The sequence below is a fragment of the Dyadobacter frigoris genome, assembly GCF_005280585.1.
GTDB classification, from domain to species: domain Bacteria; phylum Bacteroidota; class Bacteroidia; order Cytophagales; family Spirosomataceae; genus Dyadobacter; species Dyadobacter frigoris.
This window is the reverse complement of sequence record NZ_SZVO01000007.1, coordinates 1-115,343: the sequence shown is the minus strand read 5'-3', so window position 1 is coordinate 115,343 and position 115,343 is coordinate 1. Positions and strand designations below refer to the sequence as shown.

The following is a 115,343-nucleotide window of genomic DNA, read 5'->3' as shown; positions in this document are numbered from 1 at the left end:
TACTCCATTTAATTATTTGGGCGTTGTTGAGGAGACGAAGTAATTTGTTTTAGAGATCATTCTTGGTAAGAATTTAAGAAGTCAAGTTTTCGAAACTTGACTTCTTTGTATATTGGGAAAGTTTTATGCATTAATTAGTTGACTTATGGACTCATTTATCAATCATATAGAAATCAAGAATTTCAAATCAATCCGTCATCTTGAAATAGATGGGTTTAAAAGAATTAATCTTTTTATTGGCAAGCCAAATGTTGGTAAATCAAATATTTTGGAGGCGCTTTCGATATTTACAATTCCATATTTGAAAAATAATCTTTCGAAGAAGTTAACTGACTTAATAAGGTTGGAGGAATCCACGCAAATATTTTACGAGGGAAATTTTAATAAGGAAACATTTGTTGAACTAAATTTTTCAAGCGACAAGAAATTTAGATCAACTCTTACTTTTAATAAGGAAGCGGACCAGTTACTGTTTTCATTTAGAGAGTTAACTTTTAATGGAAACCCTCCTGAAATGTCTGATTTCTTTTTCAGTAATTTGAATCTAAAGTCAAGTGGTAAAAATAATTCTAATTCTGGCAAGGTAAAAAGATACGCATTTAATATTGATTCCAAACTAGGCAAGAAAACGCGATTGTCATTTTTAAATCCTCCGTATGGAAATAATCTGATGTACGTACTAGAATTGCTGCCAGAATTAAGAGAGGTATTTACTCATTGGTTTAAGCAATATGGATTAAGGTTAGTTTTAGATAAAGCAACTAATTCACTTAAAATAATGAAGGATAATGGATTGGATGTCTTCATCATTCCATATTCACTAATAGCAGATACTTTACAAAGAATTATTTTTTTTAAAACAGCCGTAGCATCAAATACTGACTCAATTTTGGTTTTTGAGGAACCCGAAGCTCATTCCTTTCCTCCGTATATAGCTGAATTTACACAGGAAGTAATTCACTCAGACACCAATCAATTCTTTATTGCAACTCACAGCCCAATTATTGTTGATGATTTTTTAGAAAATGCAATAGACGACTTAGCAATTTTTATGATAGACTTTAAGGAGGGGCAGACCGTGTCTAGATCTCTAAGTGAAACGGAAATTCAGGAGGTTTTTAAATATGGGATAGATTTATTTTTTAACAACGAATCATACTCCCACTCTTAAGTATGGACGAACATATCATTCCAGAGTGCTTTATTGATACTAAATTGATTAAAGGCTTAAATCCTCCCAAAACCAGGTATAATCACACAAAGGGTTGTTCGTCTGTCACAAAGAAGATGCGGGAAAAATTTGCTGATACTTTTGCTCTTGGAATTGTTGACAGGGATAAAAGAAAACTTGAATATGTAGATGAATTTAATTTAGTAATTGAATTGCCCAATAATTTACAACTGTTCAAACATCAACGTAAAAATCACTATCTAATATTTATTTGCCCAGCGATGGAAAAATGGATTATATCCTGTGCAGACGAAAATAACATTTCGTTGACTAATTATAATCTTCCACACGATTTTAAAAAATTATCCAAAATTACTAAAACATCAAAAAGTGAAGATGAAGATTTACATTCCGTTGATTTTCAAAAACTTTTCAAAGAGTTTAAAAAGTTAAATTCCCCAACCATTGCGGTGCTAACTTTTTGGATAGATTATTTAAAGCAACATCCATTTGATGCAGAGATTGAGTTTATAAAATCGAAAACAAAAGGATATAATTAATAATAACAAAAGAAGCCAACCTTTAAAAGATTGACTTCTCGGATTTACAGCGTACTATAATTTATTTAAAGATCAACCACACTTCGAAGAACCGCAATCCTTGCAAGTCAGACAGCCTTCCTGATAAAGTAAATTCGTAGAATTACAATTCTGGCATTTTTGCTTTTTAACTTCTGTTCCATCCGGAACATAACGTTTCAGCGCACGGGCCACACCATTTTTCCAGGTATTGATCGATTCATCCAATTGCAAGCTGCTGATCAGATCAACCACTTTTTCAATCGGCATTCCGTGGCGCAAAGTGCTGGAAAGCAATTTCGCGTAGTTCCAGTATTCCGGGTTGAATTTATGCGATAATCCTTCAATCGTCGTTTTGTAGCCACGTGTGTTTTTATACTGGAAATCGTAACGTGAACTTCCGTCTGCTTCGCGGTTTTTAATGATCAAACCTTCATTTACCCATCTTGGGATCAGAATTCCATCTTCATCATCCGCGAAACCAGTGAAAATTTCATAAGGTCTGTCATCAATCAAACCGATAAAAGCGATCCATTTATCTTTTTTGTTTTGGAAACGAACAATTTCAGCTTCCAGAGTCTGAGGTCTGATTGTCGGGAACGGTGTGTTGCTTATTTTGTCTTCCTCTTTTTTCTCTTCGTTTGAGATCAAAACACCCGAACGTGAGCCGTCGCGGTACACCGTAACACCTTTACATCCCGCCTTCCAGGCTTCCAGGTAACATTCTCCAACCAATTCTTCCGTCACATCATTCGGCATATTGATAGTAACACTGATCGAATGATCCACCCATTTCTGGATTGCGCCCTGCATTTTTACCTTTTTCAGGTAATCTACATCGTTGGAAGTCGCTTTGTAATAAGGCGACTGTTTTACCAGATCGTCCAATTCTTTCTGACCATAATTTTTTGTCAGATCATGACCATTCACTTCCATCCATTGTTTGAAACGATGGTGGAAAACAACATATTCTTCCCACGAATCACCCACTTCATCCACAAAATCAACCCGCGCATCCTGATCGTTCGGATTCACTTTTCTTCTTCTTTTGTAAACCGGCATAAATACCGGCTCGATACCAGAACTTGTTTGAGACATCAAACTGGTTGTACCCGTTGGAGCGATCGTCAGAAGTGCAATGTTTCTACGACCGTGTTCCAGCATTTCGTAGTAGAGCTGTCCATCCGCTTCTTTCAAACGCTGCATGAACGGATTGTTTTTTTCTCTGTCAGCGTCGAAAATGCTGAATGCACCGCGTTCTTTCGCCGTATTCACCGATGCGCGGTAAGCTTCCAGCGCAATCGTTTTATGGATTTCAACAGAAAATTCAGAACCTTCATCGCTTCCGTAACGCAGACCAAGCGCAGCCAGCATATCACCTTCGGCTGTTATACCAATGCCGGTTCTTCTGCCTTCTCTTGCTTTGGTCTGGATATTGAGCCAAAGATTTTTTTCCGTACGTTTGATTTCTTCGTCTTCCGGATCTTCGTTTATTTTTTCAAGAATCGCATCAATTTTTTCCAGTTCCAGATCGATGATATCATCCATCATACGCTGCGCTACGTTGATGTGTTTTTTGAAAAGCTCCCAGTTGAAAGCTGCCTTTTTGGTGAAAGGATTTTCAACGTAAGAAAATAAATTGATCGCCAGCAAACGGCAGGAATCATACGGACATAATGGAATTTCGCCGCATGGATTTGTCGAAACCGTTTTGTATCCCAAATCAGCGTAACAATCCGGCAAAGATTCCCTGATAATGGTATCCCAGAACAAAATCCCCGGCTCAGCCGATTGCCACGCGTTATGAACGATCTTTTTCCAAAGTGCAGTTGGATCGATTTCTTTGGTATAAACCGGAGTTTTGCTATCGATCGGATATTGTTGTGTATAAGGCTGCTGCGCTTCAACGGCGCGCATGAAAGCATCATCAATACGAACAGAAACATTGGCTCCGGTCACTTTGCCTTGTTCCAGTTTAGCATTTATAAAATCGCCGGAATCAGGATGTTTTATAGCAACCGAAAGCATCAAAGCGCCTCTTCTTCCATCCTGAGCCACTTCACGTGTAGAATTTGAAAAACGCTCCATAAACGGAACGATACCGGTTGAGGTCAAAGCCGAATTTTTAACCGGCGAACCTTTTGGACGGATATGTGACAAATCATGGCCAACTCCCCCACGTCTTTTCATCAACTGAACTTGTTCCTGGTCAATTTTCATGATTCCGCCGTAAGAATCTGAATCGCCATTATTTCCAATTACAAAACAATTGGAAAGCGAAGCAATCTGATAGGGATTTCCAATTCCCGTCATCGGACTTCCCTGTGGAATGATGTATTTGAAATCTTTGATCAGGTCAAAAACTTCATCTTCCGTCATTGGATTTGGATAGCGAACTTCAATACGAGCAATTTCGCTGGCGATACGGCGGTGCATATCGTTTGGTGTCGCCTCGAAAATCGCTCCGTAAGAATCCTTTAATGCATATTTATTAACCCAGACACGGGCTGCAAGATCATCGCCTTTGAAATATTCCAGCGATTGTTGATAAGCTTCATCTGAGGTGTAGGTAGTTTTGTTTTCAGATGGTTTTGTGATTTCCATTTTTTATATTTTTCGTCTTTTGATGAATAGTCTATTTATCAAAGTTAATTATTTGTTAAGTTTTCTAAACATTAAAATTTAAAAAGTTTTCAAAAAATAATTATAATTAACTAAATATCAGTTTAATACGTTTTTTATATCGTTTAAAAGTTTACAAATAATTATTAAGCGTAATTATTTCAGTAAAAATTTTGTTAACGAATTCTTTTTCAGTGGTATCTGTCTAACACAGCTCAGTTTAGGGATTTAAAAGTTGGAAATTCGACTTGATTCTCACAGGCAATAAAAAATCCCACACCTGTGGGTATGGGACTATATTCTATTTGATGAATGAAATTAGCTTTTTGATTTATTCAGGTTTTATCCTGACAATTTTATTGTCGCGCAGTATAACGAGTTCACTATTTTTCATTTTTTTAAATTCAATTAATTTCTCGTAGACTTTTTCAAGTCCTTTTAAAATTTTATTCTTTTCCTCGATTTGTATTTCTCTTGGCGTCATAATAATTTTTTAAGAGGTTGAATTTTTCCTGATTTATAATATTCATCGGACCATCTGTTTGCTTATCCGCTAATAGTTCGTGTTTTCCTTCGGAATTATCAAATATTAAAGCTCCTTCTACAATAGGCAAATAGAGGTCAAATAAGTTTTTAATTCCTTTAATATATCTTCTTTCGATAACGTCGGGTTCAATATGGTGTCCGCCTTCCGAAACCCTTATTTTTACTCGTTCTTTGGCTAAGTCTACGTTTTGAAGCCAAAAGAATAATAAAGTTACTCGATATCCCTTTGCCTTCGCGTCGATAATTTTATTTTTATAACTTCTTGTAGATAAAGTTGTTTCAAATGCAAAATTTTCTTCTGCGGAAAGCAATTCATTAATTCTGTTCAACATTATTCGGCCAGCTTCAAACGAAACTTTTTCAGGTTGAAAAGGCGATAAGCCTTTTGCGATTTCGTCTGCGTTGACAAACTCTTTACAATCCAGAATTTCAGGTAGAATAGTAAACGACGCTGTGGTTTTTCCAGCTCCGTTACAACCTGCAATTATGTAAAGTCTTTTGTCATTCATATCAAATTTACAGATTAATTTTGTTTTTTAATTCATTGATTTAGGATTTTGAAGATCTCGTTCATGCTGCCAAAATTCCATCAAATATCATCTTCTTTTCGGTAGCCTTCGTAATAGTAGGATTGTTCTATGCCTTTAAAAATAATTTCCCGGTTATTAATTCCGTCAGTCAAATTAGCGAAAAGCAAAGTTCTTAATTCCAGATCGTTAATTGGACTGCGTTCCATGGTTTGCAGGTAAAGTGTTTTATCCACAAACTGCCAGTTAACTACTTTTTTTAAATTGTTTTTTAGTATCAAATCCAGCCAAATACGCATAGTCCTTCCGTTCCCTTCCATAAATGGATGAGCGATATTCATTTCCACATATTTAGCAATAATTTCTTCGAATGTGTTTTCAGTCATTGCTTCAATTTTGACCAAAATTTCATTCAAATACAAAGCTGACACAAATCTGAATCCACCTTTTGAAATATTTTGGGTGCGTATTTTTTCGGCAAAGTCATAAAGTCTCTCGAACAGATATTGGTTTATCTGCTGTAAGCCTTTCGTTGTTCCGGTTTTTATTTTATCGATATTACCGGATTGAAATAAGCGGAAGGCATTATCTAAACTTTTTTTATCTATATTTTTCATGTTTAGTGATACTGTAGAAGCGCATTAGCTTAGGTTAATGCATGACGTATTGGGATTCGCATCCCCTATAAAGCTAAACTCCGTTTTGAGCTGGTATTTCTACACACTTTCTTGTAGTAAGAGTTCAGGCATTTCGTCATATGTTTTTCCATTTAAAAGTCTTCCGCTCACTTTTTTGTTTTTTCCACCCCATTGTTTAAAGAAAAATGCAACATCATTCTTTTCACATTGCTTTTGTATGTCTAAAACCCATTCCGTGTCCATAGGACGTGGCGTATGACCACTTTCTCCCCCCACAATTACCCAATCTATTTTTTTTAGGTTCATTTTTGTTAACGGACCAATAAGCGGTTCACAAGACAAAAACTTTACTTTTGCGTTTGTTTTTCTCAGAAAGTCAATTCTATATTTTACCTTATCATTTTCAATAGAAACACCCATCCAAATATTATGCGTCCACTTTAACTCGTTATGTACTTCAAACAATCTTTCTGCTCTTTTAGTCAAGACCTGAAAAACATGCTGTGGATTATCATTCATTACTTCGAAAACACGTTTTATAAAATCTAATGAAATGTCCTTATGAAATAAGTCGCTCATAGAGTTTACAAATACAACTTTGGAATGTTTCCATGTATATGGAATACGCAAGGATGCTTCGTGTGCCCTTACCTCAAAATTATCTTTGTATTTTTCAATTCCCATTGCTTGAAGTCGTTTGGACATAATTTCAGCGTAACAGAATTTACAGCCCGCAGATATTTTTGTACAACCCGTAGTGGGGTTCCACGTCATTTCTGTCCATTCGATACTTGATTGTGCCATTTTATAAGGGTTTCACTTGTGTTACTAATGCGCCTGATTTACAAACCTTGGTTGAAAGATTAAAGCTACTCTTTTGAATTTTATTTTCTTTTATCAATTGTGCTATGATTTTTCTTGCATGTGATGGTAAAAAACCATTCGTTATCGTAAAGAGATAAATGGCTTTGTCTGATGGTAACGATTTATTTAAAATTCCTTCTTTTAATTCTTTTTCAAATAAATCAACTTTTTTCGGTTTGGGGACTTCATTGGTAAACAGATCAAATTGACCTTTTTGTATTTTATCCTCATCAATATCAAAATTCGCTTCGCCTCTTTCTTTATCAATGCCCCAGCAAGTTGTTAGAAACTTTTCTATACCCAAAACATGTCCACTGCCAAAAATGAGCCCGTATAGTCCTGCATTTTTTTTTAATGAGAATGATGCGAGATAATATTCTTTGTTTTGAGGGATGAGGCTTTTATAATATTCTAATACTAACCGATGTATTTTATGATAGGGTGTTTTCTCAATGTCTTCGCTATTTAGTTTTATATATCGTGAAATTGAAGGGTGTTCTGCAAATCTTTTGATTGTTGAAGATGAAATAAAAAATAAAAAATCAGTCTGTTTTAAGTTTATAATTTTAGAAAAAATCTCTTCATTAATATGTTTGACACCTGTTTGGTCCAAAAACAACAAGTTTGCATTTCCTTTATTTCCCATTTCTGGGAATTTGCTTTTAAAAGAGATTTTAAAATCTAAATTTTCAATCTGAATAGAGTAGGGCCGTACATCCCCCTTTTCTGGGGATACATTTTTTTTTAAAGCTTCGTATTTTGATTGGTCATATTCATTTAAATAAAGGTTAACATTTAGTTTCTTTGAAATTATGTTGTCAAAATGTGGATTTAATTCTTCAAGGATTATCAACGGTGTTCCTTTATTACCGAATCCGTCAGAACCTGGGCCTGAGAAAAAATCGTAAATATTTATTGTGTTCCAATAAATTTCTCTTTTGGCAATAAAAACGGGTAACCATTCCCTTAAATAATCTCTAAAAATTGCAAGTTTAGCTTTTGTCCCTTCGTCAAATGGTTTTTTATGTATATCTCTTGACATTATATTATTTGAGGTTTTGATTTACGAAGGGTGTCTGCTAAACTTACGCAACTCTTCAATGTGCGAAGTTTGCGTAGTACTTTTAATATTTATCTGAACAGGCAAGAGTATTTGCAACTCTGGCGTTATGCCTGAAACCTCCCCCTCACCCCTTCGACAACTCCTTCGACCTCATCTGCGCAGCCAAAATCCCCCCAATCAAAGTCTCATCCAAATTCCCAGCCTCAAATTGTTTCAAAGCAGCTTCCGTCGTTCCGCCTTTTGACGCAACTGCTTTAATCAGTTCGTCCAGCGATTTGTCGGCTGTGTTAATTAAATGGAAAGAACCCAGCATTGTTTGTTTTACCAAAAGTGCGGCTACGGATTCTTCGAAGCCCATTTTCTTTCCTGCTTCGATCATTGCTTTTACTACGTAGAAAAAGTAGGCCGGTCCACTGCCGCTTAATGCGGTTACGGCGTTTAATTGTTCTTCTTCTTCCAAAAACACAGAACGGCCCGTCGCATTGATCAGGTTTTCGACTTTGCGAAGCTGGGTCATATCAACTTCCGGTGAAGCGGTATACGCCGTGATACCCATGCCGAGCATGGCTGGCGTATTTGGCATCGCACGGATCACAGCTTTATGATCCAGTACCGTTTGAATATTGGCGATCGTTACACCGGCCATGATGGAAAGTACAACCTGATTTGGTGTAATTACGGCGCGTAACGCTTCCTGAACCGACGGGAAATCCTGTGGTTTTACGGATAAAATGATCAGATCGTATGTCCCGATCTGCGGTCCGATTACTCCGGTGATAACGCCGGGTTGGAAGCTGCTAAGCTTTTCCATACGATCTTCACCTTTTTCAACCAGTAAAAAATCTTCTTTTTTAACCAGATCAAATTTCAGGAATGCGCGGGCAAAGGCAAGTCCCATGTTTCCGCAGCCAATGATTGCAATTTTCATTTTAAATAAATGTATTTGATATTAAATTCAGGGTAAAAGGGAATTTGGAAAATGCACGCCGAAAATTTATTTTCGGATTGAACATTAGCCATGGCGAATTACGCAACTTTTAGTTGAAAATCAGATCATATCCAGATTTCTTTTGCGAGGCTGTCGGCAGTCGGCTTTTGGCTATCAAGCATAGAAAAAGCGACTTTTTGGCCGACAGCCGATTGCCGACAGCCAATTTCGTAGTTTATCTTCTTACCTTCGGGTTCGGTTTGAGAAAATGAATACTTTTGAAAATGTATTCGCAGGATATTTTGTTAAAGTAAATTCTTGTAGAAATATATTTTGAAAAATACGTATTATACATTTTTTTAGAGCGAGGAAGATTCGTTGCCGCCAAATTATCATAGTTTATTGTAATTCTCCAATTATGGCTATAAAAGTTGCTATTTCACATAAGACCAAGTACAAGTTTGATAGGAGTGTTGCATTGTCACCGCATATTTTCAGATTACGTCCTGCGCCGCATTCCCGTACGGCCATTGAAGGATATTCATTTAAAATTACGCCCGAAAATCATTTTATAAACTGGCAGCAGGATCCTTTTGGTAATTACCAGGCAAGGGTTGTGTTCCAGGAAAAAACGACAGAATTAAGTGTTGAAGTGGAGGTTATCGCCAAATTGCAGGTAATCAATCCGTTCGACTTTTTTGTTGAAGAATATGCTGATATGTTTCCTTTCCAATACGATCAGTCTTTGAAAAAAGAACTTGGGCCGTATCTGGAACCGAGAGAATCCGGTCCGTTGCTGATGGAATGGATTGAGCAGAATAAGGTAAATTATGATATCAAAACGACCGATTTTCTTGTTTACCTTAACCAACGGGTTTTCAATTCGATCGGTTATAATATTCGCATGGAAGCTGGTGTGCAGCAATGCGAGGATACTTTGACGATAAAAAGTGGCTCTTGCCGTGATTCTGCCTGGCTTTTGGTTCAGGTTTTGCGTCATTTAGGAATTGCGGCACGTTTTGTTTCAGGATATCTGGTTCAGCTGACTTCGGATATAAAATCGCTGGATGGACCTTCTGGACCGGAAAAAGATTTTACAGATTTGCACGCCTGGACGGAAGCCTATATTCCTGGTGCAGGCTGGATTGGCCTCGATCCAACTTCCGGACTTTTCGCCAGCGAAGGGCATATTCCACTTTGCTGTACGCCTGATTACGCCAGCGCCGCGCCGGTTTCCGGAGCAACGGATGTTTGCGAAGTAAGTTTTGAATTCGATAACAGCGTTTTTCGTATCCACGAAGATCCAAGGGTAACCAAACCTTATACTGAGGAGCAATGGAATAAGATCATGCAGGTCGGCCACGATGTGGAAAAAGATTTGCAGGATGGCGATGTGCGGATGACAATGGGTGGTGAACCTACTTTTATTTCCATCGATGACTTTGAAGGTGCTGAATGGAATACCGCTGCCGACGGTCCTTTGAAAAGACAACTGGCGTATGATCTTGCATTACGATTGAAAAACCGGTTTGCACATGGTGGCCTGCTTCATTTCGGACAAGGGAAATGGTATCCGGGCGAATTATTTCCTCGCTGGCAATATGCGCTTTATTGGAGAAATGACGGTTTGCCGATGTGGAAAAATGATGCATTGGTCGCGAAAGAAGGTGAGACAAAATACACTTTTCGTGATGCAGAAATTTTCACAACCGAGCTGACAAAATATTTAGGAATCGACACCAATAATATTACACCAGCTTATGAAGATCCGGTTTATTGGGCGATGGAAGAAGGAAAATTGCCTGTCAATATTGATCCGTTGCAGGTTAATCTTAAAGATTCAATTGAAAGAAGAACACTAGCCCAATTACTGCAAAAAGGTCTGAACAATCCGACTGGATATGTTTTGCCTTTGAAATATAATGTAAAAGACGAAAACTGGGTGAGTTGTGCCTGGGAGTTCCGTCGTAAAAACTGTTTCCTGATTCCCGGAAATTCAGCGATCGGTTTCAGACTTCCGCTTGATTCCTTGCCGGAAGTTGCAAAAGACAAAAGAGAGCAGCCAATTGAACGTAGTCCGTTTGAGGATTTGCCGCCATTAGGCGAATATAAATCGGTTGTGGAGGCAAGATATGGAACGGTTTCGCCGGCTTATGTTGCACCCGATAATAAGGTAATTGAAGATGAGGACGAGGAAAAAGATAAAAAGGTAAAGAAAGAAAAAGCGGCAGAACAAGCTTTGCTTTTTGAAGTGCCGATGATCAAAACGGCACTTTGCGTAGAGGAACGTGACGGGATAATTTACGTTTATCTTCCGCCAACGGATTATCTGGAACATTATCTGGATCTGATGGCGTCCATCGAGGCGACTGCCGAGAAATTGCAGATGCCTATCCGGATCGAAGGATATCCTTCGCCTTCGGATCACCGTGTTCAAAAACTTATCGTTACACCGGATCCGGGTGTAATTGAAGTAAATATTCACCCGGCTAAAAACTGGACGGAACTGGTTGATAACATCAGTGCTTTGTACGAGGAGGCATTTTTCTCACGATTGGGTACGGACAAATTCATGGTTGACGGCCGTCATACCGGAACGGGAGGAGGAAATCACGTAACGATTGGAGGTGCAAAACCTGCTGATAGTCCGATTCTCCGTCGTCCTGATTTGTTAAGAAGTTTGATCACTTATTGGCAGCATCATCCGGCGCTTAGTTATTTGTTTGCCGGTCCGTTTATCGGCCCGACAAGTCAGGCACCGCGTATTGATGAAGGTCGGGATGAAAAATTATATGAGGTAGAAATTGCGTTTGAACAAATTCCGGATGGTGAAGAAATTCCTTTCTGGATGGTTGACCGTATTTTCAGGAATTTGCTGGTAGACATTACCGGTAATACCCACCGCTCGGAATTTTGCATGGATAAATTGTATTCACCGGATTCTTCGACGGGTCGATTGGGAATTTTAGAATTCCGTGCCTTTGATATGCCGCCGCACAAACACATGAATTTGGTTCAAACATTGCTTGTGCGCGCATTGATTGCCAAATTCTGGAAAGAACCTTATAAACATAAATTAATCCGTTGGGGTACCGAATTACACGACCGTTTCCTGCTGCCTCATTTCGCTTATATGGATATGGTTGATGTCGTGAACGACCTGAAAGATTCCGGTTATCATTTTGACATTTCCTGGTTCGACCCGTTCTTTGAATTCCGCTTTCCTTTTTATGGAGGCATTACGGTTGATAACATTCAACTTGAAATCCGTCTTGGTATCGAGCCTTGGCATGTTCTGGGAGAAGAATTAACTAACTCCGGTACTTCCCGTTTCGTAGATTCTTCCCTTGAAAGAATTCAGGTAAAAGTGAGCGGATTTATAGAAGGTCGCCATATTCTGGTTTGTAACAGTTGCCGTGTTCCATTGAGAAGTTCGGGGATTAAAGGAGAATTTGTAGCCGGAATTCGTTACAAAGCATGGAATCCGCCGTCTGCATTACATCCAACGATCGGAGCAGATGCGCCGCTTGTTTTTGATATAGTGGATACCTGGAACAACCGTATTTTGGGCGGCTGTACGTATTTTGTTTCGCACCCGGGTGGTCGTAGTTTTGATACACATCCTGTAAACAGTTTTGAAGCGGAATCAAGAAAGATCAGCTTATTCCAGGGTTTTGGACATACGCCTTCTTTTGGCCAGGAAGTTCCGATCCTGGACAGATCAACTCCAGCCGTTTCCCGTTTTGTTGCGGAAACGAAGAAGGATTTGAGAAGTGATACGCCGGTTGAATTAATTGATCCGGAGTATCCAAATACACTGGATTTAAGAAAATACTGGAAAGCGAAATAAATCGCACCCTCTTATAAATTATTTAGTTGAATTATTATGCTTACTGAAGCTTCCGTGAATCTTTTACAATCATATCGCAGCGGGTTGAACTCGTACGATGAAATTCTGGATGTAAGAGGTCGTGTGAAACCACATTGGCAGGCTTTGTTTGCTACGCTTGAAAAACTTGGTATTGACGAATTAAAAAACAGGAATCAGGAAATTATTGACAAACTGCGTGAAAACGGGGTTACTTATAATGTCTATGAAGGTGTTGATGGATTGAATCGTCCGTGGCAGCTTGATCCGATTCCTTTTTTAATCGAACAAAAAGAATGGAACACGATAGCAAAAGGATTGCAGCAGCGAGCCTTATTGCTTGATTTGATACTTCGTGATATTTATGGTCCGAGAAATCTGGTCAGGGACGCGATCATTCCGGCGGAACTTGTTTTCGACAATGTAGGATTTTCTCGTCCCTGTGCAGATCTAATACTTCCGGCTCCGAATCAACTGGTGCTGTACGCAGCCGATATGGCGCGCGGCCCGGACGGACAGATGTGGATCGTGGATAACCGCACCCAGGCTCCTTCCGGATCTGGTTATACTTTGGAAAATCGTGTGGTGATGAGCAAGCTGCTTCCGGAGCTTGCCGATGGCATGTATGTGAGCAAATTATCGCCGTTTTTTAACAGCATCCAAAGTACAGTTTCCAGGTTATCAGGCAAAACAAAAGAAGCACCCAACATCGTTTATCTAACGCCCGGACCAAATAATGAATCCTATTTTGAGCACGCTTATCTGGCGTCTTATTTAGGATATACTTTGGCCCAAGGTGATGATTTATTAGTTCGTGACGGGTATGTCTGGCTGAAATCGATTGAAGGTTTACAGCGTGTGGATGTCATTATTCGCCGTATTGATGACGACTGGTGTGATCCTTTGGAACTTCGTGAAGATTCGCGTCTCGGTGTTCCGGGTTTGCTTCATGCCATTCGTAAAGGAAATGTGAAAGTGCTGAATCCGCCTGGTACCAGCGTTTTGGAAAACCATGCATTTCTGGCTTTCATGCATAATATTTGCCGATACTTTTTGGGTGAAGATTTAATTATGCCGTCAGTCGCTACGTGGTGGTGCGGACAGCCAAGAGAGCTTAGTTTTGTTTTAAATAATATTGACAAACTAATCATTAAAAAAGCAAACCGGAAATCTAAATTCCGCTCTGTATATGGTCGTTTGCTTACCCCAAAAGATAAAGAAGATCTAAAAAAGGCACTGATCCAGCGGCCTCATGAATATATTGCGCAGGAAGAAGTAAGTCTTTCAACGACGCCTTCGCTGGTAGATGGTCTGATCGAACCGCGTTACGCTGCCATCCGTGCGTTTCTGGTTTCTGATGAAAAAGGATACCATGTGATGCAGGGCGGACTGACGCGAAGTTCTCCGGTAAAAGATCGTTTTGTTATTTCCAACCAATATGGCGGTCTTTCAAAAGATACCTGGGTGGTTTCGGATAAAACAGATCAGGTGCAGGAAAAAATAACGCTGCCTGCTACGGCTGCCTTCAACAAACAGGTTTCGCTGCCAAGCCGCAGTGCAGAAAATCTTTTTTGGGTTGGACGCTATTGTGAGCGTACGATGTCGGTGATCAAGTTTATGAACATTGTGATCAACGTGCTCAATCTGGACAGAAATTTTGGTGGCTCTTCCAAACAGGAACACATCAAAATATTACTTCAATCGCTGACACATCTTTCTTCCACTTATCCGGGTTTTCTTGGTGAGGATAGTCAGGATTTGTTAAATAAACCTTATACCGAAATTATAAATCTGGCTTCGGATGTAAACCGGCCGGGTTCCATAGCGTCCAATATCGGATCATTTTTACATGCCATCGGAGCGGTTAGAAATCAATGGAATATTGAGATCTGGCGTACTGTTGACCTGATTGAGAATAGTTTCCTAGAGCTAAAAAATGCTCCGGTAATGAATAGCAGCAATATTCAGAAAACGCTGGATAAGTTGTACAACAGTATGCTGACATTTTTAGGGGTAATCTCCGAAACGATGCCACGTGACAACAGTTTTTTACTACTGGATACGGGAAAAATCATTGAGCGGATACTTTCCCGACTTAGTATTATCCAATCCAATTTTGGCGTTAAAAATGAAGAAAATGTAGAAAATGAATTGATTGAGGCGACTTTGCTCAATCATCATTTGCTTGTGAATTACCGTCAGGTTTATAAATCACAGTTAAGTGTTGAGGCGATGCTGGATATGGTTTTGCTTGAAAAAACATTGCCGTATTCAATTGTTTATTTGCTGGATTCATTAAAAGTAAATCTGGACTGTTTGCCAAGTACAGTTGGCGAACGGCTTAATGAAGCACAAAAATCTGTTCTGAAAGCGTCCACATTGATAAAATTGGCCAGCATTCCTTCATTAAGCCAATACGATCCGGTTACCCTGGAAAGAGAAGAATTATTTAATCTGATGTCAGAGGTTTCAGGATTAATTTCGTCTGTATCCCTGACGCTGACGAATATGTATTTCAGCCATACGATTATGCAACATTCGTTTTTTAAACCGATAGAGAACGATGAAATATAAGCTGACCCATTTAACGGAATATCGCTACGTTGAGCCTGTAAGCACATATCATAGTCTGGTATGTCTTACGCCAAGGACTTTACCAAAACAGCTATGTCAGGATTTTACAATGGAAGTAACGCCTACACCCGCTGAAATTGTGGAGCGCGTAGATTACTTTGGCAATACAACGCACTACTTTTCGCTTCATTCACCGCATAAAAAATTAACGGTAAAAACGACCAGTATTGTAGAATGTTTGACGGAAACAACCGGCGCGCCAATCCGTTCTGACGTTACCTGTGCTGAGGCGAGAGCACGTTTTATGCATGATCGTTCGCTGAAAGTTTCATTGCTGGAATATCTGTTGCCAAGTCCGCTTATCAAATGGGATCCGGCCATTATTCATTTTGCAGAAGACTGTTTTCAGGATGACCGGCCACTTTATGAATGTGTCCATGCGCTGAGCCGGAAAATATTCACAGAATTTGATTTCGTCCCTGATTTCACAACCATTCATACGCCGATCAGAGAAGTGCTGGCGGCGAAAAAAGGAGTTTGTCAGGATTTTTCGCATCTGGCGATTGCCTGTATCCGCAGCTTTGGTTTTGCTGCGCGGTATGTGAGCGGATATCTGGAAACGCTTCCGCCTCCGGGCAAGCAAAAGTTGCAGGGATCGGATGCTTCACACGCCTGGATATCGGTTTTTATTCCTGACTATGGCTGGTGCGATTTCGATCCGACGAACAATGTTGTTCCCGGTGAGCGTCATATTATTACAGCCTGGGGAAGAGATTACAGTGACGTGCCGCCGTTGAAAGGAATTATTTTCAGTTCGGGCAAACATACATTATCCGTTGAGGTGGATGTAATTCCAATGGATTGAGACTTAAAATTGTAATATATCTTTACTTTTCTGATAATGGTTGTTTAAACAATTTGAGAATTGGCCTTGTTTCTCTAATTTTACCACATCATTTTCGAAACCAGTATTGATAACCTTATTTTGATGAAACCAAGCGTTACAGAATTTAACCCTCTTTGGACAAATTTGCCTGGTAACATCCCAGTGGGGAACCACGGAACATTAAATAATCATAAAATTACGGATGAAAGAAATAGCATTTAGAGATGCCATTCGCGACGCCATGTCGGAAGAGATGCGCCGGGATCAAAGTGTATTCCTGATGGGCGAGGAAGTTGCAGAATATAATGGCGCCTATAAAGCCAGTCAGGGAATGCTTGATGAATTTGGACCGGAACGTGTGATTGATACACCGATCGCCGAATTGGGTTTTGCAGGAATTGGGGTTGGAGCAGCCGGAAACGGTCTTCGTCCTATCATTGAATTTATGACATTCAACTTTTCGTTGGTTGCGATCGATCAGATCATCAATAGCGCTGCGAAAATTCTTTCTATGTCTGCCGGACAGTACGGTGCTCCTATCGTATTCCGCGGACCAACTGGAAATGCAGGTCAGCTGGGTGCTCAGCACTCACAAAACTTTGAAAACTGGTTCGCTAACACGCCCGGTTTGAAAGTAGTGATTCCTTCAAATCCGTATGATGCAAAAGGACTTTTGAAATCAGCCATTCGTGACAACAACCCGGTTATCTTCATGGAATCGGAAGTGATGTATGGCGATAAAATGATGGTTCCTGAGGAGGAATATCTTATTCCATTAGGAAAAGCTGATGTAAAACGTCAGGGAAAAGATGTTACCATTGTTTCTTTTGGTAAAATGATCTCGCGCGTAGTTATGCCGGCTATTATCCAACTTGAAAAAGAAGGAATTGACGTAGAATTAATCGATTTAAGATGTGTTAAACCTATCGATTATGCGACCGTTGTTGAATCTGTAAAGAAAACAAACCGTTGTGTTGTTGTTGAAGAAGCTTGGCCGCTGGCATCTATTTCGACTGAAATTGCTTACCATATCCAGCGTAATGCATTTGATTATATGGATGCACCGGTAATCCGCGTTACAAACCGCGATGTTCCGCTTCCATATGCACCAACACTTATTGAGGAGATTTTACCAAATGTAAAACGTGTTGTTGAAGCAGTAAAAACTGTTTTATACAAATAAAAAAGCAAGAAAATAACAAAGCCATTTCCCGCCGCAGGTTGTGGCTTTGTTATTATTTCCCAGTACTTTGTCCTGCCGGTTGAGTAGGCTTTTTTGAGTGATTTCAATAGCTGCGGGAGCTTTTCCCGGAATTTATTGTTAAAAAAGAAATTGATTACTATTATTTTTGTTTTTAAAAGACCTTAATACGGATTCAAATCAATTAAGATTATGCAAGAAGAAAGGACGAGATATTCTGAGGAGGAATTAAAGGAATTTGAGTTACTCATTCGCGGCAAACTCGAAGGTACGCTTAATGAACTTAACTATATTAAGGGAGGTCTGAGTAAAAAAAACGATAGCGGTACAGATAACACTGCCAGTACAGCCAAGTCGATAGAAGATGGTGCAGATGCAAGCGAACGTGAAAATTTAACGCAGCTGGCAGCCAGATTGCAGAAATATTCAATCCAGTTGGAAAATGCACTTGTTCGTATCAAAAATGGCACTTACGGCATCTGTATCGATTCAGGCAAACTGATCCCAAAAGAAAGGTTACGCATCGTACCTCACACACAGCAAACAATTGAAGCAAAATTGAAACGGGTAAACTAATTTCATCTGAAAACACTTTACTCTGTTACTATAAAAAAATTAAAGGCAAGCTTACTTTTCGGTAGGCTTGCCTTTTTGTCATTATAGATTTTAGGATTATTCTTCCGACCCCAAAACTTCCCTAAAAACATTAAGCAACCCTTCCGATGGTTCTTGTCCTTTATTTTTACTTTTGAAATATTCCTGAAAAAGACTTTCCATACTCAAAGTCAGGTCGATTGTTGAAGCACTTCCTTCTTCTTCAATTTTTTTGATCTGGGGAATGATCTGTACCAAACCGGAATGCGCCTCTGTAAGTCGTCTTTTATCGGCCGCTTCCAGATAATTATCCGAAACGATCGTTAGTTCAATTAAATCTTCGGAATGCTCCTGAAGCCAGATTATCGCTTCATTAATAGAATCAAACTTTCCGCGACGGAGTTTTTTTCCTTTCGTCAATTCGATAGCGCGATAATTATTCAATTTCCCCGCTTCTGCGTCAAGGAGAATGACATACTTTGTCTGATTAGCTTCTGAGAAACTATACGCCAGCGGACTGCTTGAATAAACCGATGGAGCCGGAATTTTGTCAACCCGGTGATATCGGTGCAAATGACCAAGCGCGATATAATGAATTTGCTCAGGGAAATTTTCGGTATAAATCGCCTGCGCACCGCCGATATGTAAAATCGGTCGCTCCTCATCCGGTTCTTCTTCAGGTGCCGGATCACCTTTTTTCATCACATATAAATGCGTAACCAGCAGATTGAAGCCATCATCATCCAGATATTTTTCGGCCAATTTCTGCCAGTGTTTTTGCAAATGCGTCCGCAGGTTTTCTTCGGAATCTTCCAGTCCTAAAAACGTTTTCAGACGCTGTTCATTTGCATAAGGCGTGTGTAAAACGCGGAGAGGCACGTCTGAATTTGGAAGTTTAATTTCGATGAATCCTTTGTCTGATTTAGTAACTTCAAGTCCGGCTTGGGTGCGAAACGGTTTTATTTCTGCATTGGGAAAACCGACAAAAATAATCCCGCAAACTTTCGCCAAAGCATCCGGCACTTCGATCCGTTCAGGCGAATCATGATTTCCGGCAATGGCTATAACGGCACGGCTTCCATGTGCTGATAATCGGTATAAAGTGCTGTATAATAATTCAGTAGATTCTGACGACGGATTGAAATTATCAAACAGGTCACCGGCTACAACGACGGCATCAGCCGCTTCACGATCCGCTATTTCACAGATTTCATCTAAAACCAGCCTTTGCTCTTCCAATCTGGAAAAGTTGTCAAGCTTTTTTCCAATATGCCAGTCTGCGGTGTGGAGAATTTTCATTTTGGGTAATTATTTTAGCGAAATTAATACTTCGTTTGGGATTATGGTCACATTTCAACGTGTAAGCATTTCTTACAAGTTGGAATCTGTTTTATTACATTGGTAATTTGAAATCCATAATAGCAGTATCGCAACTGTTCGGAATTTCCGGACAGTTCAGTTAGTGAGATTACAAAGTGTAAGTCAAAAAGATGGAATGTTATAACTTTGACCTTATTTGTAATTTTCTATAATAATTGTTGCAGAAACGAAGGGTACCTTAAAATTAACACACAAAAAATAATATCTATTTTGACAAAGAAATTAATAAGTTGGAAAAGTAAGGATCTAAATTTGATCAGTCAAATCTGGTCTTTTTCAGGTCTTTTTCTTATCATTTTATCTTTGTCATCCTGCCACGAAAAACCAACCAACGCAGAAAAAGCCGGCATCGCTATTTCTTTCGACGATCATTTTATCGATGATTGGTATGCATTAAGACCACTATTTCAAAAATATAACGCCAGAGTTACTTTTTTTCTAACGTGCCCGGATTCACTGACTAGCGATGAAATTGTCAAAATAAAACAGCTCCAAAAAGACGGACATGAAATCGGTTTTCATGGAACGGTACATGGAAATGCAACTGCCATGATCGAATCCGGCGGCCCGGAAAAATATATTGAAACTGAACTCAAACCAGGCTTAAAACATCTGGCGAAAATCGGTATAAAACCCACTTCCTATGCGCATCCAGGTGGAAACCATACTGATCGGGCAGATTCTGTTTTGTTGGCAAACGGATTCAAAATTTTGCGAGATGTAGCTCAGGCAGAACGAAAATTATTCGGAATACCTGTTTATCATTTCGAACCAAGAGTCATGAACTGGATTTATTATCCCTTCAACAAAGAGCAAATTGTGGATGCCTTGATGATCGATGCAGGAACAAATGTTAGTGAAAAGGAAATAAAAGAAGCACTAAAAAAAGCAAAAAAAACAAATACTGCCCTCATGCTTTTCGGTCATCAACCATTATATGAAAAACCGAAAAACGGCCAATACGGATTCAGTATAACATTTTTAGAAACAATCCTAAAAGAAGCAAAAGCCCAAAACCTGAAATTCTACACCATGTCCGAACTCCCAACCTCAAAATAAACCTTTCAAAACTCTGCGCAAAACCTCTCAATAACTCTGCGTTTAAAAAGAACTAACGCCCGAAATGCCGATCCTTGAACGCCAATAAAGGTTTTTCGAAGTAATTATAAGAAAGTGCGGTTACTGCTACGGATAATGCAAAGCTTAAAATATAGACCACGATGTGATAGGTGGTTCCTGTTATTTGAGGAGCAAATGTTCTTAATGCATTGATGATAAAAACAATAACGAAAACGTGGTAAATATAAAGTCCATAGGAAATCTTACCCAGATAGCTCATTACCTTATTTTCCAGACTGATAATTGTGTTTTTGTTACAGGAAACATTCAGCACAAAAAAGCTGAAAAAGAGCGCATATAATTCAAGAAATCCTGTGAAGTGAACACCTGAGAAAAACAGAACGGCTAACAATGTGTAGACCACGATCTGCACATCTTTTCTAAAAACGAAATCCAGAATTTTTGTTTTTTGTGAATAAACCAGATAAGCGCAAAGACCTCCGAGCGCCATCGTTTGAATCCGGAACTGACCGAAGAATGTAGTGATGGCGGATATTTTTTCCTCGTCCGTTTTATCTAAAAGGTAAGCTCCGCCGAATAATAGTATAGCTGTCACGAATAGGAAGAGGAAAAGAATTCTTCCACTCCTTTTGGGATATTTGATAATCCACGGCCATAAATAGTAAAATTGCTCTTCCACACCAATGGACCAGGTTTGCGCACACCAATAAGGAAGATCGTACAATACAAAGGCATAATTCGGTAGAACCAAAAGCAGCAATGCTAAACGAGGTGCAACATCATGCGCTAACTTTTCATTGGCCCCAGGAAAATAAAGCAGATCAATATGCGGGAAAACAAAAAAGGATAATCCTATAATCAGAAAATAGATAGGCCAGATCCTGAAAACGCGGCGCAGATAAAATTTCTTAGCGTCAACATCACCAAACCGACCTTTTTCTTCCAGCAGTAAATAAGTAATTAAGAATCCACTCAGCACGAAAAACAAACCCACGCCTAATCGTCCGGCATGTTTGATGATCGTTACATCATATAAATTATCAATACCAAAAGCATGTTTGGCTTGCTCCAGATGATGAAAAACCACTAAAAGTGCTGCGATGCAGCGGATACCATTTAAATTGGGAAAGTAACGTTTGTTTTCCGAGTGTGCCACGTATTTATATTCTTACTTCGATTCAAACCACGACATCCATTTTCCCTGCGCACGCATCACCTGCTCGATCACGTCACGAACTGCTCCGTAACCGCCTTTTGCAGGAGATACATAATCTGCAATCGCAAGAATTTCCTGATCTGAATCGGCAGGACATGCACCTAAAACGGCCGTTTTCATGACTTCGTAATCAGGGAGGTCATCACCCATGAATATGATTTCATTTTCAGTAAGGCCGCGTTCCTGAAGATATTTTTTAAAGATTGGTAATTTTCCGTCGGGTGTTGTACCAATGAAAATGTCTTTAACACCTAAATATTCCAGCCTTTTACGAACGCCAACCTGATTTTGTGCGGAAAGAATAGCGACGTTATATCCCAGCCTAACGGCACGGTTAATACCATATCCGTCACGAACGTTGAAAATCCGGGGTTGCTCTCCGCTTTCAAGTGCGATCACACTGCCGTCGGTCATAACACCGTCCACATCAAAAATAAAGGTTGTAATCTGTTTGAAACGCTCTTCTAAGGCTGAACTCATAAAATTTCAAGATTGGAATTGTGTGCAAAGATAGTCTAACTTTTTTCCCGGCGAAGTACCGGTTATTCATTTCCCATATGACGGGTTCTTATTCTTTCGGTCATTAAACGATAAATATCGGTCCAGTCGGGATTTATTTCCTGTAAATATTCAAGATGCCGCCCGGTTGTTGCCCAGTCGCCCCGCTTTGCCGGACCGGTTTGTCCTAATGCGGGATTATCCGATTGTAAAGCTTTTTCAACCGTTGTTCTGATTAATGGCACCAGCAGACCAAAATCTAACTGCTCCCGTGCAAGCAGATCATGAGAAATGCTTAATAAATGATTGGTAAAATTACTGGCGAAAACTGCCGCTACATGTAAAATAAACCGCTCATCAGAATCAACGTGGCGCACATAATTACTCACGCTGTCAGCTAAATTTGTAAGCCTGGCCTCAACGATATCGCTGGTCCCTTCCACGCAAATGGGTAACGTTTTATAATCCATCGGAACCTCTTTGGTGAAAGTTTGTAATGGATAAAAAACACCAGTTTGTACAGGCACATCACTGTAAATTTCCAGCAGATTTTGAAGTTCCGCCAAAGATCTTGTGCCCGAAGTATGAACTACAATGACGCCTTCGGGCAAAACGATTCGCTCAATAACCGATTTTAAAGCATCATCCGAAACCGTAATAAAAATAATCTGTGTATCACTTTCTGAAAAATTCAGATCCGGCTGAATTTCTGAATCATAAAGCAATGATACCAGCTGGCGGGCCTTTTGCGTATCGCGACTATAAACTTCACAAATAAGATGACCGGCATCTTCAAAAGCCTGAGACAGATGCCATGCGACATTTCCGGCACCGATAAAGGAGATTTTCATTGGTATTGAATATTGTGATAACCTGCGTAAGTTATTAAGGCATAGTCAACTTCACAAATCAGTTTACGATCGGTGCGGTTTGTTCTGCCGATGTTATGCCGGAAGGCAGTTCCATAATGCGCATATTACGAAAGTGAATTTCAGCACCTTCTGCTTCCAGGCAGATATAACCTTTCTTCCGTTCTGATGCGCGTAACCCATTCACAAATTTTCCGTTGACAGATAATTTTACGGTTCCGTCTACACAAACGACCACATATTTATTCCACTCTCCTTTTCCTTTGCAGCGTTTTTCAATGGATTTGCTTCGTATGCCACGCGGATTATCCGGAATTGCCGTCATGCCCATCGTTGGAAATAATTCGCCATGAACGTAATCGTCAGTAGCATTATGTTGCCTGGCGTAATCCAGTTCTAGCATTTGCACTTCGATAGCTTTTGTTAGCGGATCATCTTTAAACTGTGTTCCTTCACTCCAAACAAAAATCCCGGAATTCCCGCCAGCCGTCATATGTTTCCATTCGACTTCCAAAATAAAATTTTCATATTGTTTGTCGGAACGCATCACGCCAATCGGTAAGCCCGAGCAAATCAAAGTTCCGTTTTTCACTTTCCAGGTTTCTTTGGAAGTATTGACATCGATCCATCCGTTTAGGTTTTTCCCATTGAAAAGTGGCCGAAAAGCTAATGCATCAGAATCCTGAGCATAACCTGAATTGATAAAAAATAGAACGAAAAATATAATCCGGGCAATCCGACAGTTTAAAAAGGCGTCTTTTAGAGCTCTATTTTTAATATACATAAGGGAAATGTTTAGGATTTGTTGAGATCAGAATTGATCTGGAAAATTATTTAATCAAAGTATTTCAAGTTTGCGTATTACTTGCTTAGTGGCTGACTGTCACCTAAAAACTTCGTAAATCGTTGTTAAAATGCGATTTTTCAGATTAATCACCCATATCATAAGTATTACAAAAAATGCGTCTTCCGGGAAAAATTACAAACATACTTGTAATTCAATTTGTTAAACTCTATATTTGCACTCCCATTTTGCGATGGGACTGTTCTATAACAGTGTAATTTATTGAAAATCAATTAAAATTTTTGTTAATCGTGGATACGTTAAGCTACAAAACCATCTCGGCGAACAAAAACACAGTGAACAAGGAGTGGGTTGTTGTGGATGCCAAAGGTGCAGTTCTTGGTCGTTTGGCCAGTGAAGTTGCTAAAATTATCAGAGGCAAGCACAAAGCAAGTTACACCCCTCATGTAGACTGTGGTGATAATGTTATCATTATCAACGCCGATAAAGTAAAGTTGACAGGTAAGAAGTTGACAGACAAAATTTATGTTCGTCACACGGGTTACCCGGGAGGTCAACGTTTTCAAACTCCTCGCGAATTGCTTGAAAAACACCCGGAACGTGTTATTGAGAAAGCCGTGAGAGGTATGCTTCCAAAAAGTCGTTTGGGACGTCGTTTGTTTACTAATTTGTTCGTTTATGCCGCTGCGGAACATCCGCACAGTGCTCAACAACCTAAAGAAATACAGTTTTAAGCCTTTTAGGTTTATAACTGATAACGCAAAAGCAATTCATGGAAGTTATCAACACAATTGGTAGAAGAAAAACAGCTGTGGCGCGCATCTACCTAACGCCAGGTAAAGGAGAAATCAAAGTAAACGGCCGCGATTTTAAGGAGTACTTTCCTTTTGAAGTACATCAGATCGTTTTGCAAATGCCTTTCGCTACGATTAGCGGTAACAATGGTTACGACGTTAAAGTAAACGTAAGAGGTGGTGGAATATCAGGACAAGCTGAGGCTGTTCGTATGGCTATTTCACGTGCATTGGTTGAATATAACGGAGATTTCCGTCCAGCGTTGAAGAAAGAAGGATTCCTTACTCGTGACCCTCGTATGGTTGAACGTAAGAAATACGGTCGCGCTAAGGCTCGTAAGAGATTCCAGTTCTCGAAACGTTAATATTATTTCATTGTCAGGAATAGTCAAGTATGGTCAGGAAATAGTCAGGTATCGTTTCGGCTGAGAAGCACAACAATAAATGACAACCCCTGACAACAAATGACAAAACTTGACATTTGAAAGAAGTCCAGACAGTTACTTATCGTGCCCGATGTACTGTGCTGCGTATGTAATATCTTTTTCAAAATATTAAATTCAAATTTGGCAATGGCACAAATAGAATATAAAGACCTATTGGATGCAGGTGTGCATTTTGGTCACCTTACCCGCAAGTGGGATCCCCGTATGGCTCCATATATCTTTATGGAAAAAAACGGTATTCACATCATTGACCTGAACAAAACACTTAGCTGCGTAGAATCAGCTGAAGCTGCTTTGAAACAGATCGTTCGTTCAGGACGTAAGATCATGTTTGTGGCTACTAAAAAACAAGCGCAGGAAATCGTAACGGAAGAGGCGAAACGCCTTAAAATGCCTTACGTAACTGATCGTTGGTTAGGTGGTATGCTTACAAACTTTGGCACAATTCGCAAGTCTTTGAAAAAAATGCAGACTCTTGAGAAGATGCTTAAAGACGAAACCACGGTTAGCAATATCGCGAAAAGAGAACGCCTGATGCTTACACGTGAAAAGGACAAATTGGAAAGAGTGTTAGGTGGTGTAGCTGACTTAACGCGCCTTCCTGCTGCACTTTTCATCGTTGATGTGAAACGTGAACACATTGCAGTTTCAGAAGCAAAAAGATTGAACATCCCTATTTTTGCTATCTGTGATACAAACTCAAACCCAGAATTGGTTGATTTCCCAATTCCAAGTAATGATGATGCTTACAAAGCGATCTCATTGATTACTTTGGCTATCGGTAAGGCAATCGAAGAAGGTCTGATGGAACGCAAGCAGGATAAAGACGATCAGCGTCTTGTTGAGGAAGAAGAAGCCAAACGTCAGGTTGACAAAGGCAATGAGGATGCAGCTGCTGCAGCACCACGTGCTGAGGTTCCGGCAATTGAAAGTGACGAAGAATAGTCAGGGCGATATGAATCAGGTTAGTCAATAACCTTTTTCTTTCTGATAGATAAAGTAGCCCATAGCCATTTGCTATGGGCTATAGTTTTTTAAAATTCAAATTGAAAAATAGTTTATAACCGATTCGTTAACATTTGCTTAATCTGTTAATCCCGGGAATTGAACTGTTTTGTAAAAAGTTTTTAACCATTTAGAAATAAGTCATGGCAATTACCGCTCAAGATGTAAATAAACTACGCCAGATGACTGGCGCAGGAATGATGGATTGTAAAAAAGCACTTCAGGAAGCTGATGGTGATTTTGACAATGCCGTTGATATTCTTCGTAAACAAGGACAAAAAGTAGCAGCAAAACGTGCTGATAACGAAGTATCAGAAGGAACTGTATTGGTAGCGATCAGTGCCGACGGAACGAATGGTAAACTTGTTGCTTTCGCTTGCGAAACGGAACCAGTTTCAAATGTTGAAGATTTCAAAACACTTGCTCAAAGCATTTTGGACAAAGCTGTTGCTGATAATATCCAGGATAAAGAAGCTTTACTTGCTGCGACTTTGGCTGATGGCCGTCCGGTAAGTGAAAACATCATCGACCTTGTTGGTAAATTGGGAGAGAAATTGGTTATCGCTGCTTACGAAAACGTAACTGCGGATCAGGTTGTTTCTTATATTCACTCAAACGGAAAACTTGGTGTTTTGGTAGCGTTCGAAGGTGTTAACGGAACTGACGTCAGCGAACTTGGAAAAGACGTTGCTATGCAGATTGCTGCAATGAAGCCTGTTGCTCTTGACAAAGACGGTGTTGATTCAGCAACAGTTGAACGCGAAATCGAAGTGGGTAAAGAACAAGCTCGTGCAGAAGGCAAGCCAGAAGCTATGCTTGAAAAAATCGCACAAGGTAAATTACAGAAATTCTACAAAGACAATACTTTGTTGAATCAGGAATTTGTTAAAGATTCTTCATTAACTATCCGCCAATTGGTTGAGAAAACTGCTAAGGGTTTGACTGTAAAGTCATTCAAAAGAGTAGCAATTGGAGCATAATTAAAAAAAATAGTAAAAAAATAAAAACAACGCCTGACGTATACTTGTATACCAGGCGTTGTTTTTGTTATTTGCCGTAACAAAAATATTTTTTACACACTAATTAGGCCTTGCTCTGTTACTTTTTGCATGTATGGCGGTCAAAACGTTTAAAGAAGAACTGAAAGAAAATAATTACACCGACGAAGAGTTGGTGAAATTATTCGTGGATACGCAGCGTAACCACTATTTCGAAAAACTGTACTCACGATATGCCGATAAGGTTTATCATAAGTGCCTGTCTTTTGTTAAGGATTCGGCAAAAGCTGAAGATCTCACACACGATATCTTTCTGAAACTGATATTCAAGTTGGGAACCTTTAAAGAAGATGCCAAATTCTCGACATGGCTGTATTCTATTACGTACAATCACTGTATGGATCAGCTCCGTTCCAACAAGAAAAGAGGCGAAGTATATCAGGATGAGCCTATGGAAGTCTCTGACGATATTGACCTTAATAATCTTTTCGACGGAGACGATATTGAAGCCAGGAATCTGAAAACTGCGCTGGATCATCTCACGGTAGATGAAAAGGGTATTTTATTTATGAAATATACCGATGATCTTAGTATCAGGGATATTGCAGATATATTTAAGATAACAGAGAGTGCCGTAAAAATGCGCCTTCTCAGATCACGGGAAAAACTCCGCAAGAAATATTTGGAAACAATTATTTTCCTGGGTATATTCTTCGTCAAAGTGATAGAACTAATCAGGTATTTTATAAACAGCTGAAAATATGTCCTCAGGAAATACAGTTTTTAAAGATTTAGAGTCTACTGAGGAAGTACCAGCCTACCTTAAAAGAGCTTTGGTGTCAGAAGTAAATACGATCAGGGATACAATGCATGTAGTAGAACATTTTACAGAGCATTTTATAAACACGCTGATCGTTAGTCTTTCCATTGAGGATACAGATTTATAAAACACAGGAACACCACGATTGCAAGACAAAAACACACATTTTACTCTCTCCATATGAACAACCTTCCCAACATTTCAGAAATTTTAATTAACACTTTTAACACACTAATAAACCAGTTTGTAATTTTTGTTCCACGGGTTATTGGTTGCTTTATCATCATTGCAATCGGTTATCTGGTAGCAAAAGGTGTTACTATCGTCATCAGAAAAGTACTTAGCTCCATCGGATTTGATCGTATTGGTGATAAATTGAATGAAATTGGTCTCATCAAACAGCTTAAAACAGAAATCAAGCTAAGTGATATTGTGGCAAAAGTTGTTTATTATTTCATCCTGTTAATTTTTCTTACCGCTGCGACCGAAACCTTAGGTGTTGATGCAATCACAAGCATGGTACTGTCGTTAGTTAATTTTATTCCAAAACTTATTGCCGCGGCTGTCATGCTGCAAATTGGAATTATGATTTCTGATGCAATAAAGGGTGCTGTGGTTGCTACCTGTAAATCGTTTAATATTCCTTCCTCCAAACTCATAGGAAATATTGCCTTCGTTTTCTTTTTGATTATTACATTTATCAGCGCATTGGGGCAAATCGGAATTGAAACCACATTGCTCGAATCCAGTTTTATTTTGGTAATAGGCGGAGTAATTCTTTCCTTTTCACTTGGTTATGGTATCGCGTCAAAAGATGTTTTATCCAATATAATTTCTTCTTTTTATAGCCGTAAAAATTACAGAGAAGGCCAGATTATCAAGATTGATGATGTTAAAGGGGTGATTACAAAAATCGACAATACGACAGTAACCATCGTTAACGATACCACCACTACAATACTGCCATTACAGTTTTTTCAGACCCGGCAGGTTGAAATCTTTAATTAATACATTAAAATTTGAATAAACATGAACTTCAAAACTACATTCCGCACACTTATTGTTTGTTTATTATTTATTGCATCCAGAAGCGCTTTTGCACAGGATGATATTACTAAAAAGGTTGATCTCACGAATTCTTTAAGTGGTGCAAGACTTAAAGTTAAGGGTGATACAACCTGGAAAAAGGTAGAATTTGGAGTCAATCTTACACAAGGCTCTTTTAGTTCCAACTGGACTGGCGGGGGAGTAAGTTCCATCGCACTTGGTGCATTATTCAACGCACTTAGTGAAAAAAAAACCGGGAAACATTCATGGAGAAATGACTTTCAATCACAATATGGTATTGTAAAAAACAAATCTCAGGGAAGCCGGAAAAATCTGGACCGTATCTTTTTTGATACTAAATATAATTACGAACTGACGAAAGAATGGAGTTTATTCGCAAATTTTAACTTACTCTCGCAATTTGCAAACGGTTATACATACTCCTCTTCGACACATCCGGATTCTATCAATTTTCCAACCAAAGTTTCAGGACTTTTTGCGCCGGCTTATTTAACAGAAGCAATTGGTATTGAATATCGTCCGGCTCCATATTTCTTTATTGATCTTGCTCCCGGAGCAGTTCGTCAAACAATTGTTTCAGACAAAAATTTATATCTAAATATTCCTGGAAATTATGGTGTTAAAATTGGAAAGCGTTTCCATAATGAGGTTGGTATTGTACAATTGGTAGCCAATTTTGATAAGGAGGTAGTCAAAGACATTAATCTGAAATTCAGATACCAGTTATTTACAGCCTACAATAAAAACCAAGTCACAGACAAAAGAGAATTTAAAAACGATCATAGGCTGGACGCCATGGTGACGGCTAAAATCGCTAAATATTTTAATGTGAATTTAGGTGCAATAGTAATATACAATAAATCGCAAGTTGATGACATTCAATTTGCACAAGGTTTAAGTATTGGGTTTTTATATACTTTTTAATTAGATTTAACCCACATACATTTAACCTTAAACTATATGCTACAAGAATTTAAAACGTTTATCGCTCAGGGCAATGTGCTTGATCTGGCTGTCGGTGTGGTTATCGGTGCAGCGTTTGGAAAAATCACAACTTCATTAGTTGAGGACATCATCAATCCCATACTGGGTCTAATAATTGGCGGGGTTGATTTCACTCAGTTAAAATTCGTATTGAAAGAAGCAGTTGACAAAACACCGGAGGTTGCCATTAAGTATGGTAATTTTATTCAGACACTTATTCAGTTCCTGATTATTGCATGGGTGATTTTCATGATTGTAAAAGCGGCAAATCGTTTAAGACTTACAGAAAAGAAATAAGCTTAGAATTTTATATAAATTATATGATCAAAGGGGCATGATTTCATGCCTCTTTTTTTTACACAGGATATTTTAAAAGAAAGCGTAAAAAATTCTTCCATGAAAGAGATTAATCCGCGTACTTTACTTCTTAGTTAAAATTCGAAAATATGTTGCAGAAAAAACTCGTCGTTTTAGGTGGAGGAGAAAGCGGAATAGGAGCGGCAATACTCGGTAAATTAAAAGGATTCGATGTTTTTTTGTCGGATCGGAGTCCAATCAGTGATAAATACCGTGAAGTGTTACTTCGCGAAAATATAAATTTTGAAGAAGGTTTTCATACAGAATCGTTGATTCTTGATGCTGATGAAGTTGTAAAAAGTCCGGGAATTCCCGATAAAGCGCCGATCATTAAGGCATTGGCAGCTAAAGGAATTTCTATTATTTCTGAGATTGAATTTGCATCCCGATATACCAAAGCAAAACTGATTGCAATTACCGGAAGCAATGGAAAAACGACAACTTCTTTACTGACTTATCACCTGTTACGTGAAGCAAATTTAAACGTCGGCCTTGCAGGAAATATCGGTGAAAGTTTTGCCTGGCAGATAGCAGAAAAGAATTTCGATTATTATGTATTGGAAATCAGTAGTTTTCAGCTTGATAATATAGTGAATTTTCATCCCAATATTTCGGTAATATTAAATATTACACCGGATCATCTGGATCGTTACAACTACGATTTTCAAAATTACGTTGATTCGAAATTTAATATTATCCGGAATCAGACAGAAAATGACGATTTTATTTATTTCTCAGATAGCGAAGTTATCATTTCTGAACTTTTGAAAAGAACGGTTCTTCCCAAAAAGTGGGCTATTTCTTTAAAAGATACTATCACAGAAGGAGGATATCTGGATAACCAGAAACTAGTTTCCCAAAGAGAAGGAGAACATTATGAACAGGATTTTTCGGAACTTCCTATAAAAGGACCTCATAATGCGGTTAATGCGTTGGCTTCAATTCTGGTGGCGCAGTCGGTTGGATTAAGTCATGAAGTAATAAAAAGCGGTTTGCTGACATTTATTAACGCTCCTCATCGTTTGGAACAGGTAGCGGTAGTCGACGGTGTTACCTTTGTGAATGATTCCAAAGCTACCAATGTGGATTCTGTTTTTTATGCTTTGGGAAGTTTTGAACAACCGATCGTGCTTATTGCCGGTGGGGTAGATAAAGGAAACGATTACAGCCAGATAGAAGAATTGGTAAAGAAAAAAGTAAAAGCACTGATTATTTTAACGCCTGATTTTAAGAAATTAAAGGAGTATTTTGGCGAAATTGTACCTCAAATTTACGTAACAGAAGATGTGCAGGATGCTGTAAATCAGGCTCAGAGATGGAGTGTTGCGGGAGATATCGTATTACTTTCTCCTGCATGTGCAAGCTTTGATCTATTTAAAAATTATGAAGACCGTGGCGAGAAATTCAAACAAGCCGTTAAGAACTTAATAAGCTAGCTTCAGTATCATGGATGGTTTTCAAAAAGTAAGGGAAGAAACTCAGGCATGGTTTTCCAGAAATCTCAAAGGAGATCCCTGGATCTGGGGCATTTGTATCGGGATGTTACTTTCGAGTATCGTTGTGGTGTATAGTGCGAGTGTTAAAGATGCATATAGCGTAAAACAAGGCAATACGGAATATTATCTTTTCAAACATTCCCTGCTCTGCTTTCTTTCGCTGCTGATCATGTTTTTCGTACATCGTATCCCCTACATCAAATTTGTGTATGTGACCCGTATGGCGGTTTGGAGTTCTATTCTGCTGCTTATTTTTGCTATGTTTTTTGGCCGATCTGTTAATGAAGCTTCCCGTTGGATCGAAATACCAATTATCGGACAACGTTTCCAGCCATCAGAATGGGCGAAAGTTGCGCTGATAGCGCACTTATCGCTAATTCTTGCGAGACATATCAAGGGAGGATGGAATACAAGAGAATTATTTATGGAACCACTGGCATTGGTCGGTGCTGTGTGCGGATTAATTTTTACCAGTAATGTTTCGACAGCCTTTATGCTTGCGGGGATATGTTTTTTACTGATGTTTGTCGGAAAGGTACCTATTCATTATTTGCTTTTCACGGCCATGGGACTGGTGTTTTTTGCTGGTGTCGCTATTTTATTGAACTCGACACAGAGGTCAAATACAGCACAAAACAGGATTACATCCTTTTTGGATAAAGATGTTGTAGTTTATCAGTCGCAGCAATCTTACATGGCTATGGCCCGTGGCGGACTTTATGGCGAAGGCGTTGCCAAAAGTCGTCAGCGAAGATTTCTTCCGGAACCTCAAAAGGATTTTATTTTTGCCGTAGTCGTTGAAGAATACGGAACACTGGGGGGAACAGCCCTGATGGTACTATATCTCATTTTATTATTTCGGGGCTTAAAAGCAATTGAGGCAACAAAAAGACCTTTTGGCGGATTATTATCAGCCGGATTAACCTTTGTAGTCGTGAGTCAGGCTTTTTCTGCCATGGCAGTGACGGTTGGATTGGTGCCTGTAACCGGTCAGACACTCCCTTTTTTTAGTCAGGGCGGGACTTCTTTGCTTTTTACAGGAGTTGCTATGGGGATGATCCTCAGCGTCAGTCGCGGAGAAAAAATGGATGAGCAAAAGATTTAACAATACTTATGTCAAAAAGAGTAATTATTAGTGGCGGCGGTACAGGCGGGCATATTTATCCTGCCATCGCGATAGCCAACGCATTGAAAGAAATTGAACCGGGTATTGAAATTCTTTTTGTTGGAGCACTTGGCAAAATGGAAATGGAGAAGGTGCCTCGTGCCGGATATAATATTATAGGGTTGCCGATTGTAGGAATTAAAAGAGAAATCTCATTGGATAATCTGGCTTTTCCGGTTAAGCTGACACGCAGTTTATGGAAGGCCCGGTCTGTTATAAAAGATTTTAAACCAGATGTTGCCGTAGGCGTAGGTGGCTTTGCAAGCGGCCCTTTGCTTATGATTGCCTCTTTGCTTGGAATACCGACATTAATACAGGAGCAAAATTCCTATGCAGGAATAACGAATAAACTTTTAGCAAAAAGAGCGAGCAAGATCTGTGTGGCTTATCCCGGCATGGAAGCATTTTTTCCAAAAGAAAAGATCAGGGTTTTCGGAAATCCTGTCAGGAGTGATATTGTTGACGTTACATCGAAAAGAAAAGAAGCACTAGCCTATTTCGGTTTTCAGGAAGAGTGCAAAACGCTCTTTGTGATGGGCGGAAGTCTAGGAGCGAAATCGATTAATGAAAGTTTGAATGCTGGTATTGGCGATCTGGTTAAAGCGGGCTATCAGGTTTTGTGGCAAACTGGAAAGGGATTTATCAGTACTGCACAGGCAACTGTTTCAGGTTTAAAATCTGATGCAGCGAAGGCTTTTGAATTTATTTATGAAATGGATCTGGCTTATGCTGTTGCAGATGTTGTGGTTTCCCGGGCAGGAGCTTTATCAGTTTCAGAATTATGTCTGGCGGTAAAACCAACAATACTGATACCGTTTCCATTTGCGTCGGAAGATCATCAGACCAAAAATGCGATGAATCTGGTGGAACAGGACGCAGCGATTTTTATCAAAGATTCCAGCGCCGCAGAGGAATTAATTCCGGGTGCAATGACTTTGTTGGGGGACGTAAAAAGACAGGATGAACTGAAAAAAAATATTAAAAAATTGGCTAAACCAACAGCTGCTTATGATATCGCGGCCGAAGTGCTGAAATTGATTAAGTAGTCTTTAAAATTATTAATACAAAACATTACTAAGGCTTTTATGAACGACTGGAAATACATCTATTTTGTAGGAATTGGCGGGATTGGTATGAGTGCTTTGGCCAGATGGTTCAAGGCTAATTCGTTTCAGGTGGCAGGTTATGACAAAACTTTGACACCGCTTGTACAAACGCTGATTTCAGAAGGTATTCCTGTTAATCTGGAAGATGAAATTGAAAATATACCGGCGGAATTTATTGCAGATCCTTCACAAACGCTGATTGTTTATACGCCTGCCGTTCCGGTTCAGCATAAGCAGATGAATTATTTCAGGCAGGAAAATTTTATGATCCTGAAAAGATCTCAGGTATTAGGTTTGCTTACAAAAAATTTAAAAACAGTGGGAGTGGCCGGGACGCACGGGAAGACAACAACTTCTTCCATTGTTGCCCATATTTTACGTTATGCCGATGTAAATACTACCGCGTTTCTTGGTGGGATTACCCAGAATTATGGTACCAATTTGTTGCTTAATGCCCCGACAGAAAATCTTAGTGAGGTAGTTTGTGTTGTGGAAGCCGATGAATTTGACCGTTCATTTTTGACTCTTTTTCCTGAAATTTCTATTGTAACTTCTACGGATGCCGACCATCTTGATATCTACGGAAAACATGAAAATGTTCTGGAATCTTTCAGGGAGTTTGTCGGGCAGATTGATGAAGACGGAGCTTTGTTTATGAAAAAAGGACTTGATCTGGCTTCAAGTACGAAAGCAAAAGTTTTCACTTATTCGTTGACAGAAGGCGATTATCATGCGGATAATGTTCGTATTGAAAATGCCCGGTTTGTTTTTGATATTGTTCATCCGGAAGGTGTGATCGAAAACGTGGCAATGAAAATCCCGGGTTATCATAATATTGAAAATTCGCTTGCTGCAAGTGCAGTAGCTTTATATTTAGGCGTTTCTTCTGAAAATATAAAAGGAGCTCTGGAAAGTTATAAAGGAGTTAAACGACGTTTTGAATATCAGGTTGAACTGCCTTCCAAAGTTTACATTGATGATTATGCCCATCATCCGGCAGAAATTGAAGCATTTTTGTCATCTGTAAAAGCGCTTTATCCGGGAAGGCATGTGACAGGAATTTTCCAGCCGCATTTATTTTCAAGAACCAGGGATTTTGCTGATGGCTTTGCGGAAAGTCTTTCTATGGTTGACAGATTATTACTTTTGGAAATTTATCCGGCCAGAGAATTACCTATTGAAGGTGTAAATTCTGATATGTTATTGGACAAAGTAACGATCGCTGATAAAAATTTGGTAACCAAAAAAGATGTTTTAGACCTTTTACCGAAATTAAATACTGATATTGTAGTAACAATTGGTGCTGGTGATATTGACACCCTTGTGGAGCCAATTAAAATCCTTCTGCAAAACCCTTTTAGTAATAATTAGTCACCGCTTTTTTAAAATTACTAAGATGTTACGTAAATTTGACTATTCTTGGCATTTGCTTAAACGTAGCTTGTGGCTTATTTTGCCTATTGCCGGAATTGGCATGGCAGAAAGTCGCCTTGGTAATCAGCGTTGTAACAATATTATCATCACAATTGATGGTGATTCAGGAATGCATTTTCTGGATAAAACGGATATTCAAATGCTGCTGACCGAGAATGGAGGAGACCCGTTATTGGGAAGCAGATTGAGAGATGTTCATCTTTCGGACCTTGAAAACAGGGTGCGAAAGAATAAACTTGTAAAAAAATGTCAGGTTTTTCGTGACTTAAAGGGTAATGTTGTCGTAGAAGTTGAGCAGGAAAAACCACTTGCTAGATGGATCAATACTTCGAAAAGCGGAGAGTGGCGAAATACCTCGGGATACTATATTAATGATGAAGGCGTTTTTTTTCCTTTGTCTGAAAGTTTTTCGGCGAGAACGCTATTAGTTTCAGGCCCTTTTTTTACAAGTTCGAAAGAGATGAAGTCGAAGAAAGGAGTCATGGTAATGGATTTGATTCGTTTTTTGAATACCAATGAATTTTGGAAAGCGCAGGTAGCTGAAATGTATGTGGATAAAGACGGAGAAGTCCTGTTAACCACAGTTTTAGGTGATCAGCGCGTGGAGTTAGGGATGGCAGAAGATTTTGAATCGAAATTCAGTAAACTTCGTATTTTTTATGATAATGTACTTAGTAAAGACTGGAGTAGATTTTCAAAAATTAGTGTTAAGTTTCAAAATCAAATAGTTTGTGAATAATAATTCACCATCAGCATGGCACAGGATAATATTGTAGTAGGAGTAGATATTGGAAGCACGAAAATTACCGTAGTAGCGGCACAAGGCACATCCACGGGATCTCGTTTTGACAATATCGAGATTTTGGGATTTAGTGAGGTTCTTGTGCCTGAAGGAGCCGTAATTAATGGTTCAGTTGAAAATATAATGCAGGTTGGAGACGCAATTCGTGAAGCATTAGGCGAAGCGGCTTCCCGATCTGATTTAGATATAGGAGTTGTTAATGTCAGTTTCAGCGGATCACATGTTCGGGTTTCTCCACAGAGCGATGGCGTGATTCGTCCTACTTCGTCTACCGGTGATGAAGTTACCCAGAAAGATGTAGACCAGTTGGTTGATGATATGTACAGGGCAAAAACAGAAGCAAATTATGACGTGCTTCATGTTTTACCTATGGAATTTGTAGTGGATAGTTCGATGGGTGTTCGTCAGCCTGTGGGAAGAACCGGAATCAAACTGGGCGGACATTTTCTTATTGTTTCAGCAAATAATCAATCTATTCAAAGAACAAAAAAGAGTCTTCTCGAAGCAGATTCTCATTTGAAATTTGATAAAATGATCTATGCACCGCTTGCAACCAGCCTTGCTGTGTTGGATGAAGGTGAAATGAAAGCTGGTATCGCAATGGTTGATATCGGTGATCACACAACGGATCTTGTTATTTATTATGATGGAATTATTCGCCATATCGCGTCTTTCCCGATTGCCGGAAGGCATATCACAGCTGATTTGCGTACTGGTTGCGGAATTCAGCTTGGCAATGCTGAAAAATTGAAAAAGGAACATGGCGTAGCGATTTCTGCTGATGTACCTTTAAATATTGAAATCCTGGTTAATTTCCTGGCAGGTCGCGCACCTAAACAGGTTTTGAAGAAAAACGTTGCTTTAATTATTGAAGAAAGACTTAAGGAAATTGCAGCGATGGTTTATGCTGAAATCCTTAAATCCGGATATGAAGAAAACCTTATTGGTGGAATCGTTCTGACTGGTGGAACGGCCAATATTCCTGAAATTGAAATTTTATTTGAAAAAGTTACCAATATGCCTGTTCGGGTTGGATTGCCTGAACGTCTGGCACATACTGCCAAAGCCGATGCTGTAAGCAATACTTCGTATTCCACTGCGATAGGATTAGCCTGGGCTGGTATTAAGTCAATTGATCCGCGTATAAAATCAATATGTAAACCTCCTGTACATCTAAGTGCCCCGTTAAGAGAAGCCACAACACAAACTAAACCAAAAGAATTGAAAAAAGTACCAAAAGATGATGGTTCGTTTTGGGACCGCATCATTGGCCGCAAAGATGACAGTATTGGAGACTATTGAAAGTAAAGGAAGAAATTGCACTTATATCAACAACCCCGGACTATGAATAAAAATTTGTTGCACTCTTTAGACCAGGACTACATTGTGAACGAAATCGTTAAGGAAACCAACGGAGTCATGTCCGAACCTGCTATCATCAAGGTGATAGGCGTTGGAGGCGGAGGAAGTAATGCCGTCAACTACATGTTTGAGAAAAAGATCAAAGATGTAGAATTTGCCGTTTGTAATACCGACAGGCAGGCATTGGCTAATAGCCCGGTACCAGTAAAGATACAACTTGGTGCAACCTTAACCCAGGGATTGGGAGCAGGAACTGATGCAACAAAGGGAAAGGAAGCGGCACTGGAAACGATCGAAGAAATAAAAGCTTTGCTTGGAGGTTCTACGCAGATGGTCTTTATTACGGCTGGTATGGGTGGTGGAACCGGTACGGGAGCGGCGCCTGTCATTGCGCAGCTTGCCAAGGAAATGGGGAAACTGACGGTGGCGGTTGTCACAGCACCTTATACCTGGGAAGGACTTGACAAAAAAGAGCAGGCGCTTGAAGGTATTGAGCAGCTGAAAGAATTTAGTGATACTGTCCTGGTTGTATTGAATGATAAGCTGGAAGAGCTTTACGAAGACATGACATTAACCCAGGCTTTTGCCGAGGCGGATGGAATTCTTCTTAATGCTGTAAAAAGTATTTCCGAGATCATTACAACCAATGGAAATATAAATACGGATTTTAAGGACGTTGAAAAAGTTCTTAAAAACGCCGGACAATCTGTAATGGGTACTGCTGAGGCAAGTGGTGTTGACCGTGCTCAGATGGCTATTAAGGAAGCATTGGATTCGCCGCTTTTGAATGACCGTGATATACGCGGTGCAAAACGTATCCTTGTGACGCTTGCTACCAGCAAGAAGCGCGAAGCTACAATGAAAGAGCAGCGTGAGATCTGGCGATATGTACTTTCTCAGGTTGGTGGTGAAGCAAGAATGTTTAAATTGGGTACAATTACGGATGATTCTCTTGGAGATAAATTACGCGTTACCATTGTGGCGGCAGGTTTTGACAGTATTGAATCTCCGATTCCTGGTATTGAACTAAAAAACGGGTTTACAGGTAAAACACAACCTCAGGAAGTGATTGCTGAAATTCCTTTTGTAGAGGAAACTGCTCAGGAAATGATTCTTACCCAGGAACTGGAAGAAAACACGGCCACGAGTTCGATTGATTTTATGGTAGATCCTGAAATCATTGCGATGGACAACAGAGCATACACGCATGTTTCTTATGTAGATCTGGAAGAAAGCAACGAATGGTCAAACGAAGAAACTGCAAAATTGCAGGCGATGATCAAATCCTTTCAGGGAGGTTTGGTAAAATGGGGAGATCTTGAAGGACCGGCTTATCGTCGCAGCCACATTGAATTGTGGAAAAGACCTTCGATTCCTTCAAATGAAATGGAACAACATTGGTTAAAATAAAAAAAGAGAGGAGCCATTAGGCTCCTTTTCTTTTTAAAATCTGATTATTTGTTCTGCCTGGATTTCAAGCAATTCTTTATATAGCGGATTGGTAATTTCATTATCAACAAAATGGGATTGTATCTGAGCCAGTTTTACTCTCAGCGCCAAAGTATTCATTCCAAGATAACTGAAAATGTCATTTAAATGACTTAAAGCAGTGATTGCTCCCTGCATATTGGACGACAAGCCAACAAGAGCCGCCTTTTTATTAGTAAAACTGTTTGGATAAGGAAGGCCGTCAATAAAAGCTTTTAAAACACCCGGATAAGAGCCATTATATTCAGGTGTGATGAAAATGAATTTTTCAGCTCCGTCAATATGGCTTTTTAAGGTATTGAAAGCATCATTTTTTCCACTATTTCCGTAAAGTGCAGTGAAGGTAAAGTCATGAGGTAAATCAACCAGATCAAGTATTGTACTTGAAGTGTTGGACTGAGCGAGAAGTTTTTGATAATATTCTGCAACACGCCGTGACATAGAGTTTGGCCGGTTGGTACCAACAATGATCACAATGGGGGAAATGGCTGACATACTTTAAAATATACGAATTGGAATCGTTTGGTTAATTCGTTGCGAGTGTTGATAAATTGAATTAGGGAACAAGTTAAAACTATTTTTTGTTCGTACCGAATTATCAATAATCGGATCTGAGATTAAGTAAGGAAACTCAATACCCAATCACCGCTTGACGATACCAAACATTTATTAGTATATTTGACCCCTGATTTCATCATGAATGTTAGATAAAAGGTTTGTTTACAAGCTATAATCAAAGATATTAACCCACTAAAAAATATGTCCTGGTTTATTCGGAAAGAAAAAGGCATCAATACACCCACGGAAATGAAGCGCGAAGCTCCGGACGGGTTGTGGTATCAATGTCCAAATTGTAAGAAAATTACTGCTACAAGAGAGCATAAATTGAACGCTTACACTTGTCCGCATTGTAACTACCACGAAAAGGTGGGCTCTGATGTATACTTCGAGTTATTGTTCGACGAAAATAAATATACTGAACTGGATGCAGATCTTACTTCTGGTGATCCTTTGCATTTTGTAGATACCAAAGCATACCCGGATCGTATCAAGGCAACCCAGCTTAAAACAGGTTTGAAAGATGCGGTACGTACCGGCCACGGAAAAATGAACGATGTAAAAGTCGTGATTGCCTGTATGGATTTTAATTTCATTGGCGGATCTATGGGTTCTGTTGTTGGAGAAAAAATCGCTCGTGCTATCAATTATTCCATCAAACACAAACAGCCGTTTTTGATGATTTCCAAATCAGGCGGAGCGCGGATGATGGAAGCTGGATTTTCTTTAATGCAAATGGCGAAGACTTCCGCAAGGCTTGCTTTATTATCCGAAGCAAAAATTCCATACATATCGTTATTGACAGATCCTACAACGGGCGGCGTTACTGCTTCTTATGCAATGTTGGGTGATTTCAATATTTCTGAGCCCGAAGCTTTGATCGGTTTTGCTGGCCCACGTGTTATCCGTGAAACAATTGGTAAGGATCTTCCAAAAGGTTTCCAAAGTGCTGAATTTGTTTTGGAACATGGTTTCCTTGATTTCATCGTGGATCGTAAAGATTTAAAAGACAAACTAAGCAGCCTGCTTACGATGCTTAAATAACCGGAGCATTTTTCTTCTTACTGAATATTAGAAAACCACTGCGCAGCGTACAGGTGTTACGCTTCGGAGTGGTTTTGTTGTTTACCCAAAAAATATTTTAAAAATGGATTGGCTGGATCGTTAGGGAACATTCGAAGTTTCAGGTATATTTATTTGAAACTGAATTATAGACAATCCATTTTTCTTCTGGTATCCGTAATCGTATTTATTTTCCAGCCGTTTTTTGTTTTGATCATTGTGAAAACATTTACGCCACAATGAGAAAATGTTTCGCCACGATAAAACTTATACGGAGCCCATACAATGGCCATTGGTCCGTCCACTGAAATTTTTACATCATAAATTCTTTCATCCCATTTTTCAGTATGCGGTTTTCCTACGGCAGCTACAAAGTCATCTGTTTTACTAAGATGCGTCATGACGGAATCTTTTGCATTGGTTGAAACAGAGGTTAAAGTTGATTGAGGAATAAAAACACTTCTAACTACTGATGAATCTCCGGATCTCATTCCGTCAAACAATTTATCGACAGAGGCTCGTATTGCTGCCTCCTGCGATTGTGCGGCTACGATTTGTAAAGAAGAAATAAAAAAAAATACAAAAATGAAGAAATTTAATCGATGCTTTTGGCTCGTTATTTTCATTAGTTGGTATAGTTTTAGCAAAAGCCTAATTTTACAGACCTTTTTGTGTTAGGAATATAATATGTCAGAAAAATTAGTAAAAAAAGTTGATATCCGAAACAGACGTGCGTCGTTCGAATATTTTTTTCTTGAAGAGTTTACAGCAGGTTTGTCATTGACAGGAACTGAAATAAAATCAATACGCCAGGGTAAGGTAAACCTGACCGATGCATACTGTCTCTTTATGGACGGAGAATTGTTTATTCGTAATATGCATATTTCCGTTTACACTGAGGGAACACATTGGAATCATGATCCATTACGTGATCGCAAGCTTTTGCTTACAAAACGTGAAATGAGAAAATTAAGTGAAAACTTAAAAGATCAGGGCCTGACAATAGTTCCGGTCAAACTTTTCACAACCGATCGTGGTTTTGCCAAATTACATATTGCTTTGGCAAAAGGTAAAAAGCTTTACGATAAAAGGGACAGTATTAAAGAAAAAGATCTGAAACGCGAAAGTGACCGCTCAGACTATTAATCGCTCCTCGCTGAGAGTTAGCTGTTTAATCACTTGGCCGGAAATTTTCTGTATAATTAAATCTCAGGCGGTGAAGAGAAGTCTTTTTTAACAATAATTGAATTTTACGAAACGTTTTTTTAGGTAAATTTCCTATATTGTGGGAATTAATTGCCGTAAAGACTCATGGGTAAAGTTCTGGTTCTTAATCAAGATTACAGCGCACTTAGTGTTTGTACAGTGCCAAAGGCATTTCTCTTAGTTTATTTAAACAAAGCTGAATTGCTGGCGGAATCCCCGACTCATTTTCTCAGGACTGTAAGGGATCACTATCCGATGCCCATCGTGATCCGCCTGAATAGCTACATTCATCTTCCTTACCGTGGTGTGGTTATGACGCGTCATAATATTTTCAAAAGAGATGGAAACCGATGTCAGTACTGCGGAACGCATGATCATCTTACGCTGGATCATGTAATGCCAAAATCGAGGGGAGGGAAAACAACCTGGGATAATTTGGCAACGGCCTGCAAACGATGCAATTCTAAAAAAGGGGATTATACGCCCGAGGAAGCAGGAATGCATTTACGACAACGTCCGTTCCGACCGTCATTTCTCATGTTTATCCGTGATTTCTCAGGATTTACCGATGCAGAATGGCTTCCTTATCTCGGCTCAAAGGAAAGAGCAGTTAACTGATTGAAACTCCCCTACTTCGCCTGTTTTGGCATCTTATAATTTTTTTCTAAATCAAATCCTAGAGAACTGGATTTTTATTTAGAAAATTCCTACCTTTGCGTCCTGTTTTTTAAAATAACTAGTTAAACTAATTTTCAACTGCGTGGCTCGCCAGCTGATGTAATTCAGAGCTTTAATTCCTATTTATGTCTAAGGAAAAACAAACACAAGTATTACCTGATTTCGATTGGGACAAAGCAGAAGACAAAGGATTCGGTACAGGCTATTCTGCCGCTGACCGTACTCGTTTTGAAGAAATGTATGAAACAACAATTTCTCCGGTTCAGGAAAAAGAAGTTGTTAAAGGTGTGGTTGTAGGTATTACAGACCGCGAGGTGATTCTTAACATCGGTTTCAAATCTGATGGTATCGTTTCATCAAATGAATTCCGTGACTTGCCAGCTTTGAAAATTGGTGACGAAGTGGAAGTTTATGTAGAAAACCAGGAAGACGCACAAGGTCAACTTGTTCTTTCACGTAAAAAAGCAAAAGTAATTACTGCATGGGATAACATCCAGAAATCGTTTGACGAGGATGTGGTTATCGATGCTAACGTGAAGAGAAGAACCAAAGGTGGTCTTATTGTAGATATATTTGGTATCGAAGCTTTCTTGCCAGGTTCACAAATCGACGTGAAACCAATTCGTGATTTCGACATTTTTGTTGGAAAACGTATGGAAGTGAAAGTTGTTAAGATTAACTACGCAAATGATAACGTTGTAGTTTCTCATAAAATCCTGATCGAAAAAGATCTTGAAGCACAACGTCAGCAAATTCTTAACAACCTTGAAAAAGGACAAGTTCTTGAAGGTGTTATTAAGAACATGACTAACTTCGGTGTGTTCATCGATCTTGGTGGTGTAGACGGTTTGTTGCACATTACAGATATTTCTTGGGGTCGTATCAACCACCCGTCAGATCTTTTGGCACTTGACCAGAAGCTTAACGTTGTGGTTCTTGACTTTGACGAAGAGAAAAAACGTATCTCTCTTGGCTTGAAACAACTTCAGTCTCACCCATGGGATTCGTTGTCAGAAGATATCCAGGTTGGATCTAAAGTAACAGGACGTATCGTTAACGTTGCTGATTACGGCGCTTTCCTTGAAATCAAACCAGGTGTTGAAGGTTTGATCCACGTATCTGAAATGTCATGGTCTCAGCACCTGCGCAATCCTCAGGAGTTTATGAACGTAAACGACGAGATCAACGCAGTTGTATTGACACTTGACCGTCAGGAACGCAAAATGTCTCTTGGTATCAAACAACTTACCGAAGATCCTTGGACTCAAGGTTCATTGAAAGATAAGTATGCCATTGGTACTCGTCATAAAGGTGTAGTACGTAACCTTACTAACTTCGGTTTGTTTATCGAACTTGAAGAAGGTATCGACGGACTGGTTCACGTTTCTGACTTATCATGGACTAAGAAAATCAAACATCCTTCGGACTTCGTTAAGGTTAATGACGAACTTGAAGTTGTTGTTCTTGAACTTGACGCGGACAACCGTCGTTTGGCACTAGGTCACAAACAACTTGAAGAAAATCCATGGGATACTTTTGAAACAATCTTCGCTGTTGGATCTGTTCACCGTTCTACAATCGTAGCAAAAGGAGACAAATTCGCAACTTTGGAGTTGCCATACGGTATCGAAGGAATCGCAGCTGTGAAAAACCTTACGAAAGAAGATGGTACTGTTGCTGAAGTTGGAGAAAGCTTAGACTTTACTGTTTTGGAATTCTTGAAAGACGAAAAGAAAATCGTTCTTACTCACTCCAAAGTGAAACCTTCTGCTGCTCCTGCTGCTGAAGAGAAAAAAGAAGAAAAAGCTGCTAAGCCTGCAAATACAAGCCCAGCTAAAAATACATCTAACAACACAGAAAGTTCTGCCAAAGAAGGAGAGAAATCTACCTTTGGTGACCTAAGTGTACTTTCAGCTTTGAAGGAGCAATTCGAAGAAACTGAAAGAAAAGGAAAAAAAGTAGCGAAAAAAGACGACGAAACTGAGGAGTAGTCAATTTTTTTAATACTTTTGCACCCGGGTTAGCAGTAAGCGGGTAATCACTTCTGCTAACCCGATCTGGTTCCGTGGCCGAGCGGCTAGGCAGAGGTCTGCAAAACCTCGTACAGCGGTTCGAATCCGCTCGGAACCTCGTCATAAATATCTTGAGAAAATACCATTTGAATAAGCTGCTTTTTGGCTTTCATTCAAATGGTATTTTTTTGTTAAAACATTGAAAGTCAATGTCTACCAGTGACTTGCGTTATTTGGACACGAATAATCAAATTAGAAGAATTATAAATAAGTGAGTACTTTAAAATATCCCTCAAATACTTTTGTGGATAAAAAATCGTACACTAGATTTGTCTGTTGAAGTATTATGAATAGTTGATTATGAATATACCATTCCGAGAAGACTCTAAGTTTTGTTCCTTCTTTCCCAGCTCAAAATCGTTTCTGGCTATTATTGTAGCTATTCTCTTAAGTACCTGTAGCTTATCATGGGCACAGGACAGTACGGCTGCTGCCGGTGCTGCCCCTGCGGGAGCTGCTGGTGGTGGAGATGCCGCTAAGGGAGAAACATTATTTAAAAACAATTGTGCTCAATGCCACGCACCTACTGACGAAAGAATTGTAGGTCCTGGTTTGAAAGGTGCAACTACTCGTAACAACATACAGTGGATTACGAAGTGGGTACACAACTCACAAGCGGTTATCGCATCAGGTGATCCTTACGCAGTAAAAATTTACAACGAATACAGCAAAGCTCAGATGACAAGCTTCCCGAACTTATCGGAAGATGATATCAAAGGGATTTTTGCTTATGTCGATAAAGCGGGTGCCGCTCCGGCTCCTGCCGCCGCTGGTGCTGGTGGAGCGGCTCCTGCTGCGGGTGCTTCGCAATCAAGCGGGCCTTCTGATCTTTTCATGATCGTGCTTGTTGCGTTGGTCGTTGTAATGCTCTTAGTATTAGGCGTTTTACTTGTCATTGTAACGATTCTTTCGAAAGCCGTTAGTGGCGGAGATACAGAAACAGCTGCAAAAGGGGACTTTATGTCACGCTTAGGCAATTCTCTTAAAGGAATTGCAGGCGATCCGGCGATACGTTCTGCAACGATCTGGATTTTCATTCTTTTGGTTATGAAAGTAACAATTGATGGAGCGTATAGTGTTGGTGTTCAGCAGGGATATGCTCCTAAGCAGCCAATTTCTTTCTCGCACAAACTTCATGCAGGAGAATATAAAATCGATTGTAATTATTGCCATACCGGTGTTAACAGAGGTAAATCTGCACATATTCCTTCTGCGAATATTTGTATGAACTGTCACGGTGTGATCAAAAAGGAATCACCTGAAATTCAGAAAATATACACTTCAATAGAAAACAATACTCCTATTGAATGGGTACGTGTACATAACCTTCCTGATCTTGCTTATTTCAATCACTCTCAACACGTTAATGTTGCCGGATTGGAATGTGAAAATTGCCATGGAGATATCGCTAAAATGGAAGTTATCCAGCAGCGTTCTTCATTAACAATGGGTTGGTGTATCGATTGTCATCGTAAGACTGACGTAAATACTAAGGATAACAAGTATTACGACAAGCTGGTACAATTACACGCATCAGATAGTAAAGAAGCTTTAAAAGTAGCTGATATCGGTGGTCTTGAATGTTCTAAGTGCCATTACTAATCACTGCAAATAGATACTAGAATACAACTCATTGTATTAACAGTTTTATGGAAAATACTAATAAAAGATATTGGAGAGGGCTTGAAGAGCTGCGTAATGACGAAAAATTCATTAAAGACGCAGGTTCAGAGTTCGCTGATGCACCAACAGAAAATCAATATGAAAGTCTGGTTGACGGAGCAGGTACACACCGTCGCGATTTCTTAAAAGTTTTGGGATTTGGTATGGCTGCTGTTTCTCTTGCAGCTTGCGAAACTCCTGTTAAAAAAGCAATTCCTTACGTTAACAAGCCTGAGGGTGAATTCCCAACGATTGCAAACTGGTACGCTTCTACATATGCTGAAGGTGGAGACTACGCAAGTATTCTTGTAAAAACACGTGAAGGCCGACCAATTAAAATTGAGCCGAATGTACTTTCAGGTATTACAAAAGGTGTTAGTTCAAGAGCACATGCTTCTTTACTGGGACTTTATGACAATGAAAAATTAAGAGGTCCTAAAAAAGGTGAAGATTTAAAAGTAACCTGGGATGCTGTTGATAAAGATATAACGAGCCAGCTTTCTTCGATCGCTGCAAAAGGAGGAGCAATTCGCATTGTTTCTTCGACGCTGTTAAGTCCTTCTACAAAATCAGTTATCGCTGATTTTACGACAAAATACCCAACAACGCGTCACATTGTTTATGACGCAAACAGTTCTTCTGCAATCGTAAAAGGAAATGAGCTTTCTTTCGGAAAAGCTGTTCTTCCTTCTTATGCTTTCAACAAAGCGAAAGTAATCGTTGCTATTGATGCTGACTTTTTAGGCGCATGGATTTCGCCGGATGATTTCTCTCGTCAATACGCTGAAACACGTCGTGTTAGCAGTGCGAAAGATGGCAAGAAAGATATGTCCCGTCATTATCAGTTTGAATCAGTTCTTTCAATGACGGGTTCAAACGCAGATTATCGTTCAGCGGTAAAACCATCTCAGCTTGGTTTAGTTGTTACTTCGCTCTACAATAAAGTTGCTGCAAAACTTGGAGGGAAAGCAATCTCTGCTCCTTCTTTAGATGTAACAAACCTTGATAAAGCTGCTGCGGATCTTGTGGCTGCAAAAGGAAGTGCTTTGGTAGTTTCTGGTATCAATGATCCTTCTGTTCAGGTTGTAGTTAATGCTTTAAATAGCTTACTTGGAAGCTACGGCTCAACAATTGATCTGGATACGCCTGTTAATTTCCGTCAGGGAAATGACATTGCGATGAATGAATTCGTTGATGAAGTTAAAGGCGGAAAAGTTGAAGCAGTAATTTTCTACGCTGCTAATCCGGTTTATGATCACCCACGTGGTGCTGAATTGGCTACGTCTCTTCCAAAAGTGGCATTGAGTATATCATTTAATGACCGTGCAGATGAAACTGCATCATTAGTGAAATTCATTACACCTGCACCTCATTACCTTGAATCATGGAATGATGCAGAGCCTATGGCAGGTTTTTACAGCTTAACTCAGCCTACAATCAGTTTGATTTTCAGTACACGTCAGGCTCAGGCCAGTTTATTGAAATGGTCAGGTCAGCCATCAGACTATCATGAATACGTAAAAGCTTACTGGAGAAAAAATATTTATACACAGGGCGGTACAGACAGTTTTGAGAAATTCTGGGTACAGTCGCTGCATGATGGTTTCTTCAAAACAAACCGTTCAGCTTCTGCTGTGGGTGCAACTTTCGCAGGAAATGTTGACGAAGCAGCATCTGCAATCGGGAAAAAATATAAAGCATCTTCGACAGGAATTGAGCTGGCGTTGTATGAAAACGTTGGCGTAGGTAATGGATCTGCTGCTAACAACCCATGGTTACAAGAATTACCTGATCCGGTTACAAAAGCTACATGGGATAACCATGCAAGTTTATCACAAAAGACTGCCAAAGAACTTGGTTTTGCTCAGGGTGATGTTGTAAAAGTGGATTTGAAAGGAAAATCGGTTGAAGTTCCTGTTATTATTCAGCCAGGTCAGGCTAATGGCACGCTTGCAATAACAATCGGTTACGGTCGTGAGAAGGCAGGGAAATCGGCAAACGGTGTTGGTAAAAATGTTTATCCGCTAGCTTCCTTCTCAGCAGGATATTTATCTTTCGCACCAGGAGAAGTTACTGTTACAAAAACAGGAGCAACCCGCGAAATCGCTCAAACACAAACACACAATACTGTAATGGGCCGTAAGTCGGTCCTTCAGGAAACTGTGTTGGCTCATTTCCAGAAAGATCCTTTGGCAGGACGTTTCATCCCAAAAATTGAAACATCCGAAGGATCAGTAGATGCTACTGACCTTTCTCTTTGGAACGGACATAAGTATCCAAATCACTCATGGGGTTTGGTTATTGACCTTAACACATGTTTTGGTTGCGGATCCTGTGTAATTAGCTGTCAGTCTGAAAATAATATTCCGGTTGTAGGACGTCAGGAAGTTATTAACAGTCGCGAAATGCACTGGTTGCGTATTGACCGTTATTATAGCAGTGATGCAGAAGTAGGTGATTACACAGCAATGGAAGTTGCGTCGGAAAATCCGGAAGTTACATTTCAGCCTATGTTATGTCAGCATTGTAACAATGCCCCTTGCGAAACGGTTTGTCCGGTATTGGCAACAACCCACAGTTCTGAGGGTTTAAATCAAATGACTTATAACCGTTGTGTAGGTACTCGTTATTGTGCAAATAACTGCCCGTATAAAGTACGTCGTTTCAACTGGTTCAAATATTTTGACAACGATAACTTTGATTACCACTTCAATAATGATCTTGGTAAAATGGTTATCAATCCTGAGGTTACAGTACGTTCACGTGGTGTAATTGAAAAATGTTCAATGTGTGTTCATAAAATTCAGGAAGGTAAATTAACTGCCAAGAAAGAAAGAAGACGCGTAGTTGACGGAGAAATTAACGTTGCCTGTGCTTCATCTTGTCCAACAGATGCTATAACTTTCGGTGATATGAATGATCCTGAAAGCAGAATTTCTAAAATTCTTGAAGTAGAAAGAGAAGGTCGTGCTTTCCATATGCTGGAAGAAATTAACGTACGTCCACAGATTTCATATCTTACCAAGATCAGAAATAAGGATGTAGCAGCTACGGCAGAAACTAAAAAAGAACACGCCTAAGTCTGGTTGAAAGTTTTGTATTTGTTTGAAGATTAAATCATTATAAATTACAGTAGTATGCATGTTACTTCACCCGTAAGAGAGCCCCTTATTCAAGGCGGGAAAACGTATGCAGACGTAACGGAAGATATTTGCCGACATGTCGAAGGAAAGCCTACGAAGGAATGGAAAATTGCTTTCGGGATTTCACTAGTCGTTTTGGCATATGGATCTTGTTGTCTTGCATGGACCTGGTGGGAAGGTCTGGGTGTGTGGGGATTAAATAAAACCGTAGGTTGGGCATGGGATATCACGAACTTCGTTTGGTGGGTTGGTATCGGTCACGCGGGTACATTGATCTCTGCGATTCTTTTACTCTTCCGTCAGAAATGGAGAACATCCATTAACCGTGCGGCAGAAGCGATGACAATTTTCGCTGTACTTTGTGCCGCATCTTTTATCTTAATGCACATGGGGCGTCCATGGATGGCATATTGGGCTTTACCATTACCTAACGCATTCGGTTCTCTTTGGGTAAACTTCAACTCTCCTCTGGTTTGGGACGTTTTCGCGATCAGTACTTATTTCTCTGTATCTCTTGTTTTCTGGTACATTGGTCTTATTCCTGATTTAGCCACAATCCGTGACCGTGCAACGAGCAAAGTTTCCCGCTTCATGTATGGAACCTTCGCAATGGGATGGGACGGATCAGCAAAAACCTGGTCTCGTTATGAATATATCAGCTTAATTCTTGCCGGATTATCTACTCCACTTGTACTTTCTGTACACACGATTGTAAGTATGGACTTTGCTACCTCGGTAATTCCGGGATGGCACACAACAATTTTCCCTCCTTACTTCGTAGCAGGTGCGATTTTCTCAGGATTTGCAATGGTACAAAACCTGATGTTGATCACACGCGTGGTTTATAAATTAGAAGACTATATTACGCTGGAACACATCGAAACGATGAATAAGGTAATTACCTTAACTGGTTCGGTTGTAGGGGTTGCTTATATTACTGAGTTCTTTATTGCATGGTATTCGGGAGTGGAATATGAAAGTTACGCATTTATTAACCGTGCTACCGGACCTTACTGGTGGGCATATTGGGCGATGATGACTTGTAACGTAATCTCTCCACAGTTGTTCTGGTCAAGAAAACTTCGCCGCAGCATTACATTTACATTCTTTATATCTGTTATTGTAAACATTGGTATGTGGTTCGAACGTTTTGTAATTATTGTTACATCACTTCACCGTGACTACCTTCCTTCAAGCTGGGCTATGTTCTCCCCTACCCGTTTTGATATTGGGGATTATATTTTCTCTTTCGGATTGTTCTTTACGTTATTCCTGCTTTTCTCTAAATACTTGCCTGTTATAAATATGGCGGAGGTAAAAGCGGTAATCAGATCAACTTCTGCCCAATTGCCTAAGAAAATTGCCGGGGTTGCGAAAGTAAGACAACGCGAAGCTGCCGCTCCGTTATTTAACAAGGATATAGAATAAGTAAATCGCTGAAAGCGAAAGAATAATATTTAACATTAGTATAAATATGGCAGAATTATCTGGTAAATATTTAGTTGGAGTCTACGACGATGACGATACTGTATTACATGCAGTACCAAGACTCAGAAAGGCGGGAGTGAAGATACAGGAAGTATATTCTCCTTTTCCAATTCACGGAATGGATGACGCCCTTGGTCATCCACGCACAAGAATCGGGATTGCTGCATTTATGTTTGGTGTAACCGGATGTTGCGTTGCATTAACCCTTATGATTTGGACCATGGGAATTGACTGGCCAATGATTGTAGGTGGTAAGGATTCAATTTCTTTGCCTAACTATATACCTATTACATTTGAGTTAACTGTACTTTTCACTGCGTTTGGTATGGTTACTACATTTTTCATTTCAAACGGATTAAGCCCTGCGGCTCATAACCATGAAAGATTTGATGTTCGTGCTACGGACAATAAGTTTATTATGGCAATTAACGTAGGTAGAAATTCAATGAGTGAAGATGAGATATCCCGTGCACTAAGAGATAGCGGTGCAGAAGAGGTTAACATCAAACAATTTTAATGTGCTTGGATCGATGAAATTGAAAAGTTTATATAGATATTCCCTGGCCCTGGCTGTTATCCTGATCGCTGCATTCAGTTGTACGCGTGATCCTAACAACCCTGGTAAGCAATATGCACCAAATATGTACTTGCCTGTTGGATATGAACCATACAGACAAGAAAAGGCGAATCCAATTAACCCAATGGGTTTAACAATGCGTTTGCCGGTTGAAGGAACAGTGGCCCGCCGTAATTATAATACATCTTTCGGTAGCGGAGATTCAGCAAAAGTGGATCTTATGGTTTACAATATTCCGGCGGATAGTATTTCTATTTCTGAAAGAGTATTGAAAAATCCGGTACCTCTTAATGAAAAAAGCCTTGCGGAGGGTAAAGTTTTATTTGAGAGATATTGCCAGCATTGCCACGGAGCAACCGGAGCAGGTGACGGAAAGGTGGGAGCTGTTTACAAAGGGGTTCCAAATTACGCAAGTGACGCTTACAAGAACCTTAATGAAGGACATATTTTCCATGTCATTACTTATGGTAAAGCACGGATGTGGCCTCACGGTTCACAAATTAATCCTGAGGAGCGCTGGAAAATTGTACACTACGTACAAAAGCTGCAAAAAGGAGCATAATTTATTTTTGATAACTGAGAAATAATATTTGAATAATGGCATCAGCACATTCGATTCCTTCTATTGAAGAACGGTTTGAATTCACTTCGGGGGCTAAAAGAAATCTTATAATCGGAGGCGCTATTGGAGCTGCTTTGGTTGTAGTAGGGATTTATCTTGCAGCACAACCGGGAGGACATCATGAAGCAGAAGCGGCACATGGCGCTGTAAATGCTATAACCGGACATGCTGCGGCAGCTAGTCATGAAGCGGCAGGTCACGCTGTTGAAGAACATCATGTTAGTTGGCTTACACGTATTTGGGCTAATATTTGGGTAAATGCAGTATACTTTACGGGTATATCTGTAGTAGGTATGTTTTTTATCTCTTACAACTATCTTGCTCAGGCGGGATGGTCAGCGGTTTTTAAAAGAGTACCCGAAGCAATGCCGGCATTTTTGCCAATAACGGGTGTTATCATGCTATTGGTATTTATTTTTGGAGGCCATGATTTGTTTCACTGGACACATAGCGAAGTGTATGAAGTTGGTGGACCTGAGTATGATGAAATTTTGGCTGGAAAACATGGCTATCTCAATACTCCTTTCTTTGTAGGAAGATTGATATTTTATTTTGTGGCATGGTACTTCATGTGGAGAAAGATACGTCAGTTTTCTTTGGAGGAAGATCAAATTGGAGGAACAGAATTATATGATAAATCAATACGTTTAGGAACAGCTTTTCTTGTAATATTTGGAGTAACATCTTCTACATCTGCTTGGGATTTTGTTATGTCAATAGACCCACACTGGTTTAGTACTATGTTTGGATGGTATACACTTGCAAGCTGGCACGTGGCTGGACTAGCAGTTATTACTTTGACAGTTGTAATGCTAAGAGAAAGAGGATATCTGAAAGCGGTAAATTCAAGTCACCTTCGTGATTTAGGTAAGTTTGTTTTTGCATTCAGTATTTTCTGGACCTATGTATGGTTTGCTCAGTTCCTTTTGATCTATTATGCTAATCAGCCGGAAGAGATTATTTATTTCATCGAGAGATTCAGAGGACACGGAAGTATTTTCAAAGCTCCTTTCTTTATAACTTTGTTCCTTAACTTCTTCTTGCCATTCCTGGTTTTGATGACAAGAGATTCTAAGTTTACACATTCGATTCTTAAAGTGGCTTGCTGGAGTGTAATCATCGGTCATTATATGGATTTTTACACGAACATTATGCCTGGTAGCGCTGGGGATACGGCGGGATTTGGACCGTTGGAATGGGGATTTTTCATTGTCTTCATTTGTGGATTTGTTTGGTCAATGGCGACTCAATTGGAAAAGGCAAATTTGATTCCAAAGCACCATCCAATGTTGGAAGAATCATTGCATCACGATATCGCCTAATTTGCTTAACCTGTTATTATCATGTATTTTATAATTGCAATAGTTGCCTTAGTTTTTGTGGTTCTCACCGGTGTTGTGATTTCCAGGCTGCAAGGTGTTCTCTCAAGTGTTAAGAAGCCAGAATCAGCTGATGCTGTACCGGAAGGAAATGGCTGGAATGGAGCGATGTTTATTGTCATTCTTGTAGCTGCGGTGGTTGGTATTACCTGGTCTTATCTGCACGCCCGTGAACACTTTTTACCGATTGCTTCATCTGTACACGGAAGAAGAACGGATGATTTGTTTTGGTTCTCCATGGGGATTCTTACAATTCCGTTTGCCTTTGTTAACTTTTTGATTTTCTTCTTTGCCTGGAAATACCAGTATAAAAAAGGTAATAAGGCTTCTTTCTATCCAGATAACCATAAGTTGGAGTTAATCTGGACGATCATTCCTGCCATCGTAATGGCCATGTTGGTTTTTACAGGTTGGAAAGCATGGTCTGATATTACATCGGAAGCGCCAGCTGATGCAGAAGTTATTGAAATTACCGGAAAACAGTTCAACTGGATTGTTCGTTATGGTGGTGTAAATGACAATAAGCTTGGTAATTACAATTACAAATTAATTGATGCTCAGAATGAGGTAGGTATTGATTTGTCAGATGAAAATTCATTTGATGATTTTATGAATCCTACCGAAATGCATATTCCGGTTAACAGACCAGTTTTGCTAAAAATCCGTGCGCGTGATGTTTTGCACAGTGTATTTATTCCTCACATGCGTGTGAAAATGGATGCAGTTCCTGGTATGCCAACTAAATTCTGGTTTGTGCCGGACAAAACAACAGCACAAATGCGTGCTGATTTGAACGATCCGAATTTCAAATATGAGATAGCTTGTACAGAAGTTTGCGGACAAGGCCACTTTTCAATGAAATTGAATCTTGTGGTTGAAGACGAAGCTTCTTATAAAAAATGGTGTGCTGAGCAAACGACGTTTCTTCAGACTTACCCGGAATATCTTGCGAAAGTACCTGATAACTTGAAAGCCAAGGCAATGAAAGGTTTGCCGGCTGAAACGACAACACCAGCTGATAGTGCAAAAACAGCTTCGGCAGGTGGTGGAATCGGAACAAGTGCAGCACTTCGCTAATTTTATTAATTTAAATACAAAACAGGCATATGTCAGCTATTGAAGGAATGGAAGCCGCTGTACACCACGAGGAACATGCGCACCATCACGAGGCACAAAGCTTTTGGCAGAAATACGTATTTTCTGAGGATCACAAAGTTATAGCAAAGCAATACCTTATTACAGGGATTCTTTGGGCGGTAATAGGTATTTCTATGTCCGTAGTCTTCCGTATCCAGCTTGGGATGCCGGATTCTAATCTGTCTTGGCTTAGACCATTATTTGGTAACTGGATTAGCGAAACCGGCAAACTGGATCCTAATTTCTACCTTGCCTTGGTTACAATGCATGGTACCATCATGGTATTCTTTGTACTTACAGCGGGATTGAGTGGTACTTTCAGTAACTTTTTGATTCCTCTGCAAATTGGTGCAAGAGATATGGCATCGGGATTTATGAACATGTTATCATACTGGTTCTTCTTCCTTGCCAGTGTTATTATGTTCGCTTCTTTGTTCTTGCAAACTGGTCCTGCTGCTGGTGGATGGGTAATTTATCCTCCTTTAAGTGCATTACCACAAGCTCATCAGGGCTCAGGAATGGGTATGACGCTTTGGTTGGTAAGTATGGCATTCTTTATCGTGTCACAATTACTTGGAGGTATCAATTATATCACGACTGTAATTAACTTACGTACACGTGGGATGTCATTTGATCGCCTTCCTTTAACAATCTGGTCTTTCCTTATTACGGCAATTTTGGGTCTTATATCTTTCCCGGTATTGTTCTCATCAGTATTGTTGTTGATTTTTGACCGTCATTTTGGGACGAGTTTTTATCTTTCTGAAATCTATATTAATGGTGAAGCACTTCCGAATGTTGGTGGTAGCCCAATCCTTTTCCAGCATTTATTCTGGTTCCTTGGACATCCGGAAGTTTACATTGTACTTCTTCCCGGACTTGGTATTACATCCGAGGTTATCGCTACAAATGCACGTAAACCAATTTTCGGTTACCGTGCGATGATTGCCTCAATGCTTGGTATTGCATTCCTTGCCTTTATTGTTTGGGCTCACCATATGTTTGTAACAGGTATGAATCCATTCCTTGGATCTGTATTTATGTTCCTTACTTTGATTATCGCAGTTCCTTCGGCAGTAAAAGGATTTAACTACATTACTACTTTATGGAAAGGTAATATTGTGTTTACTCCCGGTATGTTGTTTGCAATTGGTATGGTTTCCTTGTTTGTATCTGGTGGTTTGACAGGTATCATACTTGGAAACAGTGCTCTTGATATTCAGCTTCATGATACTTATTTCGTAGTAGCTCACTTTCACCTTGTAATGGGTGCAGCCTCTGCTTTCGGTTTATTTGCCGGGGTTTATCACTGGTTCCCTAAGATGTTTGGTAAAATGATGAACAGAACGCTGGGTCAGATTCACTTCTGGTTTACGTTCATAGGAATTTACCTGATCTTTATCCCTATGCATTATGTAGGTATTGCAGGTTTCCCACGTCGTTACTACCAATTCACAAGTTACGATTTCACCCACAAGTTTATGGACATGAACATGTTCATCACAGTGGCGGCGATCTTGTCATTCCTTGCACAGTTTATATTCCTTTACAATTTCTTCAGCAGCATTTTTAGAGGCAAAACTGCTCCTCAGAATCCATGGAGATCTAATACGTTGGAATGGACTACCCCAATTGTACCAGGTCATGGTAACTGGGAAGGGGAAATACCAGCAGTATACCGTTGGTCATATGATTATAGCAAACCAGGTGCAGCGGAGGATTTTATACCTCAGAATATTCCATATTCTCAAACATTGGAATCAAATTTCCCGCATGAGAATGAATTAATTGCAACCGAGGAAGAGATAGCGGCTCAGAATTTTAATGACCAGTTTAACCAAGCTCATTGATTCGCGTGTTAACCGTCGTTTTCGGCGGTTAACACTGAATACTGTTATTACCCTTTACTTCCTGATTATGGTTGGTGGAGTGGTGAGAAGTACCGGAGCTGGTATGGGATGCCCTGATTGGCCTAAATGCTTTGGTAGCTGGATTCCTCCAACGGAGGCCTCACAGCTACCATTAAATTATAAGGAGATCTATGGAGCTAAACTTAAAGGCGAAGTAATTTTTAATCCGGTAAAGACCTGGATAGAATATGTAAATCGTCTTTTTGGAGCATTTACAGGTATTATGATTTTCATAACACTACTTGCTTCAACTCCTTATTTGAAATCGAACAGAAAAAGCTTTTTTGGATATAGTCTGTTAGCTTTTATTCTGGTTGGTTTGCAGGGATGGCTGGGAGCAAAAGTGGTTTCCTCTGAACTGCATCCGGTGATGATTACGGTTCATATGCTTTTAGCCATTGTCATTGTTTTCATTTTAATATATCTGTTTATAAAGTCGTCCTATTCGGCAGAAAAAGATGGGAAAGACATTACCAACAAGAGCGTTATTAATAAGATAACCATTTTGGTTCTTTCGCTGTCTCTAATCCAGATTTTATTAGGAACACAGGTTCGTGAAGGAATGGATGAGGTTATTCGCTCGCTTGGATATTCGGAGAGGGCAGAATGGATTGGATCATTAGGAGTACCTTTTTATGTTCACCGATCCTTCTCCATACTGGTACTCATTTCGAATGTGTTTTGGATTAACAAAATCAATCATTCAATTGAAGGTGAATCCAGGATTAAACAAATGGGAAAAGGATGTCTGGCAATTTTAGGACTGGAAATATTGACAGGAATAATAATGGCGTACTTCGGAGTACCGGCATTTGCACAACCAGTCCATTTGACATTGGCGATTATCATGATTGGATTACAATTCATGATGTGGTTATTGATGAATGCGAATCAGTTAGCGTGGAGCAGAGATATTGTAAAATTGAGTAAGGATTTAGTGTAGTTGGAAATTGAGCAGAATAATGACATCAGCACAAGAAGGTTTAAATTTGAAAGTTGGAGATAAAGTAAAAGCTTTGTTCGAATTGTTAAAATTCAGACTGGCGTTTTTGATCGCTTTTTCAGGTGCGATGGGTTATAGTTTGGGTGCCAGCAGTGTTAGTTGGGTGAAGATCGTTCTTTTCTGTATTGCTTCTATTGGAATCACCGGTGCTGCTAACATCATTAACCAGATTCTCGAAATAGACCTGGACAAAATGATGAAAAGGACCGAAAACCGTCCATTACCAAGTGGCAGAGTTACCGTTGAACAGGCCATTATTTGGGCTGTATTTCTAGGCGTCTCTTCCCTGTTTGTTTTCATTGTGTATTTTAATCTGATCAGTGGGTTATTAGCTTTACTGTCACTTGTTTTATACGGATTTGTTTATACTCCTTTAAAGCGCGTCGGTCCGATTGCTGTTTTTGTGGGAGCTTTTCCGGGAGCATTTCCTCCGATGATTGGCTGGGTAGCAGCTACGAATCATTTCGGTCTTGAACCCGGGATTTTATTTGCGATTCAATTTTTCTGGCAATTTCCCCATTTTTGGGCCATTGCCTGGGTTTTGGATGACGATTACAAACGTGCAGGTTTTAAATTATTACCAGCAAACGGTTTGAAGGATGCGGATACAACGATGCAAATTATGATTTACACATTATTTTTGCTTCCAATTGGGTGGTTGCCGTATAAACTGGGTATGACGGGGATTAATTCTGCTTTTATAGCGACGGTGTTTGGTGTTTTGTTCCTCGCTCAGACTTTTCATCTAATGAGAAAATGTTCTGACAAGACAGCCCGCCAGTTAATGTTTGGTTCCTTTGTATATTTGCCTATTGTTCAGATTGCGTTTTTGTTGGATAAATTGTGATATAGTATTTAAGTGAAATGGAAAATATTCAGCAGTTAAAAGTAGATAAAGAACCGCAGGAGACTCTTGCCATGGACCCAATGAAGTTTATTCTTTGGTTGTTTTTGGTTAGCATAATCATGCTTTTTGCATCTCAAACCAGTGCCTACCTTGTAAGAAGAGCCGAAGGTAACTGGCTTGAATTTGAGATGCCTAAAATATTCTGGTACAGTTCAGCTGTACTGGTAATAAGTAGCCTTTCTATGCAGTGGGCGTATTTTGCAGCAAAAAAAGATGATTTCAAGACTTTGAAAATAGCAATTTCTGTTACTTTTGCACTTGGAATGGCATTCTTGTGGATGCAGTTTGAAGGATGGAAGGACCTGGTTGCTGCAAATGTTTATTTTGTGGGAAATCCGTCTGGTTCGTTTTTTTACGTGTTTACAGGACTACACGGATTTCATATTATTAGCGGTCTTATTGTACTGCTGTTTGCATGGAGAGCGGTGTTTCGCTTCAAAGTGCATTCCAAGAGTTTGAGACAGATACAGATCTGTGCTACTTACTGGCATTTTCTGGATTTACTTTGGTTATACCTTTTTGTTTTTTTATTGACTTTTAATTGATAATTTTTCACCAATGGCTGCACATGTAACAACACCCGGCACGGTAGAACCCAAAATGTGGATGGGCGGGATCGAGCCTATGAAAGCGAGTTACGGGAAATTGATGATGTGGTTTTTCCTCATCTCAGATACTTTTACTTTCTCCGCCTTGCTGGTGGCTTATGGAACGGCTCGTTTCAGTTTTCCTTCTTTCGTGGGAAAAGCAGCAAATTTTACTTTTTCCGATCTGTACTGGCCAATACCTGAAAAGGTATATGAATCTGTACCTTTCTTGCATGGTACTTCTTTGCCATTGGTTTTTGTAGGGATTATGACATTTATTCTTATTGCAAGTAGTGTTACAATGGTACTTGCAGTAGAAGCCGGCCACCGTATGGACCGTGCTAATGTTGAAAAATATATGCTTTGGACCATTCTGGGAGGTTTTACGTTTCTTGGATGTCAGGCTTGGGAATGGAGTCACTTTATCCACGGAACAGAAGCAGGTACCATGATGAAGGTTTTTGAAAATGGTTCTTTTGTTGAGAAAGTAATTCACGGGGCAAATCTGACACAGAATCAGTACGGTCCGCCTGCATTTGCAGATTTCTTTTTCTTCATTACCGGATTCCACGGAACGCACGTATTTAGTGGAGTTATATTGAATATTCTTATTTTCTTCCGTTCTGCAACTGGTTTTTATGACAAACGCGGAAGTTATGAAATGGTTGAAAAAGTGGGTCTTTACTGGCACTTTGTAGACCTTGTTTGGGTATTTGTATTTACATTCTTTTATCTGGTTTAATCAACAGGAGCTTATTTAATTCTAAATCATATGTCAGAAGTACATCATATACACGAACAGGATCCTCACGCAGGTGCAGAACAGCGTAAAGCAATCTGGAAAACATTCTGGATTTTACTTGTCCTAACATCATTGGAATTCATTATTGCTTTTACTGTTCCTCATGGAGTACTAAAAGTTTCGGTTTTCATCGTGATGACAATTGTTAAAGCTTTTTATATTGTAGGTGAATTTATGCACCTTAAACATGAAGCTAAAACGTTGATTTGGACGATACTTGTTCCTATCATTTTTATTGCATGGTTAATCCTTGCACTTCTTCTTGAAGGACATGCTATTTTTGAAGCAGTATTCAAGTAGATAAAACGTTATGATAAACTTCCGTAAAGCCGGGTTACTGATTGTCACATTAGTAATTCCGGCTTTGGTTTTTACATTTTTGAAGTTCTTTGCAACGAATCATTACGATCTTCAGTACTATTTTCCTATTACTGATTCTGCTGGAAAGATCGTTGTAAACAAAGGTGATACGTTGTTTTACAAAGTACCGGTTATTCATTTGAAAACCACAAGTGGACAAGTGGTCTCTGAGGAGTTTGGTAAAGGACAAGTGACTGTGGTGGGATACTTACCGGAACATTGCCTGAATACATGCGAGATCGTTCTTGGACAGGTGGAACGTGTTTTTGCTCTGAGAGAAACAATTCCTTATTTGAATTTGATTACTCTGGCGGATAAATGGACCGGAATAAAAGAAAGTTATCCACAAGAGCTCAACACAAAAGGATGGAAAGTGTTGACAGGATCTGAGGAGGAAGTAAAAAGAATCTGGGATTCTGAGTTGAAATTACTAACAGAAATACCGGGTTCTAAAACTAATTCTCTGGAAACGAAGTTGGTACTTATAGATGCGGAAGGGCATATCAGAGGATATTATAATGCTTCTGATTCGGAGGAAACCAATAGGTTGATGGCCGAAATTAAGATTTTAGATTACGAGAAAAAGGAAAACTACAAATAGTTATGGCAACTGTTTTGCTTGAAGAAAATAAAAAATACAGGAAAATAATCAATATCCTGGCTATTGCAATACCTGTTGCCGTGGCTGTTCTGATAGGGATTCGTCAGAAAATCGATCTGGGGCCTTGGACAAAGATTTTGCCCCATGTAATTGGCATGTTGAATACAGCAACGGCTATTCTGCTTTTAATCGGCTTTTATTTTATCAAGGTAAATAATAGAAGTGCACACCGGTTGATTATGACGTTTGCGTTTATTCTTGGTGCAGTTTTTTTGGTTTGTTACATTCTTTATCATATTTCAAATGAGTCAACTCCTTTTGGTGGTTCAGGATTTATCAGACCAATTTATTATTTCCTTTTGATATCACACATCGTATTGTCGGTTGTGGTCGTTTGGTTTGTATTAAGAGCCGTATATTTTGGTTATAGTAATCAGCTTGCAGAACATCGTAAAGCCGTGAAATGGGCGTTTCCTATCTGGTTATATGTGAGCGTAAGTGGTGTAATTGTTTATTTACTTATTAGTCCTTATTACACATGAAAAAGTTTCTCGTGATTTTTGGATGTTTTATAGCTTTTCTGATCCTTACAATTCCTTCGTCAATTGCGCAATGTGCTATGTGCAGAGGAACTGTTGAAAGCTCAATGGGAAATGGGAGAAATAATGTTGGTGTGGGTTTGAATACTGGTATTATGTATTTATTCATGATGCCTTATTTATTGGTAGCAGTTATTGGTTATATGTGGTACCGCAACAGTAAAAAAGCGCAGCAGGAACGTCAGTTTATTAATGCCAGAGTGAATCAGGCGCTGAATCGTCAATAGAAAATATCATTTTAAAAAAAGGCGGGATCGTTATTGATTTCGCCTTTTTTTATGAAGTCAGTGACAACAATTTTGTTACGGTTTTAATTATTATTTGATAAAAAAGTGCGTACAGGTAGGTGTAGAAATCAATGTTATAGTCTTTACTGGTAAATAGACTTTTATGCGGTTATTTATTTTAGTGTTTTTAATATTTTTTAGCTTGTCTGGTAACGCCCAAAGCATCTCTACGGCCAAGCCCTGGACTTATTGGTGGTGGATGGGAAGTGCAGTTACCAGAGAAGATATCAGCGCACAACTGGAACAATTTGCAAAATCAGGTTTGGGAGGAGTTCATATTATTCCAATCTATGGGGTGAAAGGCTATGAATCTGATTTTATTCCCTTTTTAACGGATCACTGGCTAGATGTAATGCAACACACAGTTTCGGAAGGAAAACGTCTTGGGCTTGGCGTTGATATGACAACGGGAACGGGCTGGCCATTTGGCGGTCCTAATGTTAGTAAACAGATGGGCGCCAAAACCATAAGTTTTAAAGACAACAAATGGGTGGTAGTTCCAACGAAACAGGAAGTAAAACGTGCAGCTCCCGGCGGAGAAGGATTGGTTTTTGATCCATTCCACCCAACGGCCATGTCAAATTATCTGTTGAGGTTTGAAGCTGCTTTTGTTCATGCAAAAGAAAAGCCGCGGTCTATGTACATGGATTCTTATGAAGCCTATGGAGCGAATTGGACAGATGACTTTTTGAAAGAATTTAAATCACGAAGAGGTTATGCACTTCAGGATACTCCGGAGCTTTTAACGGATAGTTCTGGGAAATCAGAATCACTGCTTGTAAAAATAGATTACCACCAGACTCTGGCTGAATTGTTACGTGAGCGTTATGCGCATGTTTGGACGCAGTGGAGTAAGGAAAAGGGATTTTTAACCCGTTATCAGGCTCATGGTTCTCCAGGCAATCTGCTGGATTTGTATGACGAAGCGGATATTCCGGAAACTGAATCTTTTGGAACAAGCAGATTTCCAATTCCGGGATTAAGGATTGATCCGGATTATTCAATAAAACAATTTGGTACACCAAATCCGCTGGCCATGAAGTTTGCATCCTCTGCGGCGGATTTCTCCGGAAAAAAACTGGTGAGTTCTGAAACAGGAACCTGGCTCGCCAACCATTTCAAGGTTTCCTTATCACAGGTCAAACCGCAGATTGATGAACTGTTTACAGCCGGAATAAATCATATTTTTTATCATGGGACCACCTATTCGCCTGTTGCGGAATCCTACCCCGGATGGTTATTTTATGCTTCAACCAATTTTGGGCCATCCTCACATTTCGCTGAGCACTTTTATTTATTAAATCAATACGTAGAGCGCTGCCAGACGCTGTTGCAGGAAAGTAAACCGGATAATGATATCCTGGTTTATTTCCCAATCCATGATTTGTGGTCGACGCCGGCTAAATCAGCTGGTGGAGTGCATTTGTTGGAAGTCCATCATGTAGATCGTTGGTTATTACAATTGCCCTTTGGTCGGCTTACAACAAAACTTTGGGAGGAAGGCTATACTTTTGATTATGTTTCAGACCGCCAATTAAAACGATTATCCGTTAACAACGATGGAAATCTCAACTCCGGATCGTCCGTTTATAAAACGATTATTATTCCTCCATCCACTTATATGCCGGATGAAACACTTTCTCAGCTTTTAAAACTGGCGAAAGACGGAGCCAAAATTGTATTTGCCGATCATGTGCCAAACAAGGTTACCGGTTATAACGTTAATGAATCAAGACAAAAGTTATTTAATGCAAAACTTGAAGAATTGACAAGTAAGAAACAAAATGTGCTTGTTGAAAAAGATTGGGAATCTGCTTTGCTGAAACAAGGCGTTATTCAGGAAAAGTGGGCTAAGTTGGGATTGACTTTTATTAGAAAATCACAATACAGCAAACCGGTCTATTTTATTGCTAATGTCGGAAATACTTTTCAGGAAGGCTGGATAAGTTTGGGGAAAATAGCAGCTAATGTTGAACAATATGATCCCTTGACGGATGTGTCTGTTAATTTGCCTCAGCGTAATGAAAATAATACCAATGAAATTTTTCTATCGCTAAAACCTGGACAATCTTGTTTTTTAAGAGAAGCTGTAAATAACAGTGAAGCCGTTCCTGTGTTTATTTCAACAAAACAACATCCAGTTGCAGGGACCTGGAAAGTTGATTTTTTGAAAGGCCGACCTTCAATTCCTGCTTCGGGAAAACTTCTTAAACCGGCATCATGGGTTACGCTTTCGGACACTGCCCGTTATTTCTCAGGTACTGCGCGTTACACAGTTTCTTTTGATTTAACCGCTGAAATTCTTGCTTCAAAAAACATAACGCTTGGTTTGGGAGATGTCAGGGAAGTGGCTGCTGTGAAACTGAATGGAAAAGAGGTAGGTATAGTGTGGTCAATTCCTTTTCAATTGAAAATTATTCCCGAGTTGTTAAGGGAGAAAGGAAATAAACTTGAAATAGAGGTAACCAATCTTTCTGCTAACTATATGCGACTGCGGGATAAAAAAGTACCGGATTGGAAGAAATTCTATGATATTAACATTGTCGATATTACCTACAAAAAATTCGATGCAGCGGGATGGCAGCCTATGCCTTCGGGGTTATTAGGTCCTGTGAGATTCTTATATTGAAAATTGCCCGGATGAATTTTTGATAATAAATCCAGGAGGCTCCGACGGAGCCAAAATTATGACCGGAAAACGGTTCTTGCTATAAACAGGAAGCCACGCTGTGGCTGGAATAGAAGTATAATAGACAGAAGTTAATTTAAATCTGTGAATTATTTCGAAGCGATAAATCCTGCTCCATTCGGAGCATCCTGTTTATAGTAATAGAATTCTAAATGTTGGCTAGACTCCATCGGAGTCTCCTAAATTTCTCCAATCAATTACTCCCAAAGCGGATAATGTTCAAGCTGGATTTTTTGTCGAAATAATATATTATTGGACTGTTAAGAGAAGAGTTTTATTCCCGGGATTAGAAGGCTCCGATGGAGCCAACACTAGGGAAGTGTAAGTGTACTTTCTATAAACAGGAAGCCACGCTGTGGCTGGAATAGAAGTATAATAGACAGAAGTTAATTTAAATCTGTGAATTATTTCGAAGCGATAAATCCTGCTCCATTCGGAGCATCCTGTTTATAGTAATAGAATTCTAAATGTTGGCTAGACTCCATCGGAGTCTAGCCAACATTTCTCCAATCAATTACTCCCAAAGCGGATAATGTTCCAGCTGAATTCTTTATCGAAATAATAATAAAGTAGAGATTGTTCAAAAGAGGTGTTATTCCAAGACCAGGAGGCTCCGATGGAGCCAACACTAGAGAAGTGTAAGTGTACTTTCTATAAACAGGAAGCCACGCTGTGGCTGCAATTAGAAGTATAATAGACTGAAGTTAATTTAAATCTGTGAATCATTTCGAAGCGATAAATCCTGCTCCATTCGGAGCATCCTGTTTATAGTAATAGAATTCTAAATGTTGGCTAGACTCCATCGGAGTCTCCTGGATTTCTATGATGGTTATTCCCAAAGCGGATAATGTTCAAGCTGAATTTTTTGCCCGAAAAATATATTGGTAGACTGTTCAAAGGAAAGAGTATAATCTGAAACATAAAACTGACGTTTTCCTGTTCCTTTTTCATTAACGAGATAATGTTGTTCCAGCCATGCCCTGAGCGAATGCGCCACGATTTCGGATGTATCCAGAATCTCAACATCATTTTCGTAGTATTTACAAATCTGGTTTTTGATCAGAGGATAATGCGTACAACCCAGAATTAATGCCTCTATACCCTCTAACGCAGGATCTGACAGATAGCTGTCAATAATGCTTTCACTGATGTTATTATCAAAAAAACCTTCTTCAATCATCGGCGCGAGTAACGGTGTGGCTAAGGATTTAAGATGGATGTTTTTATCCAGGGCATCTACTTTCTTTTTATAAACATTGGACAAAACCGTTTGTTTGGTACCAATAAGTCCGACCGTTTTGCCGTCGTAATGTTCTTTGATATAATCAACCACCGGATCAATTACGTTTAGTACTTTCGCTTTACTCCCAACATACTCACGGACTAGCTCAAAGGCTGCTGCTGAGGCAGAGTTACACGCTATTAGAATTAATTTACAATTCTGCTGCAAAAGCATATTGCAGATTTTGATGGAATAGGCCTGAATGGATGCCGTGGATTTGTCACCATAAGGCAAATGAGCGGTATCTCCGAAATAAATAGTATTTTCATTTGGTAAAAGCCGTGTCACCGCGCTGGCAACAGTCATGCCGCCAATACCACTGTCAAATATTCCGATGGGAGCTGAAGAGTCAAACATTTGGTTAATCAGATATGTACTATTAATGCTATAAAGCTAAATGAACGGTTTAAATATTCTTCCTGAAATGAAAAAATATTATTTGAAGGAATAAATTTAAGAAATGAAGTATTAGGAATCTGTTGATTATCAGGTATATGAGCTGAATTGGTGTTAGATTGAAATACTGAAAAAAGAAAAATGAGGAATTATTTGTAAAAACCTGACAAACCTATGCAACCTGAGCTATACCTTTTAACATCTTACCATTGAAACAATATTAGGAATGGGTCGAATTTTATCATTTTTCAATCAGGAGGCACAGCTCGTCAAAGCCCTTAAGCATGGAGATGCTAAGGCGCAGCGGCAGGTGTACGAAAAATACGGTCCACGTATGTTGGGCGTATGCTTCCGGTATGTTGGTGATGAAATGACGGCAGAGGATGTGATGGTGGAAGGATTTTTAAAAGTGTTTGGTAAAATTGATCAGTTCAATAGTGAGGGTAGTTTTGAGGGTTGGATGAGGCGGATCATGGTGAACGAGGCGTTGGGGTTGTTGCGGAAGAAGAGGAAAATGCCGGAGGATATTTTGTCTGATGAGGCTGCCAATATTCCCGATTACAATTATGCTGACCAGCATCTTGATACGCAGGAATTATTGGATCTTATTGAAGAATTGCCGGTTGGTTATCGTACGGTTTTCAATTTATATGCTATTGAGGGTTATGCCCACAGCGAAATAGCAGAAGCACTAGGAATAACGGAAAGTACATCAAAATCCCAGCTTCACAGAGCGCGTGCGATGTTGCAGAAGATGGTTGGAGCGTGGGAAAATGATTCTAAAAAAAAACTAAATTATGAAAAAGCATCCAGTTGATGATCTTTTTAAAAAGAGACTTGCTTCGTTGGAAAAACGGCCTTCGGAGCTAGCGTGGGGACGGATACAGCAAGGGCAAAAAACTAAATCGAGGCGTATTGCCGTCTGGGTTTGGTATGCCGCAGCGAGTGTAAGTCTGGCTTTAATTTCCGGATATGTTGTATGGCAAAACCAAACTGAGAATTCAGGAAAACTGGATAATCAGACGGAGATGGCAAAAGTAGAGAAAAAGATGCCTGAAACCCGATTGTCGGAAAGCCCTCAGTCAAATAAAAATATTGCTCAGGCGGAAGTGAAAACGGAGATGTTGGTAAATCCGTCTCCTGTTAAGGTCGCGCAAAATTCAGAGTGGCCTACGGGACGGAAAATTCGTGAGGTAATGAAGAAAGATCAAAACCATGAAACAAAATCGGTAAGGGAAAAAAGCGATAACGCGGATATCATACAGGTTGCAGTTATTCAGCCTGCTAAATCTGAGGAGATCAAGACAAACAAAATCGATATTCAACAGGCAGTTACCGCTGAAAAGGTTAACACCAAACCGGTGGAGCTTGCTCGTGTAGAAGATAAAAAGGCGGATCGCACGATTGTGGTCGAAATTGAAGAGCCTAAAAATGAATTTAAAGATAAAAAACCATCCCGTTTGGCCCGAGTTTTCCGCCAGCTGAAAAATGTTCGTGAAGCTGAGCCGGTTGATTGGGACGATGTTGGTTTTAATCCAAAAAATATTCTTGCAAGAGTAGATGACCGACCTAACACTAACGATGAAAAAGTATCAGGTAAACGTGAAAGAAAAAATTAACGGTAACGCTATTAGCCATGAAAATTAATTTTATTGCAGTATTTGTAATACTTCTGTCAATCACGCAAGTGTGGGCAGGAAACGATGTAAAGCCATCGCTGAATAGGGGAAGTTTAAACGATTCGATTATTGTACGTTTTGGTAATAAAACCAGAATGGTGATCTACGGAGAGAATAAGAAAGAATTGGAAAAAATCCTGAAATATGATCTTAACGCACTTTTAAAAGACCTGAAAATACGGCTTGACAGTACACAGCAGGACACCACGCTGATTGTAGAAGAATTCAGCGGGAATGATTATCTGAAAAATAAGCCCGATTTAGGTGATGATAAAAATTATGTGCGCATTGGAGGAAGAGGATTACGCATAAAAAATGGTAACAAAAGTGTAAATATTGACCAGGGGACAGTTAGTGTAAGCGATGATAATGATAACGGAAGTTTTGAGAAGATCGGAAGAGCTGCAAAGATGTACGTGCCGTCATGGGGATCCAGTCCAAGGAAAGGATTTAATGTAAGCCTGGGATTAAACTCTTACGGAAGTAATACGCCGATGATAACCGGCTCCAATCCGTTAACTGAAAATGCAATGCCGGATTTAAAACCCTGGGGTTCAAGATATATCAGTCTTGGATACGTGGCATCCACTACCATTGCAACAGGGCAAAAAGCAAGATTGCATCTCGACTTTGGAATAGATTTTTCCTGGTACAATTTAATGTTTCAGGATAATATGAAAATTGAAAAATCCCAGGATATGGCCTACTTTAAACAACCAGAGGATGACCAGGGGAATAAGATCAATTTAAAGAAAAGTAAATTCACCGTACCCTATGTCAACCTAACCTTCATGCCTACGCTGAGTTTCCGTAAATCTTTTATTTCACATGTGAGTGCAGGAGTTTATGGAGGCTATCGACTGGGCAGTTATTCCAAAATAATTGAAGAAGGAAGTAAGGACAAGAAATTTAACCGAACCAACTTTTTTGTCAACGATGTCAGGTATGGGCTGGGTTTTGAATTAGGTATCCGGAGATTTCCTGATTTGTTTGTAAATTATGATTTGAACAACCTTTATGAAACAAATCACGGTCCCGCAGTAAAAATGTTAAGTTTTGGGATAAAATTATTTTAAATATAACCAGTTGATTTAGTGCCTGCTAGAATCTTTTTTCTGGCAGGCACTAAATTTTTCTGAAAATATTTTCACAAATATGTTGGAGAATAAAAGAAAACAACATAATTTTGCAGCTCCAAAAGTGAGACAAGAGGTTTTCACGGTTGTGTTGAAATGTTGAAAGGGGGTGTACCAGAGTGGCCAAATGGGGCAGACTGTAAATCTGCTGGTGTACGCCTACGGTGGTTCGAATCCATCCGCCCCCACAGTTTGAGCCGGAGTTTTCTTTTTATTTACCAGATAAAAAAAAAAGGCACAAAACAATTGCGAAAGTAGCTCAGCTGGTAGAGCGATAGCCTTCCAAGCTATAGGTCGCGAGTTCGAACCTCGTCTTTCGCTCAATTTAAGACACCGTAAGCGATCAGCGAAAAACATTCATTTTGAAGCCCTTTTCGCTGGTCGCTTTTGGCTGTTGTTTAAACTGAGATTATTTTCTCACGCGAATGTGCTAAACGTAGCATTTCGGAATATTAAAATTTTGCTGTTGTAGCTCAGGGGTAGAGCACTTCCTTGGTAAGGAAGAGGTCAGGGGTTCAAATCCCCTCAATAGCTCGGAGGAATGTTTTTACATTCTCATCTTTGAATCTGCCAAAAAATGAGATTTAAAGAAAGATTTTGATCCTTGCAATTAGTGTATTGGTTTTGAGGGCTTGGTAAATGTAAGCTAAACGGGATCAATCAATAGTGTTTAATAAATTCGTAATAACTTCAAATTTTAAGCGTACTTAGGACATGGCAAAAGAGACGTATGACCGCTCGAAACCCCACGTGAATATTGGTACTATCGGGCACGTTGACCACGGTAAAACTACTCTTACAGCGGCAATCACAACTGTATTGGCAAAAAAGGGTTTAGCAGTATTGCGTGATTTCTCATCAATTGATAATGCACCTGAAGAGAAAGAACGTGGTATCACAATTAATACATCGCACGTAGAATATTCAACAGTAAACCGTCACTATGCTCACGTTGACTGTCCAGGTCACGCGGATTATGTGAAGAACATGGTTACTGGTGCTGCGCAGATGGATGGAGCTATCATTGTAGTTGCTGCAACTGATGGTCCTATGCCTCAAACTCGTGAGCACATTCTTTTGGCTCGTCAGGTAGGTGTTCCTCAACTAGTGGTATTCATGAACAAAGTGGATATGGTTGATGATCCTGAACTACTTGAACTTGTTGAAATGGAAATTCGTGAGCTTCTTAGCTTCTACGATTACGATGGAGACAACATTCCTGTAATCCAAGGTTCTGCTTTGGGTGGTTTGAATGGCGAAGAGAAATGGGTAAAAACGATCGAAGAATTGATGGATGCTGTTGACAGCTACATTCCAATTCCTCCTCGTATGACTGAACTTCCTTTCCTTATGCCGGTTGAAGACGTATTCTCGATCACTGGTCGTGGTACTGTTGCAACAGGTCGTATCGAACGTGGAGTAATCAACTCTGGTGAAGCTGTTGATATCCTTGGTATGGGTGCAGAAAATCTTAAATCAACTGTAACAGGTGTTGAGATGTTCCGTAAGATCCTTGACCGTGGTGAAGCAGGTGATAACGTAGGTCTATTGTTACGTGGTATTAACAAAGAAGATATCCGTCGTGGTATGGTTATTTGTAAGCCAGGTTCAGTAAAACCTCACGCATCTTTCAAAGGAGAGGTTTATGTACTTTCGAAAGAAGAAGGTGGACGTCACACTCCATTCTTTAACAAATACCGTCCTCAGTTCTACTTCCGTACTACGGATGTAACTGGAGAAATCACGCTTCCAGCTGGTGTTGAAATGGTTATGCCAGGTGACAACATCACTATCGAAGTAAAATTGATCAGCAAAATTGCTATGGAAAAAGGTCTTCGTTTCGCGATTCGTGAAGGTGGACGTACCGTAGGTGCAGGTCAGGTAACTGAAATTCTTGATTAATCAGGATAAATGATTAAAAACAAGTGCATTTCTTTTGAAATGCACTTGTTTTTTATAACATTAAATTTGTATCTTTGCAGCCCGAAAGATTGGTTCGCACGGAATACGGGTGTAGTTCAAGGGTAGAATAGCGGTCTCCAAAACCGTTGATGGGAGTTCGAATCTCTCCACCCGTGCATAAGCAAAAAGCAAAAATGGATAAATTTACTTCGTTTCTAAAAGCGTCTTGGGAAGAAATGACCGAGCATGTTACGTGGCCTCCCTTTAACGAGCTTCAGGCGAACACAACATTAGTGCTTGTTGGATCACTTATTTTTGCCTTCGTGGTAGGAGTAATGGACTTTGTTTTTGAAAACGCACTCAGACTGTTTTATCAGTCTTTCTAAGGTAATTTTTTAGCGACACCCCCTGAATGGTATGAGTGGATTAAATTGGTTTGTATTACGTGCTGTGTCAGGACAAGAGAAAAAAATCAAGTCCTACATCGAGAATGAAATAACACGGCAAAAACTCAATGAATTTGTTCCGCAGATTCTTATACCTTCTGAGAAGATATATGAAATGCGTAACGGAAAGAAGAGAGTTCGGGAGAAGAACTTTTTTCCCGGATACATAATCATTTCCGCTGATTTGTCAAAAGGGGAGGTGTTACACATTATTACCAGTATACCGGGAGTAATCGGTTTCCTGGGGAATGCGCAAGGGAATTCGAAGGTGCCTGTGCCTCTGCGTCAGGCAGAAATCAACCGGATTTTAGGAAGAGTAGACGAAGCTGAACACCACGAAGAAGCACCAAACATGTCATTCATGAAAGGTGAAACAGTAAAAGTGGTTGATGGTCCTTTCAGTGGATTCATCGGTTTGGTGGAAGAAGTATTTGATGAGAAGAAAAAACTCAATGTAGTTGTAAAAATATTCGGGCGTAATACACCCGTGGAACTAAGTTACGCACAAGTAGAAAAGGATAATTGATAAAGAGAACGGGCAGGGTAAGCTTCCACTTGCATGTGAGCCGTTTAATTAATCAGTGAACCGAACAAATTCCAAAACAATGGCAAAAGAAATAGGTGGATACGTCAAACTACAGGTAAAAGGTGGCTCAGCCAACCCTTCACCTCCAATCGGTCCTGCATTAGGATCGAAGGGTTTGAATATCATGGAGTTTTGTAAGCAATTCAATGGCCGTACTCAGGATAAACCTGGTGTGGTGTTGCCGGTAGTTATTACGTACTACAAGGATAAGTCTTTTGACTTCGTCATTAAGACTCCCCCGGCCGCAATTCTTCTTATGGAAGCATCAAAAGTAAAAGTTGGTTCGGCTCAGCCAAACCGTCTTAAAGTTGGTTCAGTTACTTGGGATCAGGTTCGTACGATCGCTGAGACTAAAATGCCTGATCTAAACTGCTTTACAATTGATTCTGCTATGAAAATGATCGCGGGAACGGCTCGTAGTATGGGTATTACCGTAGCTGGCAAAGCCCCGTGGGAAGAAAACAATTAAGCGTGGTTTAATTACGCTAAAGAAACAAAGAACATGGGAAAACTGACCAAAAAGCAAAAAGAAGCTCTTTCGAAATACGACGCAAGCCAGGTTTATTCTCTGGAACAAGCTGCTGATGTCCTTAAGACGATTTCTTATACTAAATTTGATTCTTCTGTAGATATCGACGTTCGTTTGGGCGTGGATCCTCGTAAAGCTGATCAAATGGTACGTGGCGTGGTAACATTGCCACACGGAACCGGAAAGGATGTTCGTGTATTGGTTTTGTGTACTCCGGATAAGGAGGCAGAAGCGAAAGAAGCAGGAGCAGATTACGTTGGTCTTGACGAGTATATCCAAAAGATAGAACAAGGATGGACTGACATCGACGTGATAATCACAATGCCTAGTGTAATGGCAAAAGTGGGTAAGTTAGGTAAAGTATTGGGACCTCGTGGTCTTATGCCAAACCCTAAATCAGGTACAGTTACACCAGATGTAGCTAAAGCTGTGAAAGAAGTTAAAGCAGGTAAGATTGATTTCAAGGTTGACAAATCCGGGATCATTCACGCCAGCGTTGGAAAGGTCTCTTTTGGACCAGACCAGCTTGCACAGAACGCGACTGAGGTTATTAACACCTTGATCCGCCTTAAGCCATCTTCGGCAAAAGGTACTTACGTAAAAAGCATTCACTTATCTTCTACGATGAGCCCGGGTGTGACTATTGACAAAAACACGATTCCAGGATTATAATATGACACGGGAAGAGAAAGCAGTAATTATTGACGAGCTAAGTCAGAAATTCTCGAACACGCCATACTTCTATATCACCAGTGCTGCAGGAATGACTGTAAGTGAGGTTAACGTTCTAAGAGGCCTTTGCTTCGAACGTGGTATTGAGTACCGTGTTGTAAAGAATACACTGATTAAGAAAGCATTAGAAACACTAGATACGGATTATTCTTCTTTCGACACAGTTTTGAAAGGTTTTTCCGGTGTAATGTTTCACCCGGAGTCAGGTAAAGTTCCTGCACAGCTGATTAAAGAATTCAAGAAAAAAGCAGGTAGTGACAAGCTTAAATTTAAAGGAGCTTCTGTTGATTCATCTGTTTTTGTTGGTGAAAGCCAGCTTGACGTTCTGATCGCTCTTAAATCTAAACAAGAGATGGTTGGAGAGATTATCGGTCTGTTGCAATCACCTGCCAAAAACGTTATCTCGGCTCTTTCGAGCGGTGGCAACAAATTGGCTGGTATTCTTAAGACTTTATCTGAGAAAGAAGACTAATTTATTGAATATCTGCCCGGTTGAGCTCCTCGGGTCAGAGTTAATACTGAGCTCAAAAATTCATCTATTTGTATAATCACAAAATCAAAAATAAAAATGGCAGATTTGAAAGCTTTCGCGGAACAGCTTGTTAACCTAACGGTTAAAGAAGTGAACGAATTGGCTGCAATTCTTAAAGACGAATATGGTATCGAACCAGCTGCTGCAGGTGCAGTTGTGGTTGCAGGTCCAGCTGGTGGCGGTGACGCTCCGGTAGTTGAAGAGAAAACGTCTTTTGATGTAATTTTGAAAGCAGCAGGTGCTAGTAAACTAGCTGTTGTGAAATTGGTTAAAGACCTTACAGGTCTTGGACTTAAAGAAGCAAAAGAACTTGTTGACGGTGCACCGAAACCAGTTAAAGAAGGAGTTGCTAAGGACGAAGCAGAAGCTTTGAAAAAACAACTTGAAGAAGCTGGTGCTGAAGTTGAAGTGAAGTAATTTGCTTTATACCAATCATCAATAAAATCTTGGGAACAAGGCCTGACATTCGTCAGGTCTTTTCCTATTTTGCATGTAAACCAAACAAATTTCACTTCTTTTCGTTTGGAATATATGGCCGGAAATAAATTTTCGTTTTCGGTAATCTAATTCTCCTTCCGGATAATTGGTCTGAAACACTTCTTTACTCGTAGAAAAGAAGAACAGGGATCGTTATCTAAATTTCTCTACGAGGCAAACGATTAAGGTTTTAAACTAATTAGTGCGATTGCGCGTTGTAATATGTTACACTGTCGCTTTGTTTTCGTTCTACTAACCCAAAATCAGACATAGCCTTGGCTACAATTAAAGCAACTCCCAGAAAAAATTTCTCCAGGATTAATCAGATTATTGATTATCCGGATCTGTTGGGAATCCAGGTACAATCATTCCGGGATTTCTTCAGTCTTGATACATCAGTAGAAGATCGTTCTGACGAAGGATTGTACAAAGTTTTCGCTGAGAACTTTCCTATTGCAGATTCACGCGACAACTTCGTGCTTGAATTTATCGATTATTTATTAGAGCCGCCAAAGTATTCTGTCGATGAATCTATCGATCGAGGATTGACTTATGCGGTTCCTCTAAAAGCAAAATTACGTTTAATATGTAATGATGCTGATCATGAAGAATTTGAAACTATTGAGCAAGAGGTATTTTTAGGAAATATCCCTTATATGACGGATCGCGGTTCGTTTGTAATCAATGGTGCTGAACGTGTTATTGTTTCCCAGTTACACCGTTCGCCGGGTGTGTTCTTCTCAATGAGCAAGCACACAAACGGTTCTAAATTATATTCTGCACGTATTATTCCATTTAAGGGTTCATGGATTGAATTCTCAACGGATGTGAATAATGTCATGTATGCATATATTGACCGTAAGAAGAAATTCCCGGTTACTACGCTTTTAAGAGCCATCGGTTTTGGTTCTGATAAGGATATTCTTGATCTCTTCGGACTTTCTGAAGAAATCGGAGCGACTCCGACAAACTTGAAAAAAGCAGTTGGCCGTCGTTTGGCAGCGAGAGTTCTTCGCACCTGGACAGAAGATTTCGTGGATGAAGATACCGGTGAGGTAGTTTCTATCCAACGTAACGAAGTATTATTGGAACGTGATTCAACAATCACGCCTGAGGATATCGAAGTTATTGTGGAATCTGGCCAGAAGTCAGTAATCCTTCACAAAGAAGATATGAATGTTGCGGATTATAACATCATTTATAATACGCTGCAAAAAGATAGTTCAAACTCCGATAAGGAAGCTGTTGAGCAAATTTACCGCCAGCTTCGTAACGCAGAAGCACCGGATGAACAAACGGCAAGAGATGTAATCCAAAGCTTGTTCTTCAGTGATAAACGTTATGATCTTGGTGATGTTGGACGTTATCGTATCAACAAAAAATTAGGTTCTGACACAAGTCTTGACGTTCGCGTTCTGACAACGGGTGATATCGTTTCAATCGTTAAGTATTTGATCGGTCTTATCAATGCGAAAGCAGTTGTCGATGATATTGACCACTTGTCAAACCGTCGTGTTCGTACCGTTGGTGAACAACTTTACGCACAGTTCGGTGTAGGTTTGGCTCGTATGGCCCGTACCATCAAAGAACGTATGAACGTACGTGATAACGAAGATTTCAAGCCTGTTGATTTGATCAATGCGCGTACGCTTTCTTCTGTTATTAACTCTTTCTTTGGTACCAACCAGTTATCACAGTTTATGGATCAAACGAATCCATTGGCTGAGATTACCCACAAAAGACGTATGTCTGCACTTGGGCCTGGTGGTCTTTCCCGTGAAAGAGCAGGTTTTGAGGTTCGTGACGTTCACTATACGCACTACGGTCGTCTGTGTACAATCGAAACTCCTGAAGGACCAAACATTGGTTTGATTTCATCTCTTTGCGTATTTGCCAAGGTTAACGGAATGGGTTTCATTGAAACTCCTTACCGTGTGATCGACAGCGGCGGAAAGCTGACGAACGAACTTATTTATATGACTGCCGAAGAAGAAGATTCCAAATACATTGCTCAGGCTAATGCCTCGGTTGATGCAGAAGGAAACTTTACGGTAGATAAAATCAAGACGCGTTTTGAAGGTGACTTTCCGATGGTTGATCCATCACAGGCATCTTATATGGACGTTGCCGCTAACCAGATTGTTTCGGTTGCAGCTTCTCTTATTCCTTTCCTTGAACATGATGATGCCAACCGTGCCCTGATGGGATCGAACATGCAGCGTCAAGGCGTTCCATTGTTGCGCCCACAGGCGCCAATCGTAGGAACTGGCCTTGAAAAGCGTGTTGCGATGGATTCGCGTGCTTTGGTTGTATCTGAAGGTGAAGGTGTAATTGAGTATGTTGATGCAACAAAAATTGTTGTTCGTTACGAAAGAACGGAGGAAGAACAACTTGTTAGCTTTATAGAAGACAGTGTTTCTTATAGTCTTGTTAAATTCCGTCGTACTAACCAGGATACTTGTTTGAATTTGCAGCCTATGGTTCTTAAAGGACAAAGGGTTACAAAAGGAGAAGTATTGTGTCAGGGTTATGGTACGGAAGGTGGAGAACTTGCATTGGGTCGTAATCTTTTGGTAGCGTTCATGCCTTGGCAGGGATATAACTTTGAAGATGCGATTGTAATCTCTGAAAAAGTGGTTCGTGACGATATCTTTACTTCTATTCACATTGAAGAATTTGAATTGGAAGTGCGTGATACGAAACGTGGAGAAGAAGAACTTACTGCTGAGATTCCTAATGTAAGCGAGGAAACTGTTAAAAACCTTGATGAAAATGGTATCGTACAAGTTGGTACGGAGGTAAAAGAAGGAGATATTTTAATTGGTAAGATCACGCCAAAAGGTGAGTCTGATCCAACTCCTGAGGAAAAACTTCTTCGTGCGATCTTTGGTGACAAAGCCGGTGATGTGAAGGATGCTTCCAAAAAAGCGCCGCCATCTATGAAAGGTGTAGTTATTGATACTAAACTTTTCTCTCGTCCTACGAAAGAAGAACGTGCCAAGCACAAAGACGAGTTGAAATTGCTTATGAAAAAATATGGCCGTGATTTGACAGCACTTCGCGGACGTATTATTGAAAAGCTGGTTGCTTTGGTTGATGGTAAAACAAGCCAGGGAGTTAAGCACAAATTTGGTGATGAGTTGATTTCAAAAGCAGTTAAATTCAACGTGAGAAATATCTCTGAGAATTTATTCCCTGCTAACAACCCATACCGTGATGAAAGCCAGTACGCAGTGGTTGAGGAAGTAAACTTAATCGGTGACGTACTTACTGATTCATGGACTGAAGATGCGCATACCAACCGCCAGGTTTCTCTTGCACTGAAGAATTATCTTAACGCGCGCAGCGAGTTGATGGGCCGTTTCAAACGTGACCGTTTCGCTCTTGAAGTTGGAGATGAACTTCCTGCTGGTATCGTGAAACTGGCGAAAGTATATATCGCTAAGAAACGTAAATTGAAAGTAGGGGATAAAATGGCGGGTCGTCACGGTAACAAAGGGGTTGTTGCCCGTATTGTACGTGATGAAGACATGCCATTCCTTGAAGACGGAACACCAATGAACATCGTGTTGAACCCACTTGGGGTACCTTCTCGTATGAACATCGGTCAGATTTACGAAACAATTCTTGCATGGGCAGGTCTTAAACTTGGTCGCCGCTATGCTACTCCTATCTTCGATGGAGCTACGGAAGCAGAAGTTGCGGCTGAATTGAAAGAAGCTGGTTTGCCGGATTGGGGACGTACTTATCTATACAACGGATTGAGCGGAGAGCGTTTTGATCAGCCGATTACAGTTGGACTTATGTACATGATGAAACTGGGTCACTTGGTTGATGATAAAATGCACGCGCGTTCGATTGGGCCATACTCGCTTATTACACAACAGCCGTTGGGTGGTAAAGCACAGTTTGGAGGTCAGCGTTTTGGAGAAATGGAAGTGTGGGCACTTGAAGCATTCGGTGCATCTCACATTCTTCAGGAAATCCTTACCGTGAAATCGGATGACGTTGTAGGCCGTGCCAAGGCATACGAAGCTATCGTGAAAGGTGAAAACCTTCCGAAACCAAATATTCCGGAGTCATTCAATGTACTTGTTCACGAACTTCGTGGATTGGCATTGGAAATTACGCTGGACTAATTTTAGTCGTAAGGAGAGTGGTAGCAATGCTGCTCTCCTTAGAAATGCAATACAAATTGAGTTTCGACTAACAGACAAACGACTCTTTAATTATGTCTTTCAAAAAGAACAAAAAACTAAATAGTGATTTTTCCAGAATGACAATCAGTCTGGCATCACCTGAATCGATACTGGAAAGTTCATTCGGTGAAGTAACCCAGCCTGAAACTATCAACTACCGGACTTATAAGCCGGAAATGGGTGGTTTGTTCTGTGAGCGTATTTTCGGTCCTGTAAAGGACTGGGAATGTCATTGTGGAAAATACAAACGTATCCGTTATAAAGGTATCATCTGCGACCGTTGCGGTGTAGAAGTTACTGAGAAAAAGGTACGTCGTGAGCGTATGGGACACATTGAACTTGTGGTTCCTGTTGCACACATCTGGTACTTCCGTAGCTTACCGAACAAAATCGGTTACTTGCTGGGATTGTCTACCAAAAAACTGGATCAAATCATTTACTACGAGCGATATGCCGTAGTTCAGGCGGGTGTTAAAGAAGAAGATGGCGTTAGCTACCTTGACTTCCTTACAGAAGACGAATATCTTGACATCATCGACAAACTTCCTCGTGAAAACCAATTGCTTCCTGACACGGATCCAAACAAGTTTATCGCGAAGATGGGTGCTGATGCGCTTGAAATGCTTTTGAACCGTATCAAACTGGATGAGCTTTCATACGAACTTCGTCACCAGGCTGCAACAGATACTTCACAGCAACGTAAAGCGGAAGCGCTTAAACGTCTGAAAGTTGTTGAAGCTTTCCGTGATGCAAACACGCGTGTTGAAAATCGCCCGGAATGGATGGTTATCAAAATGGTTCCGGTAATTCCACCAGAACTTCGTCCGCTTGTGCCTCTTGATGGTGGTCGTTTTGCGACTTCTGACTTAAATGACTTGTATCGCCGCGTTATCATTCGTAACAACCGTTTGAAACGTTTGATAGAGATCAAGGCGCCTGAGGTAATCTTGCGTAACGAAAAACGTATGTTGCAGGAAGCGGTTGACTCGCTTTTTGATAACAGCCGTAAAGTGAACGCGGTACGTTCTGAAGGGAACCGCGCTTTGAAATCACTTTCTGATATGCTTAAAGGTAAGCAAGGACGTTTCCGTCAAAACTTACTTGGTAAGCGTGTCGATTATTCTGGTCGTTCTGTAATTGTTGTAGGACCGGAATTGAAACTGCACGAGTGCGGTTTGCCGAAGGATATGGCTGCTGAATTATTCAAGCCGTTTATCATTCGCAAGCTTATCGAGCGCGGAATCGTTAAAACTGTAAAATCAGCTAAGAAAATCGTAGATCGTAAAGATCCTGTGATTTGGGATATTTTGGAAAACGTTTTGAAAGGACACCCTGTTCTTCTAAACCGTGCTCCAACGCTTCACCGTTTAGGTATCCAGGCGTTCCAGCCTAAGTTGATCGAAGGAAAAGCAATCCAGTTGCACCCATTAGTGTGTACTGCATTCAACGCTGACTTTGACGGTGACCAGATGGCCGTTCACGTGCCATTGGGCCAGGAAGCCGTTCTTGAAGCTTCGATGTTGATGCTTTCTTCTCATAACATCCTTAACCCTGCGAATGGTGCACCAATCACGGTACCATCACAAGACATGGTTTTGGGTCTGTATTATGTAACAAAAGGTCGTGTAAGTACTCCTGAGTATCCAATTATTGGTGAGGGAATGATTTTATACGGTCCTGATGAAGTTATCATTGCGATCAATGAAGGCAAACTTTCCAAGCATGCCAATATCAAATGCCGTCTGCGTGTACGTAACGATGACGGAACGTTTGAAATTAAATTGGTCGAAACAGTTGCCGGCCGTATCCTGTTCAACCAGGCGGTTCCAGCTGAGGTAGGTTATATTAATGAGTTGCTTACCAAGAAAAAATTACAGCAGATCATTGGTTTGGTATTCAAACTTGCAGGTGTTGCACGTACAGCGCAATTCCTGGATGAGATCAAAGAACTCGGTTTCCAAATGGCCTTCAAAGGTGGTTTGTCAATGGGGCTTAATGATGTAATGGTACCAGATGAAAAAGTAAAACTGATCGAGCAAGCGAAAATAGACGTTGAAAACGTTTGGAGTAACTACTTGATGGGTCTTATCACTGAAAACGAACGTTACAATCAGGTTATCGATATCTGGACACGTGTTAACTCACGTATCACAGAAACGTTGATGAAGCAATTGGAAACGGATCAGGGCGGATTTAACTCCATCTATATGATGATGCACTCCGGTGCACGTGGTTCCCGTGAACAAATTCGTCAGCTTGGTGGAATGAGGGGTCTTATGGCTAAGCCTCAGAAAAACATGGCTGGTGGAGCAGGTGAAATTATCGAAAACCCGATTCTTTCTAACTTTAAAGAAGGTCTTGACGTTTTGGAATACTTTATCTCAACACACGGTGCACGTAAAGGTCTTGCGGATACAGCGTTGAAAACAGCGGATGCAGGTTACCTGACCCGTCGTTTACATGACGTAGCGCAGGATGTTGTAGTTGTTGAAAACGACTGTGGTTCTCTTCGTGGTATTGCAATCTCAGCTTTGAAAGACAACGAAGATATCGTTGAACCACTTTCTGAGCGTATTTTGGGACGCGTAAGTGTTCATGATGTTTTTGATCCTTTGTCAGGAGAAATTATCCTAACATCTGGTCAGGAAATCACAGAAGAAATCGCTTCTTATATTGATGAAACAAGTATCGAAAGCGTAGAAATTCGTTCTGTACTTACTTGCGAAACACGTAATGGTGTTTGTGCGAAATGTTACGGACGTTCTCTTGCTTCGGCTTATATGGTTAACATCGGTGAAGCTGTGGGTGTAATTGCATCGCAGTCAATTGGTGAGCCAGGTACGCAGCTTACACTTCGTACTTTCCACGTAGGTGGTACGGCATCTAACATTTCTGTTGATGCCAACATCAAAGCGAAGTTTGACGGAACAATTCAGTTTGAGGAATTACGTCTTGTTGATTCAGTGAATAATGATGGAGATCCAATTACAGTAGTAATGGGCCGTTCAGGTGAGGTGAAAATCGTTAACCTTGAAACTGGTCAGTTGCTAATCTCTAACAACGTTCCTTACGGTGCTCAGCTTCTTGTAAAAGATGGCGAAAAAGTAACAAAAGGACAGGAACTTTGTACCTGGGATCCATATCACGCAGTAATCCTTTCTGAATTCACCGGTATTGTTTCATTCGACGCTATTGAAGAAGGAATTACTTACCGTGAAGAATTTGATGAGCAAACAGGTTTCCAGGAATCAGTTATTATTGAAACACGTGATAAAACCAAAAACCCTGCATTGGTGGTGAAAGGTAAAAGTACGTTGTTGAAAGACATCACTGAAAAAGGATATAACTTACCAGTTGGAGCTCGTTTGGTAGTGAAGAATGGTGCGCCGATTAAAGCGGGCCAGCCTTTGGCAAAAATCCCACGTGTGGTTGGAAAAACACGCGACATTACGGGAGGTCTGCCACGTGTAACGGAATTATTCGAAGCACGTAACCCATCAAACCCTGCAACAGTTTCTGAAATCGACGGTGTTGTATCTTACGGTGGTGTCAAACGTGGTAACCGCGAGATTCATATCGAATCAAGAGATGGTACACAACGCCGTTACATGGTGGCTCTTTCGAAACACATTCTTGTTCAGGATGGTGACTTCGTGAAAGCAGGTGATCCGTTATCGGATGGAGCGATCACACCAGCGGATATCTTGTCTATCAAAGGACCAACAGCAGTTCAGGAATATCTTGTGAATGAAATTCAGGAGGTATATCGTCTGCAAGGTGTGAAGATCAATGATAAGCATATTGAGTGTATCGTACGCCAGATGATGCAGAAAGTAGAAATACTTGACGCAGGTGATACTAACTTCCTGGAAATGCAAGCGGTTGACCGTGTTGTGTTCCGTGAAGAAAATGATAAGATACTTGACATGAAAGTGGTTGAAGAAGCTGGTAGCTCTGAAACACTGAAACCAGGTATGATCATTTCAGTACGTCGTTTACGTGATGAAAATTCAAGCTTGAAACGTCGTGACCTTAAATTGGTTACTGCGCGTGATGCACAGGCTGCTGTGGCGAAACCTACTTTGATGGGTATCACACAAGCTTCGTTAGGTACTGAAAGTTTTGTTTCTGCGGCTTCGTTCCAGGAAACAACCAAGGTACTTTCAGAAGCTGCGGTACGTGGAAAACGTGACGAATTGAAAGGTCTGAAAGAAAACGTAATCGTAGGTCACTTAATCCCGGCTGGTACTGGTATGCGTAAATACGTTGATATCATTGTTGGTTCGAAAGAAGAATACGATGCATTAGCTGAATCCCGCGAAAAACAATCACGTAAAAAACGTGAATTGGTATAGTAGGATTTAGAATAAGATAAAAAGAGTCGGTTCTGCGTAAGCGGAACCGGCTCTTTGTTTTTAGATGCTGTATAATTTTAGTAATTTTCACTTTCAAAATGATGTGAATAACCTGTTGAAAATATATCCGGCATCCAATCACTACCGAAAACTTAACGATGGAAGACAACAAACAAGAAAATGAACAGCAAATTAATGTAGAACTCTCGGAGGAAATGGCCGAAGGAGTTTACTCCAATCTTGCGATGATCGCGCACTCCAACAGCGAATTTATATTGGATTTTATCCGTCTGATGCCGGGTGTTCCCCGTGCAAAAGTAAAGGCGCGTATTATCATCACACCAGAACATGCAAAGCGTTTGGTGGCAGCGCTAAAAGATAATATTGAAAAATACGAAGACCAATACGGTCCGATCCAGAGTAATCACGATACCGATCCTTCTTTTAACTTTCCAATAAGTTTTGGAGGTCCGGGCGGAGAAGCCTAAAAGCTATAAAATTCTCTTATTTATCCTGCTGCATGATACTATTGCAGCAGGATTTTTTGTTATTGAACAGCTTCTGAAATTAGTCCTGGCAAATTGTTAATATTGAAATATTCAAAGAAACAGGAAGTCGTTTTAACGATTTTGCGGATATTGCAGTCAAATTGAAAAACACCATTTATGAATACGCGTAGCACACATTTTCTTCTTGTTATATTGATAAGTTTTGTTGTTTTTTCTTGTAAACAGGAAAAGAAAGCAGAGACAGTAGTTATTCAAAAAATACCCGTGGCAGTTACCGCAAAAAGCAGATATAAAATCGGAGACTCTATTGCTATTGGTTTTACGGAGCCTGTTTCCCAATTTATAGTAAAATGGAATGGTGCCGGGGTACCGGGAATTAAACAAGTTTCCGATTCAGTATTTGTGAAAGCAGAATCAGAAAAAACAGGTTGGAAACAGATCATTGTAAGTGGTACAACAAAATCAAAAGAATCATTTACTGATACTTTATTTGTTGAATTGGCATCGGACATCACGCCAAAAGAAATGACTTATAGTGTTTTATCATCTTATCCACATCAAAAAACAAGTTTTACAGAAGGACTGGAATTTTATAAAGGGGAATTATATGAAAGTACCGGAGAAAACGGAAAATCACTTTTGTTGAAAATTGATTTAAAAACAGGTGCAACCATAAAATCGGTACCGCTAACCGACCAGTATTTTGGGGAAGGTTTGACCATTGTAAACGATAAAATTTACCAGCTGACCTGGACAACCGGCGTGGGTTTTCGTTACAATATGGATTTCACGCTGGATAAAACGTTCACTTACTATACCCAGGGCTGGGGGATGACACATCATGATTCAACGATTATCATGGGTGACGGTTCCAATAAACTTTACTTCTTCAACACAGAATTTCAGAAAACAGGCGAGATAGAAATCTATGATAACAAAGGTCCGGTTCTGAAAATTAATGAGCTGGAATATGTCGATGGATATGTTTTTGCCAACATTTGGGAAACCGATCGTATTATTCAGATTGACCTGGAAACAGGAAAAGTTGTAGCCACTATGGATATGAAGAAAATTATTCCGGCTGAGGTGGATCAAACCGGATCCAGTGTTTTGAATGGGATAGCACACCAACCTTTGGAAAATGCTTTTTATATAACCGGTAAAAATTGGCCGACTTTATTTAAGATCCGTGTTTCCGGTGCTGCTCAAAAAAATAAAAAAGCGCTGGCGTCAAAAAATTAGAATAGTAGTTGAGGTGTCAGCTCATGATAACCTTCTTTCAACTTTCCGGTACGAAATAAATTGACAAACTCATGCGCTCTGCGTGTAGGCTCGGGTAGACGATAATTTCCAGCACACCGGATTGCAATATCCAGACTGTCGCTCAAACTCATTCTATTTCCCGGAGAAATAAAAACCGGATTAGTTTTAAATTTTGATCTTAAAGCATATCCGATCACTTCTTCCTTGTTCATTATTGGCCGATAATCCCCCTTCTGAATACCGGGTTCCTGCCACTTTCCGAATAAAATATTTTTGGCACATCCCATCGTAACCGTCCCGGTCAACGCACCGAAATGCGCTGCAATCCCCATCCGTCTTGGATGCGCGATTCCGTGTCCGTCAATCATTAAGACATCCGGCTTAACCGGTATTTGCTCTAATGCCTGCACCAAAGCCGGTACTTCCCTGAAAGCCAGAAAACCTGGTACATAAGGAAAACTTGTTTTACTTTCCACTAAGGAATAAGCGATGGGCTGTAAATCCGAGTAGCGAAGAATTACTATTCCTGCAAAAATGATCTCACTGAACCTGTTTAGTGAAATATCTGCTCCTGCAATGGTTTGAATCGGCTTTGTGAAAGGTTCAAGATTTATTTTTTCACGCAATTTATTTTGAATTTCTTTCGCTTCGGCCAGATTTAGGTCGTCATAGTCTGTGATAATGTCATTCATACTTTTAAACCTTCATTAAGACGTTAATGGTTTGTTAACCAATTTTTAAGTAGTCCGTGTTTATTTTGGATAACTCATTATTACAAATGTCATTCCATCTGTCTTACTTCTATTTTTTCTGGTCATTATGAAAATGAAATTATTCGTAACGTTATGTCTTTTCCTGCTTCTTTCCCTGAACTGCCAAAGTCAGCAAAATAATGTTCCGGACAGGCAAAATGAACAGATTAAATATGACGAAACCGGCTGTCTCTTTACAACTTATAAAGGGTTGGTTATGGCAGGTTATCAAGGCTGGTTTACTGCCGAGGGGGACGGAAGCGGCCGCGGATGGCATCATTATCAGAAAGAAGGAAAATTTGAAGCCGGATTTACCTCGGTAGATTTTTGGCCGGAAGTAAGTGAATATACTAAGACATATAAAACCGCATTCAAATTCGCTGACGGAAATGCCGCTAAGGTTTTCAGTCCTTATGATGAATCAACTGTTGATCTGCATTTTAAGTGGATGAAAGAGCATGGTATCGATGGTGTTTATATGCAGCGGTTTGTTAGTGAAATAAAAAGTGAAAAAGGTAAAAATCACTTCAATAAAGTATTGGCTAATGCGTTAAAAGCTGCAAAAAAGTATGGAAGAGCCCTTAGCATTATGTACGATTTAAGCGGATCTACTTCTGCTGATATGGATTTTATCGCTCGGGATTGGGAAGAATTGCAAGTGCTTTTTAAACTTTTTGATAACAAGGGAAATCCAACTTATTTGAGATATAACGGTCGTCCTTTGCTCGCAATCTGGGGTGTTGGTTTTAATGATAATAGAAAATATACTATTGAGGATATTCAGAATCTGGTAGGGAAAGTTAAGGGTACAAATGGGAAAATATCTGTTTTGCTTGGCGTCCCGTATTATTGGAGAAGTCTGTCAAAGGATACAGAAAATTCCACATTATTACACACTTTGATTAAAAGTGCTGATATTATTATGCCCTGGGCGGTTGGAAGATATAATGCTGATACTTATAACAGTGTTGCTGCTAATTTGCAGGAAGACATAACCTGGTGCAGCAAAAATAAAATTGGCTACATTCCGCTTGTTTTTCCGGGGTTCAGTTGGGGGAATTTGAAAAATGATAAAACATTATACAACCAGATTCCTCGGGCAAAGGGAGACTTTTTATGGAAACAAATTGCAGGAGCAAAAATGGCCGGAGCAGAAGCCTTGTATGTGGCAATGTTTGATGAAATTGATGAAGGAACCGCAATTTTTAAAACAAAAAATGAAAAGGACGTTCCTCTCAATGGTGATGGGAAATTTGCCGGTATTGAAACAGATCTGAGTACAGATTATTACTTATGGCTTACTGGGCAGGGGGCTAAGTGGTTTCATGGCAATAAGGGTTACAATATCAAAAAGCCCGTTCGTCAGAAGTAATACAAATTGGTTTCTTACAAATAATTCTCTTTATTCGCCTGATTTATGTAACCAAATAAAAAATGAAATTGCTTCTTCGCCTGACTTTCCTTTGCCTGATTTTTACCGGAACTGTTTTCGCTCAAAAAATAATTCCAAAACCTGTTAACACGTATCGAAATCCGGTTATTGCCGGTGATTTTGCGGATCCTTCCGTTATTCGGGTAGGGGATACTTATTATGCAGCCGGAACTTCTTCTGAATGGGGACCGGCTTACCCCATTTATACATCAAAAAATCTTGTGGATTGGGAATATTTGGGCCCTGTCTTTGCAGAATTACCATCCTGGACCATGGGAAGTTATTGGGCGCCTGAATTGTTTTATCGCAACGGTACTTTTTTCGTGTATTATACCGCCCGCCGGAAATCAGACAAACAATCTTTTATTGGCGTAGCCAGTACAAAGGATCTAAAAAAAGGATTTACAGATCATGGTTTGCTTTTGGAATGGACGAAGGAAGCTATTGACGGTTTTGTTGTTGAAGATAAAGGAAAATTATTTCTGACCTGGAAAGCATACGGTCTGGATAAGGGCAGAGGAATTGAAATATTGGGCGCTGAGCTTTCTGACGATGGTTTGAAGGTTATTGGAAAAGAATTTGGTTTGATAAAAGCAGATGCAAATAATTGGGAAGATGGCGGAGCAGAAGGGCAGGCAATATTTAAAAGAGGAAATTACTGGTATATGCTTTATTCCGGAAACGCATGTTGTGGTGAAAATTGCAATTATCAGGTAGGTTTGGCAAGAGCAGAAAAATTGCAAGGCCCGTGGACGAAATTCTCAGGAAATCCGGTTCTTATAAGTGACGGGACCTGGAAATGTCCGGGACACGGAACGGTCGTGACAACACCGGATAACCGTTATTTTTATTTGCACCACGCTTACAATGGTACTGATTTCACATACGCAGGCAGACAAGGTGTATTAAGCGAGCTCGTTTGGGATGAAACTTCTAAATGGCCCTCGTTCCGCTATGGAAAAACAACACCTGCGCAAGCAGAGTCACCATTAGCTGCGAGCACAAAAGCTAATGAAGATTTGCTGATCAGTTTTGATAAAAATACACAAGAAACTTCGTGGGTTTATGATGTAAGTTTTCCCAAACCTGCATATAAAATTCAGAATGGATTGTTGGAAATTGAAAACAGCAATTTGACAGCAACTAGCAATTTTCTTGGTTTGGTAGTGAAAAATGGTAACTATAATTTCTCAGCAGAAATAATTCCCAAAGACCAAGTCCAACAAAATATTACTGTTTATGGTGATGCGACTAATGCTATTGGTTACGGGGTTTTGAAAGACAAACTTACCTTGTGGCAAATAAAAGACGGCGTTTATAGCGTAGTTAAAACACAGGAAATCGCTGGAAAATTTGAAACCATTAACTTAAAATTACAAAGCCGTTTTGGACGGTTTTATGAATTCAGCTGGGAGGGCAAAGGTGAAAAAATAGATCGGCAGCCTTTAAAAATTGAAGGTTCCTGGCTTCCGCGCTGGGACCGCGCTCCGCGTGTGGGAATTAACGTTTCCGGAAATAAATCAGGGAACGGCGAAATCCGTTCGGTGCAACTGAAATACAATTAGCGGCTCAGGAATGTAACACTTCCGGCATATCCTTCTGGAAATCTTCACCATAAATACGGTTATATTCTCTGGCAAAATTCTCATAAGTCGTTTTTGCCAGGGAATGTTTTCCTAAATGCGCCAGGGCTTTGCATTTGATGATCATGGCTTCCTCATTCACAGGATCAAAATAGAAAATATAATTCGCCAGTTTGATCAGGAATTCAGGATCATCTGAAATTTTTACAGTTGCCGCGAAACGTAAATAGGTATCAACAATTTCATTCGAAATTTCGGATTTAAAACTGTCCAGCCATTCGTATTCAACGTTGGATAAAAAATTGCCACGTTTGGTGATTTCTGCCAGTTCCGTAATATTTTCCTTATTTAAGGCACGTTTATTGCCAATAATTGCCAGATAATGTGTGTAATCTACATGGATTTTATCGTAATCAATTTTAATTTTCCAATAGCCCGTTTCTTTTGAAACCTGACAATATTTCATTTTATCCAGAATCCCTTTCAGCTTCGCAATATTGACGGATCGATTATTTCGGGCACTTTCGGAAGGTTTGTCAAACCATAGTAGTTCTTTTAATTTTTCCGAACTGATACCTTCCCAACGGATGGAATAAAGAAGAATCACCAAAAATAATTCTTTCACAAGCGGACTGAATTGTTTGGTGATTTCATTCCCTTCTTCATCAAACAATTGAAGATTCCCGAATAGCAATACGCTGCTTTGCAGAGAAGCTACCTTACTCTCGGCAAAATTCTCTTTCAAATCCGGAAGGATTTCTGTCACAGGCATAGTTTCCGGAATAACTTCGGATTCGTTCGCCAAAACGGGAATTTCTGGTTTTAGATCCTTTTTAGCATACCTGAAATAGCCAAAAGCAAGCAAAGACAGCATTATAAAACCGGCAGCAATCCAAACGGTTTTGTAGTTATCCGCTTCTACCGCCGCGACTGGTTTTATAGATTCCAACGGCGGGGCATAAAGTGAATAAACAGCAATTTTTGTCTGATTATTATCTCCCTGATATAATGTTACGGAGACAAATCGTCCGCTTGACGGATCAAAAAACAAATCTGCGTATGACTGGATATCAACAAACTGGTAAGGAATTTTAGATCCTACGTTTTTGAAATCCGGCCTGGTTAATGAGCCTTTAATAAGCTGTAATTCTGAATTGAATTTATGTTTTGGAAAAATAAGTGCATAATAGGTGCTATCCTTTTCATTAATGATCATGGAATTCCCGAATACAAAATCCTCTTCCGGCGTTTTTAGCTCATAGATTTTTTTAAAACGGTGCGTTTTTATATCAAAAAACAGGAGATCGTACCAGTTTCTCGGATTAAGCATTTGCTGTCCGGTAGAGCTCCCATAACCTCCCAGAATGTAAGCGCCATCTTTGGTCGTGCCAAGTGCAGCTAAATATCTCGGTGTAAAGACAGATTCTCTCACCTTGATATTCTCCCATTTCGCCGAAGGAACATGGTAACGCTGAACGTCATTTTTATAAGCCAGATGGCCATAACCTCCCAGAATATAAATGGAGGAATCCAGTGCTGAATAAAATTTATTCGCATGAAGGAAATTTCTTTTTGGCGCAGATGCTATTCCGGTTTTATCCCAGCTCCGGTTTTTTATATCAAAAGTTGAAACCTGTTGTTCGTCGATATAAATATTGAATAATTTGTTATTTGTCTTATCGAAGAGTATCTGATTATCAATATATAGTGTTTGTTTCTGGTCATTGAATTTAACACTTCCGGAGCTATTTCCGGCGATGTTATAGTTTACCAGAGAATCCTTTGAAATGAAATGAAGAATGCCTTTATTTTGATCAAACCCAACTTTAACAAAATCCTGCATACTTAGCGTCTGAACCAATTGCCATTCGTAATGTAGTTTTTTTATCCACACCGGATTAACTGCAAGACCATCTTTTCTCTCAATTTCTTCAACCGCCTTTGAACCATCTGTTTCATCCAGCGCCCAGCGAAACTTCAATATAGCGTTTTCAAGAATCGCGATATTCCTGATCTTCATCGGAGGTACATCCGTAGACTTAAAATCTTTATACTGATTTGCGCCAAACAGGATTTTGAAACAGCCATTGTCCGTAAAATTCATAGGCTGAATAAAACTTTTGTCGCCATATGAGACCTGAATGTTTTTCTTGTCTTTATTAAATTTCAGTGTAATCCTGTTCCACTTTTTGAAAAGATCGTTGCCCGGAAAATCAAATGAAAAAGGAGCAAATTTGTCTCCGATCACCAGTTTGAAGTGCTGATTATTGGCACTGTTGTCATAAATCAGGTCTATGTTTTGTCTATCATTTTCAATAAGTCGTACGACGTACCCGAAATAGATCTTTTTGTTCGCCAGAAATGAAAGTTCGAACGACAGTTCAAAATTTTTATCAAAACAAAAAGTATTGCCCGGACTCAAATCCAAACCGGTTCTTTTATCCTGAATAACTTCGAAACTATCAAAGCCAAGGCCATAGGATTGAGCCTGGCAAAAACGAGAAAAGCCGGGAATTAAAATGAAGATCAATAAAAAGAAGAGAAATTTAAATTTCATAGGCATAAGGTAGAGAGAAATAAAATTAAAATTCCCTCCGGGAGTCATTAAGGGTCTTGTTAATCAATTATTAATTTTTTTTTAATGGTTCAATGTTTAATTGGCACTTTGTTTCACCGGACAATATGATATTATTGATTTAAAGTTAAACAATAGTTAGTGTTTTTAATAACAGTACCAAGGGAATGTAACGTTGCGGAAAAGTACTGTATATTGAACAAAGTAGAAATCTTAAAATTATAAGCACCGTTCCGATAAATAAAATTTAGTTTGACATGATTCATTCCTTCAAAACGCTTAAAATACCTTTCTTACTATTACTTGGTTTTTGTATTCATTTGACTTCTCTTGCCCAAAAAAGCGGTATTGATAATCTAAAATATGTTGATCTGCGGGTTGGAAATGTAGGCCAGCTTTTGGAACCTACGCGGCCAACGATTCAGCTTCCAAACCAGATGATCAGAATGTACCCGGAACGCAAAGATTATCTGGACGATCAGATTTCTAGTTTTCCCCTTATCGTAGTTTCTCATCGCCTGGGTCAGGCCTTTTCAATAAAACCTTCTGTAAATCCGGTAACGGCTGCTGGCTGGAAACAAAAACTTGCTTACGATCATGACCTGGAAGTAACGCAGCCCTGGTATTATTCAACATATCTCGTGGATGATGAAGTTACAGTTGAATTTACTCCGGGCAAAAAAACGGGTATTTTTCGCTTTGAATTTCCTGAGAAAGCATCAAAAAGTCTTCTGTTCAACCTGTATAATGAAGGAGAAGGTTCCTGGAAATTCATTTCGGGAAATGAAATCGTAGCAACGGAAATTTACCACGGTGATATTCCTGTTTATTTGTACGGGATTTTTAGTGAAAACGGAAAAGCAGGAATTTTACAAAATGAGAAAATATCGCCAGAACAAACGATAAAAGGTAAAAACGCAAAGGCATGGATTAGTTTTCCTGATAATAAAAACGGAAAAATCGAATTGAAATATGCCGTTTCTTATATCAGTCCTGAGCAGGCGAAGAAGAATTTTGAAACCGAACTCAAATCAACCGGTTTTGAGGAATTGAAGAAAAAAGGTGAAAAAGCCTGGTCTGATGCCATAAACCAGATTCAGGTTGAAGGCGGAACAGAAGGCCAGAAGCGCAGTTTTTATTCTTCTCTATACCGGACCTACGAGCGTATGGTTGATATTTCTGAGGATAATCAATATTACAGCGGTTTTGATAAAAAAATACACCAAAGCAATCGCCCTTTTTACGTGGACGACTGGACCTGGGATACGTATCTGGCGCACCATCCTTTGCGGATTATTTTAAATCCTGCCCAGGAAGAAGATATGCTGAATTCGTTTGTAAGCATGTATGATCAAAGCGGCTGGATTCCAACATTTCCGGTACTTTTTGGCGATCATGCGTGTATGAACGGGTTTCATTCTTCGGTCACCTTTTTGGATGGTTACAGAAAAGGGCTACGCAATTTCGATATTTCAAAAGCTTATTCCGGTATGTATAAAAATGCGACCGAGGCAACGATGCTTCCATGGAGAAATGGTCCTAAATGTGAGCTGGACGATATTTATCGTACTAAAGGATTTTTCCCGGCTTTGAGAAAAGATGAAAAAGAAACAGTAAAACTGGTTGATCCTTTTGAAAAACGTCAGGCAGTTGCCGTTACTTTAGGCGGAAGTTATGACGACTGGGCGGTGGGTGAATTGGCAAAAGATCTTGGCAAAAAGGAAGATTATAAAACGTTTAGTGCCCGCGCATTGAACTATAAAAACCTCTGGAGTAGCGAGAAAAATATGTTCATGCCAAAAGACAGTAAAGGTGCCTGGATTCCTATCGATCCTAAATTTGACGGCGGTATGGGCGGTCGTGAATTTTATGATGAAAACAACGGCTATACTTACAAATGGCAGGTTCAGCACGATATCTCGGGACTGATTGGATTGATGGGTGGAAAAAAACAATTTGAAAATAATCTGGATCAGCTTTACAGGGAAGATCTCGGGAGAAGCAAATATGAGTTCTGGGCAAAATTTCCTGATGCTACCGGACCTGTTGGACAATATTCAATGGGGAATGAGCCAAGTTTTCATATTCCGTATTTGTACAATTTTACAGATGCACCATGGAAAACGCAAAAACGTATCCGTTTTCTGCTTGATGTCTGGTTTAAAGATAATATTTTCGGAATTCCCGGTGATGAGGATGGCGGCGGCATGACGGCCTTTGTTGTGTTTTCTTCCATGGGTTTTTACCCGATTACGCCTGGCCGTCCGGAATATACTATTGGCAGTCCGGTTTTCGAAAAAGTATCGATTGCTTTGCCAAACGGAAAACAATTTAAAGTGATTGCCAACCATAGTTCTGTGGTTAACAAATACATTCAAAGTGCGAAATTTGACGGCAAAGTTCTGAATGTGCCCACTTTTACACATGATCAGCTTGTTGCTGGTGGAACGCTGGAACTTGAAATGGGTCCAAAACCTAATAAAAACTGGGGACTGGGTAAATAATTCTCTTTCTGTTAGCCATGATTTTTTAAGATTTTAACTATTCCTACCCTTAAAATTTTCCTTTCGGAAAATGCTTTAAATCAGGCTTATTGCCTGATTTTTTGTTTTGGTATTAATCTATAAGTGATTATCTCAGAGTATTTTTACATCTTTTAAAATATATTGCACCAAAATTCAGGAACAATTGTTCCTAAGTAGTAAAATAATTTTAGAACAATCGTTCAAGATGGTATATTTGTGTTATGGCACGAAAAAAGGAGTTTGATCCGGAAGAAAGAATGGAAAAGGCGCGTGATCTTTTTTGGGAAAAAGGATATAACGCAACTTCTATGGAAGACCTTGTACAGACCATGGGCCTGAACAGGGGAAGTATATATGATACCTATGGTGACAAGCATAGTTTATATTTACAGTGCCTTGGTAATTATGCAGCTGAAAAATTAAAAGAGCATAAGGAAGCCGCTTCGGGGACTTCACCGATGGAACGTGTTGAAAATATGATTCGTAGTGCCGTAGAAGCGACGGTCAATACCGGAAAGTGTTGTATGGCGGTCAATTCAACTTTTGAACTGGCAGCTGTGGATCAAAGCGTACATTCCATTATCAAAAATAACTGGAAAGATATCGTAGACTTTTTTGAGCAGCTCTTAACTGATGCCAAAGCACAGGGAGAAATTTCTGCGGATAAAGATCCGAAGCTTTTGGCAGAATTTATAGCTGCAAATTTCACAGGGTTATGGCAAACGTTTATTTTGTCAAGAGATAAAAAACAGGTTGAGAAACTGGCGCAGTTTTTAATCGATATGGTTAAGAACTAATTTTTTAAAAATATGCGGAATGAAAATTCCGGAATTTTATATTGTTATGATGAGAGGCCTGGAATCAGGCCTCTTTTTTGTTGTGCGTTTGAATCGTGTCCATCCGACAAACACGTCTTCGTGGATTTGGTAATTTAATTATTATCGTTAAATTTAAATGTTAGCAAAATCTTTTGGTTCGTTTTCAGGAATGGAATATTCTCAAACCTATCACTCTCCCAGGTGTGTTAAGTGCGTAATTGGTATCTTTTAACGAGCGATTAGGCCATTGAATATCGTCTAATATTTATATCAAATAAATCAAAGATTTTATAAAAGCGTACAAATAGGGGGTTGGTATTTATTTCAATCGTATTAGATTAGATGAAAAATATTTCCGTAGCCTATCTAAATAAATTACCGAAACGACCTTCCACTAGACAGGTTGCAACCTGGCTTACTTCTATTATGATTGCTTGCTTTTTTATTGATAACGCGGTCAATAAAGTGATTTCGCCAAAAGAACAATTAAAAGGGGGATTGAATGATTCCGAAATAATCGTGGTCGGGATCCTGCTCTTGTTATTTGTTATGCTATTCTTAATACGGAAAACTGGAGTTTGGGGTGCCTTTTTTTTGATCTTCTACATGGTCGTCACACTGGCCCAGCACATAAAACATAATAAGCCATTCGCAGTGACAGCAAGTATTATAGTACTAATTGTTGTTTCTGTTTTGCTACGCTATCCTAAGTTGATCTCGCGCAAGAGATAAGGATCAGGTAAAAACAGATCTTACCTGTGTGTTTTTTATCCGTCCGGTAAAACCCGTATTCCTGAATTCAGGAATGTAACTTGGCTTCAATCCTTGAGATTTCGGGACTTTGCCAAGTGGTTTAGGAGCAGTTGATACAGGTCTTTATCTTTATGAGATAGTATTCTTTCGAAGACTACAACTATACAGATCTGTTAAAATAAGGGTTTATCAGATGCATGCTTTGATCCTGTTGTTTGGTCTTTAAAAAAAATGACTGGTTTGCAGTTAAATAATAATTGTCAAATAATGCTTCAGCTGTTATATTTGAAGTATGTCAAAAATGATTTCAGAAGATCTAAGAACGATCATGATTCAGAATGCTTTCGAAGTTCAGAACGAGCTTGGAAAAGATCATGCACCGGTAGTTAAGTTACATTCAAAATATGGAAAAGCCATCTGGCTTTTATCAGAGCTGGATACGGCCAATAATATTGCATTCGGACTTTGTGATTTGGGCCAGGGATTGACCGAGTTAAGTTACGTCTCGATCGAACATCTTGAAAGTATAAAACATGCCCGGCTAAAAGTGCCGATGGTTGAAATGGATAGGGATTTTGTATCTCAATATCCCATGAGTGTTTATGCAGAAGCGGCCAAAATGGTAAAAAGAATTACGGAAGACAAAGAGATTCTGGAACGTGCTGTCAAAGCGATCGCAGAAAGAGAATTTAAATAACTGCAACCTTGTTCCGGTATATTTTTTAATTTGAATTTGTGCCGTGATCCGGCTAAATTGTAAACTTCAAATGATTTTACATTTAAAATTATTTGAAGTTTAGTACTGTGTTTACTCACGTTAACTTGTAATCATGCCCATGGCGTTGTCGATATGAAGTCGGGATTTTTACAAACTATAATCTTTCTGTTTTTGCATGTCGTTTGCCTGGCGCAAAATGTAGAAAACTCATATCGGTTTATAAATAATTTTAGTGTAGCCGAACCGGGCTGTGGATCTGATTTAACACAGGTAAAAGCGCTTGGTTCCTGTACATTGGGAGCTACTCCAGGTGCATTTGTGCTGGATTATCTTGATTGCCAGAGACCCCGGACTGTTTATCATACCAACCTGAATTACGGGCTTATGTACACCAATAAGGAAGGTACTGTGTCCGAAACTTACACCATTCAAATGTATATCAAGAACACCAACTGGGGTAAAACCTGGGCCCGGATTATTGATTTTTCAAATGGACAACTGGATGACGGCATTTATTTTAAGAACCCCACCGGGTCTACCGACCGGTGTATCGATTTTTATCCTACGGGTATTTCTGGTGATTGTCCTTATTTTAAACTGGATAAGTACTATTTGCTGACGTTTACGCGAAATGGCCAAACGGGTATCATGGACGTTTATGTCAATGATAAGCTTTTTGTTTCCTACAATGATAATGGCAAAAAATATGTTGGAAAAGCGGGAGTTCCGGTTTACATTTTTCGTGATGATAATGAAGTTTCCTGTGAATCCGGAGAGGCAAATTTTGCGTATTTGTCTTTTACAAACTATTATTCTTCCCAATCATCAGTATCAAATGTTTATCAAAACATTTGCAGCGTTGCCAACGTCAATGTAAGCGCGGACTTTTCAATTGATCCGTCCGTAACCTGTGGAAATAAAAATATAAAAGTTGCTTATACGGGAACCTTACCTTCTCCAGCCGGATATTCCTTCAGTTGGGATTTTGATGGTGCAAAGATTATCAGTGGTTCAGGAAAAGGACCTTTTCTTTTACACTGGGCTTCCGTGGGCACTAAAAAAGTTACGCTGACAATCGTTAATAATGCTTGCGGAAAAAGCATTTCCAACACCAAACAAACCAAAGTTTCTTTTACGGAGATCAATGCTGTGGTAGACGATAGCGATTGTGGCCCAAATGCTACCTTAACGTTAAACCCTTTAAATGGTGTTTCACCTTTCACGTATTCTATTGATTCCATAAATTTTCAGCCATCTAATACTTTCAATGTAATTACAAAGAATTACAAGGTCTTTGTCAAAAATTATGATGGTTGTGTCTATGATACATTGATAAGCGTTAAGCTGAACGGTGGAATTCAGCTAAAAACGATAGCTGACACAACGATTTGTATCGGGCAGGAAATACAGTTGCTGACCACGGCTAACGTCACAAATTATTCCTGGTCTCCCGCTGTTGGACTGGATAATGCATCGGCACTTGAACCTTTTGCTTCGCCCCAACAAACAACCCGATATATTATTACCGCAATTGATAAAAATTGCTCTTCCAAAGATACCGTGACGGTGACTGTTATTCCTGAAATACAGGTTATCGTGACGCCGGATGCTAATATACCGGCTAATAAACCATTTCCGCTCACTGCATCATCTACGCAGCTGGCAGGTCTATCAGGGGTTAGTTATAGCTGGTCGCCGTCTTACGGCCTGAATAATCCATCCATTTCAAATCCAAGCGCAACGCTTAATACAAGTCAGATTTATTCGGTCACTTTAAGCACAATCCAGGGGTGCAGTGGAACCGGGAAAGTAATGTTGACCGTGATTCCTCCCGCATTAATTACACTTCCTGATATATTTACTCCCGATGGTGACGGCAAAAATGAAGTACTGATTCCGATTGCCAGCAGTATTGCTTCGCTTAATTATTTGAGAATTTATAATCGATGGGGCGAAGTAATTTATTTTTCCAAACAGCTGACGGATGGCTGGGATGGAAAAATAAAAGGTGTTAAATCCCATAGTGGTGTTTATGTGTGGAAGCTGGAAGCGGTGACAATGAATGGAGAAATTGTAAGTAGAAACGGAACAGTTTTGCTGGTAAGGTAAATCAGGTCTAAAACAAAAAACACCTGACAAATTAACGTCAAGTGTTTCATTATTGTCGGGGAGACAGGATTCGAACCTGCGACCCTCTGGTCCCAAACCAGATGCGCTACCGGGCTGCGCCACTCCCCGAATCAAGACTTTTTATTTTCAGTAAAAAGCACTTATCGCATTCGATAAGTGCTTTTTTGTGGACTTGTAGGGATTCGAACCCCAAACCTCCTCATCCGTAGTGAGGTGCTCTATCCAATTGAGCTACAAATCCATTCCTTGAATTGGACTGCAAAGATAGAGTTTGCTTTTTTATTATGCAAATATTGGAGAAAAATAATTTTAAATTTTTTCGTTATTTTTTTACTTGCCCTGATAATCAGGTTTTTTCTTTTGTAAAAAAGATGAAATTCCCTCGGCGGCATCCTGCGTTTTGTGCAACAAATCCTGATTTTCCATTTCAAGATTTAATATTTCACTAAGATTGGATTCAAAAGATTGATTGAAAACTTTTTTGATCGCTCCAATGGCTTTGGTAGGAGCGTGGCGGTAATAAAAAACAGCTTCTTCAACTGCTGCATCCAGGTTTTCTTTCGGGACTGATTTGTTAATTAATCCGATTTGAACGGCTTCCGGCGCGTAAACTTTTTGTCCGGTTGAGGCTAATTCAAATGCCCTTGCCATACCCAATAATCGTGGCAAAAAGAAAGAAGCACCTGCATCCGGCATCAAACCAATTTGCACAAACATTTGACTTAGATAAGAATCTTCACTGGCAATGATCAAATCGCAAGCCAATGCAAGTGAACAGCCAGCGCCTACCGCCAATCCATTCAATCTGCAAATAACCGGTTTTGGAATATTTCTTATGGCTTCGATCATCGGATTATATCCATCGCGAAGCATTTCTCCTGCACTTTTTCCGGATTCCATGGCTGCTTTTAAATCGGCTCCGGAGCAAAATGCTTTTTCACCTTCACCGGTTAAAACAATTACCCGGACAGAAGAATCATCTCCGGCTTCCTGAATTGCGTCCGTAATTTCCCTGATTAAATCGAGTGTTAAGGCATTGTGAACTGCCGGTCTGTTCAGGCTGATTCTGAGAACACCTTCGCTGTTATTGAAAAGAAGATTTTGGTAAATGCCCATAGTTTAGGATAATATTAATCAGAAGCTTAATATAGTTGAAGCCAGTTCGTTTTTAGAAAAAGTACATGTCACCACTTCGTGGTTAATAAACAACAACGACATATTTTTTCTATAATAATAACAGCCCTTCGGACTTACTGAAACCTATTCGCAAAATGACAATCCTGAAAGGATGATATTATTATAGAAAATGATGTGAAATGACTCAATCAAACCCTGAAAGGGTGAAATAATTTACCAATGGTTTACCTTAAATTCATGTTTGTTAAAATAATCCAAAGATTCAGCCTTAACATTCTTATTCATTTTAAAACAAAAAATAAATCGTTGCGCTGCTCACCGTTAGTCCGCAGGCGAGCCCTGCTATAATTTGTGCCGGCGTGTGCGCATTTAAATAAAGTCTGGCGCTTAATAAAATGCCGCTGATCAATACTACGATAAGCAGCGGAGTTAATAATAAATGTTCTTCAAAACGGATAATCAAACCGGAAAGAATGCCGATAGCTCCGCCCATTCCGGTAGCATGTGCACTTATTTTCCAGGACAAGCTGACAAACGCCACGATAATTAAAGAAACTGTAACACTTCCTAAAAGAATGGAAATCTGAGGTGCCAATTCTGCAATAGGCTGCAATTTCCATCCGAATAAATAAGTCGCGATGGCGTAAATAATCCCGGTTGCCAGGTAAGGCAGGCGTCTTTCGCGCAAAGAATCTACGTGCAAAGTGCTGACGATTCCCAAACGGAAGAAATAATATATGACGATTGTAGGTGCTACAAAAGTGTTTAAAAATATCAAAAGTAAAAGACTGCCCAGCCCCGGAAGTTCCAGCGCACTAACGCCTGCAAGTTCAGGTGTGATCAGGAAAAGGACTGCAAAAAGATACGTAGTAATGATCAGAGGGTGAAATACTACGGATAAATATGTGGCGATACGGGTATTCAAAATTGGATATGCGTTAGTCATAGTTTCGAAGGAACAAAATTAAGTCATAAACCAGTTCGGGCAATGACCTTTTTGAACATAAAAGTAAGTTGGCCTTTTAGAATAGGTTTTCGTAGGGTATTTTGTAATTTTGCGCCTCATAAAAAATTGAAAGTTTACAGTTGAGTTTTATATAAGGATTGAATTTATATTAAGATGGGACCTTTGCAGATCAAAGAATTATTACAACAAACTCCGGATGCACAATCCGTTACCCTGAAAGGTTGGGTACGTACGAAACGTGAAAGTAAAAACGCGATTTTCATTGCGGTTAACGACGGATCAACGATTCATAATATTCAGGCGGTTGCCGCTCCGGGACAATTCTCTGCTGAACTTTTGCTTTCGGTTACCACTGGTTCTTGTCTAAAAATAACGGGCCAGCTTGTAGCATCCCAAGGTTCAGGACAAGTCGTGGAAGTGAAAATTGACGATTTGTTTGTTTATGGAACCGCAGATCCGGATTCTTATCCTTTACAGCCAAAAAGACATTCACTGGAATTTTTACGTGAAATAGCGCATTTGCGCCCTCGTACGAATACTTTCAGCGCGATTCTTCGTATTCGCCACGCCCTGGCTTTTGCTGTTCATAAATATTATAACGACAGAGGTTTTTTCTATCTTCATACGCCGATCATTACTGCTTCGGATGCAGAAGGTGCCGGTGAGATGTTCCGCGTTACAACGCTGGATCTGGACAAATTGCCAAGAACGGACGAAGGAGCGATTAACTTCAAAGAAGACTTTTTTGGAAGAGAAGCAAACCTGACAGTTTCCGGACAATTGGAAGGCGAGTTGGGTGCTATGGCGCTTTCTAAAATATATACTTTCGGGCCAACTTTCCGTGCTGAGAATTCAAACACAACCCGCCATTTGGCTGAGTTCTGGATGATCGAGCCTGAAATGGCTTTCTTCGAACTGGAAGATAACATGGATCTTGCTGAGGATTTCATCAAGACCGTTATCTCATATGCGCTTGAAAACTGCAAAGATGATCTTGCATTCCTTGAAAACCGTTTGGCAGAAGAAGATAAAAACAAACCACAGAATGAACGTTCAATTCCACTTTTGGAAAAACTGAATTTTGTTGTTGAAAATGCTTTTGAACGTCTGACTTATACAGAAGCGATCGATATTCTTTTGAAATCGAAACCGCATAAAGAAAAGAAATTCCAGTATCCTGTGGGTTGGGGAATTGATTTATCCAGCGAACATGAGCGTTATCTGGTTGAAAAACATTTCAAAAAACCGGTTATCCTGACCAACTATCCACGTGAGATCAAATCATTTTATATGAAACTGGATGACGATGGAAAAACGGTTCGTGCAATGGATGTTCTTTTCCCTGGAATCGGCGAGATTATTGGTGGAAGCCAGCGTGAAGATAACTACGAGAAATTACTGGAACGTGTGCACGAGGTAGGTATCGATCCGGAAACAATCTGGTGGTATCTGGAAACGCGTAAATTCGGTACGGCTCCTCACTCTGGTTTTGGTCTGGGTTTTGAGCGTCTGGTATTGTTTGTAACCGGAATGGGCAACATCCGTGATGTGATTCCTTTCCCAAGATATCCAAAAAGCGCTGAGTTTTAATCAGCGCTTTTTGAAACTATTTTTCACCGTAATAGCAGGCAAAAACGCTGTTGCGGTGAAGAATATCATAATGAGAAAAGCCGGAATAACGCAGCAAACCAAGCTGAAACGGCAAAGAACGCGGAGAGTCTTCCTTATCAATATAAGCGAAGACTTTTTCTCTATATTCTGCACCGCCAAGCGATTCCAGATAGTGGCCGTAGCGTTTCCACATCAGTTTATTAACGCCCGGTTCATCAAAGGAAACAAGATCGGAAACATAAATTCTTCCTCCCGGTTTTAGCCAGATATATAATTTTTCAAAGGTTTCCTGCCAGTCTTCATCGTCGCGAAGGTGATGCAAAACGGCTCCCGCAAGAATACAATCAAAAGAATTTTCTTCAAAATCCAGATCACGCAGGTCAGATTGATAGGTTTGGACATAGTCCGCACCGGAAGCTTCAATGCGCTCGCTGGCTCTTGTTAACATCGGTTGGCTAAGATCTACCAAGTGACACGCTAAGGGATGAACTTCCTGCAAAACTCTTAATGTGAAATTTCCGGCACCGCAGCCAATATCAAGAATTGTATCATTTGGTTTTAAATGCAAAGCGGCTGTTTCTGCAACCAGATCCAAAACTAAAGGCGCGTCAATGGTTGCCTGCTGACCGGTTTCAAGTTTACTGAAACGCTCAACGTCATTATCAAAACGAGTCTGGATTTCCTGAATTGTTGATTTTTGTTCTAATGGAGTTGTCATCTATTTTGCCGGGTTTGTCTGTGGTGCTAACTTATTTTGGAATCAATCTAAATCGGAGTCAGGTTCTTTACTTTCTAATATATATCTTTGTGAGGTCGGAAAATTTTAATTTGTACATGTTTGAGTTTGTAATGTAATACGAAGATAACGTATAACCGGGTTGCTATCATATTGAAATAGATTAGATAAAATATAGAAAATGCTGACCGTTTATCGTTAGTGTTTAACGTTTAAAAAACTTAATGGCCGAAAGCCTATGTTGAAAAAAGTGCAGCCGAAAGTGTGGTGGGCGGCGTTATTTGCCGTATTAGTAATAGTGCTTTCCTGGGGATGGGTGAGGAATAGCAGGTCTCACGATCTGGTGAATTTCAAAAGAAATGCAAAGTCAAATCCCAATTTAGACCCCGTTGAGGTCAAGGATCCGGACGCGAAAACCTTGGCGAAAATAGAACAAATTCAAGATATTTTTAGGAGGAAAAGGAATGCCGGTTTCAATGGCAACGTACTGATCGTTCAGAAAGGACAAATCCTGTACCAGAATTCTTTTGGTTACGCGCATTTGAGAGATAAAGATTCGCTGCAAAGCCATTCCAAATTTCAACTGGCTTCCTTGTCAAAACCATTTACGGCAGTTGCGATTCTGAAACTGATTCAGGAAGGAAAGGTAAGTCTGGAAGATACTATACAAAGGTTTTTTCCTGATTTTCCATACCATGGAGTGAAAGTGGATATGCTGCTAAGTCACAGAAGCGGTTTGCCAAATTATATTTATTCCTTTCCGGATAGCGTTCGTCACGGCAAAAAGTTTCCAACCAATATGACGGTGATGGACTGGTATGCCAAGGTAGTTCCAACACCGCAGCCGTACAATCGGCCGGGCCGTTCTTTCAATTATTGCAATACAAATTATTGCGTTTTAGCAGCGATCGTTGAAAAAGTGAGTGGTGGGTCTTTTGATAATTTCGTTCATAACGAGATTTTTACACCGCTTGGAATGAATAATACCGTTTTGGTAACAGATACTTCAAGAAATGCTATGATGTACCGCACCGTTGGGCATCAATACGGACGGATGCTGGCAAAAGATTACTATGATGATGTTGTCGGAGATAAAGGTTTATATTCCACGACAGGGGATATTTATCGTTTTTATGCCGGTTTAACATCCGGTTTATTGATCAATAAAAAACTTTTAACAGAAGCCTGGACACCAAGAAGTTTTGAGCGTGACGGAATCAGAAATTACGGCTACGGATTCCGGATGCACGTAAAACCGGATCATTCCACAAGATTTATTTATCATGGCGGCTGGTGGAAAGGATATAATTCGATGTTCTGGATTTGTCCGGAAGATGAGGCTGTCATTATCATTTTAGGAAATTCATACAATAAAAATATTTACGATATCAAAGAGTTATTAACGGTGCTGCACGGCAGCGAAAGTGAAAAGCTGGAAGATATTGAGAAAGACCTTTAGCTTAGTTTGAAATCGGCGACTAATTCAGGATATTTGCCGGACTTAACGAATACTCACCTCAATGTCAGAAACTGCTTATACCATATCTGCGTCCTTACTTCTGGGTTTACCGATTCTGGCATTTTTTGTTTTGTGGCTTGGCGGAAAAAATCTGAATAAACCGGCAGGTTGGATTGGGGCTTTTATTACGGCAATTGGCTTGGCGACAAGTATTTATTTCGCTGATATTGAAACCCTTCATACCGTTAAAATGAATTGGGCTCTTATCGGGCAAACCAACATAGAACTCTCTTTTCGCTTCGATGAACTGACACTGATCATGCTGATCATCGTTCATTTTGTAGCTTTTCTGGTTCAAATTTACTCCATGTCTTACTTACATGGCGACCAGAATCTTCACCGTTATTTTGCCTTTATACAGCTTTTCCTTTTTTCAATGGTTGGAATTGTGCTTGCCGGAAACCTTTTGGTGATGTACATTTTCTGGGAACTGGTAGGTCTTTCATCTTATTTGTTAATTGGTTTCTGGTATTTCAAACCACGTGCAGTTTGGGCCGCTCAGAAAGCTTTTGTTTTGAACAGAATCGGTGACGCGGCATTCCTGACCGGAATTTTAATGCTGTTTTACTATATTGGTTCTACCGACTTTGAGATGCTTGCCACTTCCATCCAATCATTGGAACCTGGAATCTTGACAGGAATCGGTTTATGCCTTTTCGGAGGTTGTATGGGAAAGTCGGCACAGTTTCCATTATCAGGCTGGTTGCCAGATGCCATGGAAGGGCCAACGCCTGTTTCAGCATTAATCCACGCCGCGACGATGGTTGCAGCCGGAATATTTTTGCTGGCGAGAATTTCTTTTTTATTGACACCGGAAGCACAAATTGTCATCGCTTGTATCGGAACCATTACCATGGTGATAGGGGCTGTAAAAGCGACGCAGGTTTGGGATATTAAAAGAGTACTGGCTTATTCGACCATGTCTCAATTGGGTTTGATGGTTATCGCCGTCGGACTTGGTAGCTGGCGGACTGCACTTTTTCATTTGGCCACACACGCATTTTTCAAAGCCGGGTTATTCCTATCTGCCGGCTCCGTTATTCACGCGGTAACACCTTCGGAAGACGACGAAACTTTTGATCCGCAGGATATGCGGACCATGGGCGGGCTCAGGAAATATTTACCGATCACGTTTATCTGTTTTGTAATCTGTTCATCTGCCCTGGCCGGACTTCCATTTTTCTCTGGTTTTTTGTCAAAAGATGCAATCATTGTAGAAGCGTTTTTCTGGGCTGAAAAACATGGAGCCTGGGCTTATTTCTTCCCAGTCATCATTATGGTTTCTGCCGGGGTTACTGCTTATTATATGACACGTCAGGTTTGGCTGATCTTTTTAGGTGAAAAAAGATACCAGATTTTCAAATCCGTTCACCCACACGAATCTCCTGTAACCATGTGGGGGCCTATGGCTTTGTTGGCTGCGCTTTCTGTTTTTATCTGGTTTTCATGGAATCCTTTCGACGCATCGTATGGCTGGTTTTTAGAATTGGTAGGAGCGGAGGAGTTCGGACATATTCTATGGGTGCCTTTTGCGGCAACCGGGGTTACTGTGCTATCTATTTTTCTTGCGTTCAAAGAAACCAAGGCAGAAGATCCATTCTCGATGTATGCCGGGAATTCTAAAAATTCAATTCCTTTGTTGAAACAATTGGCCGGATTAAATGAATTTTCACGGGAGAATTTTTTCATCAAATCCTTTGCTTTTATTTCAGCCGGATTAATGCAGTTTGAAGCTAAAATTGTTAATTCTTTTGTAGATGGCGTTGCAAAATGGAGCGTGGTCATGGCGCACGTCCTAAGTTGGGGAGATAGAAATATTGTTGACGGTGGTGTTAAGCTGACCGTTTTTACAATTAAATCGGCCGGGCAAGGAGTTCGTGGATTACAAAACGGAAGAATCCAATCCTATTATTTAGTGACCGCATTAGGAGTAGTTCTTCTGGTTTTGTGGTTAATGATTTTATAAGAAAATAATTCAGGAGCCTCGTTAGCTCTTTATACTATATTTTGTTTTAGTTTATACTAATGATTGATCATATACTTTCCTTACTGATAGCCGTCCCATTATTCGGAGCCGTAGCCGTTTCTGTCTGGCCTTCTCAGCGACCGGGTGATTTCCGATTGATTGCGCTGTCAGTTTTGCTTTTGGAATTATTAACCGGACTTTCTCTATTCCTCTTTTTCGATAACCAAAATACCGGATTTCAATTAAGCGAAACAGTAGATTGGATCACACTTCCTATTGGTTCTTTGGGAACAGTTTCTATTGATTATGCTTTGGCTGTCGATGGAATCAGTTTCCCTTTGGTGTTATTAGCTGTGGTTGTTCTGTTTGTCGGGATGATCAGTTCGTGGAGTATCAACCAGAAAACGAGAGCCTATTTTGCTTTGTATCTTATCCTAAGTGCCAGTATAATTGGTTGTTTTCTGGCTCAGGATTTCTTCCTTTTCTATCTTTTCTTTGAATTTATGCTTCTTCCAATGTACTTTCTCATTGGTTTGTGGGGCGGGCCGAGAAGAGAATATGCAGCACTTAAATTCTTCGTTTATACGTTTTTTGGATCCTTATTAATTCTGATCGTGATGATCGGATTATATCTTTCTGTAATCGATCCTATTGAAACAGCGCGCGCAGTAGGGATTTTAGGTCCGGAAGATTTGGTTCAAACAGATATTATTTTACAAATTCAGCAGTGGCTTGCAGACGGTAGAATTGGAGCAGATCAGCTGGTTCATACATTCCGTTTCTCCTATTTATCTGATGCCGGAAATTATATTCCAGGTTCAATTTTAAGTCCTGAAACAGAATTTATCTTACTCGGAATTCCGGTTCGTTTACTGGCTTTCTGGTTTTTGTTTATCGGTTTTGCAGTAAAATTACCCGTAGTTCCTGTACATACCTGGTTACCGGATGCGCACGTAGAAGCACCAACGCCGATTTCTGTGGTTTTGGCTGGTATTCTTTTGAAAATCGGAGGTTATGGTTTTATAAGAATCGTTGATGGATTTTTCCCGGTTGAGGCACAATATAGCATGGTTCCGCTGGCAGTTTTGGGAATGATCTCCATTGTCTACGGTGGATTTAATGCATTGGGACAAAGTGATCTGAAAAAGATGATCGCTTACTCTTCTGTTTCCCACATGGGGTTTGTTTTACTTGGTATAGCTGCTTTCACAGCCGAGGGTATCAATGGAGCGATATATCAAATGGTAAGCCACGGTGTACTTTCTTCAATGTTATTCCTTTTGGCAGGCGTTATCTATGACCGTACGCACGACCGGAAAATCGATAATTACCGTGGATTGATTGGTCCTATGCCACGCTACACCGTTTTGACGGGAATTGCATTTTTTGCTTCGCTTGGATTGCCTGGTTTTTCAGGTTTTGTGGGAGAATTATTTACCTTAATGGGAGCATTTCAAGCTAGCGCTTTGCCTGTCTGGGTACCTGCACTATCTACTTTGGGAATTGTATTGGCAGCGGCTTACTTTCTCTGGACTTACCAGCGTATGTTTTTTGGCTCGTTTTGGTATAAAGACGACAATTCGATTATACTGACTGATTTAACAATTCGCGAAACAGCACTTTTAGTACCACTTGCTATTCTTTCGGTTTTGCTTGGGATTTTGCCTGGATTATTATTTGATATGACCGGACCTACGGTTCAGGCTTGGCTGGAAAGGTTGCAATAATTTTTTTGCCACGAATGCACGAATTTTTCACGAATTGGTTTCGATGTTTGGCAACATGTTGATAGTTTTGAGGTATACCTGCCTGGGATAAGCAAACAGGATCATCAGGCCTTTTTAGATTCCTTATTCTTTAAGTAATCCAGAAATAGGAATCGTGTTCCGTCATCCTCTTTTTTTGCTTTATCATATATTCTTATGTCGTCTTGATCATCAAGAGCTTCGAGTAATGCGTCAAACTCATGCCGTTTAAGTAAGACAAATTGTTCGCCATCGCTGTTTGTAATATATTTTGGATTTATGTCGATCATAATTCAAAGTGTGACTTCTATCAGACATAACGAGAAATTTTAATGGAAGTCACACTTTATTAATCTATTTCCCAAAAATCCGATCAAAACTAAACCTGTTTTTCTTCGACAATACTTCCAGTTTTTGCTGTTGCTCGTTTGTCAGAACATACAAGATCTCTTCTCTTTTTGCTTCTGCCAGTTGTTTATGATCACGGCGTTTTGCCTCGTGGTTTCTGGATAATTTCCTGTCTTTGCGGGCGTAACGTTTTTCAATCTTTTTGATTTGTTTTACCTGTTTTTTGGAAAGATCAAGATCAGCTGCGAATTTTTCCAGATTTTTTTCAAGCCGTTTGTTATTCAGCTTTGGGTTAATGGTCGTGGTTTCCTGATAATCTTCTGAATCTTTTGAAGAGGAATTGTTGGAACTCGCGCAGCCTGTAAATAATAATCCGGTTAAAGCCAGAAATAAAAAGATGAGTTTTTTCATGGATGGCATTTTGTTGAAATGAATATTGATGGTACTAACGAAGATCATATTGGAAAGAATATAAACCTGAAATGAAAATTCTGCGCGGAAACTTTTTTCACTATCCTTTATTCAAATAGGCTTATTTAAATAAAATTGCTTTTGCTCATTCTCACCGATAGTATTTTTCAGTAAGAATCCAGTAATTGTAGTTGTGTTTGTGAACGTAAGCCATAAAAGTTTTTCATAAGTACTCCTTTTACCAAATTTTATTTCCTTTACCCTTATTTTTCTAATGAAAGAAAATTCTACTTCACACCGGTTGCTGTCTTTAGATACGCTGCGTGGGTTTGACATGTTTTGGATTTCCGGTGGCGAAGATATCTTTGCTGTTCTGGCCAAAGTTACCGGCTGGTCGTGGGCGGTATTTATTGCACATCAGCTTACACATCCGGACTGGAACGGTTTCCGTGCCTACGATTTAATCTTCCCTACTTTTCTTTTTATGGCAGGTGTATCAACGCCGTTTTCATTGGGAAGCCGTTTGGAAAAAGGTGTACCGGCGTCAGATTTAATTCGTAAGGTGATCCAGAGAGGGCTTATTCTTGTGTTTTTAGGGGTCATTTACAACAATGGGATTTTTCATACCGAATGGGCTAATATGCGTTATCCAAGTGTTTTAGGACGTATTGGTTTGGCAGGAATGTTTGCACAGATTATTTATTTATATACCGGAAAAACGAGTCGCTGGATCTGGTTTGCAGGCTTGTTGTTAGGCTATTGGGCATTTATGATGTATTTCCCGGTTCCTGGTTGCGAGGCGGGATTGATGACAATGGAATGTAATCCTGCCAGTTATTTCGACCGGATGATTCTTCCAGGACGTTTACATTTGAAAATTCACGATCCGGAAGGATTGGTTTCAACAATTCCTGCAATTGCAACAGGTTTGATGGGGATATTTTCAGGAGAAATTTTAAGAACTGATCCTGCCAAACTTTCTCAAAATAAGAAAGTGCTTTACCTGATAGCAGGCGGCGTTGTCAGTTTAATTATCTCACAGCTTTGGGATATTGTATTTCCAATTAACAAGAATTTGTGGACGAGTTCGTTTGTGCTTTGCGCGGGAGGTTGCAGTGTATTGTTGCTTGCATTTTTCTACTGGATCGTGGATGTATTGAATTACCGTCGCTGGACATTCTTTTTCGTAGTAATCGGCATGAACTCCATTGTGATTTACATGGTCGGCCGTTATATTGATTTTGAATATACAGCAGAAGCACTTTTCGGTGGAGTACTGGATTTCTTCCCCGAACCGGTACAAGCCGTTGGTGGCGTTCTTGCATTTATAGGCGTACAATGGGCATTCATGTATTTGTTATGGAGAAATAAATTATTTTTAAAGGTGTAGGGGCGACCCTTGTGGTCGCCCAAAGAACTATCTGGAAATTCTCCAGAATTTCCGGATAGTTGAAAATAATTTCCAGATATTTACGAGATCAGGCCAGAAAGGGGTAACCACAAGGGATTACCCCCAACGAAGTCCCAGCGAATTCCTGGTGAATATTCCAGCGAATCTTAATCAGACTCCGACGACCCCAAACAAAATAAAGCACATACATGTCAATACAAGTAACGAATCTTACAAAAGTATACGGAACGCAGCGAGCGGTGGACGGGATTTCTTTTTCCCTGAAACCCGGAGAAATTGTAGGTTTTCTTGGGCCAAACGGCGCAGGAAAGTCAACAACCATGAAGATTCTTACCGGTTACCTTAATTCAACCTCGGGGACAGCAACTGTTGCAGATTTCGACGTACAACAGCAAGCCATGCCCGCGCGCCGGGCTATCGGATATTTGCCCGAACATAATCCGTTATATCTGGATATGTACGTACGGGAATTTCTTCTTTTTTCGGGAAAACTATATGGAATGCGTGGTTCGACTTTGAAATCACGTGTGGATGAAATGATCAATCTTTGCGGACTGGAAGTTGAAAAACGAAAAAAAATCGGTCAGCTTTCCAAGGGATATCGTCAGCGTGTCGGCTTAGCCCAATCTTTCCTGCACGATCCGGCGGTACTTATTCTGGATGAACCTACGACAGGTCTGGACCCAAACCAGATCCAGGAAATCAGAGAATTAATCCGTACAGCCGGTCATAACAAAACTGTTCTTTTTTCAACCCATATTATGCAGGAAGTGGAAGCTTTATGCGATCGTGTGATCATCATAAATAAAGGTCGCGTAGTGAGTGACAGCTCTCTTGAAGAATTAAGACAAACAGGAAAGTCACTTGAAGAGACTTTTCGAAATTTAACCGTCTAAATGTTTTGTTATTAATTGTTCATAGTGAAATCAGCAACAATCTGATACTGAGCTACCTGCTAAACGCCAAAAGCTATCAGCCAATCGCTAAATATTAGAATTGCCTTAAAACGAGTTTAAAGCGGACTTTTTGTAGTTGATAATTGTTGTTGATATAAATAAAGAAAGAAAAATTTGACTCAACGGCCTTAAATGTTTTGAATAGTACTTCCTTAAAAAGTTTGGGAAAATAGAGATGGAAAAAAGGTTGGGAAGCCGCATTCGGGTAGTTGCAAGTATTTTAATTTTGGTCTTTTTCGGTTCTGTGTCCGTCGCCTGGAAATTAATCCGGACTAGAGAAACCTATGCCAAAATCGAAAAACCGGTTATAGAAAAGAAACAAGTTAAAGCTCCGAAAAGACGCGCAGAGCCCGTGATTGTTTTGCCCGAAAACGAATGGGTGGACAGTACACTGAAATCACTTTCATTGGAGGAAAAAATTGGACAATTATTTATGGTCGCTACTTTTTCCAACCGAGAAGAGGCGAATACACGTTATATTGATAAATTGATTGACGATTTTCATTTAGGTGGATTGATCTTTTTTCAGGGCGGTCCGGTTCGTCAGGCACAGCTTACAAATCATTATCAGGCACATTCAAAAGTTCCTCTTTTTATAGGGATCGATGGTGAATGGGGTTTGGGGATGCGATTGGATAGTACGGTCTCTTTTCCAAAACAAATGGTTTTGGGAGCGGTTCAGGATGATGAGCTGATTTACAGAATGGGCAGCGATATTGCTAAACAATGTCGTCGTTTGGGAATTCAAATTAATTTTGCCCCCGTTTCCGATATCAACAGTAATCCAAAAAATCCTGTGATCGGTATCCGTTCTTTTGGTGAAGACCGGGAAAATGTAACGCGAAAAGCTGTTGCATATATGAAAGGGTTGCAGCACAATGGCATTATTGCCACTGCAAAACATTTCCCGGGACATGGTGATACGGATGCAGATTCTCATTTTACATTACCAGTTTTGACACATTCGGTTGAACAATTGAATAATATTGACCTTTATCCTTATCGCCGGCTTATTGCAGATAGCCTGATGGGTGTTTTGAGCGGACATTTGTTTATTCCTGCTTTGGACAATTCACCGCAGCTAGCCAGTTCGCTTTCTGAAAAAGTCATTACAGGCTTATTGAAAAACCAGATGGGTTTCCGCGGACTTGTTTTTACAGATGCCATGAATATGCGTGGGGTTTTGAAAACCGGTAGGGCCGCTGAGGTAAATCTTAAAGCACTAATGGCAGGAAATGATGTATTGTTATATCCTGAAAATGTAGCGGAAACGATTACCAAAATAAAAGACGCGCTTAATCAAGGAACGATCACTCAGAAATTTCTGGATGATAAAGTAAAACGGATTTTACAGGCGAAATACTGGTCGGGCTTAGGTCAATATAAATCTGTTGATATCAATAATCTGTATTCCGATTTGAATACTGAAGAAAGCAAAGAATTGTATCGGGAATTGTCAGAAGCTTCTGTTACCGTTGTTCGGAACGATAACAATATTTTACCGATCACTTCCATCATGGCGGAGACCATGGCGTCTGTTTTAATAGGTGAAGGAAGTACTTCTGTTTTCCAGAAAATGCTGTCAACGTATAAGCCGATGCGGCCTTATACTTTCCTTTCAGATCCTTCTCAGGAGGAGATTTTGCAGATGTTAAGTTATCTGCAGCCTTATGAAACTGTCGTAGTTGGTGTAACTGGTATTTCATCCAATCCGAAGTACAATTACGGTATTTCGACTGGTACTGCTGAATTTGTAAAACAGTTAAAACAAAGCGGAAAAAAGGTTGTTTTATGTTTGTTCGGTAGTCCTTATAGTATTCAGTTTTTCCCGGAAACAGATGCGTTGATCTGTTCAAATCAGGATGGTCCGGATCAGCAGGAAATTGTCCCGCAGGTTATTTTTGGTGCATTGGGTTCAAAGGGAAAATTGCCGGTTTCTGTTCTTTCTTATAAAGCTGGTGATGGTATTGAAACGGAAGCTTTGAACCGGATCAGCTTTGGCACACCTGAAAGTGTTGGAATGAATGCGGCTATGTTGCAAAAAATTGACGGCATTGCTAACGCTGCCGTAATTGATCATGTATTTCCTGGCTGTCAGGTTGTGGTGGCGCGAAAAGGGAAAATTATTTATGACAAATCTTTTGGCGGATTAAATTACCGTACGCCGGAACGGGTAACTTCTGAAACGATTTACGATGTTGCTTCTGTAACAAAAGTCGCTGCGACTTTGCAGTCTGTTATGTTGCTTTATGATCGCAAACTGATCGATCTTGATGAAAGGGCTTCGCATTATTTGCCTGAATTGATTGGTACCAACAAACAGAATTTTACGATTCGTGATTTGTTGATGCACCGTTCGGGATTGGTATCTTTTTATCCGACTTTGTGGGACAGGACTAAAACCAGTGCAGGCGGTTTACTTCCTGAATATTATAGTTCCAAGCCTGATAGCATTTACAATCTTCAGGTTGCACCCAAACTTTTTGCAAAACCTGCTTTGCGGGATTCTGTATGGAAATGGGTGGTAAAATCTCCAATGAATAATACCAGAGACAAGGTTGGTAAATTTGGCTATTTATACAGCGATCTTGGTTTTCTGACTTTGCAAAAAGTGATTGAAAAGGTAACAGGACAGCCGCTGAATGTATTTGTAGCGGCGAATATTTACGAACCGCTGGGGCTGCCTTATACTGGTTTTAATCCTTTACATCGTTTTCCTGAAAAACAAATTGCTCCTACCGAACAAGATTATCGTTTCCGAAGCCAGCTAATTCAGGGAACTGTTCATGATCAGATGGGAGCCGTTCAAGGAGGCGTTTCCGGACATGCCGGTCTGTTTTCTACCGCCACGGATCTGGCTGTTTTGATGCAAATGAATTTGTGGAAAGGTAATTATGGCGGCAGACAGTTTTTTGCTCCGGGGACCGTTCCGCTTTTTTCGAGAATGTATGATGACGCTCACCATAGAGGTTTGGGATGGGATAAATCGCCTTCGGATGGAAACAGTGCTTATGTTTCGGCTCAGGCATCGGTAAATTCTTTCGGACATACAGGGTTTACGGGAGCGATTGTCTGGATGGATCCGGATGAAGATCTGCTTTTTGTATTTTTGTCAAACCGAATTAACCCGGATGCTGAAAATAACAGCATTACCACACAGCGTACCCGCAGGAAAATTCACGATGTGGTATATATGTCACTTCTGGAACGTAAAAGCGTTCTTCGTTAATTCATAGGAAATGTATTTGAAAAATATCTCTAACTTTACCTTTCATTAACAGGTAAGTGAAAAGATATTAAGATACATACATGAAAAAAACATTTATTAGAAAAGGAATTTTTGCATGCATTGCCGCTATTGTTGGAATAGCTTCTTCATTTGCTCAGGGTATTACGACGGGTGCTGTTGATCCTGCTTCGGTTTGTGTAGGAGGGACTGTTTCAGTAACCTATACTACAACAGGAACCTTCGCTGTCGGAACTATTTTTTCTGCTGAATTATCTGATGCAACAGGAACATTTCCGGCAACACCAAACGTCATTGGAACGGGTGCAGATACGCCTTTAAGTGGCGTTATTCCGGTAGGCTCTGTTGCGGGCACAGCTTATAAAATCAGAGTAACGACAAGTACGCCAGCTGTTGTTGGTGATCCTAGTTCGGCTTTTGCTGTGAATGCAATTCCGGTTGCTCCGGCGGTGACCAGTCCTGTAAATTATACAGTTGGTGACGCTGCAACGGCTTTGCCATCTTCAGCCGGTTATTTATGGTATGATGCTGCCACTGGCGGTACCGGTTTAGCTACTGCGCCAACACCATCAACCGTAACTGTTGGAACAAAATCTTATTTTGTAAGTCAGACATTGAACGGATGTGAGGGTCCTCGCGCGGAAATAAAAGTGATTGTAGGAGCTTGTACAACACCTGCTCCTACCGTAGTGAGTCCAGTTAATTATAATGTTGGAGCCACTGCAACGGTCTTGCCAGTGGTAGCCAATGGCCTTTGGTACGACGTTGCCACTGGCGGTACTGGCTTAGCAGCTGCGCCAACACCATCAACTGTAACGGCCGGAACGAAATCCTACTTTGTCAGCCAAACGTTGAACGGTTGTGAAGGACCCCGTGCTGAAATAAAAGTGATTGTAACGTGTGCGACACCTGCACCAACGGTTATTAGTCCAGTTAATTATAATGTTGGAGCCACTGCAACGGCCTTGCCAGCGGTAGCCAATGGCCTTTGGTACGACGTTGCCACTGGCGGTACCGGTTTAGCTACTGCGCCAACACCATCAACCGTAACTGTTGGAACAAAATCTTATTTTGTAAGTCAGACATTGAACGGTTGTGAAGGTCCTCGTGCGGAAATAGAAGTGATTGTAGGAGCTTGTACAACACCTGCTCCAACCGTAGTGAGTCCAGTTAATTATAATGTTGGTGCTACTGCATCAGCATTGCCAGCGGTTGCGAATGGCCTTTGGTATGACGCTGCCGCAGGAGGAACTGGCTTGGCAGCTGCTCCAATACCTTCAACTGTAACAGCAGGAACAAAATCTTATTTTGTCAGCCAGACATTAAATGGCTGTGAAGGACCCCGTGCCGAAATAAAAGTAATTGTAACTTGTGCGACACCAGCACCAACGGTTGTGAGTCCAGTTAATTATAATGTT

At 40.0% G+C, this 115,343-nt stretch carries 96 protein-coding genes and 7 tRNA genes (1 of these 103 running past the window's edge); 80 read left to right on the top strand and 23 right to left on the bottom strand.

What is annotated here, in order from left to right; genetic code table 11:
- The 3 genes from purB to FDK13_RS15885 all read left to right on the top strand — a co-directional run.
- Positions 1 to 43, top strand: partial view of an adenylosuccinate lyase gene (gene purB / locus FDK13_RS15895; protein ID WP_137340993.1) — the end only. It extends 1,313 nt beyond the left edge of the window; 43 of the gene's 1,356 nt are visible here — the last part of the coding sequence; its start codon lies off the left edge, out of view; the stop codon is at positions 41 to 43.
- Positions 44 to 145: 102 nt separating this feature from the next.
- Positions 146 to 1,171, top strand: a complete 1,026-nt coding sequence (locus tag FDK13_RS15890; protein ID WP_137340992.1) for an AAA family ATPase — start codon at positions 146 to 148, stop codon at positions 1,169 to 1,171.
- Between the two features lie 2 nt (positions 1,172 to 1,173).
- Positions 1,174 to 1,731 (top strand): hypothetical protein, encoded by a 558-nt coding sequence (locus FDK13_RS15885; RefSeq protein WP_137340991.1) that lies wholly within the window; start codon positions 1,174 to 1,176, stop codon positions 1,729 to 1,731.
- 72 nt (positions 1,732 to 1,803) lie between these two features.
- On the opposite strand, the gene FDK13_RS15880 is transcribed toward FDK13_RS15885, so the two are convergent.
- The 6 genes from FDK13_RS15880 to proC form a co-directional block, all read right to left on the bottom strand.
- Positions 1,804 to 4,353, bottom strand: coding sequence for an adenosylcobalamin-dependent ribonucleoside-diphosphate reductase (locus FDK13_RS15880; protein WP_137340990.1), 2,550 nt, complete (start codon positions 4,351 to 4,353; stop codon positions 1,804 to 1,806).
- 464 nt (positions 4,354 to 4,817) lie between these two features.
- Positions 4,818 to 5,426, bottom strand: a complete 609-nt coding sequence (locus tag FDK13_RS15875) for an ATPase (protein ID WP_137340989.1) — start codon at positions 5,424 to 5,426, stop codon at positions 4,818 to 4,820.
- Positions 5,427 to 5,506: 80 nt separating this feature from the next.
- Positions 5,507 to 6,061, bottom strand: coding sequence for a protein adenylyltransferase Fic (gene fic / locus FDK13_RS15870; RefSeq protein ID WP_137340988.1), 555 nt, complete (start codon positions 6,059 to 6,061; stop codon positions 5,507 to 5,509).
- 99 nt (positions 6,062 to 6,160) lie between these two features.
- On the bottom strand, positions 6,161 to 6,886 hold the full coding sequence (locus tag FDK13_RS15865; RefSeq protein ID WP_137340987.1) for a DUF5131 family protein: 726 nt from the start codon (positions 6,884 to 6,886) through the stop codon (positions 6,161 to 6,163).
- 1 nt (position 6,887) lies between these two features.
- On the bottom strand, positions 6,888 to 7,988 hold the full coding sequence (gene tcmP, locus FDK13_RS15860) for a three-Cys-motif partner protein TcmP (protein ID WP_137340986.1): 1,101 nt from the start codon (positions 7,986 to 7,988) through the stop codon (positions 6,888 to 6,890).
- 145 nt (positions 7,989 to 8,133) lie between these two features.
- Entirely contained in the window at positions 8,134 to 8,937 is an 804-nt protein-coding gene (gene proC, locus FDK13_RS15855; RefSeq protein ID WP_137340985.1) for a pyrroline-5-carboxylate reductase, read from the bottom strand.
- A 418-nt stretch (positions 8,938 to 9,355) separates the two neighbouring features.
- On the opposite strand from proC, the gene FDK13_RS15850 reads away from it, so the two are divergent.
- The 5 genes from FDK13_RS15850 (at position 9,356) to FDK13_RS15830 (ending at position 18,042) form a co-directional block, all read left to right on the top strand.
- Positions 9,356 to 12,787 (top strand): transglutaminase family protein, encoded by a 3,432-nt coding sequence (locus tag FDK13_RS15850; protein ID WP_137340984.1) that lies wholly within the window; start codon positions 9,356 to 9,358, stop codon positions 12,785 to 12,787.
- A gap of 36 nt (positions 12,788 to 12,823) precedes the next feature.
- Positions 12,824 to 15,379, top strand: a complete 2,556-nt coding sequence (locus tag FDK13_RS15845; protein ID WP_137340983.1) for a circularly permuted type 2 ATP-grasp protein — start codon at positions 12,824 to 12,826, stop codon at positions 15,377 to 15,379.
- Entirely contained in the window at positions 15,369 to 16,244 is an 876-nt protein-coding gene (locus FDK13_RS15840; protein ID WP_137340982.1) for a transglutaminase family protein, read from the top strand. The genes FDK13_RS15845 and FDK13_RS15840 overlap by 11 nt, the downstream gene beginning before the upstream one ends.
- Before the next feature lie 223 nt (positions 16,245 to 16,467).
- Positions 16,468 to 17,448, top strand: coding sequence for a pyruvate dehydrogenase complex E1 component subunit beta (locus tag FDK13_RS15835; protein ID WP_137340981.1), 981 nt, complete (start codon positions 16,468 to 16,470; stop codon positions 17,446 to 17,448).
- Between the two features lie 207 nt (positions 17,449 to 17,655).
- Positions 17,656 to 18,042, top strand: coding sequence for a TraR/DksA family transcriptional regulator (locus FDK13_RS15830; protein WP_137340980.1), 387 nt, complete (start codon positions 17,656 to 17,658; stop codon positions 18,040 to 18,042).
- A 96-nt stretch (positions 18,043 to 18,138) separates the two neighbouring features.
- On the opposite strand, the gene FDK13_RS15825 is transcribed toward FDK13_RS15830, so the two are convergent.
- Complete coding sequence (locus FDK13_RS15825; protein ID WP_137340979.1) at positions 18,139 to 19,359, bottom strand: metallophosphoesterase family protein; 1,221 nt, start codon at positions 19,357 to 19,359, stop codon at positions 18,139 to 18,141.
- A gap of 291 nt (positions 19,360 to 19,650) precedes the next feature.
- Here FDK13_RS15825 and FDK13_RS15820 point away from each other — a divergent pair, with 291 nt between their 5' ends.
- Positions 19,651 to 20,499: a polysaccharide deacetylase family protein gene (locus FDK13_RS15820; RefSeq protein ID WP_229216056.1), complete on the top strand. Its 849-nt coding sequence runs from the start codon at positions 19,651 to 19,653 to the stop codon at positions 20,497 to 20,499.
- Positions 20,500 to 20,551: 52 nt separating this feature from the next.
- On the opposite strand, the gene FDK13_RS15815 is transcribed toward FDK13_RS15820, so the two are convergent.
- The 4 genes from FDK13_RS15815 to FDK13_RS15800 form a co-directional block, all read right to left on the bottom strand.
- Entirely contained in the window at positions 20,552 to 21,676 is a 1,125-nt protein-coding gene (locus FDK13_RS15815; RefSeq protein ID WP_137340978.1) for an acyltransferase family protein, read from the bottom strand.
- Between the two features lie 12 nt (positions 21,677 to 21,688).
- A complete protein-coding gene (locus FDK13_RS15810) occupies positions 21,689 to 22,216 on the bottom strand; it encodes a KdsC family phosphatase (RefSeq protein WP_137340977.1) in 528 nt (175 codons plus the stop codon).
- Between the two features lie 62 nt (positions 22,217 to 22,278).
- Entirely contained in the window at positions 22,279 to 23,085 is an 807-nt protein-coding gene (locus FDK13_RS15805) for a Rossmann-like and DUF2520 domain-containing protein (protein WP_137340976.1), read from the bottom strand.
- A gap of 58 nt (positions 23,086 to 23,143) precedes the next feature.
- Positions 23,144 to 23,887 (bottom strand): 3-keto-disaccharide hydrolase, encoded by a 744-nt coding sequence (locus tag FDK13_RS15800; protein WP_137340975.1) that lies wholly within the window; start codon positions 23,885 to 23,887, stop codon positions 23,144 to 23,146.
- A gap of 311 nt (positions 23,888 to 24,198) precedes the next feature.
- Here FDK13_RS15800 and rplM point away from each other — a divergent pair, with 311 nt between their 5' ends.
- The 16 genes from rplM (at position 24,199) to ftsZ (ending at position 39,155) form a co-directional block, all read left to right on the top strand.
- Entirely contained in the window at positions 24,199 to 24,642 is a 444-nt protein-coding gene (rplM, locus tag FDK13_RS15795) for a 50S ribosomal protein L13 (RefSeq protein WP_090340119.1), read from the top strand.
- 38 nt (positions 24,643 to 24,680) lie between these two features.
- Positions 24,681 to 25,067 (top strand): 30S ribosomal protein S9, encoded by a 387-nt coding sequence (gene rpsI, locus FDK13_RS15790; protein ID WP_137340974.1) that lies wholly within the window; start codon positions 24,681 to 24,683, stop codon positions 25,065 to 25,067.
- A 207-nt stretch (positions 25,068 to 25,274) separates the two neighbouring features.
- Positions 25,275 to 26,093 (top strand): 30S ribosomal protein S2, encoded by an 819-nt coding sequence (gene rpsB, locus FDK13_RS15785; RefSeq protein WP_137340973.1) that lies wholly within the window; start codon positions 25,275 to 25,277, stop codon positions 26,091 to 26,093.
- Positions 26,094 to 26,296: 203 nt separating this feature from the next.
- Positions 26,297 to 27,133, top strand: a complete 837-nt coding sequence (gene tsf, locus FDK13_RS15780; protein WP_137340972.1) for a translation elongation factor Ts — start codon at positions 26,297 to 26,299, stop codon at positions 27,131 to 27,133.
- A gap of 133 nt (positions 27,134 to 27,266) precedes the next feature.
- On the top strand, positions 27,267 to 27,908 hold the full coding sequence (locus tag FDK13_RS15775) for an RNA polymerase sigma factor (RefSeq protein WP_137340971.1): 642 nt from the start codon (positions 27,267 to 27,269) through the stop codon (positions 27,906 to 27,908).
- Between the two features lie 4 nt (positions 27,909 to 27,912).
- Entirely contained in the window at positions 27,913 to 28,098 is a 186-nt protein-coding gene (locus FDK13_RS15770) for a hypothetical protein (RefSeq protein ID WP_137340970.1), read from the top strand.
- Positions 28,099 to 28,151: 53 nt separating this feature from the next.
- Entirely contained in the window at positions 28,152 to 28,979 is an 828-nt protein-coding gene (locus FDK13_RS15765) for a mechanosensitive ion channel family protein (RefSeq protein WP_137340969.1), read from the top strand.
- A gap of 21 nt (positions 28,980 to 29,000) precedes the next feature.
- Positions 29,001 to 29,963 (top strand): DUF3078 domain-containing protein, encoded by a 963-nt coding sequence (locus FDK13_RS15760; protein ID WP_137340968.1) that lies wholly within the window; start codon positions 29,001 to 29,003, stop codon positions 29,961 to 29,963.
- Between the two features lie 36 nt (positions 29,964 to 29,999).
- On the top strand, positions 30,000 to 30,320 hold the full coding sequence (gene mscL / locus FDK13_RS15755; protein WP_137340967.1) for a large-conductance mechanosensitive channel protein MscL: 321 nt from the start codon (positions 30,000 to 30,002) through the stop codon (positions 30,318 to 30,320).
- Between the two features lie 149 nt (positions 30,321 to 30,469).
- On the top strand, positions 30,470 to 31,816 hold the full coding sequence (gene murD, locus FDK13_RS15750) for a UDP-N-acetylmuramoyl-L-alanine--D-glutamate ligase (protein ID WP_137340966.1): 1,347 nt from the start codon (positions 30,470 to 30,472) through the stop codon (positions 31,814 to 31,816).
- Between the two features lie 10 nt (positions 31,817 to 31,826).
- Positions 31,827 to 32,981 (top strand): FtsW/RodA/SpoVE family cell cycle protein, encoded by a 1,155-nt coding sequence (locus FDK13_RS15745; RefSeq protein WP_137340965.1) that lies wholly within the window; start codon positions 31,827 to 31,829, stop codon positions 32,979 to 32,981.
- Positions 32,982 to 32,989: 8 nt separating this feature from the next.
- The gene (gene murG / locus FDK13_RS15740) at positions 32,990 to 34,087 is read left to right on the top strand and encodes an undecaprenyldiphospho-muramoylpentapeptide beta-N-acetylglucosaminyltransferase (protein WP_137340964.1); all 1,098 of its coding nucleotides are present in this window, start codon (positions 32,990 to 32,992) and stop codon (positions 34,085 to 34,087) included.
- 39 nt (positions 34,088 to 34,126) lie between these two features.
- Entirely contained in the window at positions 34,127 to 35,518 is a 1,392-nt protein-coding gene (murC, locus tag FDK13_RS15735) for a UDP-N-acetylmuramate--L-alanine ligase (protein WP_137340963.1), read from the top strand.
- Positions 35,519 to 35,543: 25 nt separating this feature from the next.
- Positions 35,544 to 36,320: a cell division protein FtsQ/DivIB gene (locus FDK13_RS15730; protein WP_137340962.1), complete on the top strand. Its 777-nt coding sequence runs from the start codon at positions 35,544 to 35,546 to the stop codon at positions 36,318 to 36,320.
- Positions 36,321 to 36,335: 15 nt separating this feature from the next.
- On the top strand, positions 36,336 to 37,685 hold the full coding sequence (ftsA, locus tag FDK13_RS15725) for a cell division protein FtsA (protein WP_137340961.1): 1,350 nt from the start codon (positions 36,336 to 36,338) through the stop codon (positions 37,683 to 37,685).
- A 42-nt stretch (positions 37,686 to 37,727) separates the two neighbouring features.
- On the top strand, positions 37,728 to 39,155 hold the full coding sequence (gene ftsZ, locus FDK13_RS15720) for a cell division protein FtsZ (RefSeq protein ID WP_137340960.1): 1,428 nt from the start codon (positions 37,728 to 37,730) through the stop codon (positions 39,153 to 39,155).
- Positions 39,156 to 39,188: 33 nt separating this feature from the next.
- Here ftsZ and FDK13_RS15715 read toward each other — a convergent pair whose 3' ends face one another.
- On the bottom strand, positions 39,189 to 39,728 hold the full coding sequence (locus FDK13_RS15715) for an NADPH-dependent FMN reductase (protein WP_137340959.1): 540 nt from the start codon (positions 39,726 to 39,728) through the stop codon (positions 39,189 to 39,191).
- 264 nt (positions 39,729 to 39,992) lie between these two features.
- Between FDK13_RS15715 and accD the strand changes: the two genes are divergently transcribed.
- Positions 39,993 to 40,835, top strand: coding sequence for an acetyl-CoA carboxylase, carboxyltransferase subunit beta (gene accD / locus FDK13_RS15710; protein WP_137340958.1), 843 nt, complete (start codon positions 39,993 to 39,995; stop codon positions 40,833 to 40,835).
- A 164-nt stretch (positions 40,836 to 40,999) separates the two neighbouring features.
- On the opposite strand, the gene FDK13_RS15705 is transcribed toward accD, so the two are convergent.
- The gene (locus FDK13_RS15705) at positions 41,000 to 41,479 is read right to left on the bottom strand and encodes a nuclear transport factor 2 family protein (RefSeq protein ID WP_137340957.1); all 480 of its coding nucleotides are present in this window, start codon (positions 41,477 to 41,479) and stop codon (positions 41,000 to 41,002) included.
- Positions 41,480 to 41,540: 61 nt separating this feature from the next.
- On the opposite strand from FDK13_RS15705, the gene smpB reads away from it, so the two are divergent.
- From smpB to FDK13_RS15600, 21 genes are all read left to right on the top strand, one after another.
- Complete coding sequence (gene smpB / locus FDK13_RS15700) at positions 41,541 to 41,999, top strand: SsrA-binding protein SmpB (RefSeq protein ID WP_137340956.1); 459 nt, start codon at positions 41,541 to 41,543, stop codon at positions 41,997 to 41,999.
- A 165-nt stretch (positions 42,000 to 42,164) separates the two neighbouring features.
- Positions 42,165 to 42,677 (top strand): HNH endonuclease, encoded by a 513-nt coding sequence (locus FDK13_RS15695; RefSeq protein WP_137340955.1) that lies wholly within the window; start codon positions 42,165 to 42,167, stop codon positions 42,675 to 42,677.
- Positions 42,678 to 42,862: 185 nt separating this feature from the next.
- On the top strand, positions 42,863 to 44,728 hold the full coding sequence (gene rpsA, locus FDK13_RS15690; RefSeq protein WP_137340954.1) for a 30S ribosomal protein S1: 1,866 nt from the start codon (positions 42,863 to 42,865) through the stop codon (positions 44,726 to 44,728).
- Between the two features lie 68 nt (positions 44,729 to 44,796).
- Positions 44,797 to 44,867 (top strand) — tRNA-Cys (locus tag FDK13_RS15685).
- A 242-nt stretch (positions 44,868 to 45,109) separates the two neighbouring features.
- Complete coding sequence (locus tag FDK13_RS15680; protein ID WP_137340953.1) at positions 45,110 to 46,411, top strand: c-type cytochrome; 1,302 nt, start codon at positions 45,110 to 45,112, stop codon at positions 46,409 to 46,411.
- A 47-nt stretch (positions 46,412 to 46,458) separates the two neighbouring features.
- Positions 46,459 to 49,551 carry a TAT-variant-translocated molybdopterin oxidoreductase gene (locus FDK13_RS15675; RefSeq protein WP_137340952.1) on the top strand — a complete coding sequence of 1,031 codons (3,093 nt, stop codon included), beginning with the start codon at positions 46,459 to 46,461 and terminating at the stop codon, positions 49,549 to 49,551.
- Between the two features lie 57 nt (positions 49,552 to 49,608).
- Positions 49,609 to 51,042 (top strand): NrfD/PsrC family molybdoenzyme membrane anchor subunit, encoded by a 1,434-nt coding sequence (gene nrfD / locus FDK13_RS15670; RefSeq protein WP_137340951.1) that lies wholly within the window; start codon positions 49,609 to 49,611, stop codon positions 51,040 to 51,042.
- Positions 51,043 to 51,088: 46 nt separating this feature from the next.
- Positions 51,089 to 51,619, top strand: a complete 531-nt coding sequence (locus FDK13_RS15665) for a DUF3341 domain-containing protein (RefSeq protein WP_137340950.1) — start codon at positions 51,089 to 51,091, stop codon at positions 51,617 to 51,619.
- A 13-nt stretch (positions 51,620 to 51,632) separates the two neighbouring features.
- Positions 51,633 to 52,241 (top strand): c-type cytochrome, encoded by a 609-nt coding sequence (locus tag FDK13_RS15660; protein WP_137340949.1) that lies wholly within the window; start codon positions 51,633 to 51,635, stop codon positions 52,239 to 52,241.
- Positions 52,242 to 52,276: 35 nt separating this feature from the next.
- Entirely contained in the window at positions 52,277 to 53,623 is a 1,347-nt protein-coding gene (locus FDK13_RS15655) for a quinol:cytochrome C oxidoreductase (RefSeq protein ID WP_137340948.1), read from the top strand.
- Positions 53,624 to 53,644: 21 nt separating this feature from the next.
- Complete coding sequence (locus tag FDK13_RS15650) at positions 53,645 to 54,757, top strand: cytochrome c oxidase subunit II (protein WP_137340947.1); 1,113 nt, start codon at positions 53,645 to 53,647, stop codon at positions 54,755 to 54,757.
- A 29-nt stretch (positions 54,758 to 54,786) separates the two neighbouring features.
- On the top strand, positions 54,787 to 56,667 hold the full coding sequence (locus tag FDK13_RS15645) for a cytochrome c oxidase subunit I (protein WP_137340946.1): 1,881 nt from the start codon (positions 54,787 to 54,789) through the stop codon (positions 56,665 to 56,667).
- Complete coding sequence (locus FDK13_RS15640) at positions 56,642 to 57,670, top strand: COX15/CtaA family protein (protein ID WP_137340945.1); 1,029 nt, start codon at positions 56,642 to 56,644, stop codon at positions 57,668 to 57,670. Before FDK13_RS15645 ends, FDK13_RS15640 begins: the two co-directional genes overlap by 26 nt.
- Before the next feature lie 19 nt (positions 57,671 to 57,689).
- Positions 57,690 to 58,577, top strand: coding sequence for a heme o synthase (gene cyoE / locus FDK13_RS15635; protein ID WP_137340944.1), 888 nt, complete (start codon positions 57,690 to 57,692; stop codon positions 58,575 to 58,577).
- 17 nt (positions 58,578 to 58,594) lie between these two features.
- Positions 58,595 to 59,182, top strand: coding sequence for a cytochrome c oxidase subunit 3 (locus tag FDK13_RS15630; protein WP_137340943.1), 588 nt, complete (start codon positions 58,595 to 58,597; stop codon positions 59,180 to 59,182).
- A gap of 13 nt (positions 59,183 to 59,195) precedes the next feature.
- Positions 59,196 to 59,966, top strand: coding sequence for a cytochrome c oxidase subunit 3 (locus tag FDK13_RS15625; protein WP_137340942.1), 771 nt, complete (start codon positions 59,196 to 59,198; stop codon positions 59,964 to 59,966).
- A gap of 30 nt (positions 59,967 to 59,996) precedes the next feature.
- Positions 59,997 to 60,326: a cytochrome C oxidase subunit IV family protein gene (locus tag FDK13_RS15620; protein WP_137340941.1), complete on the top strand. Its 330-nt coding sequence runs from the start codon at positions 59,997 to 59,999 to the stop codon at positions 60,324 to 60,326.
- A 10-nt stretch (positions 60,327 to 60,336) separates the two neighbouring features.
- Entirely contained in the window at positions 60,337 to 60,987 is a 651-nt protein-coding gene (locus FDK13_RS15615; protein WP_137340940.1) for an SCO family protein, read from the top strand.
- A gap of 2 nt (positions 60,988 to 60,989) precedes the next feature.
- A complete protein-coding gene (locus FDK13_RS15610) occupies positions 60,990 to 61,529 on the top strand; it encodes a DUF420 domain-containing protein (protein WP_137340939.1) in 540 nt (179 codons plus the stop codon).
- Positions 61,526 to 61,813, top strand: coding sequence for a CAMCR motif-containing small membrane protein (locus FDK13_RS15605; RefSeq protein WP_137340938.1), 288 nt, complete (start codon positions 61,526 to 61,528; stop codon positions 61,811 to 61,813). Before FDK13_RS15610 ends, FDK13_RS15605 begins: the two co-directional genes overlap by 4 nt.
- A 202-nt stretch (positions 61,814 to 62,015) precedes the next feature.
- Complete coding sequence (locus tag FDK13_RS15600) at positions 62,016 to 64,502, top strand: glycosyl hydrolase (protein WP_310588131.1); 2,487 nt, start codon at positions 62,016 to 62,018, stop codon at positions 64,500 to 64,502.
- Between the two features lie 889 nt (positions 64,503 to 65,391).
- Here FDK13_RS15600 and murI read toward each other — a convergent pair.
- Complete coding sequence (gene murI / locus FDK13_RS15595) at positions 65,392 to 66,201, bottom strand: glutamate racemase (RefSeq protein ID WP_137340936.1); 810 nt, start codon at positions 66,199 to 66,201, stop codon at positions 65,392 to 65,394.
- A gap of 265 nt (positions 66,202 to 66,466) precedes the next feature.
- Here murI and FDK13_RS15590 point away from each other — a divergent pair, with 265 nt between their 5' ends.
- From FDK13_RS15590 to FDK13_RS15505, 18 genes are all read left to right on the top strand, one after another.
- Positions 66,467 to 67,057: an RNA polymerase sigma factor gene (locus FDK13_RS15590; RefSeq protein WP_137340935.1), complete on the top strand. Its 591-nt coding sequence runs from the start codon at positions 66,467 to 66,469 to the stop codon at positions 67,055 to 67,057.
- A complete protein-coding gene (locus FDK13_RS15585; RefSeq protein ID WP_137340934.1) occupies positions 67,038 to 67,859 on the top strand; it encodes a hypothetical protein in 822 nt (273 codons plus the stop codon). The genes FDK13_RS15590 and FDK13_RS15585 overlap by 20 nt, the downstream gene beginning before the upstream one ends.
- 17 nt (positions 67,860 to 67,876) lie before the next feature.
- Entirely contained in the window at positions 67,877 to 68,995 is a 1,119-nt protein-coding gene (locus tag FDK13_RS15580) for a porin family protein (protein WP_137340933.1), read from the top strand.
- A 165-nt stretch (positions 68,996 to 69,160) separates the two neighbouring features.
- A tRNA-Tyr gene (locus FDK13_RS15575) sits at positions 69,161 to 69,243 on the top strand.
- A 60-nt stretch (positions 69,244 to 69,303) separates the two neighbouring features.
- Positions 69,304 to 69,376: transfer RNA gene (locus tag FDK13_RS15570), tRNA-Gly, on the top strand.
- Between the two features lie 141 nt (positions 69,377 to 69,517).
- A tRNA-Thr gene (locus FDK13_RS15565) sits at positions 69,518 to 69,589 on the top strand.
- A gap of 180 nt (positions 69,590 to 69,769) precedes the next feature.
- Positions 69,770 to 70,957 carry an elongation factor Tu gene (gene tuf / locus FDK13_RS15560; protein WP_137340932.1) on the top strand — a complete coding sequence of 396 codons (1,188 nt, stop codon included), beginning with the start codon at positions 69,770 to 69,772 and terminating at the stop codon, positions 70,955 to 70,957.
- A gap of 105 nt (positions 70,958 to 71,062) precedes the next feature.
- Positions 71,063 to 71,133 (top strand) — tRNA-Trp (locus FDK13_RS15555).
- Between the two features lie 18 nt (positions 71,134 to 71,151).
- A complete protein-coding gene (gene secE, locus FDK13_RS15550; RefSeq protein WP_137341234.1) occupies positions 71,152 to 71,343 on the top strand; it encodes a preprotein translocase subunit SecE in 192 nt (63 codons plus the stop codon).
- A 31-nt stretch (positions 71,344 to 71,374) separates the two neighbouring features.
- Complete coding sequence (gene nusG / locus FDK13_RS15545; protein WP_137340931.1) at positions 71,375 to 71,929, top strand: transcription termination/antitermination protein NusG; 555 nt, start codon at positions 71,375 to 71,377, stop codon at positions 71,927 to 71,929.
- A 79-nt stretch (positions 71,930 to 72,008) separates the two neighbouring features.
- The gene (rplK, locus tag FDK13_RS15540) at positions 72,009 to 72,458 is read left to right on the top strand and encodes a 50S ribosomal protein L11 (protein ID WP_137340930.1); all 450 of its coding nucleotides are present in this window, start codon (positions 72,009 to 72,011) and stop codon (positions 72,456 to 72,458) included.
- Between the two features lie 33 nt (positions 72,459 to 72,491).
- On the top strand, positions 72,492 to 73,190 hold the full coding sequence (rplA, locus tag FDK13_RS15535) for a 50S ribosomal protein L1 (RefSeq protein ID WP_137340929.1): 699 nt from the start codon (positions 72,492 to 72,494) through the stop codon (positions 73,188 to 73,190).
- Between the two features lies 1 nt (position 73,191).
- Complete coding sequence (gene rplJ, locus FDK13_RS15530; protein ID WP_090339952.1) at positions 73,192 to 73,722, top strand: 50S ribosomal protein L10; 531 nt, start codon at positions 73,192 to 73,194, stop codon at positions 73,720 to 73,722.
- Positions 73,723 to 73,818: 96 nt separating this feature from the next.
- Positions 73,819 to 74,199 (top strand): 50S ribosomal protein L7/L12, encoded by a 381-nt coding sequence (gene rplL, locus FDK13_RS15525; protein ID WP_137340928.1) that lies wholly within the window; start codon positions 73,819 to 73,821, stop codon positions 74,197 to 74,199.
- Between the two features lie 335 nt (positions 74,200 to 74,534).
- Positions 74,535 to 78,398 (top strand): DNA-directed RNA polymerase subunit beta, encoded by a 3,864-nt coding sequence (gene rpoB, locus FDK13_RS15520; RefSeq protein WP_137340927.1) that lies wholly within the window; start codon positions 74,535 to 74,537, stop codon positions 78,396 to 78,398.
- A 92-nt stretch (positions 78,399 to 78,490) separates the two neighbouring features.
- Positions 78,491 to 82,813: a DNA-directed RNA polymerase subunit beta' gene (gene rpoC, locus FDK13_RS15515; RefSeq protein WP_137340926.1), complete on the top strand. Its 4,323-nt coding sequence runs from the start codon at positions 78,491 to 78,493 to the stop codon at positions 82,811 to 82,813.
- Positions 82,814 to 82,971: 158 nt separating this feature from the next.
- Positions 82,972 to 83,301, top strand: a complete 330-nt coding sequence (locus tag FDK13_RS15510) for a DUF3467 domain-containing protein (RefSeq protein WP_137340925.1) — start codon at positions 82,972 to 82,974, stop codon at positions 83,299 to 83,301.
- Positions 83,302 to 83,478: 177 nt separating this feature from the next.
- Positions 83,479 to 84,564 (top strand): glutaminyl-peptide cyclotransferase, encoded by a 1,086-nt coding sequence (locus FDK13_RS15505; RefSeq protein ID WP_137340924.1) that lies wholly within the window; start codon positions 83,479 to 83,481, stop codon positions 84,562 to 84,564.
- Here FDK13_RS15505 and nfi read toward each other — a convergent pair.
- Positions 84,561 to 85,277 carry a deoxyribonuclease V gene (nfi, locus tag FDK13_RS15500; RefSeq protein WP_137340923.1) on the bottom strand — a complete coding sequence of 239 codons (717 nt, stop codon included), beginning with the start codon at positions 85,275 to 85,277 and terminating at the stop codon, positions 84,561 to 84,563. The two genes, FDK13_RS15505 and nfi, sit on opposite strands and share 4 nt — an antisense overlap.
- A gap of 133 nt (positions 85,278 to 85,410) precedes the next feature.
- On the opposite strand from nfi, the gene FDK13_RS15495 reads away from it, so the two are divergent.
- Both FDK13_RS15495 and FDK13_RS15490 read left to right on the top strand, forming a co-directional pair.
- Complete coding sequence (locus FDK13_RS15495) at positions 85,411 to 86,709, top strand: glycoside hydrolase family 99 protein (protein WP_137340922.1); 1,299 nt, start codon at positions 85,411 to 85,413, stop codon at positions 86,707 to 86,709.
- 62 nt (positions 86,710 to 86,771) lie between these two features.
- Complete coding sequence (locus FDK13_RS15490; RefSeq protein ID WP_137340921.1) at positions 86,772 to 88,334, top strand: glycoside hydrolase family 43 protein; 1,563 nt, start codon at positions 86,772 to 86,774, stop codon at positions 88,332 to 88,334.
- 4 nt (positions 88,335 to 88,338) lie between these two features.
- Here FDK13_RS15490 and FDK13_RS15485 read toward each other — a convergent pair whose 3' ends face one another.
- The gene (locus FDK13_RS15485; RefSeq protein ID WP_137340920.1) at positions 88,339 to 90,909 is read right to left on the bottom strand and encodes a galactose oxidase; all 2,571 of its coding nucleotides are present in this window, start codon (positions 90,907 to 90,909) and stop codon (positions 88,339 to 88,341) included.
- Between the two features lie 275 nt (positions 90,910 to 91,184).
- On the opposite strand from FDK13_RS15485, the gene FDK13_RS15480 reads away from it, so the two are divergent.
- The 5 genes from FDK13_RS15480 to FDK13_RS15460 all read left to right on the top strand — a co-directional run bounded on the left by FDK13_RS15480 (position 91,185) and on the right by FDK13_RS15460 (position 97,850).
- Positions 91,185 to 93,431: a GH92 family glycosyl hydrolase gene (locus FDK13_RS15480; protein WP_137340919.1), complete on the top strand. Its 2,247-nt coding sequence runs from the start codon at positions 91,185 to 91,187 to the stop codon at positions 93,429 to 93,431.
- A 242-nt stretch (positions 93,432 to 93,673) separates the two neighbouring features.
- Positions 93,674 to 94,249: a TetR/AcrR family transcriptional regulator gene (locus FDK13_RS15475; RefSeq protein ID WP_137340918.1), complete on the top strand. Its 576-nt coding sequence runs from the start codon at positions 93,674 to 93,676 to the stop codon at positions 94,247 to 94,249.
- Positions 94,250 to 94,612: 363 nt separating this feature from the next.
- Positions 94,613 to 95,002: a DoxX family protein gene (locus FDK13_RS15470; RefSeq protein ID WP_137340917.1), complete on the top strand. Its 390-nt coding sequence runs from the start codon at positions 94,613 to 94,615 to the stop codon at positions 95,000 to 95,002.
- Positions 95,003 to 95,324: 322 nt separating this feature from the next.
- Positions 95,325 to 95,720, top strand: a complete 396-nt coding sequence (locus FDK13_RS15465) for a DUF2958 domain-containing protein (RefSeq protein ID WP_229216055.1) — start codon at positions 95,325 to 95,327, stop codon at positions 95,718 to 95,720.
- Positions 95,721 to 95,912: 192 nt separating this feature from the next.
- Positions 95,913 to 97,850, top strand: a complete 1,938-nt coding sequence (locus FDK13_RS15460) for a T9SS type B sorting domain-containing protein (RefSeq protein WP_170982813.1) — start codon at positions 95,913 to 95,915, stop codon at positions 97,848 to 97,850.
- A 55-nt stretch (positions 97,851 to 97,905) separates the two neighbouring features.
- Here the strand turns inward: FDK13_RS15460 and FDK13_RS15455 are convergent.
- From FDK13_RS15455 to FDK13_RS15440, 4 genes are all read right to left on the bottom strand, one after another.
- Positions 97,906 to 97,979 (bottom strand) — tRNA-Pro (locus tag FDK13_RS15455).
- Between the two features lie 59 nt (positions 97,980 to 98,038).
- Positions 98,039 to 98,112 (bottom strand) — tRNA-Arg (locus FDK13_RS15450).
- 89 nt (positions 98,113 to 98,201) lie between these two features.
- Positions 98,202 to 98,981: an enoyl-CoA hydratase/isomerase family protein gene (locus tag FDK13_RS15445; RefSeq protein ID WP_137341233.1), complete on the bottom strand. Its 780-nt coding sequence runs from the start codon at positions 98,979 to 98,981 to the stop codon at positions 98,202 to 98,204.
- A gap of 313 nt (positions 98,982 to 99,294) precedes the next feature.
- Positions 99,295 to 99,954 carry a hypothetical protein gene (locus FDK13_RS15440; protein ID WP_229216054.1) on the bottom strand — a complete coding sequence of 220 codons (660 nt, stop codon included), beginning with the start codon at positions 99,952 to 99,954 and terminating at the stop codon, positions 99,295 to 99,297.
- 174 nt (positions 99,955 to 100,128) lie between these two features.
- Between FDK13_RS15440 and asnS the strand changes: the two genes are divergently transcribed.
- The gene (gene asnS / locus FDK13_RS15435; protein WP_137340914.1) at positions 100,129 to 101,565 is read left to right on the top strand and encodes an asparagine--tRNA ligase; all 1,437 of its coding nucleotides are present in this window, start codon (positions 100,129 to 100,131) and stop codon (positions 101,563 to 101,565) included.
- Positions 101,566 to 101,581: 16 nt separating this feature from the next.
- On the opposite strand, the gene FDK13_RS15430 is transcribed toward asnS, so the two are convergent.
- The gene (locus FDK13_RS15430; protein ID WP_137340913.1) at positions 101,582 to 102,304 is read right to left on the bottom strand and encodes a class I SAM-dependent methyltransferase; all 723 of its coding nucleotides are present in this window, start codon (positions 102,302 to 102,304) and stop codon (positions 101,582 to 101,584) included.
- A gap of 256 nt (positions 102,305 to 102,560) precedes the next feature.
- On the opposite strand from FDK13_RS15430, the gene FDK13_RS15425 reads away from it, so the two are divergent.
- The 3 genes from FDK13_RS15425 to FDK13_RS15415 all read left to right on the top strand — a co-directional run bounded on the left by FDK13_RS15425 (position 102,561) and on the right by FDK13_RS15415 (position 107,534).
- Complete coding sequence (locus tag FDK13_RS15425) at positions 102,561 to 103,781, top strand: serine hydrolase domain-containing protein (RefSeq protein ID WP_137340912.1); 1,221 nt, start codon at positions 102,561 to 102,563, stop codon at positions 103,779 to 103,781.
- A 61-nt stretch (positions 103,782 to 103,842) separates the two neighbouring features.
- Positions 103,843 to 105,807 (top strand): NADH-quinone oxidoreductase subunit L, encoded by a 1,965-nt coding sequence (nuoL, locus tag FDK13_RS15420; RefSeq protein ID WP_137340911.1) that lies wholly within the window; start codon positions 103,843 to 103,845, stop codon positions 105,805 to 105,807.
- Between the two features lie 59 nt (positions 105,808 to 105,866).
- On the top strand, positions 105,867 to 107,534 hold the full coding sequence (locus FDK13_RS15415; RefSeq protein ID WP_137340910.1) for a complex I subunit 4 family protein: 1,668 nt from the start codon (positions 105,867 to 105,869) through the stop codon (positions 107,532 to 107,534).
- A gap of 104 nt (positions 107,535 to 107,638) precedes the next feature.
- Here FDK13_RS15415 and FDK13_RS15410 read toward each other — a convergent pair whose 3' ends face one another.
- Positions 107,639 to 107,842 carry a hypothetical protein gene (locus tag FDK13_RS15410; protein ID WP_137340909.1) on the bottom strand — a complete coding sequence of 68 codons (204 nt, stop codon included), beginning with the start codon at positions 107,840 to 107,842 and terminating at the stop codon, positions 107,639 to 107,641.
- A gap of 64 nt (positions 107,843 to 107,906) precedes the next feature.
- A complete protein-coding gene (locus FDK13_RS15405) occupies positions 107,907 to 108,311 on the bottom strand; it encodes a hypothetical protein (protein ID WP_137340908.1) in 405 nt (134 codons plus the stop codon).
- 274 nt (positions 108,312 to 108,585) lie between these two features.
- On the opposite strand from FDK13_RS15405, the gene FDK13_RS15400 reads away from it, so the two are divergent.
- From FDK13_RS15400 to FDK13_RS15385, 4 genes are all read left to right on the top strand, one after another.
- The gene (locus FDK13_RS15400; protein ID WP_137340907.1) at positions 108,586 to 109,701 is read left to right on the top strand and encodes an acyltransferase family protein; all 1,116 of its coding nucleotides are present in this window, start codon (positions 108,586 to 108,588) and stop codon (positions 109,699 to 109,701) included.
- Positions 109,702 to 109,910: 209 nt separating this feature from the next.
- Positions 109,911 to 110,618, top strand: a complete 708-nt coding sequence (locus FDK13_RS15395; protein ID WP_137340906.1) for an ATP-binding cassette domain-containing protein — start codon at positions 109,911 to 109,913, stop codon at positions 110,616 to 110,618.
- A 235-nt stretch (positions 110,619 to 110,853) separates the two neighbouring features.
- Positions 110,854 to 113,907, top strand: a complete 3,054-nt coding sequence (locus FDK13_RS15390) for a serine hydrolase domain-containing protein (protein ID WP_137340905.1) — start codon at positions 110,854 to 110,856, stop codon at positions 113,905 to 113,907.
- An 80-nt stretch (positions 113,908 to 113,987) separates the two neighbouring features.
- On the top strand, positions 113,988 to 115,343 hold a 1,356-nt coding region (locus FDK13_RS15385; RefSeq protein WP_445438711.1), incomplete at its 3' end, for an Ig-like domain-containing protein.

What these genes read in the sequence shown, in the direction of transcription:
- fic (WP_137340988.1), bottom strand. Translation starts at nt 6,061, where the DNA reads ATGAAAAATATAGATAAAAAAAGTTTAGATAATGCCTTCCGCTTATTT.
- FDK13_RS15475 (WP_137340918.1), top strand. Translation starts at nt 93,674, where the DNA reads ATGGCACGAAAAAAGGAGTTTGATCCGGAAGAAAGAATGGAAAAGGCG.
- FDK13_RS15510 (WP_137340925.1), top strand. Translation starts at nt 82,972, where the DNA reads ATGGAAGACAACAAACAAGAAAATGAACAGCAAATTAATGTAGAACTC.
- FDK13_RS15580 (WP_137340933.1), top strand. Translation starts at nt 67,877, where the DNA reads ATGAAAATTAATTTTATTGCAGTATTTGTAATACTTCTGTCAATCACG.
- FDK13_RS15605 (WP_137340938.1), top strand. Translation starts at nt 61,526, where the DNA reads ATGAAAAAGTTTCTCGTGATTTTTGGATGTTTTATAGCTTTTCTGATC.
- rpsB (WP_137340973.1), top strand. Translation starts at nt 25,275, where the DNA reads ATGGCACAAATAGAATATAAAGACCTATTGGATGCAGGTGTGCATTTT.
- FDK13_RS15610 (WP_137340939.1), top strand. Translation starts at nt 60,990, where the DNA reads ATGGCAACTGTTTTGCTTGAAGAAAATAAAAAATACAGGAAAATAATC.
- FDK13_RS15850 (WP_137340984.1), top strand. Translation starts at nt 9,356, where the DNA reads ATGGCTATAAAAGTTGCTATTTCACATAAGACCAAGTACAAGTTTGAT.
- FDK13_RS15730 (WP_137340962.1), top strand. Translation starts at nt 35,544, where the DNA reads ATGTTACGTAAATTTGACTATTCTTGGCATTTGCTTAAACGTAGCTTG.
- FDK13_RS15765 (WP_137340969.1), top strand. Translation starts at nt 28,152, where the DNA reads ATGAACAACCTTCCCAACATTTCAGAAATTTTAATTAACACTTTTAAC.
- FDK13_RS15845 (WP_137340983.1), top strand. Translation starts at nt 12,824, where the DNA reads ATGCTTACTGAAGCTTCCGTGAATCTTTTACAATCATATCGCAGCGGG.
- murI (WP_137340936.1), bottom strand. Translation starts at nt 66,201, where the DNA reads ATGTTTGACTCTTCAGCTCCCATCGGAATATTTGACAGTGGTATTGGC.
- FDK13_RS15875 (WP_137340989.1), bottom strand. Translation starts at nt 5,426, where the DNA reads ATGAATGACAAAAGACTTTACATAATTGCAGGTTGTAACGGAGCTGGA.
- rplA (WP_137340929.1), top strand. Translation starts at nt 72,492, where the DNA reads ATGGGAAAACTGACCAAAAAGCAAAAAGAAGCTCTTTCGAAATACGAC.
- FDK13_RS15585 (WP_137340934.1), top strand. Translation starts at nt 67,038, where the DNA reads ATGAAAAAGCATCCAGTTGATGATCTTTTTAAAAAGAGACTTGCTTCG.
- FDK13_RS15410 (WP_137340909.1), bottom strand. Translation starts at nt 107,842, where the DNA reads ATGATCGACATAAATCCAAAATATATTACAAACAGCGATGGCGAACAA.
- FDK13_RS15640 (WP_137340945.1), top strand. Translation starts at nt 56,642, where the DNA reads ATGACCAGTTTAACCAAGCTCATTGATTCGCGTGTTAACCGTCGTTTT.
- FDK13_RS15760 (WP_137340968.1), top strand. Translation starts at nt 29,001, where the DNA reads ATGAACTTCAAAACTACATTCCGCACACTTATTGTTTGTTTATTATTT.
- FDK13_RS15665 (WP_137340950.1), top strand. Translation starts at nt 51,089, where the DNA reads ATGGCAGAATTATCTGGTAAATATTTAGTTGGAGTCTACGACGATGAC.
- rplJ (WP_090339952.1), top strand. Translation starts at nt 73,192, where the DNA reads ATGACACGGGAAGAGAAAGCAGTAATTATTGACGAGCTAAGTCAGAAA.
- accD (WP_137340958.1), top strand. Translation starts at nt 39,993, where the DNA reads ATGTCCTGGTTTATTCGGAAAGAAAAAGGCATCAATACACCCACGGAA.
- FDK13_RS15390 (WP_137340905.1), top strand. Translation starts at nt 110,854, where the DNA reads ATGGAAAAAAGGTTGGGAAGCCGCATTCGGGTAGTTGCAAGTATTTTA.
- FDK13_RS15590 (WP_137340935.1), top strand. Translation starts at nt 66,467, where the DNA reads ATGGGTCGAATTTTATCATTTTTCAATCAGGAGGCACAGCTCGTCAAA.
- FDK13_RS15660 (WP_137340949.1), top strand. Translation starts at nt 51,633, where the DNA reads ATGAAATTGAAAAGTTTATATAGATATTCCCTGGCCCTGGCTGTTATC.
- FDK13_RS15470 (WP_137340917.1), top strand. Translation starts at nt 94,613, where the DNA reads ATGAAAAATATTTCCGTAGCCTATCTAAATAAATTACCGAAACGACCT.
- murG (WP_137340964.1), top strand. Translation starts at nt 32,990, where the DNA reads ATGTCAAAAAGAGTAATTATTAGTGGCGGCGGTACAGGCGGGCATATT.
- FDK13_RS15680 (WP_137340953.1), top strand. Translation starts at nt 45,110, where the DNA reads ATGAATATACCATTCCGAGAAGACTCTAAGTTTTGTTCCTTCTTTCCC.
- mscL (WP_137340967.1), top strand. Translation starts at nt 30,000, where the DNA reads ATGCTACAAGAATTTAAAACGTTTATCGCTCAGGGCAATGTGCTTGAT.
- FDK13_RS15400 (WP_137340907.1), top strand. Translation starts at nt 108,586, where the DNA reads ATGAAAGAAAATTCTACTTCACACCGGTTGCTGTCTTTAGATACGCTG.
- FDK13_RS15675 (WP_137340952.1), top strand. Translation starts at nt 46,459, where the DNA reads ATGGAAAATACTAATAAAAGATATTGGAGAGGGCTTGAAGAGCTGCGT.
- rplK (WP_137340930.1), top strand. Translation starts at nt 72,009, where the DNA reads ATGGCAAAAGAAATAGGTGGATACGTCAAACTACAGGTAAAAGGTGGC.
- FDK13_RS15800 (WP_137340975.1), bottom strand. Translation starts at nt 23,887, where the DNA reads ATGTATATTAAAAATAGAGCTCTAAAAGACGCCTTTTTAAACTGTCGG.
- FDK13_RS15490 (WP_137340921.1), top strand. Translation starts at nt 86,772, where the DNA reads ATGAAATTGCTTCTTCGCCTGACTTTCCTTTGCCTGATTTTTACCGGA.
- FDK13_RS15865 (WP_137340987.1), bottom strand. Translation starts at nt 6,886, where the DNA reads ATGGCACAATCAAGTATCGAATGGACAGAAATGACGTGGAACCCCACT.
- FDK13_RS15630 (WP_137340943.1), top strand. Translation starts at nt 58,595, where the DNA reads ATGGAAAATATTCAGCAGTTAAAAGTAGATAAAGAACCGCAGGAGACT.
- murC (WP_137340963.1), top strand. Translation starts at nt 34,127, where the DNA reads ATGAACGACTGGAAATACATCTATTTTGTAGGAATTGGCGGGATTGGT.
- FDK13_RS15705 (WP_137340957.1), bottom strand. Translation starts at nt 41,479, where the DNA reads ATGAAAATAACGAGCCAAAAGCATCGATTAAATTTCTTCATTTTTGTA.
- FDK13_RS15425 (WP_137340912.1), top strand. Translation starts at nt 102,561, where the DNA reads ATGTTGAAAAAAGTGCAGCCGAAAGTGTGGTGGGCGGCGTTATTTGCC.
- rpoC (WP_137340926.1), top strand. Translation starts at nt 78,491, where the DNA reads ATGTCTTTCAAAAAGAACAAAAAACTAAATAGTGATTTTTCCAGAATG.
- secE (WP_137341234.1), top strand. Translation starts at nt 71,152, where the DNA reads ATGGATAAATTTACTTCGTTTCTAAAAGCGTCTTGGGAAGAAATGACC.
- FDK13_RS15430 (WP_137340913.1), bottom strand. Translation starts at nt 102,304, where the DNA reads ATGACAACTCCATTAGAACAAAAATCAACAATTCAGGAAATCCAGACT.
- FDK13_RS15645 (WP_137340946.1), top strand. Translation starts at nt 54,787, where the DNA reads ATGTCAGCTATTGAAGGAATGGAAGCCGCTGTACACCACGAGGAACAT.
- FDK13_RS15715 (WP_137340959.1), bottom strand. Translation starts at nt 39,728, where the DNA reads ATGTCAGCCATTTCCCCCATTGTGATCATTGTTGGTACCAACCGGCCA.
- FDK13_RS15840 (WP_137340982.1), top strand. Translation starts at nt 15,369, where the DNA reads ATGAAATATAAGCTGACCCATTTAACGGAATATCGCTACGTTGAGCCT.
- FDK13_RS15615 (WP_137340940.1), top strand. Translation starts at nt 60,337, where the DNA reads ATGATAAACTTCCGTAAAGCCGGGTTACTGATTGTCACATTAGTAATT.
- FDK13_RS15810 (WP_137340977.1), bottom strand. Translation starts at nt 22,216, where the DNA reads ATGAGTTCAGCCTTAGAAGAGCGTTTCAAACAGATTACAACCTTTATT.
- FDK13_RS15655 (WP_137340948.1), top strand. Translation starts at nt 52,277, where the DNA reads ATGGCATCAGCACATTCGATTCCTTCTATTGAAGAACGGTTTGAATTC.
- tcmP (WP_137340986.1), bottom strand. Translation starts at nt 7,988, where the DNA reads ATGTCAAGAGATATACATAAAAAACCATTTGACGAAGGGACAAAAGCT.
- FDK13_RS15465 (WP_229216055.1), top strand. Translation starts at nt 95,325, where the DNA reads ATGATTTCAGAAGATCTAAGAACGATCATGATTCAGAATGCTTTCGAA.
- nusG (WP_137340931.1), top strand. Translation starts at nt 71,375, where the DNA reads ATGAGTGGATTAAATTGGTTTGTATTACGTGCTGTGTCAGGACAAGAG.
- FDK13_RS15405 (WP_137340908.1), bottom strand. Translation starts at nt 108,311, where the DNA reads ATGAAAAAACTCATCTTTTTATTTCTGGCTTTAACCGGATTATTATTT.
- rpsA (WP_137340954.1), top strand. Translation starts at nt 42,863, where the DNA reads ATGTCTAAGGAAAAACAAACACAAGTATTACCTGATTTCGATTGGGAC.
- smpB (WP_137340956.1), top strand. Translation starts at nt 41,541, where the DNA reads ATGTCAGAAAAATTAGTAAAAAAAGTTGATATCCGAAACAGACGTGCG.
- FDK13_RS15480 (WP_137340919.1), top strand. Translation starts at nt 91,185, where the DNA reads ATGATTCATTCCTTCAAAACGCTTAAAATACCTTTCTTACTATTACTT.
- FDK13_RS15880 (WP_137340990.1), bottom strand. Translation starts at nt 4,353, where the DNA reads ATGGAAATCACAAAACCATCTGAAAACAAAACTACCTACACCTCAGAT.
- FDK13_RS15835 (WP_137340981.1), top strand. Translation starts at nt 16,468, where the DNA reads ATGAAAGAAATAGCATTTAGAGATGCCATTCGCGACGCCATGTCGGAA.
- nuoL (WP_137340911.1), top strand. Translation starts at nt 103,843, where the DNA reads ATGTCAGAAACTGCTTATACCATATCTGCGTCCTTACTTCTGGGTTTA.
- FDK13_RS15805 (WP_137340976.1), bottom strand. Translation starts at nt 23,085, where the DNA reads ATGAAAATCTCCTTTATCGGTGCCGGAAATGTCGCATGGCATCTGTCT.
- FDK13_RS15485 (WP_137340920.1), bottom strand. Translation starts at nt 90,909, where the DNA reads ATGAAATTTAAATTTCTCTTCTTTTTATTGATCTTCATTTTAATTCCC.
- nrfD (WP_137340951.1), top strand. Translation starts at nt 49,609, where the DNA reads ATGCATGTTACTTCACCCGTAAGAGAGCCCCTTATTCAAGGCGGGAAA.
- tuf (WP_137340932.1), top strand. Translation starts at nt 69,770, where the DNA reads ATGGCAAAAGAGACGTATGACCGCTCGAAACCCCACGTGAATATTGGT.
- proC (WP_137340985.1), bottom strand. Translation starts at nt 8,937, where the DNA reads ATGAAAATTGCAATCATTGGCTGCGGAAACATGGGACTTGCCTTTGCC.
- FDK13_RS15620 (WP_137340941.1), top strand. Translation starts at nt 59,997, where the DNA reads ATGTCAGAAGTACATCATATACACGAACAGGATCCTCACGCAGGTGCA.
- murD (WP_137340966.1), top strand. Translation starts at nt 30,470, where the DNA reads ATGTTGCAGAAAAAACTCGTCGTTTTAGGTGGAGGAGAAAGCGGAATA.
- FDK13_RS15650 (WP_137340947.1), top strand. Translation starts at nt 53,645, where the DNA reads ATGTATTTTATAATTGCAATAGTTGCCTTAGTTTTTGTGGTTCTCACC.
- FDK13_RS15440 (WP_229216054.1), bottom strand. Translation starts at nt 99,954, where the DNA reads ATGACTAACGCATATCCAATTTTGAATACCCGTATCGCCACATATTTA.
- asnS (WP_137340914.1), top strand. Translation starts at nt 100,129, where the DNA reads ATGGGACCTTTGCAGATCAAAGAATTATTACAACAAACTCCGGATGCA.
- FDK13_RS15695 (WP_137340955.1), top strand. Translation starts at nt 42,165, where the DNA reads ATGGGTAAAGTTCTGGTTCTTAATCAAGATTACAGCGCACTTAGTGTT.
- FDK13_RS15415 (WP_137340910.1), top strand. Translation starts at nt 105,867, where the DNA reads ATGATTGATCATATACTTTCCTTACTGATAGCCGTCCCATTATTCGGA.
- tsf (WP_137340972.1), top strand. Translation starts at nt 26,297, where the DNA reads ATGGCAATTACCGCTCAAGATGTAAATAAACTACGCCAGATGACTGGC.
- FDK13_RS15495 (WP_137340922.1), top strand. Translation starts at nt 85,411, where the DNA reads ATGAAATTATTCGTAACGTTATGTCTTTTCCTGCTTCTTTCCCTGAAC.
- FDK13_RS15505 (WP_137340924.1), top strand. Translation starts at nt 83,479, where the DNA reads ATGAATACGCGTAGCACACATTTTCTTCTTGTTATATTGATAAGTTTT.
- FDK13_RS15625 (WP_137340942.1), top strand. Translation starts at nt 59,196, where the DNA reads ATGGCTGCACATGTAACAACACCCGGCACGGTAGAACCCAAAATGTGG.
- FDK13_RS15775 (WP_137340971.1), top strand. Translation starts at nt 27,267, where the DNA reads ATGGCGGTCAAAACGTTTAAAGAAGAACTGAAAGAAAATAATTACACC.
- cyoE (WP_137340944.1), top strand. Translation starts at nt 57,690, where the DNA reads ATGACATCAGCACAAGAAGGTTTAAATTTGAAAGTTGGAGATAAAGTA.
- rpsI (WP_137340974.1), top strand. Translation starts at nt 24,681, where the DNA reads ATGGAAGTTATCAACACAATTGGTAGAAGAAAAACAGCTGTGGCGCGC.
- FDK13_RS15770 (WP_137340970.1), top strand. Translation starts at nt 27,913, where the DNA reads ATGTCCTCAGGAAATACAGTTTTTAAAGATTTAGAGTCTACTGAGGAA.
- ftsZ (WP_137340960.1), top strand. Translation starts at nt 37,728, where the DNA reads ATGAATAAAAATTTGTTGCACTCTTTAGACCAGGACTACATTGTGAAC.
- rplL (WP_137340928.1), top strand. Translation starts at nt 73,819, where the DNA reads ATGGCAGATTTGAAAGCTTTCGCGGAACAGCTTGTTAACCTAACGGTT.
- ftsA (WP_137340961.1), top strand. Translation starts at nt 36,336, where the DNA reads ATGGCACAGGATAATATTGTAGTAGGAGTAGATATTGGAAGCACGAAA.
- FDK13_RS15885 (WP_137340991.1), top strand. Translation starts at nt 1,174, where the DNA reads ATGGACGAACATATCATTCCAGAGTGCTTTATTGATACTAAATTGATT.
- FDK13_RS15890 (WP_137340992.1), top strand. Translation starts at nt 146, where the DNA reads ATGGACTCATTTATCAATCATATAGAAATCAAGAATTTCAAATCAATC.
- FDK13_RS15395 (WP_137340906.1), top strand. Translation starts at nt 109,911, where the DNA reads ATGTCAATACAAGTAACGAATCTTACAAAAGTATACGGAACGCAGCGA.
- nfi (WP_137340923.1), bottom strand. Translation starts at nt 85,277, where the DNA reads ATGAATGACATTATCACAGACTATGACGACCTAAATCTGGCCGAAGCG.
- FDK13_RS15745 (WP_137340965.1), top strand. Translation starts at nt 31,827, where the DNA reads ATGGATGGTTTTCAAAAAGTAAGGGAAGAAACTCAGGCATGGTTTTCC.
- FDK13_RS15825 (WP_137340979.1), bottom strand. Translation starts at nt 19,359, where the DNA reads ATGAAAATTCTCCACACCGCAGACTGGCATATTGGAAAAAAGCTTGAC.